The organism is Bacillus sp. 1NLA3E, assembly GCF_000242895.2.
Taxonomy (GTDB): domain Bacteria; phylum Bacillota; class Bacilli; order Bacillales; family Cytobacillaceae; genus Bacillus_BU.
The window spans coordinates 1,730,144-1,845,486 of sequence record NC_021171.1 but is presented as its reverse complement, the minus strand read 5'-3'; the positions used below and the strand labels follow the sequence as shown (position 1 = coordinate 1,845,486).

The window sequence follows — 115,343 nt, the reverse complement described above, 5'->3', positions numbered from 1 at the left end:
TTTCACAACCGTGGGCGTCTTATCTTTAAAAAAAGCAAAAAAAAAAGACTCTACAAGAGAGTCTTTTTTATATGTTGGCAATATTATGCTTTGCGAACGTTAGTAGCTTGGGGTCCACGTTGACCTTGTTCTACTTCAAAAGTAACTGCTTGACCTTCGTCTAAAGATTTGAAACCTTCGCTTTGGATAGCTGAGAAGTGTACGAATACGTCGTCTCCTGCTTCGCGTTCGATGAATCCGAATCCTTTTTCTGCGTTAAACCATTTCACTTTACCTTGTTCCATTTGTGTTTCCTCCTCGTGTGCTTTGCACACATTGTGTTACTATCCTTGCTCAGATCTTCAAGACAGAAAGTTTAGCACTTAACAATCCTTACCGACTAACAAAAATAATTCTACTTAAATATAACAGATAAAAATGGATAATGCAAGGGCTAAAACTAAATTAAGTTAAGTGTTCTAAATTTTGGTGAAAAAAACACCTAAAACCAATTCATTTTTTTACTCACTTCGCCATCCGGTTGTCAATTTCTTTTGGATCTTCATTGTTAAGCAAGCTATTCTTTCTTGCATAAAGGAAATACACGATCGTGCCAACCGAAAGCCAGATGGCAAAGGAAATCCACGTAATAGCAGGCAAGCTGATCGATAAATAAATGCAAAATAACGCGCTAATAGCTGGCAAGACTGGCACAAATGGTACTCGGAATGTTGCGATAATTTCAGGGTGTTTTCTCCTAAGAACAATAATCGCAATCGATATTAATGTAAATGCGGCAAGAGTTCCCATATTTACAAGGTGTGCTAATGTGGTTAAATCAACAAATCCGGCAATTCCTGCAGCAACAAAGCCTGTTAACCATGTATTAGAGAAGGGCGTCTTATACTTCTTGTGTACCTTTGCAAGTCCCTTTGGAAGCAAACCGTCCCGACTCATCGCAAACGATAAGCGAACCTGAGCGTATATTAATGCCAGCAAGACAGTGGTAATTCCAGCAACAGCTCCAACCGAAATAATTCCAGCTAATTGGTTTTGGCCAACTAATTTAAGAGCAAGTGCGACTGGATCGCCCACATTTAATTGTGAGTATGGAACCATCCCTGTTAACACAAGGGCTACTACGATATATAAAACAGTACAAATGACTAATGAAGTAATAATTCCTATCGGCATATCACGTTTTGGTCGTTTCACTTCTTCTGAAGCTGTCGCAATAACGTCAAATCCTATATAAGCAAAGAAAACCGTAGCCGCACTCGTTACAATCCCTTTAAATCCAAAAGGAGCAAATGGGGTCCAATTTCCAGGTTTTACGTAGCTAATTCCAGCGAATATGAAGGTTAATATTACGGCAAGCTTGATGAAAACCATCACATTGTTAAAACGTGTACTCTCTTTTACCCCAATACTCACAAGTGCTGTTACTAATAAAATAATAATGATTGCTGGTAAATCAACCATTCCACCAGTTCCAGTGCCTGGCGCTGAAGAAAGTAAAGCTGGAAAGTGAACACCAAACCCCTCAATTAATGAACGGAAATAAGCAGACCATCCGGTTGCTACTGCTGAAATAGCTAAAACATATTCCAGCATCAAGTCCCATCCAATTAAAAAAGCAAAAATTTCCCCCATTGTTGCATACGTGTAAGTATATACACTACCTGAAACTGGAACTGCGGAAGAAAATTCTGCATAGCAAAGCGCGGCAAGTGCACATGCAATTCCTGCAATAATAAATGAAATAATAATAGCCGGTCCTGCACTTTGGGCAGCGACTACTCCAGTGACAACAAAAATTCCTGTTCCAATTACACAGCCTACCCCAAGAAAGATAAGATCGAATAAACTTAAAGTTCGGTTAAGTTCAACCTTTTTACTCTGTGCAATCATGGTGCTTAAAGACTTCTTTCTAAATAAACTGCTCATTATGCCCTCCAAGTTAGTAAATAAAAAATTATCAAAATAATTCCACTTGTGAATTATATTGTCGAATTAAGTCGAAGTCAATGAATTTTTTGTGAATAAATTAACATAAAAGACATAATTAATTTTTTAAAATCATGGCTCTGTTAAACTAGAATGTTGATTCACTTATTTATTTTTGCCGTTCTAGCAGGATTTTTGAATATCACTACGAGCATTTGCTACAATAAATATAAAAGCAGACTGGGGTGAACGAAATGTGTGGTAGATTCACACTAACAGCAAACGTAGCTGAGATTATCGAGCGATTTGATATAGAAGCCTTTCTCCAAGAAGATACTTATCTTCCTAACTATAATGTTGCCCCTTCTCAATCTGTAATAGCGATTATCAATAATGGAACAATTAACAAAATGGGTTATTTAAAATGGGGTTTGATCCCACCGTGGGCGAAGGAACCGTCAATTGGCTATAAAATGATAAATGCTCGAGCGGAGACCCTTACTGAAAAAGCAAGCTACCGAAACGCATATAAGAAAAAACGCTGTTTAATCATTGCCGATAGTTTTTATGAGTGGAAACGAATCGATCAAAAAACGAAAACTCCGATGCGGATTAAACTCAAGTCGGATAGCTTGTTTGCAATGGCTGGATTATGGGAACAATGGAAAACCCCTGAAGGAAAAGCAATTTTTTCCTGTTCCGTGATTACCACAACTGCAAATGAACTCGTTAAAGACATCCATGATCGAATGCCGGCCATTTTAAGACCTGAAGATGAAAAAATTTGGCTAAATACCAAGATTACTGATACCGACTATCTCAATACCTTATTAAAACCTTTTGACAATAGTCTTATGGAGGCATATAAAGTTAGCTCACTAGTTAATTCTCCCAAAAACAACACAATTGATCTAATTCAAAAGATTTGTTGACCAATCAAAAAAACTTAATAATTAATTGAATTTGATGTATAGTACTATTGTTAAGGTAATTATGTAATTAAAGATTAAAAGAGGTGTTCTTCTATGAAATATACTAGCTTTATAGTATTTAGTTTGTTACTAGTAATCATTTTAGCAGGATGTAGTCCTAAAAAAGAACTAACTTTAGATTCAAAACATGCAAAGTTGCCTGATTATGTTACTTCATCTTCTGACATTATTAAACAAACCTATATAATGGCAGCCGAGTATCCAAAAGTATTGGCATCCGTCCCTTGCTATTGTGGTTGTACCGGAGACGGGCATAAGAGTAACCTTGATTGTTTTGTTAGTGGAATAAGCAAAGACAATCAAGTAACTGAATGGGATCAACATGGAGTGTCATGTGACACATGTGTAGATATCGCCCAGGATTCGGTCGAAATGTATCAAGATGGGAAAAGTCTAAAAGATATTAACAAATTAATTGTGAAAAAATACGAATCAGTAGGAGAACCTACACCAACACCTGTGCCGAAATGAGTCTCTAATCAAATAATAGTAAAAAAAGGCAGTGGATTTAAATCACTGCCTCTTCTGAACGTACAAAAAGACGCCTGTTAGAAACAGGCGTCTTTGATGCGTTTGCGGCAATGGACCGCACGACCACATTCGTACGTTTAACCCGAAGGTAAATCCGTTGGCTTATGCAAATTAGCTCATCGCTTAATTAATATACCATCACTTCAATACAATAACAAGTTGAATTTATTACCAATCCATCAAAATAATATGTTAGGACGGCATTATTTCAAATCAAGGATTGCACCTGTTAAAAACCCATTGATTCAAGCGTGGCCGTTGCCCCCTAGAATCATAATTCCCCCCCAAAAAAAATATCATATATTGTAAATCTTTTTCTTTGCAAATCGCTACTAAAATTAATACAATTAATTTAGATTCTTTGCAACTAATTTTTCCAAATCTCATATCTTATAAACTTTGGAAGGGTGTTGAAAAATTTGGCTAAAAAACCAGATAACAAAAATATCACTGTTAATTCACCAGTTTCATTAAAAGGACTTGTAAAAGCCATTTTTAACGATACAATTCATGTTCAAATTGGTGGAAAAATTATTACTATTCCCGCTACTGATATTCAGCTAGAAAAATAATTACATTTTATCCAAAGAGCAGCATCTACTTATGCTGCTCTTATTTGTTTTGGTCTGAAGACCATTCATTTTAGACCTAATCATTTATTGGTTTTTTTAGCATGTTCACCAGTAATGCCGTTACAATTACACCAATGATGATAGCTATGAAGAACATCGGCACATTTCCTACTGCCCTAAACACAGCAACGACCGGTCCACCATGTGGAACATTATCTGTCACCCCGCTAACCATCGCAATTACAGCACCGACCATTGATCCAACCATAATGCTTGGAATAACACGAAGAGGATCTTTTGCAGCAAACGGTATCGCGCCTTCTGTAATACCAACAAGCCCCATTGCTAGTGCTGCTTTCCCAGCATCTTGTTCTTCTTCTTCATATTTCTTTTTATTTAATATTGTCGCAAGCCCCATCCCAATTGGTGGTACACAAATAGCAACAGCGATTGGTCCCATGATATTGGTATTTCCTTCAGCAATCATCGCTGCACCAAACAAGAAAGCAACTTTATTTACTGGACCACCCATATCAAAAGCAATCATTGCCCCCAAAATTAGGGCAAGCACAACACTACTTGTTCCTTGCATTCCCGCTAGCCAAGTTGTTAGGTCTGAAAATACAGCAGCGATTGGCGCTCCTAAAATAAAAATAAATACAGAGGCTACAATCAATGATGCTAATAAAGGAATAATTAAAATCGGCATAATCGGAGCCAATAATTTTGGAACCTTCCAGGTCCTAATCCATTTAGCAACGTACCCAGCAAGGAAACCAGCTACGATTCCCCCTAAAAATCCAGCTCCTGCCTCACTATTATAAAAACTACCGTTCGCAGCAATATATCCACCAATCATTCCAGGTGCTAAACCGGGGCGATCGGCGATACTAATCGAGATAAACCCTGCCAAAATCGGTACCATGAACGAAAATGAGGCTGCACCGACAGAAAGAACTTGGTTCCAGGTCGACCCTTTTGGTATCTGTAAACCTGTTGGAGTTGGTTTCCCGCCAATAGCTAACGCGAGGGCAATTAATAGCCCCCCTACCACTACAAATGGAATCATATAGGATACGCCATTCATGAGGTGCCGGTAGACTGGATTTTGTTTACTTTTCATTTCCTGTTTATGTTGACCAACAGACTTCATACCAGCTTGATATACGTTTACTTTTCCATCAATAAACTGCTCAATTAAATCTTCAGGTTTTCGAATTCCATCCTGAACACCCGTTACTAATAATTTCTTCCCGGCAAATCGTGATTTATCTACCGCTTTATCAGCAGAGATGATGATGCCATCTGCTTCCCTAATTTCAGCAGCAGTTAGTTCATTTTCTACTCCAATGGATCCTTGCGTTTCCACCTTCATTCCAATGTTCATTTTTTTGGCCGCTTTTTGTAAATTCTCTGCTGCCATATATGTATGGGCTATCCCATTTGGACATGAAGTAATCGCCAAAAGTTTGAGGCTTTTACCAGTTGCTGTTAATTGTGTTTGATTCATATTTTCTTTTGCATCATTTTCTTCGAGTCTTGCCTTCTCCCATAAATCGACTGCCTTTACTATTTCTTCAATTGTAACGGCTTTTCTTAAAGCGCTTTGGAAGGTATCATCCATCAACATGACAGACAGACGAGACAGGGCCTCTAAATGGTCTCGATTAGCCCCTTCACTTGCCGCAATCATAAAAACAAGACTTACAGGCTTTTTGTCTAATGAATCATAATCCACACCCTTATTGGAACGTCCAAAAGCAATTCCAGGTCTTTTCACTGCACTTGTTTTGGCATGGGGGATGGCGATCCCGTCCCCTATTCCGGTTGTACTCTCGCTTTCTCTTTCTAAGATGGCATTTTTAAATTTATCAAGATTGCTTACATTTCCAGACTTAAATAATTTTTCAGCCAACTCGTTAATGACGTCATTCTTGCTAGTAGATTTGAGATCAAGTATGATGGTGTCTTTCGATAACAATTCTGATATTCTCATTTACTTTAACCTCCTGCCTTTTTAAAAAGATGGAAAAAGAAAAAACTATTACTAATTCATAGTCTGTGAAATCGTTTTAAAAAAAATGCAGAAAATATGGAATAATAATATATATTTTCGGTCTAAGGTTTCATACCTACACCGATTGTGAAAGAAGGTAAGTTTTACACAATAATTGACACAATATGGCAGTGTAACTAGAGCAAGATTATTAAGCAAATTTATTTATTTTCATATCAAATTCAAAAAGTATTATTAAGCCCTGCTCCGCCCCTTTTCCAAAAAAAATGCCCATTCTGCCAGTTGAGCAGATGAGCTATTATCATCTTGATAATTTATACGACATCTTAAATATGTATTGTTTAACTAAATTTGTCACTCCCAGACTTCTTCAATTATTTCTCTGAATAAAACATTTAACTGCGGGGTGATATCCTCTTTTGTGACAACAAGGGTTTTCGCGAAATCTTGAATCCGTGCGATTTCGTGCTCTACATAATCATTAATGACGGTGATCTTTGGCTCTAAGTTCAACTCATCCCCACTCATTTTTCTTTCCAATAAAGTAAGGACTTCCTGTTTTAATTGGCCAGGTTCCAAAATATCTTCAAGCAACACTTGAAATTCAATCGGTGGAAACGTGTTGTGTTTTTCAATCCAATTGCAGGCCAAAATCGGGCGAAGAACATAAAAATATTTCTTAATTTTCACTTTTCCTCCTTGCAGATAATCCCGATAGTTCCCTTTTGCCATGTTGAGATAATGATAGATGGCAGATTGGGGTGAAAATACTTTTCCTTGAATTGACTTCATTTTTCCAACTAATGAAAAGGCTTGGTAATAAACGATTCCAGACTGAAGCCATTCCGTTAGTGGTGGATTTGATTTTCTATATAGACGAAGTGCCTTACGTAAGTCCCAACCATTGATATCGAGGAGATCATTAATTGGAAGTTCGATCACATCCCGCTTTTCGTCAATAGACAAATACCATTCCTTTTTATGGACATAAATGAACCGGACATCGTAATCACTGTCCTTAGAAGGAAAACCCCACGCCCTGCTACCTGATTCGACGGCAAAACAAACCTTAACATCGAATTGCTTCTCTATATTTTTGATGTTTTCGATAATTTTATCTCTCAAGTTCTCATCTCCTTCAATAGAAAATCAATTTGTACTTTTCCCTTTTTTTAATATGCTAGCGGCTTCTTCTTAATGTACATGCTAGCATGTGAAAGCTTAAAAAAACATCTTGATTGATATTTTGGGCAATGTGAATTAATGTGATCATACATAAAAATAATTGGATTATAATATTAATGTCGCGAAGGTAGGAGTTTATGAATGAAAAAATGGTTCAGTCTTCAATTTTTGATCTTTCTTCTTATTTATACAGCTATTACCTTTTATATTGGCTGGAACGGGTGGATTTGGCTTCATTCAGCTTTTGGTCTTCAAGATAAATGGATATATGGAGTACTATTCGTTGTCGTATCTTATTCATATTTGATTGACCGCTACACGAAGAAATGGCACTTTTTTAAGATCATCGGATCCTATTGGATCGCTGTTATACAATACTCTATTATCCTTTTTCCGCTTGCGGATGTTTCTTTTTGGATTCTGAGTACCTATGGACTTCCTGAAACAGCAATCATTGTTTGGATAGGTGCATTTATCCTTGTGGCTTTCTTCGTTTTGTTTGGGTATGGAACATTTAATGCTTACAATCCAGTGGTTCGAAACTATTCGATTGTCATCCCGAAACAAGCTAATGGGCGCTCAGGGCTTCGAATTGCGATGGCCTCTGATATGCACTTTGGAAATCTCTCCGGTTTATCGCACCTGCGCCGGTTGGTGAAAGAGGTAAAAGATTTAAATTCGGATATCATCCTGTTACCTGGTGACATTATTGAGGATGAACTGGGACCGTTTATGCGTAAAAAAATGGGTGATGTCATGGGGGAATTGTCCGCACCACTTGGCGTATATGGTGTGCTTGGCAATCATGAATATTACGGTGGAGCCATTCCCGAGTTCCTGAAAGAAATGGAACGAATTGGCGTGACAATATTGCTGGATGAATCAGTCAAAGTGGACGACTCTTTTTACCTTGTCGGCCGAAAAGACAAAACGGATTCAAATCGTTTTTCAATGGAGGAATTATTGGGTAAAATTGATCTATCTTCACCGATCATTGTGATGGACCACCAACCAGGGGAAATTAAACATGCAAAAATGCATGGCGCTGACTTGATTTTGTCTGGTCATACTCATCGAGGGCAGATGGCTCCCAACCATTTGATCACTAGAAAAATGTTTGAATTAGACTGGGGATACATGAAAAAAAATCAACTTCACACCATTGTATCTTCTGGGTATGGTTTCTGGGGTCCGCCGCTTCGGATTGGCAGCCGTTCGGAGATTGTTCAGATTGATATTAGCTTTGGAACAGAAATCTGATTTACTAGTCCAGCTCGGTGAAGGTGTTTAACAGTATAGTTCCGTTTTAGATTCATATAAAAAATTAAGAACCTGGTGCTGGCCAAGGTTCTTAATTTTGGGCTCATTCACCCAATGCTAAACCATAGAGACAAACATATACGTTCTCATACTCTGCAACTTATTGAGCTTTTACCTGTGTTTGTTTTTGTACCTGATCTACCACTCTCCTATCTAATTGTGGAGCAATTTGGTAGAACAGATAAATCCCCATCACACCGATAATTGAAATAAAAATAGAAGTTTCCATCTTCGATAAAAAAGAACTGAGCGTAACCGTGATGGAACATATCAGCATAGACAAGTTAAATGTTAAACCTGCTACCGCCATATAGGAACTTCTGGAATGTTCAGGTGGCATGGATGCCATGTAATTTTGTTGCACTGGAACACGGAGGACTTCAGCAACTGTTGACGCTAACATCGCTAAGCACAATATCCATACATTATTTGAATATGAAATGATAGCGTATCCCAAAACAAAAACTAGACAGCTAATGATAAGGGTATGTCGATCTTTGAACTTTTCCACAAGCTTGGTTGCATACAATGCTGTTACTACTACTAGAATAGTATTTTCAGTACGGAGGAATCCTGTCATTTCAATTCCGCCAAAAGTCCATCCTAGTATATGCTGTTCTTTCATTTCATTAGCTAAGCGAATGCTGATATAATTTGTAAGTTGAAATTCCATTGACAGAACAAGCAAACCAGCTAGTACATAGAGGACGAACAACTTATCCTGAAATACTTCTTTGTAACTTGAAAACAATAATTTAAGATGTAGTCCCATTGATTTTTCTTCAGTTAGCTTAGGTACATAACTTTCTTCAATAAAGAATGTAATTAATATCCAAGTTAACAAGGAAGCAAGCGCTAAGGCAATAAGAAGTTCAAATAAAAACTGTTTGAATAAGAAACCACCAACGACGCCGCCTAATGCAATTGACAAGTTATTTGTCCAGTACATAGCCGTGTACATGATCTTTCTTTCTTCCGGCTTACTAACGTCTATCAGCATTGCTTGGTTAGCAGGTCCTGCCAGTCCCCAGCATATGCTGTTGACCGTCATCATAAAAAATGAAATTAATGGAGAAGAAAACCAAGGAGAATTACACACCATCATCGTGAAAAATGCAACAAAACGTAATGTTTCCGCGATAACGATGATCTTCTTGCGACCAAACTGATCGGAAAAATATCCTCCAAAAAAATTAATGATGATACCTATGAAAACATTTAGAACTAATAAAAGTCCTGTAGTCATAGTACCAAAGTGATGGGATAAATAAATTGCCATAAAAGGAAAAACCATGCCGCCGATTGTTGAACTAAAAAATGATTCCACCATTCGGATTTTAATGTTTTTATGAAACTTCATTATTTTCATGCTTATATCACCAATTCTTTTTGTATCATAGATTTAGCAAAATCAAACTCTGATTTCCTAATTTCCTTATTATACAAGAATAATTTGGTGAATCTACCTAATTTTGTGAATAAATTGCAAAAGAACAACTCTTCATTCATGAACAGTGAAAATCAAAGAGACCATTTTTCAGGAATAATCAATTTACTTTCAATAGATTTTTTGATTTCCTTGGTCATTTCTGATAGATTTCCCCGCCAGTTGCTCTAAACTCATCTGCCTTTTCTTTCAAACCTTCATCAATTACATTTTCATAGTCGAATCCTTTTTCCATCGCTATTCCTCGTATGTCATGTGAAATCCTCATACTGCAGAACTTCGGACCACACATCGAACAGAAATGGGCCGTTTTAGCACCTTCTGCTGGAAGAGTTTCATCATGGTACTCCATCGCTCTTTCCGGGTCAAGCGATAGATTAAATTGATCGCGCCAACGAAACTCAAATCTAGCCTTCGAAAGTGCGTCATCTCTCAATCTTGCACCCGGATGCCCTTTTGCTAAATCAGCAGCATGTGCAGCGATTTTATAGGTAATTACTCCAACTCTTACATCCTCTTTATTTGGCAAACCCAAATGTTCTTTAGGTGTCACATAACAAAGCATCGCTGTGCCAAACCAACCAATCATCGCCGCACCAATTGCAGACGTAATATGATCGTAGCCGGGGGCAATATCAGTTGTTAGTGGACCAAGTGTATAAAATGGAGCCTCGCCACAAATTTCCATTTGTTTATCGACATTCTCTTTGATTAAATGCATTGGTACGTGTCCAGGTCCTTCAATCATCACTTGAACGTCATGTTTCCATGCAAGCTTTGTCAGTTCACCTAATGTTTCTAATTCAGCAAATTGTGCTTCATCATTGGCATCGGCAATAGAACCCGGACGTAAACCGTCACCTAACGAGAACCCCACATCATACGCTTTCATGATTTCACAAATATCTTCGAAGTGTGTATATAGGAAGTTCTCCTTATGGTGGGCAAGGCACCATTGAGCCATGATTGAGCCACCTCGGGATACTATCCCGGTTACACGTTTTACTGTTAAAGGAATGTATCGTAAAAGAACCCCCGCATGGATCGTAAAATAGTCCACGCCTTGTTCCGCTTGCTCAATTAACGTATCCCGATACACTTCCCAAGTTAAATCCTCAGCGATGCCATTAACTTTTTCAAGTGCCTGATAAATTGGCACCGTTCCTACTGGTACTGGAGAATTTCGAATAATCCATTCTCGAGTGGTATGAATGTTTTTTCCAGTGGAGAGATCCATCATCGTATCTGCTCCCCAACGTGTGGCCCATCTCATTTTTTCCACCTCTTCTTCAATCGAAGAAGTGACAGCAGAGTTTCCGATATTTGCATTTATTTTCACATGGAAATTCCGACCAATAATCATCGGCTCACTTTCAGGATGATTTATATTTGCTGGGATAATCGCGCGCCCTTGAGCAACTTCATCGCGGACAAATTCAGGGTCTATATTTTCCCTTATCGCGATATATTCCATTTCGGGTGTTACAATTCCACGCCGTGCATAATGTAATTGCGTGACGTTACATCCTGTTTTTGCCCGTAAAGGTTTTCTTTTTAACCCCGGAAAGATTTCAGTATTTGCGAGAGATTCTTCTTTTTTATAGCCATTATCCTCTGGTTTTATATCACGACCAACATACTCTTCAACATCACCACGTTCAAGAACCCAATTGCGACGAAGCGGACTCAGTCCCTTCCTGATGTCTGCTAAATAGTCGGAGTCTGTGTAAGGTCCACTTGTGTCATAGACTCGAACTGGCAGATTTTCCTCTTCACCAATTGTTCCCGTTGTAGGACTTTGCGATATTTCTCGCATTGGAACTTGAATGTCTGGTCTAGTTCCCTCGACATACACTTTTTTACTTCCTGAAAAACTAGACAGGATTGATACGTTCATCTCACTTACTGATTTGTTCTCCATCATGGCATTCTCCCCTTTTTTTTAATAAAAAGGACAAAATCTAATTCATTTTCAGCATGAAAAAGCCGGCGTCTTGTTAAGACCCGGCGATGTTAGTATAAATTCAGAAATGACATTTTGCCATGACAAATTTAAGTTATGCTAACTTCCCCACGCTGGTATGAACCAGATCAGGTCCTGAGGGTTAAGAAACTTAGTCGCGTTTCTCTCTCAGCCCAACTTAATGGACACCCCTAGTCTTAATTTTGGAAATTGTTCAAAATTTACTATAAACTACTATCTAGAACTTGTAAACATATTTTCCCTAAAAAGTCCCTTTCACTATTTGTGTGAAAGAGCCCATTAATACATTTCCCCTATTAACTCTTTGAAAAATAAGAAAAACCGATTGAGAAACGTTTCCGTCCACCAATCGGTTTATTTCCAAATATTATGCGTTTTTGACCAATTTCATTTGAACTTGTGACTTTAAGATTCCAAATGGTTTTCCTACTGGTACTACAACGCGGCCTAAGTGGGCATTTAATACAGAAGCACCTGCTCCATATAAACCAAGGATAGAGATAGCCATTTCAGCAACCGCAGCAACCATGTGGGAAGTTTCTGGTGCGATTTCAAATGTAGTTAAAATTAACCCTACGAATAATACGTCTATTAAAACAAAAATCGAGAATAGAACTTTATGAGTTTCTAAGGCACCAACTGTCATGAAGAGGCTGAAGACTAAGTATCCAATAAAAGCAACGCCCAATTGCTTTGGATCCACTGTAGAAGCTAGTGTTTTACCGAAGACACCTAACTGAATTAACCAAGAAGTACCTACACCAATCCAAAATAATCCGTATGCTCCAAATGCAGTTTGTCCAAAAACATTGTTATTTTTGGCATCTTGAACACAAGCAAATAATTGTGCGAAACCTCCAAGAAATATCGCCCACGGTAAAATAAATGAAACACCTTCTGTTAAGCCTAATTTTTGAGTTGAAGCGACAAGAGTTACCATGGCAAGACCAAACATACCTAATGCGGATGGATCTGCTACCTGAATTTTAACGTTCGTATTGTTTTCCATATTTTTCCTCCTAATTATTAACATACTTAGATAAAATACTAGAGAATTAGAACGGCGCCAAATGCTGTAAAATAATGAAATATTATGTATTTTACTAGACTTGCCATTCCCTTTTGGTCAAATGGCATGACACGGATGGTTTAGGTTAAACAATTAATCTAATAAAATATCCAATTCTATTACTTCAATCCTCCTTCCCTTTTTGGCAAAAGAAAGCGTTTACGATTAGTTGTTTCAAAATAAATAATGTTTATTTACATTATGAAACCGCTTTTATTTTTGCAATTCTATTAATTTAGAATTTTTGGATATTTCAATAAAATTATATCTTTTTGGCGAAATAAGTCAATACCCTTTTTCGTATTTTTCTTTTTCATCCCTAAATTAACAGCCCTATCCCTAAATTTTCTACTTAAATCAAAAAGGCCATGTTCCAGCCTACATTAGTAGGTTTGAACATGGCCACTTTGGTAAGAATTAGTTTTTACGATATAAATAAATTTGGTTGGTAGAAAAAGTTTGGCTTTAGCATTTCGTTCTTATATGGTTTATGAAATATATGAGTGGTAGCAGGGGAAACCGGTGGAACTAGCCAAACCCAGTTACCTGTCACCTTTCTTCCACAGGATACCTCTTTCTCTTCAAACATTTTAAACTGTTGTGCTGCAGTATGATGGTCAACAATACTTACTCCATCTTCTTTGTATGAATATAATATCGCTTGGTTCAGTTCAAGAATTGCTCGATCCTGCCAAAGCGAAGTGTTGCTCTCAATGTCCAGTCCCATCATTGAGGCAACTTTTGGAAGTAGATCGTAACGATCCTTATCTGCAAAATTCCTTGCACCAATCTCTGTTTCCATATACCACCCATTAAAAGGAGCAGCTGTATAATGGATTCCCCCAATCTCCAAGCGCAATTGGGCAACCATCGGAACTCCATACCACTTTAAATTTAAATCTTTGAACCATTCATATTCCGGATGACGCAGGGGAACTTCTAGCACTTTCTCATGCGGAATTGTAAACATTTTTGGTCTATTTTCTTTTACTTGAATAACCATTGGTAGTACATCAAAATCGGTTCCTTGACCTTTCCAACCTAACTCTTGGCACATTTTCGTAAAGTCAAAGGAGTGCGGATCTCCTACCACACCATTTTCTGTCTCATAACCTGCATACCTGATGATTTGATGATTCCAAAGTCTCACTTGAACTTCATCTTTCATTTTCGGTTTAAAAATTGTAATCGTAGGTCTTATTTTTCCACCATTTGTCGCGTAATCAATATGTTGCAATAAAGCATCGCTAATTTCCTCTTCAGTATTTAGATGCCGTTGATCAATGATATGTAAACTTTCCCAAAACAACCTACCAATACATCTGTTGCTATTTCGCCAAGCCATCCTCGATCCGTGTTGAAGTTCTTCATATGTGTGATCATAGTGACTCTCATCTTGAATTTGTTGCTCCACCTCATCAATTCGAAGCTTTATTTCTTCTCCTGATTTTCCTAGCTCACTATAGCATTTTGTGATAAATTCTTTTGCCTGAATTAATAGTTCATTGTTCATCTTCACACAGTCCCCTCTTGCATCATTCTCCCAATTATCATTCTATTACTATCCCAATTATAGTACAACTTAAGCGTCTACCAGACAGGCAAAAACAGCACCAAAGTCACTAGATGCTGTCAATTCATGTCGTTATATGGAACTCTAAAGATTTCTGCTAAAATAGTTTTTCAAAGCACTTATATGACGCTTTTCGAAATAGATAGCGAATTTCCCCTTTTTCCTGATACCCAAATTTTTCAGACATCGCAATCGCCCTATGATTTTCTGAATATACATCAAAACGGATACTTGTATGGCCTCTATCCCATGCGTATTCCTCTGCAAATTGGAGTAATTTTTTTCCATAACCCTTTCCTTGATGGAGTGGATCAACCGCTAGACGATGGATTACTATCGGACTACCTCCAAAGTCCTCCCATTGGATTTCTATATATTTTTTGCTTTGGTTTGTATCAAGGACGATAGCACCAACTAATTTGTTGGTTTTTTTGATGCCAAATAAGGTTTCCCTTTTTAGATCTTCCTTTACAATAAAGTGATTCGGATAATAACGAACCCACTGGTCTATTCCTTTTTTTCTCAAGTCAGATGCTATATAAGAATAGAATTTATTCACTTCAGATAGTTCTTTTAATCTAATTAGAACAATCTCCATCCCTTCACCTCACCATGCTCTGACCAAATACAATATTTACATATTAAATATGAAATATTTATTCCAAAAACCCACGAATCATTCTTTTTTATCCAAAATAAAAAGAAACCCGAATTAACGAGTTTCTTTCGGTCAGTCCTCTTTGCCCCAGTTTGTTGATAAATCCCAGGCAGCTGGAGTCTCGATTAGATGTTTGACTTCCTTAAGGATGGTTGTTTTTCCAAGTGCCCACATTAGTTTAGCTACAACTGCTTCTGAGTTCATGTCCCCCGAAACAATTACATCATATTGTGCAACTTTTCTTCCAACTTCGTACAGATAAAGGTCCTGCCCCTCTTCCAAACACTGTGTTGAGATGAGTACCGGGAAACCATGCTCTGAAAGTTCTTTTAATTTTGGCAATAGGTTACGTCCTTCAAAAGGAACACCACCGTTTCCAAAGCTTTCTATAATAACACCCTTATATTGAGATTTAATAAAATCAAAGATTTCTGGTTTTGTTCCAGGATGTAGTTTCAAAAGGAATACGTCTGAGCATAAACTAGTATCGACCTTAAATTCCTGTAGAGATGATGCTGGTTTCCAAAAGTAATTGACTTTATTTCCTGAGATATTTGCGACATAAGGATGGTTGATACTTTCAAAAGCATCGTAACTTTTTGTCCTCATTTTCACTGCTCTCGTTCCAATAATAACGCGTCCGTCAAATACAACAAAGACGCCACCGTTATCTTCACAAGCAAAACGAACAGAATCTGCTAGATTTTTTTTCGCATCTGTTTGTTTAAAGCTTATTGGAATCTGCGACCCCGTTATAACCACTGGTTTATGTAAGCCTTGAAGCATATATGAAAGTGCCGCTGAGGTATATGCCAAGGTATCCGTACCGTGGGTAATGATAAAACCGTCGTATTGTTGATAATTTTCCGAGACCATTTCCGCCATTTCAACCCAATGCTCTGGCTGCATATTGGTACTGTCCCGATTCATAAGAATTTGACAAGTCACATCCACGTTTTGATCTGTGTGCTGAAAATATTGAAGTAATTCTAATGCTGACAAACCAGGAACAAGTCCCTCTTCCCCTTCAATTGATGCAATGGTTCCACCAGTTGCTATTAATAACAGCTTTTTCATAAATTTCCTCCTTGAGGAGATTGCTTTTGTACGCAATATGCGAATGAATATAGCTAATTATACGTCTAAAAATACAAAATAATCAATAACTGTATTCAATTTGCGTATATTTTTCTTTTGTGAATATTTACAACATGGTATAATCAACAAAGACAAATATAGGGGTCGTGATAGATTGTGTTACAACGTTTAGCTGAGCTTCGAAAAAACAAGAATTGGTCGTTACAGGAAACGGCTGACCGCCTCGGAATAGCCAAAAGCACATATGCTGGCTATGAATCCGGATACCGCGAGCCTTCATTAAAAGCATTATCACAAATAGCTGATTTATTTGAAACGTCAGTTGATTATATTTTAAATCGATTAGATTATAAAAATACAAATTTGGAACTTATAGAATTACTGGGGGCAAGGGAGATTGTGCTTTCACTAGATGAGATTACGTTATCAACCGAGGAACTACGTGATTTTATTGCGTTCACTAGATTAAAGAGAAATGTGAAGAGTCAGCTGGATTAAAAAAAAGGCTGTGTTGATTTTTTGCACAATGTTGATTAGAGTGGAAGGCACGAAGACTCCTGCGGGAGCAGCGGGACAGGTGAGACCCCACAGGCGCTTAAGCGAGGCCACTGAAAAACATACGATTTTTACGTCTGTAAATAAATTTTGGTACAAAAAAGGCAATTTATCGTCTGTTTTTGGACGAAAAATTGCCCTTTTCCTTGCCTTTTTTTATTCTTTTTCATTGAGGAGTTTTAGTATTCGTTTAAGGTTGACAGCGAATATCGCTGTAGCTCCCTGAATCTTCATGCCTAATAGACCCGCAGATGATGCAATATCATACCCGTGTCTATGTTTCAACTCACTATTTTTCGCTTCAATTTTATAGCGAGATTTCGCTAGCTCTTTAAATTCTTCTGTGTTTTGAAATGCCTCCTGATCGGCATGTTCTGTTGATTTGATTGTCACAGAATAAGATTTACTTTTCGCTCCTTCTTTATAACATCCCTCATGAAAAGGACATACTTTACATTTTTCAATATCAAAAAAGTATTTGATTCTAGGGTTTTTATCTTGTCCCTTTCGTCCTTCATATTTCCTTCGATTAGCCATATGCCCTGCTTTACATACATACAATCCTGCATCTTTATTAAATTCAAACTCTTCTTCTTTTGTGCGTCTGCCATGTGTAATATGCGGATGTAATTTGGAAACAAGTGCTATTTCATTTTCTATCGCGAAGCGAATATTATCTTTCTCAGAGTAGGCTGTATCTCCAATGATTTTGTCAATTTTCATTCCGGTTGCTTGGCTTTTTTTGGTTAATTCCCGCAGATATTTTCCATCACTTTTTTCACCTGTTGTCATAACTGCCGCTGTAATAATCCGTTCATTAGCCATCGCGTAATGTGTTTTGAACCCAAAAAAAGAAGAATCCGCTGCTTTGTGTCCGACCCGTGCGTCTGGATCATTTGAATAGCTAAGTTGTTCTGTATAATCTTCTACGATCTCTTTTAGAACATTTAATTTTTCTTTGACCGAAGGTATTTTAGCGATTTGTGGTTCTTTTTCGACAACAGTAATGATTCGACGACAATAATCTAATTCATCGGTTACTTCATCAGAAATTGTTTTCGCAGGGAATTTTTCTTTCATGGATTCATCAATTCGATACACGGCTTTTCGAACATTTTTCGCTTTCTCTTGTAAAAATTCCTTCGGAGATTTTTGGTTATAACGCGCTTTCGTATGTGTGGAATCCACGATAATGGTTTTACTTTTTATGATTTCTTTTTCCAGAGCAATCTCAACTGTTTTGCCAATGAGCAAATCTAATAAATCCTCATCTTGAAGACGGAGTTTACGAAATTTCGTTAAGGAACTAGGATCAATCACGGAATCTTCTGGTGCCATATCCAGGAAATATTTAAACGACATATCATATATTGAACGTTCTACTACATCCACATCAGATAGATCAAATATCGATTTTAGTAATAAATATTTGAACATGCGAATCGGTGAAATGGCATTTCGACCGTTATCAAGACAATATTTCGTTTTTAATTCTTCGAGAATAAATGAAAAGTCCACTAGTTCATTGATTTGGCGAAGCATATTACTTTTTGGCACAACTATTTCGTAGATTGCCATGAATGGGCTAAGATTAAGTGTTTCTTGATTGGAAATCATCGGGATACCACCTACATACATTTAATATCGTTATTATAAGGCAAAAAGGCAGTTGAAAGTTTGGTTTAATCAAACTTTCAACTGCCTAAATTAAAAACTTGGACTTTTTCAGTGGCCTCCGCTTAAGCGCCGAGGAGGCTCACCGCCCGCCCCTAAGGTGCGCGAGTGCCTGGAACGGAAATCAACATTCTTGTTTAACAAAGCCAAGAAAAAAACCAGGTTCCGATTGGAATCTGGTTTATATTTGTTATAAAAATAAAACAAGCCACAATTGCCGTAACTTTATTAAGAAAGTTTTAAACCACCACTCCTCAAAGTGGGTGTTCGCAAAAACCTATTTTGCATGTCCTCCCTGTCGTATAGACGAAGGCTTGTCATATAGGCTTCAATGTAAAACTCCCTATATAAGTATAAAGGTTAAAACTTTATTATCGTTACGAACAACGTAGCTATGTTATTATCTTACTCGATTGCCTCGCTCGGGTCAATTGCAATCCATGGAAAAAACGGAAAAAAGATAGCCTTTACTTGCCCAAAATTTGCAGGACCGCTCCTAAATTCTCTTTCCTAATTTTGTTATAATAAACCAGAGGTGATAAGCATGGACATCCGTCAATTAAAATATTTCTTAGAGGTTGCCAAACAAAAAAGCATCACAAAAGCCGCAGACGTGCTCCATATTTCTCAACCAGCTTTAAGTAAAATGATCAAGGGGCTTGAAGAAGAACTTGGGATGACCCTAATTGTACGCACGAACAAAACAAGTTCCGTTACAGATACTGGGATGATTGTGATGGAGTATGCAAAAAAAATCATCTCCCAATTTGACGAAATGGAAACGACATTAAACGATATGACCAACCTTAGCAAGGGGTCGATCCATATTGGGATTCCCCCCATCATTGGAAGCTTATATTTTCCAAAAATCATCGCGGAATTTCATCATAAATATCCTAATATCGAAATTGTAATTAAGGAATACGGAGCAGCAAAGGTGGTAAAAAGTGTGGATGAAGGAGCATTTGAGTTAGGTGTTGCCGTTCTTCCAGTTGATGAAACTGTGTTTAATATATACCCAATCGTCCAAGATGAAATGAAATTATTAGTCCATCAGCAGCATCGCCTTGCTAATTCGGAAACAGTACATTTGAACGAGTTAGAAGAGGAAGATTTTATCTTTTACCATGAGGATTTTGCCCTCCACGATATCATGTGGAAAAAGTTTATTAAGATAGGATTTGAGCCAAAGGTTCTCTTTAAAAGCTCCCAATGGGATTTCATGTCTGAAATGGTTGCTGCCAATTTAGGGATTACGATTTTACCTGATTCAATTTGTAATCGAATTCAGAATGAACAGGTGAAAATCCTTAATTTAATTCCACCTACCCCTTGGAACCTCGCTGTTATCACCAAAAAGGGAAAATATATTTCAAATGCAGGGAAAGGATTTATTGAATTCATTGTTTAATGATGAGTTCCTGTTCTGAACATAACCTAAGGTTATAATCAACATAAAATATATGTATTATACGAATACCAACTATTATAGTAATATTTATCCATTAGCCAATTTGAACACGGCATAAGGAGCTTCAGTAGCTTCTTCCGTAGTGAGGAAGGAATTAAACTTGAAGATTATTACTATTATCATTCAAATTTTATTTATCCATATTTTTTTATTTTTAGGAGCTCTAATCAAAAACCTCATCACCATTCCAATTCCAGCTTCAATGGTCGGTCTTATACTGCTTTTAATAGCATTATCTCTTAAAATCGTGAAGCTTGAGTGGGTTGAAAAAGGTGGAAACTGGCTATTAGCTGAGCTAATTCTCTTCTTTATACCGTCTGCAGTCGGAATTGTAAATTATGATGAAATCGTTAGCTGGCAAGGCGTTAAGACCGTCTTACTAATTGGTTTAAGCACATTCATTGTGATTGGAGTAACCGCTTATACTGCAGACATGTCAGATAAAATTAGAAAAAGAAGTGATGTAAAATGGTAAAAATTATTGTTGCTACCATACTAACTTTTTTCATCTACCGCCTTACACAGGCTGGGTATAAAAAATGGGCTTTCCCTCTTCTTCACCCCTTATTAATTTGTCCGATTATAATCATCGGAGCGATTAGCATTATTCATTTACCTGCGAATCATTATATTAGTGAATCTAAATGGCTGACTCACATGCTTGGTCCAGCGACGGTTGCCTTTGCCATCCCAATCTATAAACATTTCCATTTGCTTAAAAAGAATTTAGGGATTATCGTCATCAGTATTACTATAGGTAGCCTTGTCGCCATATTTTCATCCTTTGGATTATCGTTATTGTTCCATCTTAATCCAGATTTCTTGGTTAGCGTCCTGCCAAGATCAATTACGACACCCATAGCGATTGAAGTTTCCAAAGAAATTGGTGGATTGCCAACATTAACAACCATTTTTGTAATCATCACCGGAATTGTCGGCGGGGTATTCGGTCCACTTGAGCTAAAATGGTTAGCGATTAAATCTCCTATTGCTAAAGGGTTGGCGCTTGGAATGAGTGCCCATGGAGTCGGAACGACAAAAGCTATGGAATACGGGGAGCAGGAAGCGACTTTTTCAACGCTTGCCATGATTTTTGCCGCTTGGATTACCCTGTTATGGGCGGGTTCCTTTATTCCGGCCCTTGTTAACTTGGCTCATATATGATTCAAAGATATTTATTTTTAAAAAAAGGCAGTGAGTCGCTGTCTTTTCTTTTTGTCCCATTTTTGATTACAATGAAAATATAAGGACAGCTAGCACAACACTTGGGCGTAAAACCCAATCAAGAAAGAGGATGAGACTATGTCAAAGAATATTAGACGACTTAGTGAGATTCAATTTTCAGTACTCGATCTTGCTCCGATAATCGACGGTGGCACCGCCGCACAAAGCTTGCAAAATACACTTGATTTAGCCCGCCATACTGAAAAGTGGGGTTATAATAGATATTGGCTTGCCGAACACCATAATATGCCTGGCATTGCTAGTTCGGCCACCTCTGTTGTAATCGCTCACGTTGCAAGTGGCACTTCAACTATCCGTGTTGGCTCCGGCGGTATTATGTTGCCAAACCATGCTGCACTTGTAATTGCTGAGCAATTTGGAACTCTAGAATCTCTATATCCAGGCCGAATCGACCTTGGACTTGGACGTGCGCCTGGAACCGATGGACTAACTGCGCATGCTTTAAGGCGAGATCTTAGAAATGATGATTTTTCTCAGCAACTAGGTGAACTGCGCAACTATCTTAATCCTGCCATTACTTCAGATAAAAAGCGCGTGCGTGCAATCCCTGGTGAGGGATTAAATATTCCAATTTGGTTGTTGGGTTCCAGCGGTTATAGTGCTGGACTAGCAGGGCAACTTGGTCTGCCATTTGCTTTTGCCAGTCACTTTTCACCTGAATATACAATCCCAGCTTTAGAATTATACCGCAGTCAGTTCCGACCTTCTGAAGTATTAGATGAACCATATGCTATGGTCGGTCTGAATATTGTCGCTGCTGATACGGATAAACAAGCACACTTCCTTGCAAGCTCGATGAAGCTGCAATTCTTAAATTTAATTCGCAATACCCCTAGTAAATTGCTACCACCTGTCGAAAATATTGAGGAATTTTCCAGTGACTATGAAAAAGGTTTACTTTTAGAAAGACTGTCTTCCTCCATTATTGGAAGTCCTGAAACAATAAAAGAAAAGCTGCAGTCTTTTTTAAATAAAACGGGTGCAGATGAGATGATCATCAACTCACAAATTTTCGATCACCAGGCCCGACTTCACTCATATGAAATTGTCGCGGAAATAACCGATATAAAATAGAGTAATACAATTGGAGGCTATTATGGACAATAACAGTATTCATGATTTATTGAAAACTGCTAAAAAAAAGACTTTGGTCAAGGCTTATATTCAAGGTGAACTTGCTGATATTGATTTTGGAGAAGAAAGTAAAATCATCCTTTTGGGTGATGGCGGTATTGTTATTGGTAATTGGGATGACATTAAACCAGCGATTGAACATCATCCCAATCTGATAAAGGATTATTATATTGAGAACGACCGCAGGAATTCGATAATTGATTTACTAGACACGAAAAATTTAAACGCACGAATTGAGCCAGGGGCATTTATTCGCGCAGGAGTCACGATTGAGGACGATGCCGTTATCATGATGGGAGCCTGTATAAATATAGGTGCCCATATTGGAGAGAGAACATTGGTCGATATGAATGCTGTGATTGGCGGCGGTGCTACAATCGGAAAAAGATGTCATATTGGTGCTGGTGTTGTGATAAAAGGAGTCATCTCCTCCCCTAGTGCTTCACCTGTGATCATTGAGGATGATGTTGTGATCGGACCAAATGCTGTCATTATGGAAAGTATCAAAATTGGCAAAGGCGCGGTCATTCGCGCAGGATCTATTGTCACAAAAAATGTCGCCGAAGGTGAAGTCATTTAATTTCTTTTTGAAAAAAAAGGCGGGGAACCGCCTACTGGGTACTGTTTTGAAGTGCAAAATTGCAATTAGTGACTGAATTCGTATTAGAAATTGCACCTGAAATAAAAAAGTAATAAACACAATCATCATCGGTACAGAAAAACGCTAAAATGTTTCTTTTTTATTAGATATTCAACATATAACCCTTTATTTGAATAAAAGCTCGACTTTCGAGACGATATGCTCGACTTTCGGAAAATGATTACTCAACTATTATTTTCCCTGTCATCTTTTTATGTCCAACTCCACAAGGCACCAAACAAGAAAAGGTAAAGGTTCCCTTTTTGTCAGCAACGAATTCAGCAGTTCCATCACTGGTTAGTCTTACACCAAATTCTGCTATTTCCATTCCATGCCCACCTGCCGAATTTTCTAAGCTGAGTTCGACTGTATCCCCTTGATTAACATGGATTTCATTGGGAGCAAATTTATAGTTAGCGGCATTGACTGTAATCTCTTTTATTTCCCCTAGAGCATAATTTCCCCCAGCTGTTTCTTTTGCAGGTTCTTGAAAATTGTTTGGCCTTGAGGATGGGTCATCTTTCCCATCACAAGAAGCTAATAGCAATATTAACATGATTGAAAATCCAACTAGCAACCAGGATTTTTTCTTCAAATTCCCATCTCCCTCACAAAATAGTAAAAGGATACTCTTTTTTTTCATCAGTTAAATCACTTTCTCCTAACGCTTTTATGTACCCAAAGAACTTGAACAGCAAGTCCTGAACTATGTTTATGTGGCATTATGGAAAAATAGTCTATTCAGTTCAAAGGAAAGTAAAATATTCCCTCTTATTAATGATCCTTTTTTGATAAAAATATCAATGAATGTTGAAATACATTTAATCTTGAGGATAATGAGGGGAAAAATGAAAAAATTCATTTTGCTGCTAACCGTTGTGTTTTGCTTCACCATGCCATTAAGTTCTTTTGCTTATACGGTTAAGCCTGGTGATACCATGTACGGAATTGCCAAAAAGTATGGAATCACATTAAGTCGGATCATTCAATTGAACCCGCAAATTAAAGCTCCAAACAATCTGATTCCAGGTCAACACATTAACACATGGTACAACAAGGCAGAATTAATTATTGACTATGCGGTAAGTACACAGGGAAAAACGCAATATGTGTTAGGTGCTGATCCTGCAAAAGCACCATGGGTTTCTGATTGTAGCTCATGGACGCAAGCAATTTATAAACGATATGGAATCACACTGCCTCGAACAAGTGTCCAACAATCTAAAGTTGGCAAACCAGTTACATTCAAGGAACTTAGAAAGGGCGATTTGATGTTCTTTGGTTCAAGTGGCAGAGTCACACATGTGGGAATCTACATGGGGAATGGATATTATATCAGCAATCTGAATGCAAATAAAGATGTCCAAATTTATTCTGTTTATGAATCATGGTCATACCGTACTTTTCTTTGGGGTTCAAGGGTGATATAACTATATTTTTATCAAAAGGCTCTGTTAAAAGAGAATGTTGATTTCCGTTCCAGGCGCTTCGCTTTCCGCGGGGCGGGCGGTGAGCCTCCTCGGCGCTTAAGCGCCTGCGGGGTCTCACCTGTCCCGCTGCTCCCGCAGGAGTCTTCGCGCCTTCCACTCCAATCAACATTGTGCAAAAAATCAACATTAAGCTTTAACACAGTTAGAAAAACAATTGAAGGGCCCCAATTTTGAGGCCCTTCATTCATTATATATACCCCTATGTTAAGGCAAATTCGAGCTTCCCATCAAATAACGGTCCACTTCGCGAGCCACTTCACGACCTTCGTTGATTGCCCAAACAATTAAACTTTGCCCTCTTCTTACATCCCCTGCGGCAAATACACCTTCGATATTCGTTGTGTATTTGCCGTATTCTGCTTTAACCTTGCGATTTTCTGTTTCCACTTCAAACTGTGAAATAACACCCGGCTCTGGGCCTTCAAAACCAATCGCTATTAACACCAACTGTGCCGGCCACACCTTTTCCGTTCCTGGAATTTCTGTGAAAACAGCTTCACCGTTCTCTCCAACTGTTTTTTCCATTGAAATAGTGTGTAATTCTTTCACATGTCCTTGTTCATCGGCAACGATTTTTTTCGTCAGAATGCAATATTGGCGTGGATCCCCACCAAACTTCGCCTCTGCTTCCTTATGTGCGTAGTCAATCGTAAATACCTGCGGTTGTTCTGGCCACATATTGTCGGCATCACGAGAGCCCGGAAGTTTTGGATGCTTTCCAAACTGCACAACACTATTACATTTTTGACGAAGTGCAGTAGCCATGCAGTCCGCTCCTGTATCACCGCCCCCGATTACAATGACGTCTTTACCTTCAGCATCGATAAACTGACCATCTGCAAAATTAGAATCTAATAAACTCTTTGTGGATTTCGTCAAATAATCCATTGCAAAATGAATACCTTCTGCTTCGCGGCCTTCCAAGATAAGGTCCCGCTGTTTTTGGGCGCCAATTGCAATGATGACAGAATCGTACTGAGCAGTAAGATCAGATGCTGAAATGTCTTTGCCAACTTCGGTATTCGTTACGAAGGAAACTCCTTCTTCTGTCAGTAAATTCACCCGGCGAGTAACGACATCTTTTTCAAGTTTCATATTTGGAATTCCATACATGAGTAATCCGCCTGGACGATCATCACGTTCATACACGGTTACGCTATGTCCAGCTTGGTTTAATTGGTCTGCAGCTGCTAAACCTGCCGGTCCTGACCCAATTATAGCTACCTTTTTACCCGTACGCACAGTAGGAATTCTCGGTTGAATCCAGCCCTCTTCAAACCCTTTATCGATAATCGCCCGTTCAATGTTTTTGATTGCCACGGCTGGATCATTGGAAAGGGTTACCGTACAAGAGCCTTCACAAGGAGCAGGACAAACTCGACCTGTAAATTCAGGAAAATTATTGGTCTTTAATAGCCGGTCCAACGCTTCCTGCCATCTGCCACGAAACACGAGATCATTCCACTCCGGAATTAAATTGTTAATTGGACAACCAGATGTAAAACCATTTAGCTCCATTCCCATGTGACAGAAAGGAGTCCCGCAATCCATACAGCGGGCACCTTGTCTAGTTAATGTTTCATCAGTGAAAGGAGTAGAATATTCTTTCCAGTCATTTAACCGTAAATGAGGATTCCGTTCCTTTGCCTCTTCACGAACATATTCCATGAAACCAGTTGCTTTTCCCATATTCCTCACTCCTTCCTTATTTAGCGATAGCCTCTTGCTTTAGATTTATTGAAGAGGATTCTTTTTGTCCCTTTACGTTTGCTTCAAATGCGCTCATAACTGCCTGGTCATCCGATAAACCTTCTTCTTTTTTCTTCTCGATTTGGTCCATCATCCGTTTGAAGTCTTTTGGAATCACTTTTACGAATTTTTGTACAAAATCATCCCAGTGGTTCAGTACGTAGGCAGCATTCGGGCTACCAGTATATTGTTGATGCTTCCGAACCATTTCCTTCACTTCAGCAACCTCATCTTGTTTAGAAAGAGTTTCAAACTCAATCATTTCTTGATTGCACAGTGCTTTAGCCTCTTCTTCATGTTCATTACAAAGCAAGTAAGCAATTCCACCGGACATTCCCGCTGCAAAGTTTTTGCCAATATCACCTAAAACAACCACTCTTCCGCCCGTCATGTATTCACAGCCATGATCACCAATACCTTCAACAACTGCAATGGCACCGCTGTTCCGTACACAGAACCGTTCACCTGCCCGACCGTTTATATAAGCCTCCCCACCGGATGCTCCATATAAAGCCACATTCCCGACAATCACGTTTTCAGCTGACCCAATTGCCTCCTCTGTTGGAACAGATACTATGATCTTTCCACCTGATAGACCCTTACCCACATAATCGTTGGCATCCCCAGTTAAGGTCATAGTCATTCCCTTTGGAATAAATGCACCAAAACTTTGACCAGCAGATCCCGTAAAACGAAGGGTAATGGTATCTTCCGGAAGTCCTTCTTCACCATATTTTTTCGAAACTTCACTTCCCACAATTGTCCCAACTACACGATTTATATTTTTAATGACAAAGCTTTCATCTACTTTGGTCTTATTTTCCAATGCCGGTTGTACTGCAGGCAACAGCTTTTGGATATCTAGCGACTGCTCAATCTTGTGATTTTGCGGAGTGCTAAACGTACGCTTACCTTCAGGCTGATGAAGCAATGCCGTTAAATCTAAAAACTTTGTTTTCCAATGATTTTGGGCACGTTCGCTTACTTGAAGAACATCTGTGCGACCAACCATTTCTTCGACATTTCGGAAGCCTAATTCGGCCATCATTTCACGAACTTCTTGGGCAACAAACATAAAGTAGTTCACAATATAGTCCGGATCTCCGTCAAACTTCCGACGTAACTCTGGGTTTTGCGTGGCTACCCCAACTGGACATGTATCCAAATGGCAAGCACGCATCATCACACAGCCAAGGACAACTAAAGGTGCAGTGGCAAATCCAAATTCTTCAGCACCAAGTAATGCTGCCATAACCACGTCTCGTCCAGTCATGAGCTTCCCGTCTGTTTCAAGTACGACACGACTACGTAAGCCATTTAACATCAATGTTTGGTGGGCCTCTGCTAACCCTAGCTCCCATGGAAGCCCTGTATGCTTAATACTCGTTTTTGGTGAGGCACCAGTTCCACCGTCATACCCACTAATTACAATTACATCAGCCGAACCCTTCGCTACGCCAGCTGCGATCGTTCCAACCCCTGCTTTTGAAACAAGTTTAACGCTGATTCTTGCATCACGATTGGCATTTTTCATATCGTGAATAAGCTGAGCCAAATCTTCAATCGAGTAAATATCATGATGTGGAGGAGGTGAAATCAATCCTACACCTGGTGTTGAACCCCGTACATCGGCAACCCACGGATACACCTTATTACCTGGTAACTGACCGCCCTCACCTGGTTTTGCTCCTTGAGCCATTTTAATTTGGAGTTCATCTGCATTAACAAGATAATGACTTTTTACCCCAAAACGGCCAGAAGCAATCTGTTTAATCGCACTGCGACGGAAATCGCCATTCTCATCACGAAGGTAACGTGCAGGATTTTCTCCACCCTCACCGCTATTACTTTTTGCACCTAAACGATTCATGGCAATCGCCAATGCTTCGTGGGCCTCTTGGCTCAAAGAACCAAAGGACATTGCACCCGTTTTAAAACGGCGGACGATTGATTCGACAGATTCCACTTCATCAATCGAGATTGCTTGACGATTTTCATCAAAAGAAAACAAATTTCGCAAAAAGCCTATACGTTCTTCATTTGCGGCTTCAGAGTATTGTTTGTATAATTCGTAATCATTTTTACGTGTTGACATTTGTAAGGTGTGAATTGTTTTCGGATTGAAAGCATGGTGTTCGCCATTTTTTCTCCATTGGAAATCACTTCCTGAATCTAACGTTTCATCAATGGAGTCTGCAAATGCCGCTTTGTGACGATCGACAGCTTCTTTTGCCACGACATCTAAACCTATGCCACCAAGCTGGGATGCTGTTCCACTAAAATAACAATCAATCAATGTTGCACCAATTCCAACAGCTTCAAAAATTTGGGCACCACGATAGCTTTGTACCGTAGAAATCCCCATTTTGGACATGACTTTTACAACGCCTTCTGTTACAGCTTGAATATATTTGCTTACCGCTTGCTGATAGCTTCCTTTTAAAACACCATCCAACACGGCTTTTTTATAAACTTCAAAAGCAAGATATGGGTTAATGGCATCAACACCAAAACCAAGTAGTGCAGCGAAATGGTGCACTTCTCTTGTCTCTCCTGTTTCCACAATGATGCTGACATTTGTACGACTACCCTGGTGAACAAGATGTTGATGAATCGCACTTGCTGCAAGAAGAACTGGAATGACAACTTCTGTTTCGTTCATCTGGCGGTCAGATAGGATAAGCAGGCTGACTCCGTCGGCAATTGCTTGATCGGCTTGTTGACAAAGCAACGCAAGTTTACTTTCAAGATCATTTGTAAACAAAATGTCTAATGTCCGGCTAGTGAAATCCGGGTTAAGACCTGTCTTTAATTGTGAAAGTTCTTGATTGGATAAAACAAAAGTATCAAGCTGAATCCGATGTGCATTATCTTCACTCGGGTTAAGTAAATTACCTTCAGCACCAAGTAGTGTCATTGTTGAGGTAACGATATGCTCACGAAGTGAATCAATTGGAGGATTCGTTACTTGAGCAAAAGATTGCTTAAAATAGTTAAACAAAGATTGTGGTCTGTCTGACAACACTGCAAGTGGTGTATCATTTCCCATTGATCCAAGTGGATCCTTCCCTTCGGCTACAACAGGGATTAAATATTTTTGAATATCTTCGTGCGTATAACCAAACACCTTTTTACGCAAACGCAAATCAGACATTATTTCTGTATCATCTTCTACAGTCAAATCGTTTAATTTTAAAAGTTTATTATCAAGCCATTGTTGATAGGGCTGTGCACTGGCCATTTCCGACTTAATTTCCTCATCAGAAATAATTCGGCCTTCTTCCAAATCAATTAACAACATTTTCCCTGGGCTTAATCGGTCTTTGTATAAAACATTTTCAGGATCGACATCAATGACGCCGACTTCTGAAGAAAAAATAATGTAATCATCTTTTGTTACATAATAACGGGCAGGACGAAGACCGTTGCGGTCAAGGATTGCCCCAATTTGTTTTCCGTTCGTAAATGAAATGGCTGTTGGTCCATCCCACGGCTCCATTAATGAGCTATGATATTCATAAAAAGCCTTTTTCTCAAGCGAAATGTGCGGGTTTTCTGTCCATGGCTCAGGAATCAACATCATCGCTGTATGGGCTGGCGTGCGTCCTGCTAATACAAAAAACTCAAATGCATTGTCTAAAATAGACGAGTCACTACCATCTGTATCAAGAACTGGAAGTACCTTTTGTAAATCATCTCCAAATGCATCTGATACAAACTGTTGCTCACGAGCCTTCATCCAGTTAATGTTTCCGCGTAACGTGTTGATTTCACCATTGTGAATTAAGTAACGGTTTGGATGTGCACGTTCCCAACTCGGGAAAGTGTTCGTGCTAAAGCGGGAATGCACTAAAGCAAATGCCGAAACAAAAGAATCATCCTGCAAATCAACATAAAACTCATCCACTTGGTTCGGTGTTAGTAATCCTTTATAAACAATCGTATTTGATGAAAGACTGGCAAAATAGAAGCGTTGCTCCCTTTCTTGCGCAAATCGTTCTGCTTGTTTACGAATCACATATAATTTCCGTTCAAAAGCTAGTTCATCTTGTAAGTTTTCATTTGCCCCGATAAACACTTGACGAACATGAGGTTGACTTTCTTTTGCAACTATTCCAAGTTTTCCGACATTTACAGGCACAGTTCTCCATCCCAGAAGAGTTTGCCCTTCATTAGCTATAAGTGTATTTAAACGAGCTTCAATCTCGTCCCGTGACTGATCATCATTCGAAAAAAAGATCATTCCTACACCATAGCGTCCTTTTTCAGGCAAATTCATCTCTTGACACTCTTTTTTGAAAAAAGCATCTGGAATTTGAACCATGATACCAGCGCCGTCACCTGTTAGCGGATCACTACCTTGTCCGCCACGATGGTCAAGCTGACAAAGCATCTGAAGTCCTTTTTGGACAATTTCATGCGTTGGTTTTCCCTTTAAATTAGCATATAAACCGATTCCGCAGGCATCATGTTCAAATTCTGGACGGTAGAGACCTTGAGCTGTTGGTATTTGATTAAAAGCCATTTTTTCTCCCCCGTTTCATTTTCTTTATCCGTTTAAAAATTCATAAAACTATACTAACTTTAAAAATTAATATAAACAATATATAATTTAGATAGAAATAATCTCTTTTTGAGATGAATGAAAAGGGTGCTCCGGGATGGAACTAAGACAATTGCGTTATTTTCATGAAGTTGCAAAGCGTGAACATGTATCAGATGCGGCTCAACATCTACATGTGGCTCAATCTGCGATTAGTAGACAAATCGCCAACCTCGAAGATGAGTTAGGCGTACAATTATTTGAAAAGGCTGGACGAAATGTAAAACTTACTCCAGTTGGGAAATTATTTTTGGAGCATTCAGAAACCGCACTCAAAGCGATTGATTTTGCTAAACAACAAATCGATGAATACCTCGACCCAGAACGAGGTACAATCAGAATCGGTTTCCCTACGAGTCTAGCAAGTCACCTATTACCAACTGTCATTTCTGCTTTTAAAGATCGATACGCTAATGTCGCCTTTCAATTACGACAAGGTTCCTATAAATTTTTAATCGATGCCGTCAAAAACAGGCTGATTGACTTAGCCTTTCTTGGACCTGTCCCAACGAATGACGCAGACATAGAAGGACATATTTTATTTACCGAAAATATTTCAGCGCTCCTACCAGCGAACCATCCGCTTGCTGGACACAAGAGCTTGCGTCTCAGTGATTTACGCAGTGATGAATTTGTGTTATTTCCAGAAGGAATGATTTTACACCGAATTGTCATTGATGCTTGCAAACATGCTGGCTTTACCCCTAAAGTTTCTTCAGTCGGTGAAGACTTGGATGCAATTAAAGGTCTTGTCTCAGCTGGGATGGGCGTGACCTTGCTACCAGAAAGTACATTTTATGAAACTACACCTCGTTTTACTGTAAAAATACCAATTGATATCCCGCAAGTAAGGCGCACTGTTGGTTTGATCGTCCCAAAAAGGCGTGAGCTTGCCCCTTCCGAAAAAGTATTTTTTGAGTTTGTTAAAGATTTCTTCTACCAGTTAGAGCAATTTAAATAGAAGAAACACGGAAGCGTTTTCAAATAAGTCGCCGGACAAGCTATGATCATTCCATATAAAACAAAGGTAAGCAAACTTTAGTGAATTTTACTAATTTGCTTACCTTTTCTTTCATCAAAAACAAGATAATTATTCCAAAGATTTGGCATAATAACATTGGCTTATTATTTGGCTGCTAATCAAACAGATTGGAGGCAATAAGGCATGGAGCCGATCGAAGTAATCGTAAGAGTATTTGCTTCTTTTGTGGTGTTATTATTTTTAACCCGGCTGATGGGAAAAAAACAAGTGAGTGAATTGACATTTTTCAACTATATTACAGGAATCACGATTGGTGCAGTTGCTGCTACAATCACGATAGATGCGAGCATTGATTTTTTTGACGGTTTGATTAGTTTATTCACTTGGACATCCCTAATCCTCTTAGTAAGTTACCTTACATTAAAGTCACCCAAAGCTCGGATCCTATTGAATGGACAACCTACCGTTGTTATTAAAAATGGAGAAATCCTTGAACGGGCAATGGCTGATATCCGATTAACCATGGAAGATCTTCGAATGCTGCTACGTGAAGAAAACATTTTCTCCACTCAAGATGTAGACTATGCCGTATTAGAGCCAAATGGACAATTGTCTGTTTTGAAGAAAATGGAGAAACAGAATGTAACCAATAAAGATTTAAATGTAACTACGATTACACCACTATATATCCCTACAGAAATCATTCTGGAAGGCAAAGTGGTTGGTGAAAATTTAACAAACCTAAATTTAACAAGCAGCTGGTTGGAAAAACAATTGAATCAGGCTGGAGTAAGAATACAAGATGTTTTTTATGCAGAGATTCAAAGTGATGGAAATTTATTTATCGATAAAAAGAGTTAAGATAATTTTTATGGTATAATACTTTATATTACCAGATTTTATGACCTGGTAATAAAAGTCACAGAAAAGTCACATACATTTTTTGAATATCGTGTTAACATTCAAAAGAGTATTATCATTATTTTTTGAAAAGGGGTATTAAGTTGAATTTTCCACAACTAAAAATCGGACATATGATGCCGAAAGTTCCTATCATTCAAGGCGGAATGGGGATTGGAATTTCATTGAGTGGACTAGCTTCTGCAGTAGCAAATGCAGGTGGAATTGGCATCATTTCTGGTACTGGAATTTCAGTTGATGAAATGCGCGACCATATTAGACGTGCAAAGGCTCTTGTTAAGGACGCTGGGTATATTGGTGTTAACGTCCTATTTGCTATGAATGATTTTGCTGAAAAAATGAAAGCTGCCATAGAAGAAAAAGTTGATTTTATCATTTCCGGTGCGGGAATTTCACGAGATATGTATGCTTGGGGAAGAGAAGCTGGGGTTCCGGTCCTTTCCATTGTTTCTTCAGGAAAACTTGCAAGAATTTCTGAACGACTTGGGGCTGCTGCCGTTGTGGTTGAAGGCTTTGAAGCTGGCGGACACCTTGGTACTGACCGTCCAATGTTTGACATTCTTCCTGAAGTAGTAGAGGCCGTTTCGATTCCGGTTATTGCTGCAGGCGGTATTTTGACAGGCGCGGATATTAAGAAAGCTCTTGATATGGGTGCTTCCGGTGTGCAAATGGGTACACGTTTTGTTGCTTCTGTTGAATGTGATGCACCGATGTCTTTCAAGCAACGATACGTTGATGCTTGTGAAGAGGATATCGTTCTAGTTAAAACAACAGTCGGTTACCAAGGGCGTGCCTTAATCAATCAGTTTACTGATGCGATTAGCGACAATAAAAAGGTGAGAGTTAAAAAATGCACTGATTGTCTAAAAAGCTGTTCCTACCGTTTCTGCACTCGTGATTCATTGATTACATCAATGGAAGGGGACGTGGAAAACGGACTAGTTTTCGCAGGTGCTAGAGTAACCGAAATCCATGACATTCTCCCTGTACAAACTATCATCGATAATTTAACAGCAGAGTATGATGAAGCACTCCAGCTTTCTTAAAATAATTACTTTTCTAACATAAACAACCGCTCAAGATTAGCGGTTGTTTTTTCATGTTCAAAAATTGATATGAAAAATATTTTCACTCATTCCATCCAGGGTATATACCCTTTCCGTAAAGTGTATTTCTTCATCGGTCATTAATAAAACCGTTGAACTTCTCGTTCCGTAGCCGTCACTTTTTATAAACATCGGGGAAAGAACTCTTTCCCATTCTAAAGAAACACCTGTTTTTGGGAGTGCATCGTCAGGAGCAGGATTTGCGTTTTGAAGTATTGTGAAAAGCTGCTCTTCTAGATCGTTTCTGTTCCCCTTTACAATTTTTTCCAAACCTTCCTTACCTCTTTTTACCTTGGGCCATTCAGTGTTTAGAAGATGATTGCTGACTCCGTAGATGCCTGAATCAATCCGCTTCAATTCATTTCCTATATTTGAATAGTAATATAGGTCTTTAGCATCCCCTGCTAAAAGGTTGTAGCCTGGATACAAATCTCGATGATTGGCCACTTTTTCCATATATGTCTTAGGATGCAATGAGTTTTTTAAAAAATCACCGACTAACTCTCCGCGCGATCGTTTCCCATCTGTTAATTCTTTCGGGTCACGGTAATTGGTTAACGCGGCAAAGCTTCCCTCTTTTGTTACGCCCATCCACGTTCCCATTTGTTTTAAGTCACGGCCCGCGAGAATCTGCGGATGATCCTCCCAAAAATGAGCGGGAGCGGTAGGTCTTTCATAAAACTCATCACGATTAGCAGCAATGATTAGTTTGTATTTTGGATGGACTCGATAGGCAAATAGAATTAAACACACTGTTAATCACATCTTTCAAAAAATTTTTAATATATATTCTGATGGAATTATTCCGCTTACATAATCATCAAACACTAAAGGAAAGATAAGCCTATATTAACAAAAAAATTTCTTCCTTCCTAACAATTAAATCCAAGAAGCAGTAATCGGAGGTGTTAATGTGGCTAAAAAAGAGGAATATAGCAATTTTTCAAATGTCGAAAAGCAAAAGAACTTTTTAACTGCTGAAGAATTCCCAGAAGGACCTTATGGATCACCAGTAGGCCAAGATGAACCTGTTGAAAACAAAAATACACCGTGGCAAGAAGGTCAGCAATTTTACAGCAACTTCACTTACGAAAACCGAAACTTGCACCAAGACCTGCCAAGACAGTATCCTGGTGCACACCCCACCCATTCAGAAAAGAATAAAAACGAAGAGTAATACGAGTTTTCGATTTCATTTTTCCTCCTATTTCAATCACTCCGCCAACTCTCTGGAGTGACCGGGGGAGCTCTCTTTTTTCCTTTTTGGTCACTCCAATTCTCTGGAGTGACCGAAGTAGCTCTCTTTTTTCTTTTTTGGTCACTCCAATTCTCTGGAGTGACCGAAGTAGCTCTCTTTTTTTCTTTTTGGTCACTCCAATCCTCTGGAGTGACCGAAGTAGCTCTCTTTTCCCCTTTTTGGTCACTCCAATTCTCTGGAGTGACCGAAGAAGCTCTCTTTTTTTCTTTTTGGTCACTCCAATCCTCTGGAGTGACCGAAGAAGCTCTCTTTTTCCCTTTTTGGTCACTCCAATTCTTTGGAGTGACCGAAGAAGCTCTCTTTTTCTTTTTTTGGTCACCCCGTTGCTTCTCTTCCCTCCAAAAAAAAAGAGACTATTGCTTAATCATCGCAAAAGTCTCGATACCTTACTACCAGTAATCCTCCCTAACATTCATCGATATTGCCCATTAAAGAAAAGCAGTGGTTCATGTTCTTCAAGATGAATGTCTATCACCTTGCCAATAAAAAGAGTGTGATCACCTTCGATATGCTCATTCACAACTTCACAAGTTATTTGTGCCAAAGCCCCTGGTAACACAGGAAAACCGTTTAAAGTATTAAAGGTTACCTCTCTTTTATCTCTCATTTGTCCAGCAAAGATCATCGATAATTCTTTCTGATCTTCAAACAAAATATTCACTGCGTACTTCTTGCTCATTTTAATTTTTTCAAGCATATGAGCTCTCTCACCAATTGAAATAGCAACCAACCTTGGATTAAGCGAGACAGACATGAACGCATTTACGGTCATGCCAAACACAGCTCCATCCACTTCTGTCGTAATAACCGTCACTCCTGTTGCAAATTTCCCCATTGCCGTTCTGAACATTCGATCATCCATCGTATAACTTCCCCCTAGTTGTGTTCCCTAGTGGATGAATATGCAGAAAATAAACTTTCTATACTTACCATTTGAATATATGAAATAAAATAATAGAACAAAAAGCAGTCTCCTATTATTATCAAGGAAACTGCTTTTGTTTTTTTCTAGTATTAATTATTGATGTTTACAAACATATCATCAACTGCAGGTGATTTCTTGATAAGACCAGATTTTTTAAGCCAATTAGCGGTTTCCTGCCATGACTTTTCCGTTTGACTGCCAAAACCTGCCTCCGACTCCATTTTTGGTAATAAGACCTTGATACTTTCTTTCTCTACCTTTTCGTCAAGCGGATAATTTGCTTCATCCTGATTTTTAAGCAAGATCTGCAGAGCTTCATCAGGGTTATTCTTCATAAATTCATACCCTTTTGTTGCAGCACGCCAGAAAGCTTTAATGGAATCCTGATCTTTTTTCCAAGTCTGATCACCTGTAACCGCCACTAATTCATAATAGTTCGGAACACCGTAATCAGTTGGGTTAAAATAACGAACATTATACCCTTTGTCTTTTAAAACCGGCACTTCATGATTAATATAGGCACCGATTACTGCATCTGATTTTTTGCTAGCAACTGAAGACACTAAATCAAAGCCGACATCAACTAGTTTCACTTTACTTGAATCCCCGCCATCTTTTTCAACCATTGTCTTCAATAGCGCCTCATTTAACGGAATCCCTGGATATCCAACCGTTTTTCCTTCCAAGTCCTTTGGTGATTTAATTGGCTGCTCATCTAAAAAGACAACATGATTAAGCGGAGAACGGACGATAGCTCCAATCGATTTAACTGGCACATTTTCATTGGCACGAGCCATGATCACATCAGGTTGATAATAAAACCCAACGTCAATTTTACCAGCTGCAGCTAGATTAAGAGGATCAGTGGGATTGGCTGGATACTTGATATGAACATTGACCCCTTCCTCTTTAAAATAACCCTTTTCTTGTGCAACATATAAAAAACTATGTACGGCATTAGGATACCAATCTAACATCACATTAACATCAGCCAACTTCTTTTCCTTATTATTTCCTTTTTCTTCCGCTCCATTTTGTTTTGTTGCTCCACAAGCTGCCATCATAAGTACCAACATTAAGCAAACGCTTGATGCGATCCATTTTTTCATTGTGATTTCCTCCATTTAAATGCTCTTTTTTCAAATACACTTACTAGTAAAAATAAAACAATTCCAAGACCTGAGAGAAGGACGATTGGAGCAAACACTCCCGCTCCATCAAACTGTGTCATCATCCTTCTGCTAAAATAACCTAAACCTGCTTGCGCCCCTAGCCATTCCCCAATTGCTGCTCCAATGACACTTAATGGAAAGGCTACTTTCAAACCTGAATAAAAGAATGGTAGGGCAGACGGAACATCTAATTTTAGAAAGAGATCCTTTTTCTTCGCTCCCATCGTCAGCATTAATTCTTTTAAATCTCTACTGCTTGAACGCAAACCATCAAACGTATTCACCGTAATCGGGAAAAAGGTAATTAAAATTGTCACGACTACCTTGCTCCAAATCGAATATCCAAACCACAAGACGAAAATCGGTGCAAGGGCGATAGTCGGGATCGTTTGGGACACGATAATGATTGGATAAAGTGCTCTTTCTGCTATTTTGCTAGAATGCATCCAAACCGCCAGCCCCACACCCAATATGATCGAGATGGCAAGTCCGATTAAAATAATCAAAAAAGTGGCAGGAAGATGCTTTAAGAATAAGGTCTCTTTCAACTCCCACAGCTTAAGTGTAATACCCGTCGGTGCCGGTATGATAAATGGCATATTAACCCAACGCGCACCGACCTCCCAAATGGTTAATAAACACAGCACCAGCATGGATGATGGAAAATAATCCTTCCACTTCTTCATCGTTCCACCTTCATTCGAAGCTGATCAATTAAATGTTCTTTTAGAATCATCACTTCTGGGTTATTAAGGTCCCTCATTACCCTTGGCCGCCTTAACGGAACCTTCACCTCTTGTAGCTTGGTAACAGGATTATTAGTAAAAACAAAGATTCGGTCTGACAAAAATAAGGCTTCGTCGACATCATGAGTGACAAACAAAACCGTTTTTTTCCGTTTCTCCCATTGCATGAGCAACCATTCCTGCATCGATAGTCGAGTGATTGCATCAAGAGCGCTGAACGGTTCGTCTAACAGTAAGACATTGGACCCACTTAAAATCGTTCGTAAGAAGGAAACTCTCTGTTTCATTCCTCCTGATAAATCACTAGGGTATTGGTGCTCGACTCCCCTTAACCCGAATTCTTCCAAAAGCTCGAGCACTTTCTGATGGGCCACTTCTTTTTTCATACCTTTTAACTCAAGTGGCAAAGCGGCATTCTCGATAATTGTTCTCCATGGCATAAGTAAGTCCTGCTGTGGCATGTACCCAACATGACCTAGTCGCGATTCATGGGCTGTTCCATTAATCAATATTTCACCATTACTTGGTTGTTCAAGACCGGTAATTAATCGAAACAGAGTACTTTTCCCAGAGCCACTTGGTCCAATAATACTAACAAATTCCCGTTCAAACACTTGAAGGTTAAATTCCTTCAAAATAGAAGCTGCCGCCCCCTTGTTTTTATAAAAAAATGAAACATTTTCGAACTCAACCGTTACTTTACTCATCTGTCGGCCACATTTCTTCATTTAAAGCCATATCCCAAAACATATATTCATAACGAGTGGTGTTAAGAAATATTTCTTCTAATTTCTGTAGTTCAGCTTCATGCTTTCCTAAGGTCAGCTCATTGAACAAATCAATACACCACTGGGCAAGCTCTCCAAATTCTTCTGAACCGTACATTTTAATCCATTCCCCATATAAATCGTGGTCGGTCGCGCCTGGCATCAAACTTAATTCTTTCCCGATCTCCCAATAACTCCACATACACGGTAGCAAAGCAGAAACAAGCTCAGCAAGAGTCCCGTTTTGCGCGATGTGAAGCATATAATGTGTATAGGCTAAAGTGATTGGGGAAGGCTTTGCTCGTTCAAGTTCTTCCTGACTGATTTGAAATTTTTCAGCATATTTTCTGTGTAAAGACATTTCTTCGTTTAGGGTTGAATCTAGTAATCTAGCAAATTTCCCCATTGTTTCGATGTCCGTTGCCTTTACAGCTCCTAAGGCAAATAATTTTGCATAATCGATTAAGTATAGATAGTCTTGTATCATATAAAATCGAAATTTCTTTGGATCAAGCGATCCGGCTCCCATTCCTTGCACGAAGGGATGAGCATGATTTTTCCTCCATATTGGCTGTGTTTTTTCGTAAATCCTCTCACTAAATAGCACCTGATGTCACTCCTTCTGTATGGCACCATTGATATATAAACTTGACCATGACTTTCGTAAATTCTAGTAATTGATCTATAGTAACCTGTTCATTAATAGAATGGGCATTATGCAGATCACCTGGTCCGTAAATGGCGGATGGAATTCCTGTATTTCCAAGCCACCCTCCATCAGTAACTGTCGGTGAAACATCGATAATTGGGCTTCTGTCAGTAACATGTCGATGTGATTGAGAAAGGATCTGAACTCCTGGATGGGTTGGATCAACTTCAAGTGATGGGAAAATTTCACCACGGTCCACAATCATAGACGTTCCACCCCACTCAAACACTGGCAAGTTTTCTCTTAACCATGGATCCCCCTTCGCGACATTGATGATGTGGTCCTCAATCTCCTTGGCAACCTGTTCAAAGCCTTCATTCGGATAATAATGGACGGTAATCCACAGTCGGCATTCGTCCGCAATAAAGGCCGCATGTCTTCCACCCTCAATAACAGCAGGATTAATCGTATTGGTTCCAGGTAAGTAACCCGGATAACTTTTCGTTATTGCCCAATGGCGTTCCAAATCCTGAAGTCCTTGGATTACTTTCACCATTTTTTCAATGGCGCTCGCTGCAAATAATCCACCGCCGGAATGAATCATGTTTCTTCTTGTAGCATCATGATGGGTTTGATTGCTTTTAATCGTAATCCAACCGGTAATGACTCCACCTTGCCCTTGAATATGTAAGTCACTGGTATCGACGACTACGGCAAAATCAGCTGTATAACCACGTTTACAACACTGCAGAGTTCCTGCTTCTCCAACTTCTTCACCGATAACCGACTGAAATAGTAAATTCCCAGGCAACTCAACTCCGAATTCACGAAGCAATTTAATCGCAAATAAAGCCCCAGCAAGTCCTCCCTTCATGTCTGCTGCACCACGACCTATAACAACATCGTCTTTTACTATCGCGGTAAAAGGATCCCCTTCCCATTTTTCATCCTCACTGACTTCTGCCACATCGATATGTCCATTTATTATCAAGCTTTTGTAATGGGCTGAATCCGTCCCTGTAAGCAATCCAACAACATTGGGATCATTAGGATAAAGATCCCACATATCAATTTCAAATCCTAATTCCTTTAAATAGTCAGCCACAAACATTTGGGCATCCTTTGTATTTCTGGCTGGAGGTGCTGGTGTTTTAAAGGAAATTAATTTCTCCAATAAACCAATTAACTCATCGCTCCGCTCTTCGACCTGTTCAATGATTGTTTGAAGATCATTCACCTTTACATCTCCTTTTATTAAAGGCTCTGTTAATCTAGAATGTTGATTTCCGTTCCAGGCGCTTCGCGAACCTTAGGGGCGGGCGGTGAGCCTCCTCGGCGCTAAAGCGCCTGCGGGGTCTTACCTGTCCCGCTACTCCCGCAGGAGTCTCACGCCTTCCACTCCAATCAACATTTCGCAAAAAATCAACATTAAGCTTTAACACAGCCTTATTAAAATAAATTTCTAGTTTTTCAACTCAGTGTTTGCAGCATTAATAACTTTCGCTGTTGCCGGATTTCTCAAGAAAATTTTCAAAAGGGTATACCCGATCAAAGCCCCAGCGATTGAGCTAAAAATAAACGCGGGGATAAAGCCAAACAGACTGGCCTCTTTTCCGAGTAAAAGGGTCGCAACCGGATAGCAGACCATTGCCCCAATGATACCTGTACCGATCACTTCACCAACAAAAGCCATCACTATCTTGTTTGTCTTTTTAAATAAAAACGCTGCCAAAAATGCCCCTATCATACTTCCCGGAAAAGCAAAAATAGACCCTGTTCCCATTAAGTTTCTTAAAATAGAAACGCATAGTGCTTGAGCTACAGCGTAATATGGGCCTAGTAAAACCGCGGACAAAACATTCATAAAATGTTGGATTGGAAACACTTTGGTAAAGCCAATCGGGATAAAAAACACATTGCTAGTTAGTGTTCCAATTGCAATCATCATCGCTGTCATTGTTAATTTTTGTGTCTTTCTCAAAAAAAAACCTCCCCATATTGTCACACTGGGAGGTAGAAAAAAGCACTATTTTTGGAGTCAAAAAAAGCAGACTCCAGCAATAGGAATCTGCGCATGTATTCATAATTGGATACACTTCCCTACGCTGGTATTAACCAGATCAAGTAAAAGGGTCAAAGACTTTTGGATCTTTATCTCAGCCGGCCATTACCCGGCACCCCCAGTGTGGAAATATTTAATTAGTTATTACAATAACACAATTTTCACATCTTTCAAGCATTATCTCTTTAGCATCAATATTTTAAAATTCAAGTTTCAAAATACAAAGGGATTTTGGACATCAACCAGTATTCCGTAACCCCGCTGCAATCCCACTTATGGTTAGCAAAACTTCCGTTAACAGCCCCTCATCGATCTCGTCAGCTTTCCTAAGCTCTTTGATCAATTCCACCTGCAAAAAGTTTAACGGGTCCACATACGGATTTCTGCGGTACACGGATTCTTGAATGTTCGGTGTATGATCGAGTAGCTCTTTATCACCTGTTATTCTAAGGAGTATGGCTTTTGTCTTGTTATATTCTTCTACAATATTATTGAAAATGCGTTCTACAATCGTTTTATCTTCAACAAGTGAAGTATATTCTTTAGCGGTGGGAATGTCTGCCTTCATGAGAGCCATTTGCAAATTATCAATCGTCGAGCGAAAAAACGGCCATCCTTCATACATTTGCTGCAGCAACTGAAGATTTGAGCTATCTTTAGCAACAAAACTTTCTAACCCTGTACCTGCTGCATACCAAGCAGGAAATAACTGGCGGCTTTGAGTCCAAGCAAATACCCAAGGAATCGCCCGCAAATCTTCAAATTTACCACCATTTTTGCGACTCATTGGACGCGAACCAATGTTTAGATCCTTTAGCTCGTTTAAAGGAGTGGCTTGTGTAAAATAAGTCAAGAAATCCGGGTCCTCAAACACAAGCGACTGATATTTTCGTAACGAAAAGTCTGATATATCTTCAATCGCTCCAACCCAGCGTTCATCGCGCGAATGCCCTTGCTCCGATTCTTTTGAAATATGAGCCGACGCTAGCAACAAGGTGGATGTTGCCTGTTCTAAACTGCGGTAAGCAATTTCTTCAACCAGATAACGAGAAGACAATACTTCCCCTTGCTCGGTTATTTTCACGCCATCCCCAAGGGTTTCACCTGGCTGAGAAAAAATACTTCTGCTAAGTGGACCACCCCCACGACCTAATGAACCACCGCGGCCATGGAAAAATTTCAACCCTATTTTATACTTTTTCGCCGTTTCATGGATCTCTAATTGTGCTTTATACAGCTTCCAGTTCGCCGTTAAGGTACCGCCGTCTTTACTTCCATCAGAATATCCAAGCATGATTTCCTGCTGATCCCCCATTTTGTGGAGGTGCTCTCGGTAGACTGGCATTTGAAACAATGTTTCCATGATTTTTGGTCCTGCAATTAAATCATCAATCGTTTCAAGTAGTGGGGCTACATTTAAATTACTTTCGGATGTTCCGTCAGCATGGAGGCGATTAATCCCTGCTTCTTTTGCTAAAACCAAAACCTCAAGACAATCACTTACAGATTGAGTCATGCTGATCAAATAAACAGAGATAGAACGTTTTCCAAATTCCCGATGAGCATCTTTAATCATTTTGAAGACGTTGATAATTTCTTGAGTTTCTTTTGAATAATCCTCATCAATGAGTAACAGTGGTCTTGGGTCCATTAAAATGTTTTGTAATGTATCCACTTTCTCTTGTTCATTAAGTTGTTGATAGGCTTCAGTAATCCCAACCTTCTTTAGGATTTCCGCTATCGCCACTTCATGTTCGCCGCTGTGATTTCTTATATCGAGGGTAGCCAAATGGAAGCCGAATAATTGAACTTGTCTGATTAACTTTTGAAGAAGCTTTAATTCATGGCCACTTGGGTAATGCTGATATATGCTGTCGCGAATCATGAATAAATCTTCTAATAATTCCGTATCAGTCTGATAGCCGTTCTCTGAGTTCCCTACTTGTTTAAGACGTTCAATGATGATGGCAAATTTACGGCGATACAACTCGGCTTCAATTGGCCACTTTTTATCATCAGTTAAATACTTGTCTTCTTCTGTTTGCACAGAACGTAGGAGGTCTTCACTAATATTTACTCTTACCGCAGAATGACTAAACCGTTTCATAAGTTCTACGAGTACTTTTTTATATTTTTTCAAGACAAGCCTACGTTGTTTATGTAAAGTTTCCCAAGTTACTTCTGGAGTTACATTCGGATTACCGTCGCGGTCCCCACCAATCCATGAACCAAAGCGAAGAAAATTTGGAATATCCCAGCTATAATTTTGATAATTCTCCTTCAGACTATCCTCAACCTCCTGATGAATATCTGGTAGGACATCAAAAAGGGTTTGATCAAAGTAATACAAGCCGTTTCTCACTTCATCTAATACTGTTGGCTTGTGGTGCCGCAATTCATCTGTTTGCCATAACACCGTCACTTCATTAAATAAGCTTTCTTGAAGCTTTTTCTGTTCCTTTTTGGTAAGGAATGGCGTATCAAGATTGATTAATAGATCAGCGATCCGCTTTTGAATTTCAAGAATCGAACGTTTCGTTGCTTCCGTTGGATGAGCCGTAATGATTAACTCAAGTGATAAAGAATCTAGCACCTTTTGAATCGCATCTGGGGAAACATCGTTTTCTTTAAAAGTAAGAATGGCGCTTTCAATTGAGCCTGGTTGAATACTATTTTCTTCTTGGAGGAGATATTCCCTTCTCCGCCGAATTCGGTGATTTTGTTCAGCAGCATTAATGAGGTGAAAATAAACAGAAAAAGCCCGAATTACTTGTTTGCGCATTGGAGTGTGAAGCTCTGAAATTTCTTTTTTTAGGGCAGCGTATGTTTCTGTTTCGAAGTGATCACGGAGATTTTTACACATCATTCTAATTACTTCAACTTTATTTAAGAGGTCTGTCCCACCATGAAAAACTAAGATTTCGCCAAGTATATTACCAAGATATTTTACATCTCGACGTAAGGCAAGATTGCTGTCATTTAATTTCAATTCTGTTGTCACGGTCTCTTCCTCCTTAATAGAATTATTATGTGAATTTTTTTAAATATTAATATAACACAGATTTTAGGGAATTGAACGATTTTAGAAAAAGAATAAGATGGAAACCTTTTCACAATCGAGGGATTTTTAGCATGAAATGAAAGGTAATGGGGAATTTCTAAATATACATGGTGATGAAAGGAAATTGATGATGAGAACATTCCGAAGGTTGAAGAAACTTAATATACAAAAACAATCTAATCAAAGTTATCAGCAAGAAACCCAGGTTGATAATGGTGAGCAGCTTACAGGATTCTTTGATGAGGATCTTCAAAAGATAAAAGAAACCTTTGTAAAAAGCACTGATGTCATTGTTAGGGAGTTTAAAGTACGGACAGAAAAAAGCATCAAGGCTGTCATCATTTATACAGATGGTTTAGCGGATACAACCGCCATTCAAAATTTTATTTTGGAATCCCTGATGAATGATGCCAGTCATCCTAACCTAAAGAATGAATTACTCCATCATCACTCCCTTTTCGATTGGGTAAAAAATAGTCTCTTAACCATCGGTGACATTAGGGAAGTCAATAATTTTACAGACCTATACACTTCTGTATTGTCTGGAAACACTGTCATTTTATTGGATGGTTACAGTGGAGCGATATCGGCTTCAACTGGCGGATGGGAAGATCGTGGTGTATCAGAAACAGCATCACAAACGGTTGTGCGTGGACCGCGGGAAAGCTTTTCTGAAAATATCCGAACTAACACCGCTTTAATCCGTCGAAAAATCAAAGATTCCAATCTTTTATGTGAACAAAAACAGATTGGTCGGATAACAAAAACCAATATTGCCGTTATGTACATTAAAGGAATCGTAACCGATTCAGTTGTGGAGGAAGTTCACCAACGCTTAGATAGAATTGATATAGACGGGATTTTGGAAAGCGGGTATATTGAAGAATTAATCCAAGACGATACCTTTTCCCCTTTTCCAACCATATCTAATACGGAACGACCGGATGTGGTGGCTGGTAACCTCTTAGAAGGTCGGGTTGCCATTATTGTGGATGGCACCCCTTTTGTCCTTTTAGTTCCTGCCCTGTTTATCCAAAGCTTTCAAGTCGCAGAAGATTATTATCAGCGTGCAGATGTAGCCACTCTGCTTAGAATGCTGAGGATTATTTGTTTTTTAATTGCCTTGGTTGGTCCTTCGTTTTATATAGCTGTTACAACGTACCATCAGGAAATGCTACCGACACCACTGTTAATTAGTTTAGCGGCGCAACGAGAGGGAGTTCCTTTTCCTGCTTTCGTAGAGGCAGTCATGATGGAAATAACATTTGAAATTCTGCGTGAAGCTGGGATTCGAATGCCCCGGGCTGTGGGACAGGCCGTTTCGATTGTAGGAGCACTGGTCCTTGGTCAAGCAGCCGTTGAGGCGGGTATTGTTTCTGCCTCCATGGTTATTGTAGTATCCATTACGGCCATCGCTAATTTTGTGTTTCCTGCTTATAATATGGCCATTGCAGTAAGGATCCTCCGATTCGGCATGATGATGTTTGCCGCTACCTTTGGTCTGTATGGAATTACAATTGCATTATTGGCTCTATTGCTTCATTTGAATAGTCTACGGTCGTTTGGTATTCCATTCATGGCTCCTTTTGGACCTTTTATATTGGAAGATCAAAAGGATACCATTTTTCGGTTCCCTCAATGGGCCTTATTTTCACGCCCGAGGTTAATTAATCAAAATAACGTGAAGCGCGAAAACAATGCACCTCCAACTAAACCAGCACCAAGAAAATAACTTCATTGAAAAAGGATGAACTCAATGAAAAAGGTATTATTATTTTTCTTTATTTTTATTCCTTGCCTGTTCATGACATCTGGATGTTGGAACCGGCGAGAATTAAACGAATTAGCTCTAGTTGTGGCGTTGGCAATCGACAAATCAGGAGATAAATACCAATTATCTGCGCAAGTGGTTGATCCAGGTGAGGTTGCTTCAAAAAAAGGAGGTGGAGGTAGAACTCCAGTTACAACTTATACAGATGCAGGTGATAATATATTTGAAACGATCAGAAGAATGACGACTGAAGCGCCGCGAAAGTTGTATTTTTCTCATCTTCAAATGCTCGTTATCAGTGAGGACATTGCCAAGGAAGGCATAAGTGAATCGTTAGAGATATTTGCTAGGGACCCCGAATTTCGCAAAGATTTTTATATTGTAATAGCTAAGGATACAAAAGGTAAAGATGTTCTTGAAAATCTGACTACTATCGAAAAAATCCCAGCCAATAAAATGCATTCCTCCCTTGAAGCATCCGAAAAATCATGGGCACCAACCGTTGCTGTTCAGTTGGATGAATTATTAGCTGATCTTACCAGTCCAGGAAAACAAGCTGTCCTAACCGGAATCTCTATTAAAGGGAATAAAGCTAAAGGTGAATCAAAGGAAAACGTGGAAAGAATCCAACCTTTTGCTCGTTTACAATATAAAAATATTGCTGTTTTCAAAAAGGATCAAATGATTGGCTGGTTGAACGAAGTAGAAAGTAAGGGTTATAACTATATAACAGATAATGTAAAAAATACTGTCGGTGATATACCGTGTCCGAAAAAAGGAGAGTTAGTTGTAGAAACTGTCCGTTCAAAGTCCAAAGTAACAGGAAAAGTAGTGAACGGGGAACCAAAGATCGATATCCAAATATCAGGAGAATGTAATGTTGGTGAAGTGTACTGTGATGTTGATTTAACAAAACCTGAAACAATAAAACAATTGGAGAAATCTGTTAACAAGGTGAATACAGCCATTCTCACCAAATCGGTAAAAAAGGCAAAAGAATTAGGAGTAGATATTTATGGTTTTGGTGATGTTATTCATCGCGCCAACCCTCAAGCTTGGAAATTATTAGAAAAGGATTGGAGTCAGCATTTTGTAGACATGCCTATTACAATCCATTCAGATTTTAAAATAAGACGGACTGGTGTCACAAATCAATCCTACATTAAAGAAGTAAAAGGGGAATAAATCTGTGGTCGCTGCTGTGGGTGTCATCATCGCATGTATTTTGATCGCCTTAATGGAATTACCCAAACTTGTTAAAGAAAAATTACTAAAAGAAATCTCTGTATTTAGTTTATTCCTCTTAATGGGGGCCATTTTAAGTATTCTATTAGCTTTAGGGGTTGAATTACCCAATCCAATCGACTGGCTCATGATGATTTTTGTGCCCATTGGAAATTTGGTTGATAGACTTTTAATGTAAGGCTGTGTTAAAGCTCAATGTTGATTTTTTACACAATGTTGATTGGAGTGGAAGGCGCGAAGACTCCTGCGGGAGCAGCGGGACAGGTGAGACCCCGCAGGAGTCTTTGCGCCGAGGAGGCTCACCGCCCGCCCCAAGGTCCGCGAAGCGCCTGGAGCGGAAATCAACATTCTAGTTTATCAGAGCCTATTGTAAAAAAGAGGGGGATCAAGAATGCCAACAAAGGAAAAAATATCCAATAACCAATTTTTAATTTTAATCATCCTGTTTACTATTGGTACCTCTTCCTTGATTGCTCCCCCTTTATTAGTAGGAGCAGCAAAACAGGATGCATGGCTTTCTAGCATTATCGGAATGGGATGTGGATTACTATTCGGAAAACTATATGGGATGTTAGCGCTTCGGTATCCTAACTTGACTTTGGCAGAATACAGTGAAAAAATATTGGGCAAATGGATTGGAAAAACTGTTTCTTTCCTCTTTTTTTTGTACTACTTAATCCTTACTGCAGGTTTGCTTCGAATAATTGGGGACCTGTTGACCACTCATATTTTGACTGAAACACCTATACAGGCCATTGAGATTTTATTTCTGCTAACAGTCATTATGGGGGTACGTTTAGGAATTGAAACGATCGCTCGAACTTCTGAAATGCTCTTACCTTATGTTCTAATATTCTTTGTATTATTAGTATTATTTTTAATGCCTCAAATTGAAGTTGAAAATATTTCTCCTTTTCTTGAGAATGGGATGAACCCGGTCCTAAGAGGAACCTTTCGAACATTGGGTGTTCCCTTTTTAGATCTTGTCGTTTTTCTAATGATTGCACCCTCGGTTGTAGCCCCAAAAAGGGTTGAAAAAACAATGCTTATTGGAGTTTTAGTAGGTGGGTTTATTTTATTGCTAATTACTCTCCTATCCATTTTAGTTCTTGGATCAGATTTAACATCACGGTTAAATTATCCAACCTTTGTTTTAGCTGAAAAAATAGACATTGGTAATTTTATCCAGAGGATTGAAATCCTTTCTGGTGCAATGATGTTTATCTCCCTATTCATAAAAATCTCTATTTGCTTCTATTCGTTGGTTTTGAGTATTGCCCAACCGATTCAGTTGAAAAATGATAAAATATTAACCTTTCCATTAGGTATACTGGTGATTACTATGTCGATCAGCTTTTTTCCTAATATTGTTTACTTTTATTTTTTCCTTTCAAAAGCATGGACTCCCATTACCATAATTTATGGATTAATTTTACCTCTTCTGTTACTTGTTGTGGATACAATAAAGTCAAAGTTAGTCAAAATGAAATCTAAACCCCTTTAGGAAGTAGGTCGATTTCCATCGGTACTGAAAAAATTAGTGCCAAACAATTGTTTTGTTTAATGTTTTTGTTTGAATTAGGGAGCGCGATTGTGGTTGGGATCGGGATGCAAGCTAAACAGGACGCATGGTTAGCCGTTCTAATTGGTATGTTGAACGGAATACCTTTGTTCCTAATATATGTGTACCTGTTTTATCAATTCCAAGGTCTCTCCTTAACAAGTTACTTACCTAAAATCCTTGGTAAAGCAATTGGGCTCCCCCTATCATATATCTATATATTATATTTCCTCTATATTTCATCAAGGGTGTTACGTGATTTTGGAGACTTGTTAATCACCTCAACTTTAGACCTAACACCTCTATATGTTGTCAATGGTCTCATGATAGCCTTAGTTGCCTATGGAGTTTATAGTGGGATTGAAGTTATCGGAAAAACGGCTGAAATGGTCTTTATTTTAATGGTGACCCTAGGTTTCCTAACGTATTTTTTTACTCTAATTTCAGGGTTGGTAAAATTAGAAAATTTATCTCCAATTTTAGAAAATGGCTGGAAGCCGATCTTATCAACTGTATACAAACAAACGTATACATTTCCATTTGGTGAAATGATTGTCTTTACCATGTTCCTTCCCTATTTGAATAAGCCGCACCTTGGAAAAAAAGCGGGAATTTATGCCATTTTCTCCACTGGAATGATCTTAAGTCTGACCATCGCTATCGAGATATCTATATTAGGCGTACTAGGTGTTTCCGAATCCCAATTTCCCTTACTGGAGACGATTACAAAAGTAAATATAGCAAATTTCATACAAAGGGTAGATGTGATAGTGGTCGCAACCTTAATTTTTGGTGTGTTTATTAAAATTATGGTTTTTTTCTATGCTGGTCTTGCTGGAATAGTAGACATTTTCCATATATCTAAAAATAAACATAGAATTTTTTGTATATTGTTATTGAGCATATTTATTTTAGTTTACTCAATTAAAATGGCAAGCAGTTTTACCGAACATATTGAAGTCGGACTAAAATGGGTTCCTCTTTATTTACATTTACCTTTACAAACGGGGGTCCCTGGATTATTGTTTGTAATTACATTGATTCGGAAGAGCTTGACTAAAAATAAACTGGGTGCAAATGAAGCTGGGCGAGTCTAACTTAGAAAAAATTATCCACAATGGTGAAATCTAAAGTATCCTATAAAATAAGATTACTCCATCATTTAAATGGAGTAATCTTGGGGGATAAAGACCTTTAATTGTTTCGGTTTAATATATACTTTATCCTTTGTTTTTAAGTTTAACGTTCGATAACGATCCTTCGAAATTTCCGCTTCGAGGAACTCATCTGCATCCGTTCTTTTAAGCTCAATCCGAACAACAGGCCCGACTACATGAAGATGGACAATCGTGGCTTCGACTGCTTCTTTTGAGGAATCTTCACGCTCAATATGAATATCGTGAGGTCTAACAAACCCAAGTGCGTGTGTGTTCACAGTTTCTGAGAACTCCGGGGTATCAATTTCAAAGTAACCATCACTTAATGTCCCTTGATGCAAACGCCCTGGAAAGATGTTCACGTTCCCAAGAAAATCGTAAACAAACGGATTGTTTGGATGATCATACACTTCTTCAGGGGTTCCAACTTGTTCAATCTTTCCTTCATTCATGACAACAATCCTGTCAGCAACATCTAATGCTTCCTCTTGATCATGGGTGACAAAAATACTCGTGATTTGATAATCATCATGAAGTTTCCGTAACCATCTGCGGAGATCTTTTCTTACCTTGGCATCTAATGCCCCAAATGGCTCGTCTAATAATAGCACTTTGGGTTTTACCGCCAATGCTCTGGCAAGGGCGACCCGTTGTCGTTGACCCCCGGAAAGCTGGGATGGAAAACGATCAGCAAAGGCTTCCAATTTAACCAACTGAAGAAGCTCTTCCACCTTTTCCTTTATTTCATTTTTTGTTGGCCGTTCCTTCCTAGGGCGAACCTTCAAACCGTAGGCGATATTTTCAAATACATTCATGTGCCTAAATAAGGCATAATGCTGAAAAACAAACCCCACATTTCTTTCTTTTGTATTAATTGTGGTAATATCTTCATTGTCAAAAAAGATACTCCCTTGATCTGCCATCTCTAATCCAGCAATAATCCGTAGTAATGATGTTTTCCCTGAACCTGACGGACCTAAAAGGGCGACTAACTCACCTGTTTCAATTTTTAAATTGATTTCATCTAATGCTTTATATGACCCAAAGGATTTTGAAATATGTTTGATTTGTATGCTCATTGGCAATACCCCTACTTCCCATAAAAATTACCCCTTCAATTGTAGCTTCGCCTTCCACTCAATATAACTTTTAATCACTAGCGTAATAATCGCCAAAATTGACATTAACGAAGCAACAGCAAAAGCTGCTGAAAATTGATATTCGTTATATAAAATTTCAATGTGTAACGGCATTGTATTGGTCATCCCACGAATATGTCCTGAAACGACAGATACTGCCCCAAACTCCCCAACTGCACGGGCGTTACAGAGAATCATTCCATATAACAAACCCCATTTCATATTGGGTAGGGTGACATGGAAAAATGTTTTCCAACCACTGGCACCTAATGTAATAGATGCTTCCTCTTCTGCAGACCCTAATGTTTGCATGAGCGGAATAAGCTCCCTGGCCACAAATGGTAAAGTCACAAAAATGGTTGCTAGCACAATTCCTGGCAAGGCAAACACAATTTTAATATTATGATCAAAAAGCCATGAGCCAAATAATCCATGAGAACTGAATAATAAAATAAAGACCAGACCAGCAATAACTGGTGAAACGGCAAAAGGAAGATCAATTATAGTTATTAACATGCTTTTACCTTTAAATTGAAACTTTGTAATTGCCCAGGCTGCTGCAATTCCAAAAATCGTATTAACTGGTACAGCAATAAGAACCACCAACAAGGTTAAACGGATGGCAGATAAGGCATCAGGCTGAGTGATAGAAGCTATATATACTTCAAATCCCTTTTCAAATGCTTTCACAAAAATTGCAATCAATGGTAAAAACAAAAATATTCCTAGAAAACCAATTGCTATCGTAATCAAGAACCAGCGAACGATCCTTGGTTCGGTTGTCACCTTAGAGCTGAGCTTTGGTGCAGTCGAATGTTGAAGGGGAATATGTCCGGCCATTCCCTACACCTCCTTAATAGTTTGCATAACGCTTATTAATCCACCATTGAAATAAATTGATTGTTAATAATAGGACAAATGAAAAAATTAGCATCACAGCTGCGATAGCTGTTGCTCCTGCATAATCATATTGCTCCAGTTTTGTCATTATTAACAATGGTGTAATTTCTGTTTTCATCGGCATATTTCCTGAAATAAACACGACGGAACCGTATTCTCCTATCGCCCGTGCAAATGCCAGGGCAAATCCAGTTAAGGCAGCCGGCAATAACTCCGGAACAATTAACTTTGTAAAGGTTTGAAACCGGTTGGCGCCCAAACTAGATGATGCCTCTTCCACTTCTTTCTCCAGGTTCTGCAAAACAGGTTGAACCATTCGAACCACAAACGGTAACCCAATAAAAGTGAGCGCAACCGCAACACCTAAAGAAGTATAAGCAACCTTAAAACCTAAAAACTGACCGATCCAACCGTTAGGCGTATAAAGTGTGGTTAAGGCGATCCCTGCAACAGCAGTAGGCAACGCAAACGGCAAATCGACTAAGCCGTCGACGATTTTTTTTCCAGGAAAAGAATAACGAACAAGCACCCAGGCGATTAACACTCCAAATACAACGTTAATGAGGGCTGCGGCTAATGACGCTCCAAAGCTTAATTTATATGAAGCTACTACTCTCGGATCAGAAATGGTGCTCCATATTTTCGACCATGGTAACGTAAATGTATTAAAAAAGATCATCGATAATGGCAGAATAACTAGAATGCTACTATAGAGCATCGTAAATCCGAGTGATAGTCCAAATCCCGGTAAAATACTATACGACTTCAGTTTGGATTGTTTTTTCATTCTTTTCACCTCTAAAGGCTTGTTCGTAAGCTGATCATTAAGGACATGATTCCCACTATATAAGACTGACGATCATGTCTTATATAGCAGGTCCTGCCCTAATGAATTTACTCAGCCTCGAATCACCATTTTCTATTGGGGTTGGTAAATCTGATCAAACGTTCCACCATCTTGGAAATGTTTCTCCTGTGCTTTTTTCCAGCCGCCAAATGAATCTTTAATATTGACTAGGTTGATTTTAGGAAACTGGTCTTGATATTTTTTTAGAACTTCCTTGTTCCGTGGACGATAGTAGTTTTTTGCTGCAATTTCTTGGCCTTTGTCGGTATAAAGATATTTTAAATAGGCTTCAGCCACTTTACGAGTTCCTTTTTTATCTACTACTTTATCGACTACTGCAACCGGTGGTTCAGCTAAAATACTTAACGAAGGATTCACAATCTCGAATTTGTCCTTGCCTAATTCGTTTTGAGTTAAATAGGCTTCATTTTCCCAAGCAATCAGTACATCCCCAATCCCTCTTTCAACGAAGGTGGTTGTTGAACCGCGTGCTCCAGAATCTAGTACTTCAACATTTTTGTATATTTTACTGACGAAGTCCTTCACTTTCTTCTCATCACCGTTGTATTTTTTATCTGCATAAGCCCATGCTGCTAGGTAATTCCATCTTGCACCACCGGATGTTTTTGGATTTGGCGTGATGACAGATACTCCTTCTTTGGCTAAGTCATTCCAATCTTTAATGTTTTTTGGATTTCCTTTTCTCACTAAAAACACAATGGTGGATGTATAAGGTGTAGAATCATTATCCAAACGTTTTTGCCAATCCTTAGATATCAAGCCATTAAAACCAGCTATTTCATCAATGTCATTGGCTAACGCTAATGTGACCACATCAGCTTCTAAACCATCAATTACTGCTCTAGCCTGTTTCCCAGAACCTCCATGAGATTGTTGGATCGTTACTGGCTGACCTGTTTTTTCTTCCCAATTCTTCGCAAATTCCGCGTTGAATTCTTGGTACAACTCCCTTGTTGGATCATAAGAAACATTTAAAATCTCAACTGGATCTTTCTTGGTTGGCTTTTCGCTCGCCTTTTTTTCTGCTTTTTCACTAGATTTTGGCTCTACTTTTTTGCTAGTTTCTTGTGATGAGCTGCAACCAGCAAGTGCCACTATTGCCACGGCTAAGATTAAAATCAGCTTCCATAAAAAATTTTTTCCATTTTTCATTTTTTTCTCCCCTTTAATTATGGCTCTGTTAAAGAATGTTGATTTCCGCTTCAGGCGCTTCGCTTTCTGCGGGGCGGGCGGTGAACCTCCTCGTCGCTAACGCTCCTGCGGGGTCTCACTTGTCCCACTGCTCCCGCAGGAGTCTTCGCGCCTTCCACTCCAATCAACTTTGTGCAAAAAATCAACATTCAGCTTTAACACAGCCTTTTTTATAAAAAAAATGAAGACTGCTATCTTTTTTCATAAAGATAACAGCCTTCAGTTTTTCTGATCGGCAAATATTATTAATTTAGCAATATATCACTTAACCTACCTATTAACTTGGTATTAAAAGAAAGATTGTTTTTATATTAACCATATTTATCATATAAGTCAACTGAGTTTTATAAAAAAAACTGAATAAGCTGACAAAAGATTGAAAACATCTTGTCTCCTCTCACAAAAATCAGCCTGAATCTTTATAAGAGAAAACATTATCTGGAAATCGGTTGAAACTCTTGTAAATTTGTTACTGTAGGAATTAAATATGAAACTACATATACAAAAAAGAATCTATATATAATCATATTTTAAGAGATATGAAATTATTATTTTTCTAAAAAAATAATTTATCAAACGTTAATCATTTGTTAATAATTTATTAATATTTATCAATTAATATAAAGACAGGCTAAAGCACACCCCCGTAACATAAAAAACCCGGTCCATCGACCGGGTTTTTTCTTGTGTTACCAGACTGTTTTTTAAGATATGACATTTTTTACATTATTTAATTTCCTGCGGCTTTTGCGAATTAAGATTTCTACTATCACTAGATTCACTACGATTGCCAGCGAAATACTTACTGGAAATGCTACATCATTTGAAACCTGAAATGACATCGAAATGATGGTTACCAATATCCGAAATGTTACGAAAACCATTGTTAAGACATAACTCCTGAGCATCCATTCTTGGTGCAATTGATATTCCTTTTGAATCATCCTCCAAACTCCAACCCAAGTTGTTGCAAACCACGCAACAGCGAGAGTAAGGAAAGCGATTCCAGTTGGAAGCCCACCTGTGGCAAAAATGGCTAAGTATGGGACAATTAAAGTATTAATAAAAATTGTAGCAGCATAAAAAATGCCAAAATTCCGATGCAATTTTTCTGTCTTCTCGTTGCGGTTAATTAACAAAAATGGCCCAAGTGCAAGGGAAACTAATCCAAAAGTTATGTGTGCATAAAAAAAATATTTCCAAATATCAAATATAAGTCCGTCCATATTTATTTTTGCTTCCATGTACGGTAATGATGTTGGGTCCATAATTATGTATATAATTGCGATATAGACTGCAACTAATAAAATAATTAGATACAATAGAAAACCCGAATTTAATGCCTTACTATTACTCACTCTCAACCCCACCTCACACTGTTATGAAATTTTCTAGAATAATTTTCTAGATCTTCCCACATGTTATCTTCTCAAGGTGCACTTTCTTTAAGTTTATTATATCAAGACTGAGGTTGTTAATCTTCGTAATTTGGGGCGTTTTTCCTAATTTAACCAAACAAAATTTTCATACACAGTGCGTGAGTGATTTTGAAACAATAAATTCTGCATCTGTATTAACCAAAACAGTTTTTAAATCAACCCCATCTTGAAGTTCCTCTAATAAAAGGCCCTGATCTGTAACACTAAATACAGCTAACTCAGTAACGATTGTTGAAACGACATGACTCCCTGTTAAGGGCAATGTACATCTTTTTACAATCTTAGAAGACCCATCCTTTGCGGTATGCTCCATAGCTATGATCACCTTTTTTGATCCAGTTACTAAATCCATAGCTCCACCCATCCCCGCAGTCTTCCCACCAGGAACCATCCAATTTGCAAGGTTCCCTTCTTGATCCACTTGTAAGCCACCCAATACCGTTACATCAACGTGTCCACCACGTATTAATGCAAGTGACATAACGCTATCAAAAACTGATCCACCAGGAATGATCCCAACTGGTCTGGCACTAGCGTCTACAAGATCTGGCACTTTGATACCGTTTAAAGGGCAAATTCCAATAAATCCATTCTCAGATTGAAGTAAAACATTGATATTTTCAGGCAAATACTGGCTGACTAAAGTAGGAATTCCAATCCCAAGATTAACAACCTCTCCATCATGAAGCTCCTTGGCAACTCGCTTAGCGATTATCTCTCTTTTGGTTAATTCAGACATTACCTTGACCTCCATGAACAATGATCTTATTGACGAGAATGCCAGGTGTTATAACTTGATTAGGATCTAGTTCGCCTACTTCGACCAACTCTTCTACCTCGGCAATGACAATGTCTGCAGCTAATGACATTACGGGATTAAAGTTTCTTGCGGTATTTCGATATACTAAATTTCCGAACCGATCCCCTCGGTATGCTTTGATTAAGGCAACATCTGCTCTTAACGGCAGTTCCAGGAGGTATTCCTTGTCACCAACTTTTATTTTTTGTTTCCCCTCTTCCACTACTGTTCCGATTCCTGTTGGAGAAAGTACTCCACCTAGACCTGAACCACCTGCCCGGATTTTTTCAAGCAGAGTGCCTTGCGGAAGAAATTCTATACTGATCTCCTTGTCCATTAACTGTTTACTCGCAACCGGATTAGTACCAATATGAGTAACAATTGCCTTTTTAATCAGCCTATTAACAATAAGTGGGCCTACCCCGCTTTCTGGCATTGCAGTATCACTTGCAATAAGGGTTAAGTCCTTTACTCCTTTTTCAATTATTTTATTTACCAGTAATTCTGGAGTTCCTGTTCCTAGAAAGCCTCCAATCATCACGGTCATACCATCATGAAAATACTGGTTAGCAATCTCTTCTAATGATGTCACCTTCTCCATCCATCTTCCACCCCAATCATAAATAAAAAACGAAATTAGCAAAAAAAGAGCTTTCTATGATTCTAGTATCAAGATTTTATTTATCAAAGTTTAGTTTTGTGTTTTGATTATAAAGTTGAAATTAGAAATATAAGAATTTTTTGACTAATATAACAATTCTACTATATATTGGCAATGAAATAAACGGGGAAGAGCCTAAGTTAAAAAAATACTCTTGAATCTTCCCCAAATTTTACAAGCTCCTATAGTGTGTTTTGTTCATTTATCAGGATTTTCATAAAATGAATTTGAAATAACTGCCTTCTAGTTACTCCTTTTTATAAAATGTAACAATAAAATTTGTATTTCCTTGTTCTTTTATTAGTTGTATCCCTTTTTTAGGCTCTAGGTAAAATATTGCTGGCCGTTTCGTTCTTTGTGAACTAATATACCTTAACTGTGAAGCTCTTTGTCGCTTATTTTCAAATCTTTCCCTTTTCATATCAAGCATGATATTATGACCAAAATTTAAGTTTACGATTGTTTGCTTTAAGCTTAGCTTTTCAGTATTGACAATATGTGTCAGCGAAAACCACACACAATCATTTCGTTCTGGTGAAAAACACGGGAACCAACATATATCTAGTTGAGTATTAATCATAATAGGCTGCATACTGATGTTACCTAAAATCGATCGAGACCCTTCTAAAGCACCTTTTAGACTTGAACAATAATAACGTAGGCTATAATCGACTAGGGCTTTTGGATGCATTGTCACAATGAATGTTTTTTTACCTTCGATTACTCTTGAAAACAAATGTCCCTTTTGATCAAACTCTGCTGTTATCAATACGGTTTTGGGATTTATAACATACTTTTCAAATATCATCGTTTTTTCCCCTTTCCTTAAACCAAACATTCCATTCATTTTTAAAAAGGGGTATACTAAACAATAAGTTGGTACACCCCAGCTTAATAACCCTTGGACTTCGGTCATCCAAACTTAAAGTCCAAGGGTTCCTTTTCTGTATTTACTCACATGAACCTCACCTCCTTTTCGATAACCGGCTTTATTTAAGCGCATTCATTCCCCATCATTTAAAAAAGAATCCGAATACACATAGGTAAGTTATAGATTTTATTATTGAAGAAAGTGATCCTTGGAGTTTAATGTAATGTTAGAAGTTTTAAATACTTTAATTTAACTACCCATGTTGAAATTATTTAAAAGGGAAGTTATGTTTTGACTGACTTTGCAGGATTTTACTGAAGTGATGATACCTGGAAGGGGTATTTCTTTCTGTAGTCTGACTCGGAGCATATTGTGTGAGTATTATTTAGTGGGACAAAATTTAACCCTGTCTTAAATTATAAATTCAATCCCAAATATTTGTAAAAACATTTTTTGCTATTCAACAAAAATATTTAAAAAAGCTCTCACAAATATTTCTCAAAAGTTTCGAAATTTGGATACATTTCTAAAATACACTCAATTCGCAATAGTTAAAAAAGACCGATGACTACAGATCATCAGCCGTTGACCTATTTAATTATTATTTTGGCTTTTCATAGGTCAAAGCATGAACACTATCACGGTACCCTTTTGTTGTGGGATCCTGAATGATGCCAAAAAAGGAAAAAATCACAAAAATTGTATTGGCAAAGGAAAGGACATTACTTCTAAAATCATCTGTCAATTGAAATTCAGTTACCCCCATTGAATGTAATCCTGATAACACCATCTGAACCATCAGCATGATTTGTGATAAAAGTGCAAAAACCCAACTCAAATTACTAAAGCGAACCTTCCAATTAATGATTTTTACCCTCTCCTTCCTAATATTATCGTGGCCCCTTTATATTCATATTTCTATTGGATAAGCTCTATACCAAAAGAAAAGGTAGAAAAAAAAAGCTCATTCGACATATAAAAAGAAGCCTACTCTAAATGAGTTAGGCATCTCGATTAACCAACTTTTCGTTCACTTTTTTGATTGACATTTAGCTTACTTCTCTGCCGTCCATAAGTGAAGTACACCCCTAATCCGATTAATAACCAGACAACAAAACCAATCCATGTTGTTACAGGAAGCTGTAATACTAAATAGAGACAGAACAGCACTGACAGAATAGGTACATAGGGTACATAAGGAACTTTAAATGCTCGCTTTAAGTTGGGTTGTGTTTTCCTTAGTACCAAAACCCCAAGAGATACGACAATGAAAGCGAAAAGTGTTCCTATGTTAGTTAATTCAGCTAATTTATTTAATGGTACGAAGCCAGCGAAAAAGCAAATCATTCCTGCGGTAATCCAACTATTTGAAACCGGAGTCTGTGTTCTTTTATTCACACGTGAAAAAATGCTTGGTAGCAATCCATCTCGGCTCATTGCATAGAATAATCTCGTTTGTCCATAAACCATTACTAATAAAACAGTTGTAATTCCTATAATCGCACCTAATGAGATGAATCCAGCAACCCAATCTTGGTGAATATACTGTAATGCAAATGCAACTGGATTGTTAACACCAAGCATAGTGTATGGAACCATACCAGTTAGAACCAGGGCAACGACGATATATAAAATTGTACAAATCGCTAAAGAGGCAATAATTCCGATTGGCATACTCCGCTGGGGATTACGAACCTCTTCAGCAGCTGTTGATACAGCGTCAAATCCAATGTATGCAAAAAACACCGTGGCTGCGCCGGTTGCTACACCTGAAAACCCAAATGGCATAAATGGAGTCCAATTTTCTGGCTGAACATAAAATGACCCAACACCAATAAATAGGGCAATAACAGCCAACTTGATAAGCACCATTATAGTATTAAATTTAGCTGATTTTTTGATTCCTTTTGTTAATAGGAAAGTGATCAGTAGAACAACGATAATAGCCGGTAAGTCAACGTAAGTCCCCTTTTCTGCATTAAATGCACTTGTAACTGCAGTAGGAAGGTGGATACCAACTCCGGTCAATAGACCCTGAAAATACCCTGACCAACCGGCAGCTACTGCCGATGAGGCTACCCCATATTCTAAAATCAAATCCCATCCCAATATCCATGCTAATAACTCGCCAAACGTAGCGTAACTATAGGTATAAGCACTTCCCGAAACAGGAACTGTAGAAGCAAATTCAGAATAACATAACGCTGCAAAGACACATGCCATTGCTGAAAGAACAAATGATAAAATAAGTGCTGGCCCAGCATGTTCGGCCGCTACAACTCCAGTAAGAACGAAAACTCCCGTTCCAATTATTGCCCCAATACCTAGCATAGTGAGATCAAAAGGGCCAAGATCTTTCTTTAGCGTTGAACCCTTTCCTTCTGATTGTTCTAGAAGCTGCGATATTGATTTTTTCCTAAACAGATCCATCGTCTACCTCCTGATAGCAAAGTTGAATTTTTTGTCGTTTTATGGCGAAATTTGTCGATTAAACGAAATCTATTTCATATCTTAATTAAAAATTTTCTGAATGTAAAGATAGAAAAATATACTTTTTCCTTGTTTTATTTTCTACCATAAGGATGTAATTACTCAGTGTAAAATTTTACAGAATCAGTGAATGATACATATAAAAAGAGCTATTTCTGCTGACTATTATTCATTTTTTAAATTTGCATAAAATAGTCACAATTTTAATTTTTGGAAATTCACATCAAAAAAAATGGAATAAACTTTACTATTTAAATATTTTTAAAACTATATTACGATAATATGGATAAATCATATCAAAAATGCATCCACTCCTTCAAAAACTGAAAAAAAGCTTGTATTTTCTGAATTTTCAATGAGATAACTTTTCCAAATCCTGCATTTGAAAATCAAGAAATTTCTGTTACGATATATTCTTATATAACATTAAAAAGGAAGTGATAATATGAAAAAGTATGGATTAGCCATTCAAATTTTAATTGGTTTACTTTTAGGTATTGGAGTTGGGGCGATCTTTTTTGGTAACCCACAAATTGAAACCTTCTTACAACCAATAGGCGATATTTTCCTTCGTCTCATTAAAATGATCGTAATCCCTATTGTTGTTGCCAGTATTATTGTAGGTGTTGCAGGTACAGGTGACATGAAAAAGCTTGGAAAACTGGGAGGAAAAACGCTTCTTTATTTTGAAATCGTTACAACGATTGCAATTTTTGTTGGGTTAACTGCTGCGAATATATTTAAGCCTGGCAAAGGTATTGATATGAGCTCTTTAACAAAAGGAGACATATCGAAATACATGGAAACATCCTCAGCTGTTGCAGATCATAAATTTATCGATACATTTGTAAATATTGTTCCAACAAATATCTTTCAATCCTTAATGAACGGTGACATGCTTGCTATTATTTTCTTTTCAGTATTATTCGGTTTAGGTATTGCGGCAATTGGAGAAAAAGGAAAACCAGTTTTAGCTTTCTTCCGTGGAACTGCCGATGCGATGTTTTTTGTCACAAACCAAATAATGAAGTTTGCTCCATTTGGAGTGTTCGCACTTATTGGAGTTACGGTTTCTAAATTTGGTATAAGTTCACTTGTCCCACTTGGAAAACTTATAATAGTTGTATATGCTACCATGTTTTTCTTTATTTTTGTTGTACTTGGGGGCATTGCAAAATTACACGGTATCCCTTTCTTAAACATGATAAAATTGTTGAAAGACGAATTGATTCTCGCTTATAGTACAGCAAGTTCGGAAACGGTGTTACCAAAATTGATTGAAAAAATGGAAGCCTTCGGGTGCCCTAAATCGATTACCTCATTTGTCATTCCCACTGGATATTCCTTTAACCTTGATGGATCGACTTTGTATCAAGCAATAGCAGCCTTGTTTATTGCCCAAATGTATGGTATTCATATGCCAATCAGTTCACAAATTACCTTAATGCTAGTATTAATGGTTACCTCAAAGGGCATCGCCGGTGTACCTGGAGTATCATTTGTTGTTTTACTTGCCACACTCGGAACGGTTGGAATCCCGGTTGAAGGACTAGCCTTTATTGCCGGAATTGACCGAGTGCTTGATATGGCGAGAACCGCTGTAAACGTTGTTGGAAACTCACTTGCCGCTGCTGTTATTTCCAAATGGGAAGGCGAGTTTAAACCTCAGAAAGCTTATGTAAAAATCGAAAAAGCATCATAATCCTTCAAAAAACAGCTGCCCTTGTTATGGCAGCTGTTTTCACTTTATTGCTGAAGATTGGGGTTCACGTTGTAGGACAACTTGCTGAGCAGGCAAAACAATTTTATGATCATACAGAGTTTGAGCAAGCAATTGCTTCGCTTCCTGTGCTGCTGTTATGTAATCTGTGTCCTTGACGGTAGCGGTAATGGAAAATTTGTATCCTAAAGGACTTACATCTAAAGAATGTAATCCATATACTCGGTATTCTTCTTTGAATTCCCCCACCATTTTATCCACTAACAAATATGGCTTATGCCGTTCATTTAATTCTTCACATACTTCCTGTAGCACCACTTTAACCTTTTCAGGGTTTTCATTAAAAGAAACAATCACACTTTCGAAAACGCGTCGCATTTCAACAGAGCCATTGACTAGCTTTCGAATTTCTCCGTTTGATATTGTGACCAGCTTTCCATTTATTAACCTAATTTTTATCACCCTGAAGCCTAGCTCTTCGACGGTTCCCCCTTCTATTTCCCCATTAATGTGGACAAAATCCCCTTTTTGGACCGTCCTTTCAAAAATAATAAAAATCCCACTTAGAAGGTCATTTATTAACTTTTGTGCCCCAAAACCAACAATGGCCGCAATAATTCCCCCTGCCATGATAAACTCTTTTAAATTAATAACGAATGGTTTAATCGCGGCAATTAAAACTAAAGTAAATAAAACATAGTTAGATGTATTCCTTACAACACTTTCGATCGTATTTTCTTTCTTCTCTTCTATTAGATCAGTCCTTTTAAAAAACTGATGAATAGACATCCGTATCATACGTAAAACAAAGTAAGTGATCACACCCGTCAATATTAAAGAAATAAAATAATTTTGAACATGCCCCCAATTTATATCAAAGAAATCAAAAACGTCACTAGTAATCTTCTCCATCTAATCCCTCCTAACAACACACCAATAAAATTTATTATATCTTTGGCTTTGTTAAAGAACAATGTTGATTTGTGAGCATTCTGTTGATTGGAGCGGAGGGCGCGAGACTCCAGCGGGAGCAGCGGGACAGGTGAGACCCCACAGGCGCTTAGCGCCGAGGAGGCTCACCGCCCGCCCCGCTGAAAGCGAGTGCCTGCAGCGGAAATCAACAGAATTGTTTAACAGAGCCATATCTTTAATAAACATATTTACAAAAAAAACCACAATTGGATAAATCATCATTCTTATTTTCGTCACAAAATAGTCAAAGTTTGATCAAATGTTACTGGTTTTTTATGTTATCATCTTGTTTGTAGTAGAAATAATAATTATTCGATGATAATTATTATAAACATAAACTTTGACTTTAATAATAAAACATCATTTAACAACTGAAAGGAGCAGAAAGTATGAAATTGAAAAAAACCTGGTTGTTTTCAATACTTACCGTCGTCCCGCTATTATTATTAAGCGGATGCGAAACCAATATGGTTGTATTTGACCCGCAGGGTCCAGTTGCTCGGAGCATTTTAGATTTAATTAACTGGTCACTTGTTTTCATGGTAATTATCGTAGTGGTTGTTTTCGGATTATTTGCCTACATAGTTTGGAAATATCGCGCTACTCCTGCCAACGAGGATTATGAAGCACCTGAGGAACACGGCAGTACAGTGCTAGAAATCATTTGGATCACGATTCCAATCTTAATTGTCGTTGCATTAACAATCCCAACGGTAAAAACGATTTATGACCTAGAAAAAGTACCTAAAGGCTATGAAAATAAGGAACCAATCACGATCCATGTTACTTCCGCAGACTGGAAGTGGATTTTTAGCTATCCTGAACAGGGCATTGAGACGATTAATTATGTCAATATTCCAGAAGATCGGCCTGTCCTATTTAAATTAACATCTGCAGGTACGATGCAATCCTTCTGGGTACCTGCTTTAGCTGGACAAAAATACACAATGAATAAAATGGAGACACAATTATATGTTGTGGCAGATCACCCTGGATCTTATTTAGGTCGCAACACGAACTTTAACGGAAAAGGTTATGCAGATATGGAATTTGAAGTATTGTCACAAACCCAAAAAGATTTTGATAAATGGGTGAAAGATGTGAAGAAAACGGCTCCTAAACTATCTGAAACTAAATATAGTGAATTATTGAAACCAACCCATTTAGGGCGCTTAACCTACTCAAATACGCATTTAACATGGGTGAATCATGCCGATATGGATTCAAAAACCTTTACAAATCCGGAGCTTTATAAAGTTCACGGGTACCAAGGGAAGATTTTCAAAGAAAAAGATAGCGCAAACAAAAACGAAATGAGCAATATGAGCGGTATGAATCAAGACAGCGGAGGTGAACAGGATGAACATTAATTGGAAAGAATTCTTTATGCTGGATGGTGAACCTTTAATTATTGGATCTCAAATAGCCATTCTATTATCTATGGTTGGGGTTGTCGCAGGAATAACCTACTTTAAAAAATGGCGTTGGTTATGGACAGAGTGGCTTACCACCGTTGATCATAAAAAAATAGGGATTATGTACATTCTTGCTGGTGTATTAATGTTTTTCCGGGGTGGAATTGACGGTTTGTTAATGAAAGTTCAAACCTCTAGACCTGAAATGCAGTTTTTAGATGCACAGCATTATAATGAAATTTTTACCACCCACGGTGTCATTATGATTATTTTTATGGCAATGCCGATGCTAATGGGTTTAATGAACATGATCATTCCTTTACAAATTGGGGCACGTGATGTTGCTTTCCCTCAGTTAAATGCCTTAAGCTTCTGGTTATTTTTCTGTGGTGCTATGCTATTTAATATTTCCTTTGTCATAGGTGGATCACCAGATGCAGGCTGGACCTCCTACTTTCCTTTAGCTGGAAAAGAGTTTAGTCCAGGCATTGGAAATAACTATTATGCGGTTGCGCTCCAAATTGCCGGAATCGGAACCTTGATGACGGGGATCAATTTTATCGTAACTATCTTAAAGATGAGGACTAAAGGGATGACCTTGATGAAAATGCCTATGTTCACATGGACGTCTTTCATCACTTCTGTCATCATTGTAGCCTCTTTCCCGATTTTCACAGTAGCACTTGCATTAATGACATTTGACCGTATTTTTGGGGCACACTTCTTCACACTTTCTGGTGGTGGAATGGATATGCTTTGGGCCAACCTTTTCTGGTTATGGGGACATCCTGAAGTATATATTGTGGTTCTTCCTGCTTTTGGTATATTTTCGGAGGTCATTTCAACCTTCTCCCGAAAGACCTTGTATGGATATAAATCAATGGTCTTCTCCATTGTCGGGATCGCCATTCTAAGTATGTTGGTTTGGGTGCACCACTTTTTTACAATGGGTGCTGGACCTGGCGTTAACTCAGTTTTCTCTATTACCACGATGCTTATCGCTGTTCCAACCGGAGTGAAAATATTTAACTGGTTGTTTACGATGCGGAAGGGGAGAATTCAATTTACAACTGCGATGCTTTGGGCACTAGCCTTTGTCCCTTGCTTTATGATTGGCGGTATTACTGGTGTCATGCTTGCCATGGGGGCAGCAGATTATCAATACCATAATACTCTTTTCCTAGTAGCACACTTCCATTATGTGTTGATACCTGGCGTTGTATTTGCAGTATTCGCTGGACTTTACTATTGGTGGCCAAAGATGTTTGGATTTATGCTAAACGAAAAAATCGGCAAATGGCATTTCTGGTTATTTGTTATCGGTTTTAACATTACCTTCTTACCCATGTTCTTCTTAGGTCTAAACGGAGCGGTACGACGTTCCTACACTTTTTCAGTTGAATCTGGATATGCACCTTTATTCTTGGTTTCCTTCATTGGTGCATTAATCTTAGCAGCCGGATTTGCGGCTTTATGCTATAACATCTATTGGAGTGCTCGATATGCGGATCGTAATATTTCATCTGATCCTTGGAACGGACGAACCTTAGAATGGGCAACAGCGTCACCGGTTCAGCACTATAATTTTGCAATCCAACCAGAAGTAAACTCACTTGATGCCTTCTGGTATATGAAAAAAAATAAACAAGATCTATTTGTAAATGAAAAAGAGTATCAAGAAATCCATATGCCTAGTAATTCTGGTCTACCATTTTTTATGTGTGTGGTGTTTGGTATTGCTGGATTCTTTCTTGTATTTGAATGGAACATCGCTGCAGCCATTGCAGCAATAGGCATCATCGCTGGACTCATTTATCGTTCTTTTGATTATAATGATGGGTTTCATGTTCGGGTAGACGAAATAATCAAGACGGAACGAAATTGGAAAAAGGTTGATAAAGAGGTGAATAATCATGTCAGCTAAACTCGATACAACGTTACCATTAGAATATCAATTAGAACAAAGCAGATTAAATATTTTCGGATTTTGGATTTTCTTAGGGGCAGAAATCGTCCTTTTCGCTACCCTCTTTTCTGTATATGCGGTCCTTGCTGGTCGAACTGCAGGAGGACCTACTCCACAGGAAATCTTTGTACTAAAGGATGTCTTAATTGAAACGATATTATTGTTAACGAGTAGTTTCACTTGCGGTCTTGCAATCTATGAAATGCGCCGTCACAACCTGAAGGGCTTATTGACTTGGCTGCTTATCACATTGCTGCTTGGTGCAGGGTTTATCTTTATGGAAGTTTCAGAGTTTGCTAATTATGTTCATGAAGGTGCAACCATGCAAACCAGCGCCTTCCTATCTAGCTTTTTCGTCTTACTAGGAACGCACGGAGCACACGTAAGCTTAGGAATTGGTTGGGCTATTTTGATTATTATCCAGCTTCTACGACGCGGGATCACTCCAGTAACTGCAAGAAAGATCTTTATTATTGGCTTATATTGGCATTTTCTTGATGTTGTTTGGATATTCATTTTCACATTTGTTTATTTAGCAAGGATGGTGGGGTAAAATGTCGCAACATACAAAAACAACAGGATTTCCGATTAGTCATGTGATGGGCTTTCTTATGTCTCTGGTTTTGACATTTGGTGCTGTCTTTGTTGCTCTAAAGACCTCCTTACCATTAAAAACTATTATTTGGGTGATTGGTACTCTAGCGGTGATTCAAGCCGCTATGCAGTTGTATATGTTCATGCATATGAATGAGGGTGAAGACGGGAAGGCACAACTAATTAACATTGTGTACGCATTTTTCATTGCTGCTGTTACTGTTTTTGGAACAGTTTGGGTTATGTCATTTGGAATGTAGTTCAAAGGCGGTTCACCTATGGTGACCGCCTTTTTGATTCTAAACGGAACATGTTTTTATTTTTACAAGAAAAAGATATAATAGAGAGTATCACTTTGAAAGGATGTTCAACTTACACCTATGATCTATTCTATCCTTTATACATTCATTATTGGAGTTCCGTTTATTTATTTATTACTCATTACTTACGACTTGTTATATGGTGAAAAGCGCGAAAAGCAACTCAAAAAAATCGAGAAACGATTCGCCAAACAGGGAATCGTTAAGATTGATGTTCTCGATCATCAACCGAAAAAATTCACCCTTTTTCAGATAAAAACAAAAGGCGGTACAGAAAAAATCAAAATGAAACCAGGATATAAATTTGTGAAAATTGTTAAAAAGAAAAAATAAACCAAAAGGGTCGTGAACCTAGATTAATCTAAGTTCACGACCCTTTTGGTAATAAAAACTTGATTAGCTTAGCACCCATTTGTGAATGGCGTGGGCGACACCATCTTCATTATTCGTAGCTGTCACCCAATTTGCTGCACGTTTTACTTCCTCTTGGGCGTTACCCATCGCTACCCCTATTCCAGCAGCCTGAATCATGGACATGTCATTTAAGCTGTCACCCACAGCCATAACCTGATCCATTGATAGACCAAGTCGCCCACAAACCACTTCAATCCCTCTGGCTTTATTGACACCACTCGAGTTGACCTCAATATTGATTGGACTAGAATTACTAATTTCAAAATACTGACCACGCTCGCGAAGATTCCCTAGAATAGTATTTCGAACATCATCTTCAGGAATCTCAAAGCCGAATTTTAACCAAGTGTGATTTTCTATTTCTTCAGGCATTTCCCTGCGCCAAACACGGTCTGTGGCGGTTGCCCAAAATTTGGTTTGATGTTCCTTTGCTAAATCGAACATCCACTGAATATGGTCGGTCGGAACGATTTTTCTGTGAATCAGAACACCTTTTTCATCCCAGACCTCACTACCATTTACTGTAATATGGTAGGAAGATAGTTCTAGATTCTTAACGTAATCACGGGAAGTAATTAAAGATCTTCCCGTGCAACAAACGATATGTATCCCTTTGCTTTGCGCTTCTCTAATAGTTTCTCGGTTTGCTAGCGAGACTTCATCTCGATCATTCAGCAAAGTCCCGTCCATATCTAAAGCAACGAGCTTAATTTCCTTGTTGTTCAAAACCTCTCCTCCAAATCTTCTCTATATAAGTATCGGTAGCGTGGTGTTGTTGATCAGATTTTCCCTTTTATCATTGATCATCTTGTTTACGGAAATGGCCTGAACGCTTAATTTTTGTTTCGAGATATTTCTGATTATACTTAGAAACATCTCCCCATAATGATACTCGTTCTACCACATTTGCCCCCGAATTTTTCAAGGCATCAAGTTTCCGAGGATTATTGGTGATCAACGTTACCGGCTTGGTCCTGAGTGTCTTTAGTACCCTAATCGCATCCTCATAATTACGAGAATCGTCTACAAATCCAAGCTGGAGATTGGCTTCTACGGTATCAAGCCCTTTCTCCTGAAGAATATAGGCCATTGCTTTACTAAACAAGCCAATTCCCCTGCCCTCGTGATTTGCTAAATAAAAAAGAGCTCCTGTTCCATGATCAGAAATCATTTTCATTGCCTGCTTTAATTGGAATCCACAATCACACCGTTTACTGCCAAATATATCACCAGTGTGGCAAATACTATGCATCCTGATTAGCGCATCCTCTTCATTTTCAAAATCACCATACACCAATACACTCGATTGTTGCATTTCAGCTAGATTTGACGATGATAAGGTTTCAATAATTTTCTCAGTATCATATGAGCCATCATTACAAAAATGACCTGCCATATCCTCACATTTTAACCAACAATACCATTTAAAAGTAGTTGTTTCGCCATTCAAATTTACAGGTAATTGAATCGGACCAACAAGGTAAATTGATTTTCCATTATTTTTAATTACGGTAATATTTTCTTTTAAAATTGAGACTACACGTGTATCAATCAAAATATCCACCTCTTTGTTTACAATACTTGTCCATATTGCTATCATACCACTGCCTGCTAAAATAAACCTTTTGGAGCTAATCTCATATCAGGAAATTTTCTTTATAAGTTTGTTCCTGTTTAATCTGCTCTTCTTGTATCAGGGTCATTTCTTGCTTCCGACTTTCTTCAAAAGTCTGGAAATCCTGAGATGTTGCACTCTTTATATCATCCATGTTAATCAGAATTTCCGCTAGCATATCAGCATCCTTCAAGGAACAATTGATCCCAAAAGCACCCGTTGGAGTCATCGTGTGAGCTGCGTCCCCGATAACCACCAATCCATACTTCGTCCATTGCTCACAGGAACTGCTGAAGACAGATAAAAATACGAAATCATTCCACGAGTTAATTTGCTGACGGACTGGACCCTCCAACTGTGGGAAAGCCTCAACTAATTTTTGAATATATGGTTCAAAAGATTGCTTGCGAATTTCGGGATAGGACCCCTCTTTAATGTTCCAACCGATTTGGACAAATCCTCCGGCCTGCGTGAACAATGCAAGCTGCTCCCCGTCCACCATAGCAAAGCGGATCGTTGCCTTCCACCCAACCGGAGCAGGAATTTTTGCCCAAAGCAGGTCATAACCATGTTTCCTTGTCTGGTAGGGAATATGAGCTAACTTTTTTACTGTTGAAAATCGCCCATCGCTAGCAATAATGATCGAAGCATACACATTAACATTATCTCCATCCCTATTAGCTTTTACCCCAATATACTTACCGTTTGCATCCTCTATTAAATCATTAACTGCAGTATTCATTAATAACCTATAATGGGAAAATTGCTTCGCCTCATTTGTTAAAACACTTAGCAAGTGGTTTTGTGGTATGTGAATGCCTAAATGATCTTCTTTAGAGCTTGCATAAATAGTTTTGAATGGTTTACCCTGATCCCAATATTCGATCCGTTCCATCGGGAGAATCCCATATTCCTGGATCTTATTGTATAAGTTATGCTTTTTTAAAAGGTGTTCACCGACTTCGTTGATGTGTTCACCTCGAAATTCCTTGTCAATTCTCGAATTTCTTTCTAGAACAACGGTAGAGATATTGTTTTTAGCTAAGAGATATCCTAATAAAGCCCCACCAGGACCAGCTCCAACAATACACACATCTGAATATAGGTTCATTAATTTTTCACCTGAGTTTCTTCTAAAATGCTTACCTAGTTCTTTACAGATTACTCTTTTTTAAATAAATATACTAGTCAAAACGACCTATAGGTTTCAAAATCGTAAGTTCATATATATTCCATCAAAAAAAAAAGTGAGACAAAACCCATATTGGTCCTGCCTCACCTTCAATGCTCATTTAAGCACTTATCTTTTGTTATCCGTTTCCCCGTAGCTTTTGGACCTGCTGGTTCACTCTTTGAATTGCCTCTTTGTATTCGGATTCAAGTTGTTCAATTATCGCGGCAACTGGCTCGATTTTAGTAATAACCCCCACTCCGTGCCCCGCTGACCAAATATCACGCCATGCTTTTGCATTTGTTTCTTTCTGCATATCATTAAAATCTACTTTATCTTTCTTTACTAATTGTTCAGGATCCATGCCGGCCTTCACAATACTTGGTTTTAGCATATTGGCATGTACACCAGAAAAGGCATCGGTGAAAATAATGTCGTCTTGAGAAGCGTCAACGAGCATCCGTCGATATTCATCGTTTGCCATGCTTTCGGTCGCAACAATGAAGCGAGTCCCTATATAGGCTAGATCGGCACCAGCAGCTTGAGCAGCCAATATTCCTTGCCCCGAAGATATACCTCCCGCGAGAACAATTACACCATCCCAAAATTCTCGAACCATATCAACAAATGCCAAGCTGTTAATAGCACCAGCGTGTCCACCTGCTCCACTGGCTACTAAAATTAACCCATCAACTCCCGCTTCTATTGCCTTTTTGGCGAACTTTACATTGCTCACATCTGAAAAGACTACACCACCATATTCATGGACAATCTCAACCACTTGTTTCGGGTTTCCTAATGAAGTGATCACTAATTGAGGTCGATGTTTCTGGACAAGTTCCAGTTCTTCATCAAGGCGGCTGTATGTGCTATGAACGACCATATTCATCGCCCACGGCGCTATTTTGCGGTTTGGTTCATTTTTTCTCGCTACTGCCAGATCTTCATTTAGCCCGCCCATCCATTGGTCCAATACTTCAATTGGCCGGGCATTTGGGGCCGGAAATGACCCGATTACCCCGTTTAAACAGCTTCCTTTTACGAGTTCCAGCCCAGATACTAAGAACATTGGTGCCGAAATCGCTGGGAGGGCTAGCTGACTCCACCAACTTTCAGGAATACCCATATAACCGCCTCCATCTATTTATTTGTAATTTTATGAATATTCATTCATTTTTATAATACAAGAATTACCCCATGTTTTCAATATGGTACATATAATGTAAAGTATTTAAAAAAAAGGCTGTGTTAAAGCTCAATGTTGATTTTTTTCACAATGTTGATTGGAGTGGAAGGCGCGAAGACTCCTGCGGGAGCAGCGGGACAGGTGAGCCCCTAAGGTGCGCGAAGCACCTGGAGCGGAAATCAACATTCTAGTTTAACAGAGCCAAAAAAAACAAAACGAGCTCACTTATCAGCTCGTTCCTGAATTCAATATTTTCGCCACTCCAGCGGACCCTTATCTAATAATTCCTTGCGGGAAAAAGTATGAACGTGATGAATGATTTTTTCAATGACCCCCGTACTTAACGCGAGAATACGCAAAGCAACACCTTCTTCTGGTAAAAGTGAGAACCCAATTCTCGTGTCCATGTCGTACTCCGAAAGTAATGAAGATAGGTGATCAACAAATTCTTTGTTTACATTCTGATGAATGATGAAAAGTGATCCAATGTGTGAATAACCCTCCATCTTCAAAAGTCTGACAGGATCATCATCATGTTCAAGGAACAAATAATCAAAAAGGACCATATTCCCATTTTGAAAAACGGTTAACTTTGATCTAATCCAATCGTATTGAAACAATCCACCCTCAGCAGACCATCCTGGTGTGATGATATCGCAAAAAAATAGGGTAGCCCCGGTCTCCATTCGAACTGTTGTCTCCTGAACAAATCTAGAATCTTCATAAGCAATTAAAGGGTCAGGGAAAAATTCCAACATGCTCCCTTTCTTCAGGATAATATTAGTGATTTGACGAACAGGATGATTGGGTGTTCTGTAAACCTTTGTAGAGGACTGTGTCGTAACCGCTAATTCCGCATTATCTTCTAGACTAATATTTAGTAAATATGTATCTCCATCTACATATCCACCACCCACGTGAATCAAATAGATAGTTGGATAATTTTTTTCATTGTAAACAGGCCGGGTGATTTTTAGTGCACCTTCATAATAGCAATCAGAAACAATTGTTTTTAGTTGTTTTTTGGCAACATTCAAATCTATTGCACCAGTAAAACTCATGATTTCAGACCAATAAAAAAGGCTTGGCTCTTGATCCAATCCACGACCTTTTCTAACCCCGTTCCGTCTTTTAGATTTGTGAAAATATAGGGTTTATTTCCTCTCGCTGCAATTGTATCCTGCTCCATGACTTGCAGACTTGCCCCGACATAGGGTGCTAAATCAATTTTGTTAATGATAAACAGGTCTGATTTTATCATTCCCTGTCCGCCTTTCCTAGGAATCTTTTCTCCCTGAGCAACATCAATAATATAGATGGAAAAATCAACAAGCTCTGGACTAAATGTAGCCGCCAAGTTGTCACCACCACTCTCAACGAAAATCAAATCAAGATCGGGATGTAGTTCAGTTAATTCTTCTATTGCGGCAAAATTCATTGAGGCATCCTCTCTTATTGCTGTATGTGGACAGCCTCCCGTTTCAACGCCGATGACTCGATCCTCTGGAAGCACCCCATTTTTTATTAAAAACAAAGCATCTTCTTTTGTATAAATGTCATTCGTGACGACGGCCATGCTATAATCTTTAAACATCGTTCTCGTCAATTTTTCTACAAGCATGGTTTTTCCTGCCCCAACAGGCCCTCCAACTCCAATAATCACTGGTTCCATTTTGTTCCCCTCCTTTTAAGACATAAATAATCGAACATCAAGTCGTTCATGTCGCATTTGAGCAATTTCTAACCCTGGACTAGCCGCGCCAAAATCTTCTGGATTCAATAGATTGATTGCCGCTACAGCCCCTTTAATAAGCAACTGAACCTCCACCAATAACTTTTGGCCGTCTGTTTGTCCGAGCGGGATTCCCCGAACTGCATTTTGAATTAATGAAGAGACACAAGAGAATAAATAAGCTCCTAATGCTGTATCCTTTTCCACTTGTAAATGGAAACTGACCATCGCAAAAACTAGCGACGAATGACCGTAAGCTTCTTTTCTATTTATTTGATTTAGATAGTTTGTAAGATGTTCAGACGGGTACAGTTGGGCACAGAGCTTTGCCAATCTTACACCAATTCTTCGATTACCGGTTCTTGTTTCATTTGCCAAGCTGGAAACAAATAGCAACTGATCATATTTAATGATTTCAGAGATATGCTGATTTTCCAACGCTTCGAAAATAAATCTACAAGCTAATCCATCACAATATACAAGCTGATGTGAAATATAGGTACCGATCGCTTTTAAGAAGCTCTCTTTATCTAAAATCTGTTGATCTTGGATGTATGTTTCCAACCCAAATGAGTGGGAAAAAGCCCCTGAAGGGAAATTTGAATCACAAAGTTGAAGCAAAGGAAAAAGTGAGCTAATCATGGCGATGACCGATATGTCGGAATGCTTGTTTTACTTTACGTTTTTCACGTCTGTAGGGAACTTCAAGCTTCTGTAACAATTCTTCAACTAAATAATCATATTGGACAAGCATTAGTTTTCCCTCGAATTGAGCAGGCAGGTGTCGGTTCCCCAGTTGGTGAGCAATTTCACCCATTTGCTGAATCGAAGTTGGCATAATGGTTAATAAATCATCGGGTGTGACAGTTACGATGATCATATTGTTTTCATCCATATACAAGACGTCACCATCTTCAAGACTTTTATTCTCTTTTAATCGAATACCTAGTTCATTCCCATGGTCTGTTGTTACCCGTTGGACTCGCTTTAGTAAAGCATCACTTTCCATGAATACACGTTCAATATGGGGAATGTTTTCTTCAATCGTCGCTACATTACCGATTATTTTTTCAATAATCATCTTTCTCACCTCAGAATAAGAAATATCGTTGGGCCATTGGCAGGACCTCAGCAGGCTCGCATGTGATTAATTGACCATCAACCTTTACTTCATAGGTGTGTGGATCCACTTCAATTTCTGGCGTTTCACCGTTAAATTTCATATTCTTCTTCGTTATTTGACGGGTTCCGGATACCGGTTTAACTATTTTTTGTAGGCTTAGCTTCGAACCAATGTCTTTTTCGTAAGCCGTCTTTGAAACAAACGTAATCGAAGTCTTATTTTTTGCACCACCAAAAGAAGCAAACATGGGTCGATAAATGGCGGGTTGAGGGGTAGGAATACTCGCGTTAGGATCACCCATTACACTATAAGCAATCATTCCTCCTTTCAAAATCAACTCTGGTTTTACACCAAAAAAGGCCGGTTCCCAAATCACCAAATCTGCCAGTTTCCCTATTTCAATTGAGCCAACAAACTCCGAAATGCCATGAACAATAGCTGGATTAATTGTATATTTTGAAATATACCTTTTAATTCTAAAATTATCGCCGACAGCTCCGTGGTCCTCAGCTAATTTCCCGCGTTGTTTCTTCATTTTATCGGCAGTTTGCCAGGTCCGTGTGATTACTTCTCCAACCCGACCCATTGCTTGCGAATCAGAGGAAATCATGCTAAATACACCTAAATCATGCAAAATATCTTCAGCCGCAATGGTTTCTTTACGAATCCTTGAATCAGCAAAGGCAATATCCTCAGGGACACTTGGGTCTAAATGATGACAAACCATTAACATGTCTAAATGTTCTTCTAATGTATTCACCGTATAGGGACGTGTTGGATTTGTTGAGGATGGAAGGATGTTTGAGAAGCTAGCTGCTCTTATAATATCTGGAGCGTGACCCCCTCCTGCTCCTTCTGTATGATAAGTATGAATAACCCGTCCATTTATTGCAGCGAGAGTATCCTCAACGAATCCTCCTTCATTTAATGTATCCGTATGAATGGCCACCTGGACATCATATTGATCAGCAACTTTTAAACTCGTATCAATAGCGGCCGCGGTGGTCCCCCAGTCCTCGTGTAACTTTAGGCCGATTGCCCCCGCTTCAATTTGTTCGATTAGAGGTTCTTCAGCTGAGGCATTCCCTTTTCCTAAAAAGCCCAAATTCATAGGGAACCCCTCAGCTGCTTGCAGCATCCGATGAATGTTCCAAACCCCAGGAGTACAAGTCGTTGCGTTTGTTCCTGTCGCAGGGCCCGTTCCACCTCCGAGCATAGTAGTAATTCCGGAAGAAATCGCCGTTTCAATTTGTTGTGGGCAAATAAAATGAATGTGCGCATCAATACCACCTGCTGTCACAATCATCCCTTCCGCAGCAATCACTTCTGTGCCCGCACCAATTACAATATTGACACCATCCATTAATAAAGGATTTCCCGACTTACCAATTGCAGAAATGAGCCCCTCTTTGATTCCAATATCTGCTTTATAAATACCTGTATAATCCACAATCATTGCATTTGTTAAGACAAGATCTACCGTTTTGTCATCTGTAGCTAACGGATGTTGCCCCATTCCATCACGAATGACTTTGCCACCACCAAACTTTACCTCATCCCCATAAATCGTATAATCTTTTTCAATTTCGAGAAAAAGGTCAGTATCGGCGAGGCGAACTGCATCTCCAGTGGTCGGACCAAACATATCAGCATATTGTTTCCTAGACATTTGAAAACTCATTTGGTTCCCTCCCGTTCTACTGACCCGTTTGTTTGATTATTGAGACCGTAGACTTTTCGTTCACCTGAAAACGGAACAAGTTCTATCTCTTTTGCATCACCAGGTTCAAATCTTACAGCTGTTCCAGCCGGAATATTCAAATGCAGGCCAAAGGTTTGTTTTCGAACAAATTCAAGTAATTTGTTGACTTCAAAAAAATGAAAATGGGAACCAATTTGAATTGGTCGGTCACCACGGTTTAAAACCCTTATCGTGATTGATTGCTTATTCTCGTTGCAGGTAATCGGTTCGGTCTTCAGCAAGTACTCACCAGGAATCATTATCTCCCCCCTTATTCTCGTATTGGATCATGAACGGTCACAAGCTTGGTACCATCTGGAAAAGTTGCTTCTACTTGAATATCTGGAATCATTTCGGGGATCCCTTCCATCACATCAGCAATCTTTAGAATAGTAGCCCCATATTGCATTAACTGAGCTACTGTTTTCCCGTCTCTTGCCCCTTCTAATACTTCGTATGTAATAATAGCAATCGCCTCCGGATAGTTTAACTTCAGTCCTCTATGCTGACGGCGGCGGGCAAGATCTGCTGCTACTACAATCATCAACTTCTCCATTTCCCGTGAGGTCAATTTCATGATTTGCTCTCCCTTCGATAATCCATTCACCCATATTTATTAAAATATTAGCTAAATTGACTTACGATGTTATATTTTCTAACATCTACGATACCTCAATTATAATGAATATTCTGATTAAATCAATAACAAAAACTAAAATATATTTATAAAACTCCGTGAAACCGCCAACAATTTCACGCTAACTTAGGGTTGTTTGATGTCATGAATCAAAGAAAAAAGCCTGAGAATGAAGAAAAATTCATCTTAAGGCTACTGTTTTTTATGTTATTTTTCATCACATCTAAAAATCTGATGTTGTTCATTCCAATCAACACTAGTTTCAAAATTTATTCAACGGCTAATAGCATAGAAAATCATTTTTTGGTTGATTTTCACTGAGTATAATACGTTTTTTTATACCCAATATTCACGATAATCCTGTATATATGTATCAATTGCAGTTGGATTTTTCTTCATCAATTCCACATAATCATTAGTCATCCCTTTTGCCAAACCAATTTTGGTTATAAAGTGAAGGTTTGTTACCACTTTTATAAAACCAGGATCAACACCCTTTTGGAGCATATATTGTTGAAAATCTCTTGCAGTCGGATTGGTATAAGTAATCTTTTTACCAAGTATTGCAGACATTCGTTTGGCCACCTCATCAAAATCAATTGCTTCCCTTCCAGTTAAACAATAACTCTTATTTACATGCTGTGTCCCTCCTAAAAGTGCAAGGACAGCGACTTCTGCGATATCTCGAACATCTATAAAACTTGTCTTCCCTTTTCCAGCCGGAACAAAAATTCTTCCATTTTCTTTAAGTTCATTTAGAAGGAACATATTAAGATTTTGCATGAAATAACCTGCACGCAAAAAGGTATAAGGTAGTTTAGCCGCTTTGATTGCCTTTTCATTTTTATGATGAGGAATAAACGACAGGAATTGTACATCTTTTACTGACAAGTAGACTATGTGTTTTATCCCTTTCTCTTTCACTTTCGCGAAAAAAGGATGTAAATCCTCAGGCCCCCTAACCTCAGGGGGATACATTAAAAATATCTTATCGATATTTTCTAGGGCTTGCTCAAACGTATCCGGATTACTAAGATCAAACCGGACATAGTCATAATCTACACCAAATTTCACCTTTGACTTTTCAACATTCCGTACAGCGCATTTAAATGGAGCATTTTTTATACGTAGAACTTTAGCCACTTCTTGCCCAACATTCCCCGTAAACCCTGTAACCAAAATATTAGTCATGTAAATTACTCCCTTTTTGATATTCAATTAAATTACTTTTTGTAGACCAGTCTATATAATACTCCTCGAAAATATTTCCAGTACTTCTAGCTTAGAAGCACTGGAATTTGTTTAGCAATTAACAGTAACGGCTTACTGTCTCCTCGGGTAAAGCTCAAAAGGAACGCCCCTTCGATTAGGGAATTAATCACAATCCCTAACTCACTCGCTTTTTGTTGATCGAAACCACTATTTATTAGCTTTTGAGTAAACTCGTTTTGAAAGCTTTCATAGGCTTCTTGACAGGCCTTTCTGAGCAGTTCAGAGCTATGTGAGGTTTCAAGGGCAACTGCTGCAATTGGGACCCCGACCATAGACCGCTCATTTTCAAATCGAAGCGCCATTGTTTCAATAAAATTTTGAATGGCAATAACTGGATCTTCTATCTGTTTCAAGGATTCTTTTATATTTTTGGAAACAAATGCACTTGTTAATTTAACTGCTTCAATCGCTAACTCTTCTTTTCCATTCGGAAAATAATGGTACAAAGAACCCTTCGGAGCTCCACTTTCCTTAGTTATTTGATTTAGTCCTGTGCCGTGATATCCTTGAAGTTGGAATAGCCGTGATGCTGTACTTAATAATTTATCTCGCGAGCTCTCTTTTTCTACCATCCAATTCACCTCAACAAAATTATAACAATCGGTCTATATAATCTCAATATTTATTAAGCTTTTTCTACCGAAAATCCCTCCCACATTACTTGTATTTATTCGATTTTCCGATTACTATTAGGGACAGTGGAAAAATACTGAAAATACATATTAAGTGAAACTTGCATCTGTGGGGTTTTACTACCCGTTAATCTACGATAAAATAAGTTATAATAAGAAATTATTGTACATAAAGAAAGGTTGATAAAGGTTGGAACAAAACTCTTCAAACTTTATTAAAAGTATTATTAAAGAAGATTTAGAATCAGGGAAAAGAGACCATGTCATCACACGTTTTCCTCCTGAGCCAAACGGGTACCTTCATATTGGTCACGCTAAGTCCATTGTAATTAACTTTGGTCTGGCGGATGAATTTAACGGAAAAACGAATTTGCGTTTTGACGACACAAATCCATTAAAAGAAGATCAGGAGTATGTCGATTCCATTAAAGAAGATGTTAAATGGCTTGGCTATGACTGGGACGAGTTATTTTTTGCTTCTGACTATTTTGATGAAATGTACAATCGTGCCGTCCTTTTAATTAAAAAAGGAAAAGCATATGTCGATGATTTAACAGCAGAAGAAATTCGTACGTATCGTGGAACACTAACTGAACCAGGCAAGGAAAGCCCATATCGTACCCGAAGTGTTAAGGATAACCTTGATTTATTTGAACGGATGCGAAAAGGCGAATTTGAAAATGGGACTAAGGTTTTGCGCGCGAAAATTGACATGTCTTCCCCAAATTTAAACTTAAGGGACCCAGTTCTGTACCGTGTTTCTCATGCTAGCCATCATAACACTGGCGAAAAATGGTGTATCTATCCGATGTACGATTTTGCCCACCCACTTGAGGATGCCATCGAAGGTGTAACACACTCCCTTTGCACAACGGAGTTTGAGGACCATCGTCCGCTATACAATTGGGTAATCGAACAGTGTGAGACGGAAAACAAGCCTGAGCAAACGGAATTTGGCCGTTTAAACATTACCAATACCGTAATGAGTAAACGGAAGCTGAAACAGCTTGTTGATGAAGGTTTTGTCGAAGGTTGGGACGATCCACGTATGCCTACAATTTCTGGATTACGAAGAAAAGGGTTTACTCCTGAATCCATTCGAGAATTCGTCCGGGAAACTGGAGTGTCCAAAGGTTCTGGAACCGTCGATTCCGCCATGCTCGATCACTTTGTTCGGGAGGACTTAAAACTAAAGGCTCCAAGAACAATGGGAATTTTACGACCATTAAAAGTTGTAATTACAAATTACCCTGAGGATCAGGTCGAGTGGTTGGATGCCGAAATCAATCCAGAAGTTCCTGAAATGGGAGAACGCCAAATTCCATTTTCTAGAGAGTTGTATATTGAACAAGATGACTTTATGGAAGATCCACCCAAAAAGTATTTCCGACTGTTCCCTGGCAATGAAGTTCGACTAAAACATGCTTATTTTATTAAATGCGAAGAAGTTATTAAAGACGAAGTTGGCAATGTGGTTGAATTACGTTGTACGTACGATATTGAAACTAAGAGTGGGTCAGGCTTTACGGGTCGAAAGGTAAAAGGGACCCTCCATTGGGTTGATGCCAAACATGCCGTACCTGCCGAATTCCGTCTATACCAACCCCTGATTTTAGATACGGATGATTCCAAAGAAGACCCTAACAACGAGGAAAAAACATTTCTTGATTATGTAAATGAACAATCATTGGAAATCATCCAAGGCTTCATTGAACCTAATCTAAAGGATGTAAAAGCTCAAGATAAATTTCAGTTTTTCCGTCATGGCTATTTTAATGTCGATCCAAAACACACTACTAAGGAAAAAGCTGTATTTAATCAAATTGTTTCATTAAAAAGCTCGTTTAAATTATAATCACGATGAAGGACTTGGCAATGCCAGTCCTTTTTTTTGTGTTCATTATTTAAGAAAATAGTTATATTTGATTTTCCCTTGAAGTTAGTCTATGAATATCATTTATGATATTGGCAAACATTAGTAATCGTGAGAGAAACAAAAAACAAGGCTGTTTTCTTAAACTATGTTGGTATTTTCCAAAAGAGAAGTGTGGTTGATTTCCACTCCAGGATGCTCGCTTTCCGCGGGGCGGGCGGTGAGCCTCCTCGTCGCTAAAGCTCCTGTGGGGTCTCACCTGTCCCGCTGCTCCCGCAGGAGTCTCGCACCTTCCGCTCCAATCAACTTCTTTATCAACGGTTTTCTTTCCAAAAACCTAATTAAAAAACAACAATCTTTTAGAAAAGAGCCAAAAACAAAGACGGGGGGATTTTAGATGGAAGTAAAACCGCTTCTTGAAGTGGAGCATTTAGCTCTAAAAAAGCAAAAAATATACCGCCAAAGCCGCCTTCGTTTTATTGCGAGATCAATGCTAGCTAGTATGTTTATCGGATTCGGAGTAATTGTCGCCTTTAAGACTGGAAACTTTTTTTATTTGGAACATTCTCCTTTAACCTACCCTATGGCCGCTTTAACCTTTGGAGCTGCAATCATCCTAATCGCTTACGGGGGTGGCGATTTATTTACGGGTAACACCTTTTACTTCACATTTGCCGCCCTCCGAAAAAAAATCAGCTGGGGTGAAGTAATTAAGATATGGATGACAAGTTATGTTGGCAACATATTGGGTGCCGCTCTTTTTGCTTTTATTATTTATACAACCGGACTTTTCAATGATGCACATGTTAATGGATTTTTGCTCAGTGTGGTGGAGAAAAAAATGGAAGCACCAGGAATGCAACTATTTTTCCGGGCCATTCTTTGTAACTGGCTTGTCTGTCTTGCATTTTTTGTTCCAATGGCACTTAAAGGTGATGGACCAAAAATGTTTTCAATGATTTTGTTCGTATTTTGCTTTTTTATCTCCGGTTATGAACACAGTATCGCCAACATGTGTACCTTTGCGATTGCATTAGTATTAAACCATCCTGGTACCATATCAGTTAGTGGGGTCATACATAATCTAATCCCTGTAACGATTGGAAATTTAATTGGTGGCGGGGTATTAATGGGTTGGATGTATTATTATGTCAACATTCCATTCTTCAATGAATACACGGAAAACAACGGAGAGGACTAACTTAGAGATAAACAATAAAACAATCTTATTCCTTCATACCTCCGATTATTTTTGCTATGATATATTATAGTAACGAAGTTTATTATCCGTTTTATGTTTGAAAGGAGCAACAATGATATGGAGAAGAAGTTATTTAAAGCGTTTATGGTAGATAAAAATAATGATGAATTTTCAGCAGTTACTAAAATGATATCACTGGATAACCTTCCCGATGGGGATGTTGTTATAAAAGTTTTATATTCTAGTGTAAATTACAAGGATGGGCTTGCTAGTAACCCTAACGGAAAAATTGTCAGATCGTATCCGTTTATCCCTGGAATTGATTTAGCTGGAATTGTGGTAAGTTCTAGTGATGCCCGTTTTAAAGAAGGCGATGAAATTATTGCCACCAGCTATGAGATTGGCGTCTCCCATTATGGTGGTTATAGTGAATACGCCAAAATTCCTGGTGATTGGATCGTCCCCTTACCGAAGGGTCTCTCACTAAAAGAAGCCATGGTTTACGGAACAGCTGGGTTCACTGCTGCGTTATCCGTCCACCGTTTAGAAGAAAGCGGATTGACTCCTGATAAAGGTAAAGTGCTTGTTACAGGAGCGACTGGTGGAGTTGGGAGTATTGCTGTGGCTATTCTTGCTAAGCGCGGCTACCAAGTGTGTGCTAGTACTGGGAAAGAATCAGAGCATAGCTTTTTGAAACAACTTGGGGCACAGGAAATTCTCTCAAGAGAAGAAATAATTGGAGAAAAAATAAAGCCATTGGATCAGCAAAAATGGGCTGCTGCAGTAGATCCTGTTGGTGGGAAAACCTTAGCAGCGATACTGAGTAAACTCAATTATGGAGGAGCAGTAGCTGTAAGTGGCTTAACTGGGGGAACGGATTTACCAACTACAGTGTTCCCTTTTATTCTCCGTGGCATTAATTTACTAGGAATCGATTCGGTTTATTGTCCGATGGAAACTAGAAAAATCATATGGGAAAGAATGGCTACCGATATGAAACCAGACGGACTATTAGATACCATCAAAAAAGAAGTAACCTTTGACGAGCTACCACAAGTATTATCATCAATCCTAAAAGGTGAAGCAATTGGAAGAACTATTTTAGTTTTATAATAATGTGAGGGCGTTTAGGTCAGCGAAATTGACCTAATGCCCTTTTATTTGTTGTACCTATTAAACTAGTTATATTAAAACGTATCAATCAAAATTAATGATCAGTTCTTAAGCTAAATAGGCTTCAAGGACTTGTTCGTTTGTAATTAAGTCCTTTCCTTTTCCTTCAAGTACAATCTCCCCTGTCTGTAAACAATAACCTCGGTTTGCAATTTGCAGAGCCTGATAAGCATTTTGCTCGACAAGTAGGATTGTCATTCCCTGTTTATTCAACTCTTGGATGATTTCAAAAATTTGTTCAACGATTACTGGGGCAAGGCCCATTGAAGGCTCATCAAGCATTAACACCTCTGGTTTCATCATTAATGCTCTCCCTATTGCCAGCATTTGCTGTTCACCACCACTCATCGTACCTCCCATTTGTTCCAGTCTTTCTTTAAGCTTAGGAAAATATTGAAATACTCTTTCCATCCTATTCCAAATCATTTTTTTCTCTTTAACTGCAAATGCGCCGATTAAGAGGTTTTCTTTTACAGTTAACCTGGGAAAAATACGCCTTCCTTCCGGGACATGAGCTATACCTATGAGAGTTGTTTGATGAGAAGGAACACTGGTAATATCCTTTCCCTGATAGTTAACTGAGCCATTATTGATAGGTATCAGGCCGCTAATGGCTTTGAGAGTTGTTGATTTTCCTGCGCCATTACTTCCGATCAAAGTAACAATTTCCCCCTTTTCCACATACAGATTAATCCCTTTTAGTGCTTGAATAGCTCCATAGCTGGCTTCAACATTCTTTATATCAAGTAATGGCAAATTGGCTCCCTCCTTAGGCAAATGATACAGCTCCTTTTCCTAAATATGCTTCGATCACTCTCGAATTTTTTCGAACTTCCCCAGGATTTCCTTCAGCAATTTTCTCACCATGATCCAATACGATAATATGATCAGATATTCCCATTACTAATTTCATATCGTGTTCAATCAGGATGATCGTAATATCCAATTCTGTTCGAATATCGTGAATTAATCCAGTCAGTTCTTTTGTTTCCCTTGGATTCATGCCTGCAGCAGGTTCATCCAATAATAGGATGTTAGGCTTAGTGGCTAAAGCTCTGGCTATTTCTAACCGACGCTGTGCACCATATGATAGATTCCCTGCTTCTTCATTTAACATATCTGCAAGTCCAACATACTCTAAAAGGTTGTACGCATCTCGTCTTGCATTCTCTTCCTCATTCCTTGTATTCGGGAGCTGGAAAAGGATCCCTAACCAATTTCCTTTTAGGTGGTAATGCATACCCACCAAAACATTTTCAATAACGGAAAGTTTATTGAACAAGCGAATATTTTGGAATGTCCTAGAAATTCCCTGTCTAGCTACTGCATGCGGCTTTAAACCCACCAGCGATTTTCCATTCAATAAAATATTTCCTGAAGTTGGTTTATAAACGCCAGTAATCATATTGAAGAATGTGGTTTTTCCGGCTCCGTTAGGACCAATAACAGCTGTAATGGATTTTTTTTTTACACTCATATTGATTTCTGAATTTGCCACTAATCCACCGAATCTCTTGGATAATTTCGTTACCTCTAACACATTCATCAGCTTCATCTCCTATGCTTTTGCTTTTGCTTTTTCTTCATTCAACGAAAAAGGGTCAGATTCTGCGGTTTGCTTTTGGATTGGCTGTAGTTTTGTAGGATCAAATTTCATATTTTTAGCAGGCAACAATCCTTGTGGACGATATAAGGCAAATAAAATAAGAAGTGCTCCAAAAATGAATCTTTGCATTTTAGCTGGTGACAAAGCGTCGGGAACAGAGACGACACCATTTAAGCTTAATTGATTAAGCCAGTTGGTTATTTCAGTTAATACCTGTAAATTTAAAATTGTGATGACAGAAGCTCCCAAAATCACTCCTGGAACACTTCCCATCCCTCCAAGGAGGACCATAACAAGAATGGTAATTGATTCTAACAACGTAAAACTTGTCGGGTCCACAAAAGTTTGTTTGGCAGCAAATACTACGCCCATCATTCCTGAAAATGATGCTCCAATTGCAAATGCAGTTAGCTTTGTTTTCACAAGCGGGATTCCCATTGATTGTGCAGCAATTTCATTTTCTCTGACCGCTTTCCAAGCACGGCCAATTTTTGAGTGTTCGAGCCTTCTAACCGTATAGACAACAATTAAGAATAACCCAAGAACTACATAATAAAATTGACTTGGAAAAATAAGACTGATTCCAAAAATAGTTGGTGGGGTGATGGAAGAAAGACCCATTGCCCCATTTGTAATATTGATGGGTCGATCCAAATTATTAAAAACAATACGGATTATTTCTCCGAATCCTAACGTGACTATAGCTAGATAGTCTCCCTTTACACGAAGCACAGGGATCCCTAATAATATTCCGAATAATGCTGCCACAAAACAGCCTATCAGGATAAATATCCAAAAGGTTTCACCTGACAGTGGATAGTGTCCAAATGGCATAAAGTTAGCAGCTTGAGCCGTTGTAAATATTCCATATGTATAAGCACCAACTGCAAAAAAGGCGACAAATCCTAAGTCTAGTAGCCCCGCAAGACCAACGACAATGTTAAGTCCAAGTGCCATTGAAACATAAATACCCACTAATGTTGCTACTTCCATATAGGATTGATATGCTGGTCCATGACTCGCGGCAAATGGCAAAAGTACAGCTAAAATAAAGAAGCCTATGATCCATTTCAACATATTAGAAAGGTTCAGAAAATATAAGAAAAGTAGTGAAGATAACAGTAACAGAAACGCTACGACCGATTTCTGGGCTAAGTACAAACTCAAGGTCGTAACCACAACATAGAGGACGAACAAGACAACTTGAGCTAATCTATTCGCTTGAAAAAAACTCCATATTTTCCTCATCATTCCCACCTACACTTTCTCTGCGATAGCTTTTCCAAATAATCCTTCTGGTTTAAAGATTAGGACCACAATCAAAATAATGAAGGCGAATACGTCTTTGTATTCAGCACCGAAAATACCGCCCGTTAAGCCTGATAGGTTTGCCGCTGCAAACATTTCAACTAGTCCTAGGATCATTCCACCTGCCATTGCTCCACGAATATTTCCTATTCCACCAAGCACTGCCGCAGTAAATGCTTTTATTCCTAAAATAAAGCCAATATAAGGATCAATTGTTCCATACTGAATCGCAAACAACACACCCGTTGCTCCACCTAAGGCTGAACCAATGAAAAAGGTAACGGAAATTACCTTATTAACATTTATTGACATCAACGCAGCCGTTTCACGATCTTGGGCAACGGCCCGCATTGCCATTCCCCATTTTGTTCGGTTAACAAAAAAGTCTAAGCCAATCATCATGATGAATGCAACAATTAATACAACAAGAAACGAGCTTTTAAATGAAACATTCTGAAATTGGGAAAGGATAGACGAGACCTTCAGATGGATTTGATTATTAAATAAACTGGGAGTTGAGACAATATAATTCCCTTTATATAATTCTGTAATAAATCGAACGATATCTTGCAAAAGAAACGAAATTCCAATTGCCGTAATTAAGGCAATAAGTTTTGGAGCATTGCGCAGCGGTCTATAAGCCACTCTTTCAATCCCCATACCAATAAAGCCAGTTAATATGCTAGTCAAAAGTAAAACAAAGATAAGAGAAATAATAGCCGGAATGACAGATATCCACTCAAAACTTGTCAGACCCAACAATACAGCTGTTCCAATGAAAGCTCCTGTCATAAAAATTTCACCATGGGCAAAATTTATCAATTCTAGTATTCCGTAAACCATGGTGTAGCCTAGAGCAATTACTGCATAGACTGCTCCTAAGGTCAGACCATCGATCATCACCTGTGGTAGAGTATGAATGATGTCAGTAAACAAAATCATCACCTGACTTTCTGTTTAAAATTAAAAGCAGAGCTAAACTTGCCTGTTGATTTTTGCTCTAGTGGTGGTCCATAGTCAAATAAAAGGAAAAAAGGGTACGTGCCAAAATCCATACCCTTTTTAAGTAAACTACTATTTGCTGATTTCTCCGTCTAATATAGCCGGATAAGCAGCTTCATCAAATTTGTAAATAAATATCTTTGCAAACTTGTTATCTCCTTTTTTATCAAAGCCTACTTTAGTTACTAAACCTTTATAGTCTTTAATTGCACGCACTGAGTCTCTTACTTGCTTACGAGGAGGCGCCTTTCCATCAGATTCTTTAATAGCATCTTCTAAAGCAGTTAACATGACGCCCATACTATCGTAGGCATAAGCGGAATAGGACTCTACGTTTTTATTAAACTTTTTCTTATAGTCTTCTGAGAATTTCTTCCCTGCTTCGGTTTTTGTAACATCACCAGCAACAGAGGTGATGTAAGAATTTTTCACGGCATCGCCGGCTATTTCAACAAAAGTTGAGGAATCAAGACCATCGCCTCCCATAAACGGTACATCTATACCTTTATCACGCGCTTGTTTAACTAGCAGTCCCCCTTCTGCATAAAGTCCACCATAGTAGATTAAATCTGGTTTTTTTGAACTCACTAGATTTAGAACACCGTTAAAATCTTTCTCACCCACAGTAATTCCTTCAAAACCAACGATATCAGCACCTAATTTCTCTGCACCTACTTTAAATGCATCTGATAAACCTGAACCATAAGCCGTTTTGTCTTGGATGATAAAAATCTTCTTGGCTTTCAAAGTTTTTACAGCGTACTCAGCCCCGGCTGGACCTTGAAAATCATCTCTTGCAACGATACGGTTTACGGCTTTTAACCCACGGTCCGTAACATCAGTTGCAGTGCTAGCAGGTGAAATCATTGGAATAGCATATTTTTCATACGTTTCCGATGAAGGGATGGAAACTCCAGAATTTAAGTGTCCAATTACTCCAAGAACTGCTTGGTCAGCACCAATCAATTGCGCATTTGCCACACCCTTTTTAGGATCGCCCTGGTCATCATATGGAACCAATTGTAAATCAAAGCCTAATTCTTTAAATTTAACTTTTTGTTCATCTAATGCTAACTGTGCACCAAGCTTAATTGCTTCTCCCAATGTTGCGCTTCCGCCGGATAATGGGGACTGAGTAGCAATTTTTATAACCGTTGTCCCTTTTTTCGAACCACCTTCATCCGTTTTTGAGGTTTTATCTGATTGTGAACATCCGCTGATAATTCCAAGTACTAAAGTACATATCATAAATAATGAAAAAAGCTTCTTTTTAGAAATCATTTTGGTCCCCCTATAAAAAATGTTTTTTATATTCTCCTATATGTAAATCTTTACCTCCTTTTCTACTAAATTCCCAAAATAGTTACTCTTTTGTTGAAGTATAATGAATGTCAGAATATGTGTCATCTAGCTTGATAGAAAATCTCACCAACTTTTTTTAATAGAGTTAGGAATTGCTACCTCTCAAAATATCACCAACTAGACAACAAACCATTCTCAATGTTAATCCAAAAAAATAAAAATCCCACTCGGATTAAAACGAGTGGGAAGAATGATATTATAAGTAAAAAAACGCCAACCTTTATCAGCTTGTTAAATAATTGCCTCTATCATCGATAAAATTCTTTAGTATTGTTCCGGATTAATTCCATAACACTCCGAAAATCCATATTCTTTATTTCGGCAATTTTTTTAAGAGATTCCTTCATCATGGTCGGGTGGGTCCTCTTTCCAGAAAATTGTCCCTCAAAGGGCCACGGTCCATCAGTTTCGACCATGATTTTACCGATTGGGTAGGCACTAACCAAATTTACATTATCTACATCATCTAGCGCAACCTCTGGAGTAACCGAAACAAGGTACCCGTTTGCTATCATTCTCTCGGTCGTCTTTTGATCCCCTTTAAACCAATGAAAATGTGCATTAGTTATTGAGTGTTTTTCAAGTAGATTACAAACAATTGGTGCATCTGAATAGATTGCATGGAGGGCAATTGGTTTACTCCATTTTTTTGCGAGCTTCACAAATAGTTCGAGTAACTCAACATATCTCCCGTAGTCACTTTTTGACACTTTGTTCTCTGCCCGCATGAAGAACGGCAAGCCTACTTCTCCAACTGCAACCATTTTGTCTTTGTTTGTTTCCATCCAAGATATAAGTTCCTCAAGCTCGCGATCCGTTGGAAGTGGTTGCTCAGGGTGAAAACCAAATGCCGGTTTGACCATAGAAAATCTTTCCGAAAGGTCTAGATTTCTTTTACATGATTCCAAATTCATTGAAACTGAAATCAGCGCCTCAATAGAATACTCCATCTTGGCGATGGACAAAATCTCTTCATCCTCATACTGATCTAAGTGAATGTGCGAATCCAATATCTTCTCCATCCGTGCACTTCCCTATTTTTTAAAAGAATAATATATTGATCGCTTCCATCGGAAGAACTCATCGTCTAGCAAGAGGCTTTCATCTCGAGGACGTTTGAATGGAACGCGGAATTCTGCAGTCACGCTTGCTGGTTTTGGGGACAATACAATAATTCGATCTGATAAAAACAATGCTTCTTCAATCGAATGAGTAACAAACAACACAGTTCGTCGGTATTCTCCCCAAATGGATAGGAGCCATTTTTGCATTTCTAGCCTAGTCAATTCATCCAGTGCGGAAAATGGTTCATCTAGACAAATAAGAGATTGGGGACTGAGAAGGGCCCGGATAAAGGCAACCCGCTGCTTCATCCCTCCAGATAATTCTTCAGGACGTGCCTGTAAATAATCCCCTAGACCCGCTTTTTTTAGCATTTCTATCGCTTTATCTCTGTCCTTTTTTCCTTTCAGTTCCGCTCCAAGCATCACATTTTGCAAAACTGTTCGCCATGGCAACAGGGAAGGTGTTTGTGGCATATAACTAATCGAGCCTCGTTTGCCAATAATATTGTCATCTTCAAGCAGGATTCCCCCTTTTTCAGGAGCCATTATTCCACCAATTAGGTTAAAAATCGTACTTTTTCCACTTCCTGATGGACCAATAATAGAAACAAACTCTTCCCTTTCAATCGAAAAAGAAAGGTTTGATAGCACTTCTAATTTCCCGAAGGATTTGGAAATCCTATCGACTTTTAAATGACTCATTCTGAGTTCCCTCCCTTCCCATGCCAGCGAATAAAATATTTTTCTGCAACAACAATAAAGGAAAAAAACAACAGACTAAGCAGCATAATCGCCAGAATTGCCACAAAAACTTTATCTGTTCTAAACGAAGAAGACGCCAATGTCATATAGACCCCTATCCCCTTTTCAGCTCCAAGCCATTCAGAAATAACTGCCCCCATCACACTGTAGGTGGCTGAAATTTTTAAACCTGAAAATATTGTAGGAAGTGCATATGGCCACTCAAGCTTCCAAAATAATTGTGATTTATTGGCACCTGCCATTAACATGTAATGTTTATATCCTTTAGGTACTTGTTTTAAACCATCTAAAGTCGCCACAGTAATAGGAAAGAAGCAAACAAGGGTTATGACGATTATTTTCGGCAATAGCCCAAACCCAAACCAAATCACGAGTAACGGTGCGAGAACGATAATTGGAACATTCTGCGATAATATAAGGAGCGGATAAACCGAGTCCCGAATCCAAGGAACTAAGTGCAATAATATCGCTACCACCAACCCAACGACCGCTCCCACCATAAATCCCTCGATAGAAATTTGAATCGTTGACAATAAATCAGGATAAAACATCGTCCAGCCAGATATCGTCTCTGACAAAATCTTTGAAGGGGCAGGAAGCAACCAGACTGGAATTTTGGCTTTAGCAACGATCAATTCCCATAGAACGAACAAAAGAAGGAGAACCGCAATCGGTCTCCATCCTTTTCTAAGAAAATATTTCATCGGTATTTTTCCGTCAATGTATCCATCGTAATACCTGATGGTTGGTAAAGAACCTTTATTTGTGAAATAACATTTTTACAGTCTATTTCCATCATCCGCTCGTTCATTTTTTCAATGATGGAAAATAAATGCGTTAGCTCACCTTCCATCGTTGTCTCTAACGGATGGACTTCAAACTTAACTCCCGATTCTTGAATGATGCGTATCGCCTCATCAACATAAGGAATTACATCTCCACCATCCGCTGGCTTCGGTAAGATTTGGATACTAACAAGTGCATTTGCCACAATAAACCCTCCTATTTAGGTAAAAATTCATTCGTAAATGCTTTTTTTGCATCTAATTCTTTTTCTAATAGTCCATTTTCAAACATCCAGGAAGCATAGTTCTCCCATACCTCAAGTTTTTGTTCACCCCAACGGGTGGCATCATCTTGATATTTAGGTGCTAACCACTCCTGACTTTTTTTCACAAGCTTTGGATCTAAATCTGGAGCTGCTTTTATTAAAATATCCGCTGCATCACTCGGATTTTTAATGGCATATTCATACCCTTTTGCAGAAGCTTTTACAAATGCTCTTACTGTCTCAGGGTTTTTTGATATCATTTTTTCGTTTGTCGTCAAAACAGGTGTGTAATAATCGAGTTTATCTGAGTAGTCTGTTAAATAAACCATGTTAATTTTTTCACCGCGTAGCTCTGCTTCTACTCCATCCCAGCCATAATAAATCCAGGAGAAATCAACGTCCTTTTTAATAGCGGTAAAGAAATCAGTGTCTCCGATATTAACAATTTTCACTTTTCCTACATCAGCATTTTCTTTTTTCATCAAAGACTCAATTATCGATTTTTCAACTGGAGAACCCCATCCTCCGTAAGTCTTACCGGTAAAATCCTTCGGAGACTTAATATTCTTTTCAGCTGGTGATGCAAAACCAGATGTATTATGCTGAATGACCGCCGCAATTGAAACAAGTGGAACTCCCTGAATTCGAGCTTGTGTGACCCCTTCTTGATAGCCAACACCGAATTGGGATTTACCAGATGCTACGAGCTGATCAGCACCGGCTTCTCCTGGCATAATGATCTTTACATCGAGACCTTGCTCTTTAAAATAACCTTTTTCCTTTGCCACGTATAAGCCTGTATGGTTTGTATTTGGCGTCCAATCCAATACCACTGTCACTTTTTTAAGTGCATCCTGCTTGTCTTGTTTTTTCTGTTGAGCATTGTCAACCTTTTTACTCGTACTACAGCCAGTAATCAACAAGGCTGCGAATAATAAAACTAGCCATTTCTTCATCCTTACTTCCTCCTTATGTATTCGTACTGATAACAAACAGTACAGCGAACGAACTATTTTCCAAAACAAAAAAACGCCCTAGTGAAAACCAGGGCGCATACTAACAAACATTGCTTTGTTAAATATGTTCCCTCCGCTGGTGTTAACCAGATCAGGTTCTAAGGGTCATTATCTCGTGGATAATATCTCAACCGGCAACACCGGTGCCCCTACATTCTTGTTTATGACAATTATAAAACATCCTTATTATAGCAAAATAAAAATATTATGTCAGTTATTTAAGCATAAAGAAGAGGAAAAACCTTCATCTCCTAACTCCCCTGCACTGATGTAAATGTTCACATTTTATTCAAACTAAAGGTAAATGTTCACATTTTATCAATAATCCATATTGTACACTTATTATTATTAAAAATTATTTTTGTGGGGTACTATATGAACCAGGATGAATCATTCTATCTAATTGAATCAAAGCAGCAAAGTCATTTCAACACTAATGAAAACGATTCCAACAGACACTTAAGTACTGACAAGTTAGATGATTTTTGTAACATTTTCCCACAAAATAGCCTGGCACTGAGCCAACTAAATGAAAAAATTCGCTATGCAGTCGATCAATCGATAAATATTGTCATTACAAATATTGATGGCTACATCTTGTATGTAAATAGCAGTTGTTACGAGTTAATTCATTACCAGCCTGATGAACTAATCGGTGTTCATACTAAAATATTTAACGCTGGTTACCACTCAAGCGAATTTTTTAAAGAAATGTGGGACACTATACTTTCTGGGAAAATCTGGCGAGGCGATGTAAAGAACAGAAAAAAGGATGGGGACCATGTTTGGGTTCGAATGAGGATTATTCCGTTATTAGGCGAGTCTGGTACTCCTCATCAATTTGTAGCACTTAGAGAGGACATTACCGAAAAGAAAGAGTTGGAATTCCAACTTGCCCTAAAAGACAAACAATTAAGTGCACTAACTAAATACTCCTATGATGCGGTAGGGATTATCGACCATTTAGGCGTGATTACTTATCAAAATCCTGCTATTGAGCGAGTTTTAGGGTATAAAACCACTGATACATTGGGTTCAAATATTTTAATGTATTTGGATGAAAAAGAAATTGTTAGAGAAAAGTCCTTTCTCAAGAGATTTGCAAAAATAACAGATGCTCCAATCAATCGCCAACTTAGAATTAGACATAAGAATGGAACAATGCGTTGGTGTGACGTTGCTTTAACTAATTACCTTGATGATCCTTATATTAAGGGAATTGTGTTTAATATTAGAGACGTTACAAAACAAAAGGAATCCTCAGAAGTAGTCAATCAAATAGCCTATTTTGACTTTTTAACCGGTTTACCGAATAGAAGACATTTTGAAGACCTCCTGAAAGATACTTTACAAAATGCTGAATCATCTAATCGCCGTGTTGCTCTTTTATTCCTGGACTTAGATGGATTCAAAACCATAAACGATACACTTGGCCATGAAATTGGCGATGGTTTATTAATAAAGGTAGCCCAAAGGATCTCTAGTAGATTTGAAAAAAAAGCCATTATTGGGCGACTAGGTGGAGATGAATTTTCAATCATCATCCCTAATATGTTTGATTTTAAGTATCTTCATAAATTCGCCAGTTCTCTTGTTCGTATCTTTAATCGCCCCTTTAATGTCGAGGACTTTGAATTAAATGTGTCTGCTAGTATTGGGATAAGCATATACCCATTGGGTGGAAAAGATATGAAAACCCTACTAAAACATGCTGACGTTGCCATGTATCAGGCAAAAAAAGAAGGGAAAAATCATTATCAGCTTTATAGCCCCTCGATGGATCAGAATGGATATAAAGCATTCCTTCTTAAAAATGATTTAAAAAAAGCTCTCGATGAAGAGCAATTCTTCATCGTATACCAACCAAGAGTGAATCCAAATACTCACAAGTTGGTAGGGTGTGAGGCATTAATTCGTTGGAACCATCCTATTTTTGGACTTGTATCTCCACTTGAATTTATTCCATATGCTGAGGAAACTTACTTTATCATACCATTAGGAGAATGGATTTTAACGAGTGTTTGCACCCAAGCAAAAGATTGGCAAAGACAAGGTTTACAACCAATTAAAGTATCCGTAAATATCTCAGCGATTCAATTATTACATCCTAATTTCGTGAAAAATGTGAAAAATATTCTAAAAGAATCTGGTCTTGAACCAGAATGGTTAGAGCTAGAAATTACCGAGACAGTTTTATTGAATAAAGAAGATCAGGCACTTAAAGCATTAGAAAAGTTAAGTAGTATGGGATTCACAATCGCTCTTGATGATTTCGGAACAGGTTACTCGGCGCTGAATTATCTAACAAAATACAAATTTGACGTGATTAAAATTGACCGGAGCATCCTAAAAAATATTCCAAATGATGGAGAAAGCTATGAAGTGGCCAATGCCATTGTTAGGTTAGCTCAAACTCTGAAAAAGAAGGTTGTTGCAGAAGGAATTGAGACGTCAGTACAACTAGCATTAGTTGCCAAGATGGGCTGTGATGAGTTCCAAGGATATATTTGCAGTAAACCAGCTGAAGTTGATATATTTAAAAAGTTTTTAGAAGACGGAAAATGGAATTATAAAAAAAATAAAGAAGTTTAAAATATACTTAATTTCCATATACAGCACCAACTTTAAGAGGCTGATTCCGAATGAAATCAGCCTCTTTTTATAGCATTTTTCTTCAAAGTCCTTAAACATTCCTTAAAACTAATAAAATCCTTTGATTTCGAGTTTCTTGTTCTTCCTCAGAAACTAAATCATACTTCTTTAAGAGATGGAAAACCTCATTTAATATCTCTTGCCCATGTTGTTTTTGAAAAAAAGCGTTAAATAACGGTTTTGTTTCTTCAGGAAGAAAACTGGTTTGCGATTCGTATTTTTTCAAAACATCTTCATGTGTATGATCAAGATTGCAATGGCCCATAGTAAGCTCCTTCATTTTTATTTACTTTAACATCTTCATAATTATTAGTATATATAATTGAGAGAAGGATTCAATATCTTTTAGGAATTCCTTTTGTCTATGACGATTTAATGGTGATCTTATGAAAATTTTTTGGCTTTTTTGTTAAATAAATCGATAGGAAGATAAACAGCCCTCCACTTGAAATCCTCAATAGGGTGGAAGTAATCATCGCAAAACTCATTGAAGCTTGTTCGAGTAATAACACCCCAAATTGCGGTGCTATAAAGCCAACAATCGCCAAAAGAATATTATATTGCGAGATAAAGCTATCCCGATTATCTTTATTCGTTACCTCTAATAATAAATTAAATAGTAACAGAACTGTCCCAGAAACAAACAAACCAGAAAGACCGTTGATAATTGTCAAATACACCATGTTTTTAGACAGAATAGTCAAGACAGGCGCTGCTGCCATTCCAAGTGACACAGGAATCATCATTTTAGCGTTCCCGTATTTATCAGCCATTCTTCCCCACCACTTATAGCTAACAATTTGCCCAATCTGGTTAGCAACCGTAATGACACTAATCCAAAATCCAGTTGCATGCGCATATTTTATTTGAAATATGCTAAATAAAGCCCAAGCCATTTGCCACGTAAAATTGAAGCATAAACCACAAATTAAAAAATAAACAAAGCGCTTATCTTTAAAGGCAACCATGCCTACCTTTACGCTTTTTTTCATAGCAAGATTTGATTTTTTTGATTCAACATGTTTCAGTAAATAATATACTTCGAAAATTCCCGCTATAAAGGTAAGTAAGAATAAAAATTGATAGGGAATGGGGTTAGTTTTTGAAAAAAATTGCAACCCAATTCCAATGATAAAAGTAACAACCATTCCAACAAGTGTTAACATCATGTTTCGTTGACTAAAAAATCCGCTTCTTCGTTTTTCGGGTACTAAATCCCCAATGAATGCTTGCCAACTTAGATTAGCAAATGATCCAGGTAAATTCATGAATCCCACCAAAAGTACAAAAACCCAACCCGAATATTCCCGAGGGATAAACACAACAAAAAACATCCCTAGCAAAAACAAGCGTGTAAATAAAAAGGAGTAAGCAGTGAATTTCCTTTTCTCTGGTAACTTATTCATTATTACTGAACCAACTAGCATTCCAAACATACCAATAAACTGCGGAAGCGAGTTAATCAATCCAACTTGGTAGTTTGATGCACCTAAAACACTAATCGCAAATAAAATAAAATAGTTATTGCTTCCATTAAGGACAATGGTTTGAGCAATTCCGTTCCTTATGCTATATTTTTCATTTAATTGATTGATGGTGGGGATACTCATCTAAATTTCATCTTCCTTCGATAAAAAACAAAAATTATTTAGTTACTCTAAGCAATAATACTTCTATCCCCTCGTCCCATCAATCTCTTTTTAGCACATTCACCAGATTGACAAACCAACCTTGGCTTCAAGACAAAAAAATCCATTGTCGCAACACGCGACCATGGATTTTTTGTTTTTTTATTTAGTGTCTGTTTTTTTTACATATGAATAATCTTTTGGATCAATTTTTTTAAATCCTTGCGGTGTATAGAATCGCAATAAATCTTTATAGACAATTTCATCAGAAATTTTCAACTTCATATTTGCTTGATCACTCTGGTCTTTATACTGCTTTCCATCAACTAATTCCCCAGTGGCATTACTGTAAGTCTTTTCCCCTAAATGTGTTATTTCGGGTGAAACAAAATCACCATTTCGGAACGCCACAGTTTGCTGATGTTGAGGTGATAATAGATCAGAACCAATTTGCATGTAATCTTTCGTGTCTGTTCCTAATAAATGAAGAACTGTTGGTGACACGTCCACTTGTCCACCGTATGAGTCAACAATATTCCCCTTAACTCCTGGGACATGGATAAATAATGGAATCCTCTGTAATTGGGCGTTTTCAAAATCATTAATTTCCTTACCGACAACATTTGCCATTGCTTCATTATGATTTTCCGAAATTCCATAATGGTCACCGTATAGTACCACTACAGTATGATCGTATAATCCAGAGGTCTTTAAGTCGTTAAAGAACATCTCCAAAGCATGGTCCATATAATGGGCAGATTGGAAATAATTGTTCACAACGCTATCATCACCAAATTCTCCGGCAGGAAAATCAGTATCTCCTTCATCCATCTTGAATGGGAAGTGGTTAGATAACGTGATAAACTTCGTATAAAAAGGTTGTTTTAAACCTGTCAATAACGGCATGGATTGTTCAAAGAATGGAACATCTTTCATCCCATAGTTCTTTGTATTTTCCTCACTCATATCGTAATATTCTGCATCGTAGAATTTATCATACCCGAACGCTTTATAAATTTCATTGCGATTCCAAAACGTTTTGTAATTACCATGGAATACAGCCGAAGTATAGTTTTGACCTTTAAGAATTCCTGGCATTGCTTGATAAGTATTTTGTGCTTTATTTACAAAAACAGCACCTTGTGACATTGGGAACAAGGAATTTTCCATCATAAACTCTGCGTCAGAGGTTTTCCCTTGACCAGTTTGATGGAATACATTTTTAAAATAAAATGCTTCTCCATTGTGTGCTATTGAATTTAGGAATGGAGTTACTTCTTGACCGTCAATTTTATAATCAATAATAAAGTTTTGAAGTGATTCCATGGAAACATAAATTACATTCATCCCTTTTGCTTTTCCGAAATATTCCGGATTTGGAGCTGTGTAATTTGCTTTAATATAGTTTTCCACGTCTACAATATCACTACTGTCTGCCATTGCTCTTTGGCTAGATGACTTGGCATTCTGAATCATGTCATAAATGGTGAAGTTATACGTACCAAGATATTTCACTAAATAATTTCTGTCAAAAGATCGTGATAATAGTTGTGGACGATCCTTTTCAGCTAAACCTAAATTAAATAAAAATACAATAACCGCTGCGGCAATAACAAATGCAGCCGGTCTTCGATTATTTCCTTTTAAGGGTTTAACCACTTTAAAGACTAGAAACAAGATTAGTAGAATCGTATCGGTAAAATAAAAAACATCCCAAGGTGACATTAAGGAAAGTACACTGTCACCAAGCTGTCCGCTATTGGTTTTTGTCTGTAACAGAACAGGAACTGTAATAAAATCATTGAAAAACCGGTAATAAACAACGTTTGCATATAGTAAAAATGTAAGGATAAAGTTCATGAAAACCAACATGACGTTTTGTCCACGTTTTCTAAAAAGCAGTGCAATTCCTAAAAACAACAAGGATGAACTGATTGGATTAATGAATAAAAGGAACTTCTGTAGTTTATTTTCTATTCCTAAATCAAATTCAATTTGGTATGCTGCATAAGTTTTTAACCAAAAAAGGATAACCGCTAGGAAGAAAACTGATAGACTTCCGCTAAGAATTTTTTTGGGTGATCCTAATAATTTTTTCATGTAATTACACCTCTATAATGGCTAGTTTGTTGAATGAATGTAGAATACTATATCACAAATTTATTTGGATAGAAACTTTATTTATTAAATATTGGTGAATGTATTCCTTAGTTTACCGTAAAATTATCCATCTATTAGTAGACGAAAAAAAAGAACAAAGGTTTCAATTCCATCCGTCTTTTAAAAAAAAGATATATTAAAGTAGGTGATATGTCTTACTTAAATGATTTTAACACGATTTGTCCAAACATCAAGTAAATTTAGAACCATTATTGAAAAACACTTCAATAGAACTAGATCAAAAGGGCAAAAAAAACCGCAGCACTTTGCTGGGGCGCAGCCATCTATTTCACGGTTCATTTAATCCCAATCTTGAAATACAACGATTCCTCCTGTTACGTCAATTGTATTAAACTCTCCCTGGTAATACAGCTTTCCTTTCTTTTTAACAAGTAAGTTCTCATATGTTTGGACTTCCTTGCCATCTTCAAGGTGAACAACAACCTTTCGACCTAAATCTACTTCAGGTGTTTCAATTCTAATAATACCATTAAGGTAAATGTTCGTTATAACCATTAAGCCAACAAATAACATTATTAGGAACACAATCTTAATTTTTAAAAATGGATTCACTTGGGTTTGGTTTCTTTCAGATCGACTCATTTTTCCCCATTTTCCCTTTCTTTCCTTTTTTAAAACTAGTAAAATATGGGATGCAGTAATTTTTCATCCAACTTAACTTATGCTCTGTTTAGTGAGAAATTGACTTAATCCGAAAATTTTTCCGAAATTTTGCTCGTGTAAAAATGGGATTTACGGTAAACATTAACTTAAAAGAAAGTTTTTATGAGGGGAGCAACACTATGTCTATTTATCCAAATACAGATGAAACAATTGTTATCCTTAAAGATTTAGTTTCGATTCCAAGTCCTTCTGGAAATACAAATGAAGTGATTACATATGTTGAAGAATATTTACAAAAACAGGGGATTTCAGGATATCGAAACAAAAAAGGTGGCTTAATCGTTACTCTCCCTGGTCAGGACGATAGCCGACATCGAATGCTCACTGCTCATGTTGATACACTCGGAGCAATGGTAAAAGAGGTTAAGGATAGTGGACGTTTGAAATTGGATTTAATCGGTGGATTTAAATTTAATTCTATAGAGGGAGAATACTGTAAAATACATTCTTCTACGGGGAAGGTATACACTGGGACTATTCTTTTACATCAAACATCAGTTCATGTCTATAAAGACTCCGATAAGCTAGAGCGAAACCAAGATAATATGGAAATACGTATTGATGAGGTTGTCAAAAATTCAGAGGATGTCACTAAACTTGGGATTGAAGTGGGCGATTTTATTTCCTTTGAACCTAGAGTTGAGATTACACCAAGCGGTTTTATAAAATCACGCCATTTAGATGATAAAGCAAGCGTAGCCATCCTTTTACAATTAATCAAACAAATTAATGAACAAAGTGTCTCCCTTCCATATACTACACATATTCTCATTTCTAATAATGAGGAGATTGGCTATGGAGGTAACTCTAACATCAGCCCAGAAACGGTTGAGTATTTAGCTGTCGATATGGGTGCTATTGGGGATGGGCAGGCTACGGATGAATATACGGTGTCCATTTGTGTTAAAGATGCAAGTGGTCCCTACCATTTAGAATTACGGAAAAGGTTGATCCAAATAGCTCAGGAAAATGGAATTGATTATAAACTGGATATTTATCCTTATTATGGCTCGGATGCATCAGCAGCCATTCGTTCCGGTCATGATATTGTACATGGCTTAATTGGGCCAGGGATTGACTCCTCCCACGCCTTTGAACGCACACATAAAACATCAATCGAAAATACAGCTAAGCTTCTTTATCATTATGTTCAATCGGAAATGACGAGGTAAATAACGAAATAAAGAAAAAGTGCAGATTATTCTCTGCACTTTTTATGTCTCGTGATTGTCACCGATAAGCGGGCGCCTGAAATTATAGATTTCAGCACTGTGGATAACTTTAACTAGGTTGTACTCGTCCAGCTCCAGCGCCCAGCGCCTAGTGAACTTCACCCACCTCCCTACGATAAGTCAACATCGAATCGCTCTCGCTCTTCGTGTTTCCTTTATCTCAGTCGGTGTGCTCCAGTCCATACGTCGCTAACCGGGCGCTTCCGCTTTTGTTCTTATCTAGACTGGATAAACATTTGTACCCAGGCACCGTGATAAAATCCTACTCCGATACAATTGTAGCTACTGTTCAATATATTAGCGCGGTGTCCAGATGAATTCATCCAGGAATTCATCACCTCTTGCGGAGTCGTCTGACCTTTAGCAATGTTTTCCCCTGCACTTGAATACGATATTCCAAATGTTTTCATCATATCAAATGGGGACCCATAATTTGGACTGGTATGGGAAAAATAATTTGAGTTAATCATATCTTGTGCTTTTTTCTCAGCAACACTCTTCAAATCAGCACGATGAGTTAGCGGTTTTAAGCCGTTTTTGGCTCTTTCTGAGTTCACTAATTGTGCAACTTGATCTTCAAACCCACTTGGACTAGCTGCAGAGGATTTTAAGCGAATGACTTCACCTACATGCATATTCATGGGATCAACACCTGGATTTAATGCCATTAATTGTTTGTAGTCTAAACCATATCGCTGTGCGATGAACCAAAACGAATCTCCAGAAGATACTTTATAAAATTCAAATGGTGGCTCTTTAAACATTTGAATTGCAGCTTGTGAAAAAATAGGCATAGACATAAACATCACGAATACTGACAGAACAATTTTCTTAATCATTTCAGAACCTCCGCTTACATGAAAATATTTTTCAATCCCTACCTCTTCATTATTTTCAACAAGACAATCCTTTAGTCTGGATATATGCTCCTGAGATTCCAATGATTATTGCTCATTCTCTTATATAAAAAAGGAATGGATTCTAAAAGTGAGGCTAGTGAGGCATTGAGCGGACATACATTCCGTTATTTGAATCAAAAATGGTGATTTCTCTTTTTATCGGACATGTGTTCCTCTATCTTGCTTAAAGTTCCTCATTTGCTTGATTTTTTAGCAAATAACGAACTCAATGTCCGGACATATTCTCAAAATAGCGTTTATTCTTAAAATAACGAACTCAATGTCCAGAAAAAATGTTACGAATGAAATCTTATAGACAGTAAAAAAAAGCATGGACCTCACGATCTCCATGCTTTTTTGACCTATTTTTTTGAGGATTTATATGCTTCCTTCATTATATAATAAGAAGCCTTCAGTCTTTCATGGTAATTTGGCTGCTCCCACTCCTTCCATTGAAATAGGTAGGAGTCCGCTCCATTCATTTGACCATTTACAACCTCTGGAAATGATGCAATCGTTTGATCTTTCTCGGTTGCAAGTACGGCAATTTTTACTCCATCCGTTTTTTGCTCTCCCTCAATACCATTTCTCCAAAAATCGCTCATAATCAATCTTTGGCTTGGATCCTTCACATTAAGAAGCTGCCAAGGAATTCTTAGTTCTAATACCTTTTTGTCCTTACTCATACTGACATCTATTAAGGATTTATATTTGCTTGAAAGAGGATTTCCGTTACCAAATAATAATTTTCCGGTTACATAATCTTGAAATTTGATGTGGATTCCTTTATCAGGTACATCTAACTTTTTATTTAAGGCTAATCGAATGGGGTTAAAAACTCCATTGTTCTTTTGATTAGCATTTGATTCCTCTGGAATCATATGGAGAAGATGTCCGTATTGATAATAAAAAGTGTCGTAATTACTGTCAATCATGATGTTTGAATCTTTTTCTCCCGCTAAACTCACGATAAAATCGACCCCATTGTTCGTCTGTACCGTTTGTTTATTCTTCATCTGGATATTCTGCTGACCTTGATCTGCTATTGTATCCAGTAAGAGGTAGGACGTATTCATATTCCAATCGATATTACGACTGTAATCTAGCCGGACATACAGATACCCTTCATCTGAATGGACAAATACATTGGAAATCAACCCCTTTTTTTCACTTGTATAAATAGGTTTCACTCCGTTTTGTTCCCAATCCCCCGTATTTCCATCCATGATAATCGATTTCCCGAGCTTTCCAGGGTCAAAGCTGAGTAAACCGAAATGCTGCTCATTCGTTTGTAGGTTAGACCAGTACGGACGTCGATTTGCATCGTCGTATTCCATTGTATTCCAGGTCCGTTTAAACCACTCGTCCTGCCAGGAGAAGACAAGTCCACCTGCGTATCCCTCTGACACAATCGATTCATACAAATGTTTGTTAATCTGCCCCTGCTCTTTTTCAGAATGGAAGCCTTGATCCATACCATGGACGTTTTTATGGGTTAATCCACGTGACGCTGGTACCCCAAACTCGGCAACTAGTACTGGCAAATGATGTGCCTGAATCAGCTCATGCAAATAACCTGCATAATTATTCTTTTTCCCTTGATAATCTATGTAATTCATATATTTCTGATCCGAATTTAGTGCATCAGGATAGTATGGATAGACATGATATGATGCAAATAATCCTGCTAGAAAACGATCAGTTTTCTCAATATGATTTGGATTTACTGAAACTAAATCCTCGCTTTCAAGAGGTTCAGCAGGATGATCAAGTAAATCAGTTGTCACCCAGTTTGTAAAACTTAGCGAATGCTGCCATTTATACTTATCTGTTTCGTATGTCGTAGTAAAGTCCAGCATCCTAGCTAGCCATGATTCAAACGGTGTGGCATCATTTGTTTTAAAATAGGTTCCTGCATACGACGCTTTATCCTGATTTTTTTCATCCGTATGCAATACGGCCTCTGGATCCCACTCAATTCCGGCAATTATTCCTAGTACATAAGGTGAAATATCATAGGAATACGTCCCTGATGCATGTCCTTTTTCTTCAGGAATTGTAGCATTTCCGTGAATAACATCGATAATTTTTTTGATTTCCTTTTGAAAGTCTTCTGTTGTTTCAGATGAAAAAGCATCTTGCGATGATACTAGCTTTTCCTCATTCACCCACGCTCCATGAAGAAGATAAAGTGGTTTCTTTGCGGTTTTATTATATTCATAAAAGGCTTGATAAAATTCAGGCGGATGGAGCGTATAAATTCGAATTGTATTAGCATTCATCTCACCTATCGCCTGAAACCATCTTAAGTACTCCGTTTTTGAAATGGCCGTTTCGCCTGGAAAATAACCCGGCTTTGCAATTCCAATATTGACCCCTTTTATTAATAAGTCTTCCCATTTTCCATCTTTTAGAACTTGAATATATTTTTTAGTAGTTTTACCATTTGTGGTAACACCGTTCTCTTTCTTGGTTTCCACAATTTCCTTCTGTTCTATTTGAGGTTGAAGTCCAGTTTTCAATATTTGTTTCATAACAGGTACATATGCCTTCCAGTAAAACGAAGGTAGTGTCGTGATATTTTTTTTCCAAAAAGAAATGAATTCTGATTGATAAATAGCTGGTACCTCAGGTTCATCAGCATAATCGCCAGCAAAATAATAGGAAGAATATTTTCTGTTCTGATGATAAACGATTGCCGGAAATTGATTAGGTAAGCCATAACGATCTAATTTTTCCTGACCAGATGCTTTAACCGGTAGATTGTAATTGGCCAATACCTCGTCAGAATTTCTTGCCTCTATAATGTCAAACCAGTATTGATAAGGGATATTTCTATCCACTTCATATAGCTTATTCCCTTTTTTCGTTAAATTGAAAACGGCTCCACTATTCTTGAGGTCTTTGCTATCTAACACAACAATGAAGTCATTTCGATCAACGAGAACGATTCCCTTGCCTGAAAAATCCCATTTCCCATTATCCTTTTCGTAATTCTCTTTTACCCAGACCGGGACTTCCGCACCGCCTAGATCTAGATCTGAAAAGTATCTTCCAATCCAACCACTCCAAGTAATATTTAGTAAGTTAGATACCTTTTCTTTCACCTCTTCGGACGTGGGACTTGCAAAAGTATTAAACTCAGCAATTAAAGTTTTCCCTCCTTTTAGGAGCGTTTTATCCAACTGATCGACTTCTTGATTGGTTAGTCCACCATAGATTTGTTCTGAACGTTTACCACTTTGATTTTTCTTATGAAACTCTTCTTTATATACACCGTATTGATCGGTTAAATAGATCAGCTTATACGGGTTTAAGTCTTTAGGCAACCCTTCTTTTTTAAATGTTTTATTTTTATCAAATTTAAATCCAACATAGTCTTTAGAGGCTGAATAAGGCTGATTATTTTTTTGAGTTAATTTTTCATTATTAAGAAGCCATACGAACCCTTCATGCTCGCGATAAGATTTATTCGGAACGGTTTTATCTACAATTAGTACATCTAACGATTTAGACTCCTTTAAAAACCAGATCCAAAATGGGCTGGTTATTATTAATAGAAATACCAATAAATATATATAGAGAATGGTTTGACCTTTTGTAAGTATTTTTTTCATTGAGATACACCTTTTCGTTTCATTTCTCCCCAGCTTCGGTCACCCGTTAACATCTGCCAAATCCCTTCCACTCTCCATAAAACTGTTAAGGGCCGGTACCAGATCGTTTCCGTTAAGGAATACAGAAACAAGATAATAATTTGGGATATTTTAGGATATTTTCGTAAGCTCCATTCCTCCAACAGGACGGCTGTCATCGAAAATAATGAACCATACAAGCAGGATAATAAGAAAATCAAGATAGCAAATTCAACATAGACCCCTCCGGTAAATAAGCTAACGATTATGTATATATAACCTGATAATTCAACTACTGGGCCAAAAAACTCAATAATCCAAAAATACGAGAAAGAAATAAGTCCTATCGAGCCATATTTTGGATTGAAGGTTAGCTTTCGATGAGTCCATAAACTTTCAAGCAAGCCCCTGTGCCAGCGCCGGCGTTGGCGTCGTAAATACTTCATCGTTTCAGGAACTTCTGTCCAACAAACAGGATCGGGGATATAGACAATTCTTTTCTTCTCTCCCCTTTCCTTTAATAAACGGTGAACACGAACAATTAACTCCATATCTTCCCCAACAGTGTTGGGATTATATCCCCCAGCTTGAATGACCCAGCTTTTCGAAAAGACACCAAAAGCACCAGAAATAATTAACAGAAGATTATACTTACTTAACCCAATTCGCCCCATTAAAAACGCTCTTAGGTATTCAATGATTTGCATCATCACAAGTGGATTATTTGGTAATCCGATTCTGACCATGTGACCACTCTGGATATCACACCCATTGGCAATCCTGATACTTCCACCTGAAGCGATAACTTCCCCATTTGAATCCATAATCGGTTTCATGACCTTAAGGAAGGCATCTCTTTCAAGAATGGAATCTCCATCTAGTGAGCAAAAGTAAGGATAGTGTGAAAAATTCAAGCCGATATTTAGTGCATCTGCCTTTCCACCATTTTCTTTGTCAATGAGATACAACTCGGGAAGAATGGTTGACTGATATATCTTCTTAATTGGTGCGGTATCAATTTGTTTTCGAACCACTCTTTCTATTTCAATCATTTCATAATGCTCGATTACTTTTTGTAATGTTTTATCAGTGGAACCATCATTGATGACGATGATTTCATACCTTGGATAATTGATACTTAGTAAGGAGCGAATACTATGAACAATACCTGGTTCTTCGTTAAAAGCAGGTACTAGGATTGACAATGGCTTCACATTTAAATCGTTCATATATTCCTGAAATGGTTGGTTACGATTCAGTTTATATTCTTTCCGTAATTGCAGCATCGAGATAAAAAAGATAATTGAATAAAAACAGATTACTATCGCCATATAGATGACAATAAAAAAGGCAAAGTACACAGCAAAACCATGCAAAAAGAGTGTTCCCATCACTTATATTGCTCCTTTATTCATCCATTCCCTCGCCATATCCCTTGCAAAAGAATCCTCTGATACATCATGAATTTCATGTAAGATTTCATGCCCATTAGGGAACATCATAATCGCTTGTCCAGCTTGAAATCTAACCCACCAATTACGATCCGAAAGCATCCTAGTTAAATACGGAATGGTCTCATTTTCTTGTGAATTTCCAAATAACTTTGCCGCCATCATCCGTTCTTGCCAAACGTTCGAATTCGATAAAGTCAAATATGGGTCTATATTTAGCACAAATCCCATCGAGGCAATCGCCTTTAGAGCTCTTATCCGGATTTCCCCCTCACCTTTAGTAAAAGTGGTTTCCAAAAAAAGTGAATATCTTGGTTCTTTTTTTGTACTTATTACTTCAAGGATGGCGTATTTCAACTGTTCAGGGCATTGTCGGAAACCACTAATAAACTGTCCTAAGAAATCAATGTTAAGTCGATATAGAATGGACCGGTAGTCAAATTCTGTTAGCTTGTCCCATTTTAATTGTAATAATTGGAAAATATTTTGATAACCAAATGAAGCCAAAATTCTCAGGGATAATAGCACTTCCTCTTGGGACGATCGTGCATTTTCCAACCTTTCAATAACTTCATTGATTAAACTTTTTAACTCAAATCCTTCAATATGGAATAAAGCATTCATTCGCTGACTCCAAATCAGACTTTTAAGGTTTCGTTGATAATACTCCATTAAATGCTGGTCTGCTAAGATGGAAATGCGGCTTTTTTCCACGTCCCCTTCCAAGATTTCCGTGTATCGGACCAGTAATTCTTCTAAGGCAACTTTTTTAACAAAAGTATCTGGCTTTAGCGCTCTTACTAGATTCCCTTCAACCAAATATTGATATAACCATTGATTCATCTCTTCTTTTAATACTTCAATCCCGTTTCTACGATTATTTTCAATCGCCTTCCTAATAACTAAATAAAACAGCAGAATAAATAAAAGGACTAAAATAATCAAGCTCGCTTTCATTAATAAATAAATTTCTTTATGGACCATTTACATCATCCTTTGAATCAGTCGCTCAATTCTTGCTTTTAATTCAGTGATACTGAAAGGTTTTGTCATATAGTCATCTGCACCAAACTTTAATGCACGAGCAATTTCATTTTCGTCTTTTTTTCCCGCCAGCATTAGAATTCTCATTTGCGGTCTATTAGAGTTCTTTTTTATTTTCTGAAGGATTTCTATTCCATTCATGACTGGCATAACTCCTTCAAAAACTAGAAAATGCTTTCCTTGTTCCTCAAGACGATTGGATTGAAAAAATTTATTCCCATCCTCAAACGCTTCAATACTTAATTCGCTACTATCAAGAACTAGTGATTGAAAAATCTTCATTAACATCGTTCGCATGATCATATCATGATCAATTATTGAAATAACCAGCCTTTTCTTAACAAAAGTAACCGAAGTTTCTTTAATTATTTCTACCCTTGCCTTCCCTGCTTCCTTTGCTTTAGTTAGGGCTTTATCCGCCATTTGAATAGCGGTTTTAGCAGGAATATCATCATCATAAAGTTCAAAAACCCCAGCTGAGAATGTTACAGAGAAATATTGTCCATCTTTTTCAAAGCTTTTATATGAAAAATCGCTTAACAAGCGATTTATCACTTCCTTTACCTCAAGGTCACCAGCACGTGGAAATTGGATAAGAAACTGATCTCCTCTAATTCGATAGACAGTATCTCCACTGCGTATGCTTTGCTTTATAAACTGTGCAAATTCTGAAAGGATGGAATCACCAGATAAATGACCATATCGTTTATTTAAAAACGCAAAATTATCAAAGTCTATTATGGCAATTGTTAATGAATCGTTGGTCCGTTTCCACTCTTTTATACTTTTCTCAAGATCGATATGTAAATATTTTCGGTTATACACCTGGGTTAGTGTATCAATTAAAACTGATTGATCATATATTTGCTTGCGGTGCAGATGGTTCTCGATTCGTATCAAAAGCTCTTCTATATCATATGGTTTTTCGATAAAATCATCAGCACCCGTTTTGAAAGCATCCAGCCTTGTTTCTTTGTCATTTCGAGAACTCAAAATAATCTTAGGAATAAAAAGCCTCCCATTATGCTCCTGGATTTCTTCAAGTATTTGAAAGCCATTTTTTGTAGGGAGTTTTGCATTAAGGATTAAACAGTCTGGATTCAGTTCAAAATAATGGTCTGTTGCCTTTTCGGGGTCTGTATCGGCAATGACCATCCAACCCTTTTCCTCAAGAGCCTTTTTTAATAAAATTAGACCCGGTAAATCGTCCTCAATGATTTGAATGAGCATTTGCTGATATTTTTCTGATTGCGTCATAAAATGGCCTCTCATTTATTAAAATTTATTAAACTAGATATGTAAGTTTTATGGGGAAATCTTTTCTAGAATAGTCATAAATAAATACAGATACTTTCTAAAAAGATTGATATACTATTTAAGTATATCTAAAAAAGGTTTGCATGATTGAAATGTAAACAATGTGAGGGATTTTCTTGGGAAAAATTATTAAACTTGGGACTGCCATCTTGCCGTTATTTATTATCGGACATCTTACTCAAAGTTGGTCGTTTGTGCTTGGGGGACTTACTGAATTCTTTATTTTAGCTATACTATTTTATTATATCAATAAAAACGTCATAGAAAAATAATAAGAATGATTCTAGTATATGTTTTAAGTGGCATAAATAAAGCACAGATCTCATATCATTAACGGGACTGTGCTTTATTTCATATATGTTCCTTGACTCTATCTTTGAGGATTTTTTTTAGGAGTGGATGGTAACCCAGATAGCTACACAATATCATTTCTTGATCTAGTTTCGGTTCAGTTTGAATCATCTTTTCAATTTTCCTCATTAATATACCCGTAAACAGTAAATAAGGAATAATAAAAACTTGTTTAAATCCACTTTCCTTCGCCTTCTCAAATCCTTCCTCAAAGCTAGGATTTGAAGCTGCTAAAAAACAAACATCCACTTTTTTTGTGCCTGACCTTTCGCTTAACATCTCAGCAATTCGACTTAAATCCACCTTTACTTGTGGATCACCACTCCCTCGACCTACGAGCAATATCATGGACTCCTCAGCAGTCAGTTCATGCTTCGTTTCTTTGATTCGCTCAATTAGGATTTCGATAATATCTGGATGAACCCCGATTGGTTGGCTGTACTCCACCGTTATCGTAGGAAAGATGCTGTTGATTCTTGAAAGTTCAGAAGGAATATCTTCCTTTGCATGACCGGCTGTAAGCAATAACACCGGAACAGCGATAATTTTTGTTGCACCTCGGTTTATACACTTTCTGAACGCTGTCTCAATGGATGGAGTCGCTAATTCTAGAAAACAGTACTCCTGAATGGGAGCATTTATTTCTTCCATACATGACTGAATAAAAGATACTGCCTGTTCTTGCGCCTGTTTTACTCGGCTGCCATGGCAAATATAAAGAACTGCCTCCATTTAAAAAGCCTCACTTAATAATTCATTTTTAAATAATGGTTTCGTTTCGTGATATGACAAAACCCGCACCTTTTCTGATGATTTTTCTTTCGTATAAAACCACGTCATTCACAACCGGGAGCTTTAAGAAATGTGTTTCAATCTCGATATCAACTTGACGAAATGCCGCTTCGTCATTTTCCGCCGCAACGATAACGTGTGCTACCTCGCTACCAATTGTCACTTCAAACCTGTATAAATTCATGGTTACAGCCACCTTCTTTAGAAACTAAAATGAGATTGCCAGCCCAACCCAGTAATTGAGTTGGGCGGCAATCTCATTTTGTCTAGCATTTCTTATTACACGGTTACACTGCTTAGAATACTGTCTAGTTTTTCTTGAATGAAATCTTTGCCAACACGATTAACATAATCAGCGTATAATTCACCAGGAAGCTTAGTATCTTGGAAGCTTTGTAACAATTCTTTTACCACTTGTTTAAGATGGTCTGCTTCAACTTTTCCTTTTAACTTTTCATTGAATTTTGCTTCTTTGTTTAAGGTCCCACCAACGTATATTTCGAACGCCTCGACTAATTTTTTGTCTTGGTTTCTCGATTTTACACCGTGAAGCCCAAGATCTGCGATATTACGCTGACCACAAGAGTTTGGACAACCAACCATATGTATCCGAACAGGTACATCAAGACTGATTTCTTCATCTAATTGCTCAGCGATTGTTTTCATTCTATTTTTTGTTTCGACTAATGCAAGGTTACAGTATTCACTACCCGTACATGAAACTGCATAACCAACAATTTTATTTGGTGCAATCGGAAATTTAGTAAAAATTGCTTCCTTTAATATAGCATCGACATTTTCATCGGGTATATTCGGGATGACGATATTTTGTGAGTTACAATTACGGATTTCTCCGTCTCCATACTTTTTGGAGATGCGTGCAAATTCGATAACATCCTCTGGTGTTAAACGACCAACAGGGATATTAGCACCGATGTAGTTTAAGCCAGCTTGTTTCTGTTGGTGAACACCATAGAAATAACCAGCGTTCCAGTCTTTTTGAGCATCTTCACCCTTTTCAGGCAGCGGGCCAGTTAGCTCGATTAGTTTTTCTTTAAACTTTTCAACTCCCCAATCTGCAATGAGGAATTTCAAGCGTGCACGATGTCGTTTCTCCCGATAGCCATGATCGCGATAAAGAGTTGTAATCGCAATGGCTACTTCTAACGTCTTATCAGTTGTAACAAAAATGTCCAAGGTTTCAGCCAAATATGGAACTGCTGACAAACCTCCGCCTACCTTCACATTGAATCCTGCCACCCGTTCACCATTTATTTCTTTATAGGCAGGAACAAAGGATAAACAGTTGATTTCAGAATTTGATGCATTATTAACATTCGAACTAATCGATATTTTGAATTTTCTTGGTAGGTTAGAAAAATCTTCATTAAATTGGAAGAAATCATATACTTCTTTTACAATCGGTCTAGTATCAAAAAGTTCATTAGGATCAATTCCAGCCAATGAATTCCCGACTATATTTCTGGTAATATCACCACAAGCTCCAGCTGTGGAAAGACCAACACTTTCTAATCTGGAATAAATATCAGGAATTTGGTCGATTGTAAGCCAGTGAAATTGAATGGCTTGACGTGTTGTAAAATCGTAAACACCACGGCCATAATCCTTTGCAATATTGGCCAATACGATTGCTTGCTCATTTGTAAGAACACCTGATGGGACGCAAACACGCATCATGAAGTAGCCGTCTTCCTTTGGCTTTTGTAAATAAAGGCCTGCCCATTTAAACATGTCCCATTCTTCAGTTGGAATCGAGCTAAATCCATTTTGTGCATAATAAGGGATGTCATCAAATATCCTTAATGCATCTTTTTGTAGTTTTCTGAGTTCTGTTTTGTTTAGGACAGGATTATCCGCCCATATTTTTTCGTATGCCACACCATTTCCCCCTCGTTCTATATCGCGTTTTTTGAAGACAAATAGTTTACTATTTGCTCGACGCATTCTGCTACGGAAGATTCGTTTGTATCGACCACTATTTCTGGTTGTAGTGGTTCTTCATACGGTGAATGGATACCAGTAAAATCTGGGATAAGTCCCTTTCTGGCTTTATCGTAGAGGCCCTTTGGATCACGATTTTCACATTCTTCAATTGGGCACTTTACATAAATTTCAATAAATTCATCATCTTCCAGGAGACTGCGAACAAGCTGTCGGTCAGCCAAAAATGGTGAAATAAATGCTGTTAACACCACTTGGCCACTATCAACAAATAATTTGGAGACCTCACCAATCCGACGAATATTCTCCGTTCTATCGCTGTCAGAAAAACCAAGATCTTTATTCAGTCCATGACGGACATTGTCTCCATCTAAAACATAATTTCTGATGTCAAGCTCAAACAGTTTTTGAGCCAATGCATTGGCAACCGTTGATTTACCCGATCCTGATAGACCAGTAAACCAAAGAACAAAACTTTGGTGTCCATTCTGTTTACGACGTGATTCCTTAGATAATGATAACTCATGCCAAGTAATATTTGAACTCTTTCCCAAAATAATAATCCTCCTCGTGTTAACGACTATGCCTTTAAGGCGTGTTCACGTAATCCTTTAATTAATACTTCCACAACCTCTTTGCGGCTGAATGTGCTTGGTGGAATTTCGCCGTTACGCAGTAGTTCTCTTACCTTTGTTCCAGACAAAATAGCATGGTATTCCTTTCCGTGGGGGCAAGTCTTTGTCGAAGCCATATTTTCACATTTTGAGCAATAGAAACTATGTTCAAAGAATAAGAGACTGATTCCCAATTCATCTTCAGTAAAATTGTTAAAAATAGTTTGTGCATCATAAGTTCCGTAATAATCACCAACACCTGCATGGTCACGTCCCACAATAAAATGGGTACAGCCATAATTTTTACGGACCATTGCATGAAATATAGCTTCTCTTGGACCAGCATAACGCATAGCTGCAGGAAAAACAGCAAGATATACGCGTTCTTCTGGATAATAGTTTTTCAATAGAATTTCATAGCTTTCCATTCTTACATCAGCAGGAATATCATCTGATTTTGTTTCACCAACAAGCGGATTTAAAAATAGGCCATCTACTGTTTCAAGAGCTGTTTTTTGAATATATTCATGAGCACGGTGCACCGGATTTCTCGTTTGGAAACCGACTACTGTTTTCCAGCCCTTTTCTTCAAAAATAACTCTGGTTTCAACCGGATCTAAATAATAGCTTTGGAATTGCTTTCTTTCTAATCGTTTTACAAGTGTGATTTTTCCACCGATATAAATATTTCCACGGTCAAATAATTTTTTTACACCAGGATGAGCAACATCAGTCGTGCGATAAACTAACTCTGCTTCCACTTCTTTATTTGGTTCGAAAATATCCGAAACTGAAATGACACCATATGTTTCTCCATTATATACAAGTCTGTATTCTTCACCAATCGTTACTGACTGGGCTTGTTCTACTGAGACTGGCAGCGTAATCGGAATACTCCATACACTTCCATTGGCAAGACGCATATTTTTGACAACAGATTCATAGTCTTCTTTGCTAAAAAAGCCTTCAATCGGGCTATATGCTCCGGTTGCAATTAATTCAAGATCGCTTAATGCCATGTTATCAATTACTATTTCTTGCTTAATACTCTCAAAATCGTATTCTGGGTTCCAACGATTAATGAGGGAACCGCCATGTGGTGTACTTAATGCCATTATATATTTCCTCCTATATGATCTTTTTTGATAAGTTTTTTTGAACTAAACCTATATTTTTAATGGGTTTTAAAGTTATATTCCCCCACCATCTTCGTAAATCGTCCGGGCATCAGCTCTAATGGTTTTTAATAAACTGATAATTCCAAGTGTTGCCGTACAAACGCTGAACAAGACTACAACTGAGTACATATCACTCTCAACAAACAATTTAATCAATCCATACGAAATAACAAGTGATAGAATTGGTGAAACAAGCCAAACCTTTAGGATTTTACTGATTATATTCTTTTTTAATGCTCCCGCTCCTTGTTGGACTGTACTGATTCCAATAATCGCGGTACTAGTTACTTGGGTTAATGGGACAGGCAAGCCAAAGATTGAAGCTAAGATGACTAAAGTTGCACCTGTGCCTGATACAGCTCCACCTTCTAGTAGTGAAAATTTGGTGATTTTTTTCCCGTTTGTCTCTAACACTCTACCGCCAAGGGTAATGGCACCTAAGGCGATAAAAAAACCACCCACAACAATTCCTGTTTTTATTGAAATTAATCCAGCTCCTACCATTGGCCCAGCGGCATTGGCAACATTGTTCATCCCTGCCGAGAAGGCTTCTAAAAACCCGACAATAATCACAAATATTGAGAGAATAGGTTTATACTTATCTTTCGAAAGCACTGGATAACGTTTCTCGAGTCTATGGATCCCTTTCCCTAAGATAATGGCGATGACAAATGCGATAGCTGGGATGATAATCCAAAAACTTACAATAACAAGAATATTATTGATAAACAATGCCTTGTAAGCAACGCCCACTCCCACCACAGATCCAACGGTAATCTCACTTGTGGAAAGAGGGATGCCAATCAAATTGGCAATAAAAAGAGAAATGGCCGCCGATGATAATATGATCAGAACCACCTTCGCATTTAAGAACGATTGCGGGATAATATTAGAACCAATCGTTTTCGTAACTTCACTTCCACCCAGGACAGCACCAACAAAAATGGCAATTCCGCACAGCAAAAGAGCTTTTTTTCTATTAGAAATCGCTCCTGACCCATAAGCAACACTTACAGAAGCTGCTGCTCCACTTGCTCCGATGTTCATTGCAAAAAATAGTGCCACTGCTCCAGCCAAATAAGTTAAAGTCATAGTGGTTTACCTTTTATAGATGAAGTCCGCACTCAATTTTACCAGTACCA

Annotated in this window: 103 protein-coding genes, 1 other RNA gene, 2 pseudogenes and 3 riboswitches (1 of these 109 cut by a window edge); of the genes and pseudogenes, 31 read left to right on the top strand and 75 right to left on the bottom strand. The window is 38.1% G+C overall.

Features of this window, described 5'->3' with window-relative positions:
- Window positions 1-83 precede the first annotated feature (83 nt).
- Together B1NLA3E_RS08870 and B1NLA3E_RS08865 are read right to left on the bottom strand one after the other, a co-directional pair.
- Window positions 84-284 (bottom strand): cold-shock protein, encoded by a 201-nt coding sequence (locus B1NLA3E_RS08870; protein ID WP_007083691.1) that lies wholly within the window; start codon window positions 282-284, stop codon window positions 84-86.
- A gap of 220 nt (window positions 285-504) precedes the next feature.
- Window positions 505-1,926: an amino acid permease gene (locus B1NLA3E_RS08865; protein WP_015593503.1), complete on the bottom strand. Its 1,422-nt coding sequence runs from the start codon at window positions 1,924-1,926 to the stop codon at window positions 505-507.
- A gap of 254 nt (window positions 1,927-2,180) precedes the next feature.
- Here B1NLA3E_RS08865 and B1NLA3E_RS08860 point away from each other — a divergent pair, with 254 nt between their 5' ends.
- The 3 genes from B1NLA3E_RS08860 to B1NLA3E_RS25235 all read left to right on the top strand — a co-directional run bounded on the left by B1NLA3E_RS08860 (window position 2,181) and on the right by B1NLA3E_RS25235 (window position 4,021).
- A complete protein-coding gene (locus tag B1NLA3E_RS08860) occupies window positions 2,181-2,858 on the top strand; it encodes an SOS response-associated peptidase (RefSeq protein ID WP_041580409.1) in 678 nt (225 codons plus the stop codon).
- Window positions 2,859-2,951: 93 nt separating this feature from the next.
- Window positions 2,952-3,389 (top strand): PCYCGC motif-containing (lipo)protein, encoded by a 438-nt coding sequence (locus B1NLA3E_RS08855; RefSeq protein ID WP_015593501.1) that lies wholly within the window; start codon window positions 2,952-2,954, stop codon window positions 3,387-3,389.
- Window positions 3,390-3,868: 479 nt separating this feature from the next.
- Window positions 3,869-4,021, top strand: coding sequence for a hypothetical protein (locus B1NLA3E_RS25235; protein WP_187292165.1), 153 nt, complete (start codon window positions 3,869-3,871; stop codon window positions 4,019-4,021).
- Between the two features lie 85 nt (window positions 4,022-4,106).
- On the opposite strand, the pseudogene B1NLA3E_RS08850 reads toward B1NLA3E_RS25235, so the two are convergent.
- The 3 genes and pseudogenes from B1NLA3E_RS08850 to B1NLA3E_RS08845 all read right to left on the bottom strand — a co-directional run.
- Window positions 4,107-5,531: pseudogene (locus tag B1NLA3E_RS08850) on the bottom strand (PTS fructose transporter subunit IIC); the annotation flags it as partial.
- A 63-nt stretch (window positions 5,532-5,594) separates the two neighbouring features.
- Window positions 5,595-6,017, bottom strand: a pseudogene (locus B1NLA3E_RS25980) (PTS sugar transporter subunit IIA); the annotation flags it as partial.
- Between the two features lie 375 nt (window positions 6,018-6,392).
- Window positions 6,393-7,163 (bottom strand): nucleotidyltransferase domain-containing protein, encoded by a 771-nt coding sequence (locus B1NLA3E_RS08845; RefSeq protein ID WP_015593499.1) that lies wholly within the window; start codon window positions 7,161-7,163, stop codon window positions 6,393-6,395.
- A 201-nt stretch (window positions 7,164-7,364) separates the two neighbouring features.
- On the opposite strand from B1NLA3E_RS08845, the gene B1NLA3E_RS08840 reads away from it, so the two are divergent.
- Window positions 7,365-8,483, top strand: coding sequence for a metallophosphoesterase (locus B1NLA3E_RS08840; RefSeq protein WP_015593498.1), 1,119 nt, complete (start codon window positions 7,365-7,367; stop codon window positions 8,481-8,483).
- 160 nt (window positions 8,484-8,643) lie between these two features.
- Here the strand turns inward: B1NLA3E_RS08840 and B1NLA3E_RS08835 are convergent, their stop codons facing one another.
- The 6 genes from B1NLA3E_RS08835 to B1NLA3E_RS08810 all read right to left on the bottom strand — a co-directional run bounded on the left by B1NLA3E_RS08835 (window position 8,644) and on the right by B1NLA3E_RS08810 (window position 16,351).
- Window positions 8,644-9,912: an MFS transporter gene (locus B1NLA3E_RS08835; protein WP_015593497.1), complete on the bottom strand. Its 1,269-nt coding sequence runs from the start codon at window positions 9,910-9,912 to the stop codon at window positions 8,644-8,646.
- A gap of 214 nt (window positions 9,913-10,126) precedes the next feature.
- The gene (gene thiC / locus B1NLA3E_RS08830; RefSeq protein WP_015593496.1) at window positions 10,127-11,911 is read right to left on the bottom strand and encodes a phosphomethylpyrimidine synthase ThiC; all 1,785 of its coding nucleotides are present in this window, start codon (window positions 11,909-11,911) and stop codon (window positions 10,127-10,129) included.
- Window positions 11,912-12,041: 130 nt separating this feature from the next.
- A riboswitch (TPP riboswitch) is annotated at window positions 12,042-12,156 on the bottom strand.
- Between the two features lie 185 nt (window positions 12,157-12,341).
- Window positions 12,342-12,983, bottom strand: coding sequence for an acetate uptake transporter (locus B1NLA3E_RS08825; RefSeq protein ID WP_015593495.1), 642 nt, complete (start codon window positions 12,981-12,983; stop codon window positions 12,342-12,344).
- Window positions 12,984-13,467: 484 nt separating this feature from the next.
- The gene (locus B1NLA3E_RS08820; protein ID WP_041580408.1) at window positions 13,468-14,556 is read right to left on the bottom strand and encodes a nitric oxide synthase oxygenase; all 1,089 of its coding nucleotides are present in this window, start codon (window positions 14,554-14,556) and stop codon (window positions 13,468-13,470) included.
- Between the two features lie 157 nt (window positions 14,557-14,713).
- A complete protein-coding gene (locus tag B1NLA3E_RS08815; RefSeq protein WP_015593493.1) occupies window positions 14,714-15,214 on the bottom strand; it encodes a GNAT family N-acetyltransferase in 501 nt (166 codons plus the stop codon).
- A 132-nt stretch (window positions 15,215-15,346) separates the two neighbouring features.
- Window positions 15,347-16,351 carry an asparaginase gene (locus B1NLA3E_RS08810; RefSeq protein ID WP_015593492.1) on the bottom strand — a complete coding sequence of 335 codons (1,005 nt, stop codon included), beginning with the start codon at window positions 16,349-16,351 and terminating at the stop codon, window positions 15,347-15,349.
- Between the two features lie 177 nt (window positions 16,352-16,528).
- On the opposite strand from B1NLA3E_RS08810, the gene B1NLA3E_RS08805 reads away from it, so the two are divergent.
- The gene (locus B1NLA3E_RS08805; protein WP_015593491.1) at window positions 16,529-16,870 is read left to right on the top strand and encodes a helix-turn-helix domain-containing protein; all 342 of its coding nucleotides are present in this window, start codon (window positions 16,529-16,531) and stop codon (window positions 16,868-16,870) included.
- A gap of 213 nt (window positions 16,871-17,083) precedes the next feature.
- Here B1NLA3E_RS08805 and B1NLA3E_RS08800 read toward each other — a convergent pair whose 3' ends face one another.
- Window positions 17,084-18,544 (bottom strand): IS1182 family transposase, encoded by a 1,461-nt coding sequence (locus B1NLA3E_RS08800; RefSeq protein ID WP_015593490.1) that lies wholly within the window; start codon window positions 18,542-18,544, stop codon window positions 17,084-17,086.
- A gap of 259 nt (window positions 18,545-18,803) precedes the next feature.
- Window positions 18,804-18,999, bottom strand: a non-coding RNA gene (gene ssrS / locus B1NLA3E_RS23795) — 6S RNA.
- 146 nt (window positions 19,000-19,145) lie between these two features.
- Here ssrS and B1NLA3E_RS08795 point away from each other — a divergent pair.
- The 5 genes from B1NLA3E_RS08795 to dapD all read left to right on the top strand — a co-directional run bounded on the left by B1NLA3E_RS08795 (window position 19,146) and on the right by dapD (window position 23,031).
- Window positions 19,146-20,012: a LysR substrate-binding domain-containing protein gene (locus B1NLA3E_RS08795; RefSeq protein WP_015593489.1), complete on the top strand. Its 867-nt coding sequence runs from the start codon at window positions 19,146-19,148 to the stop codon at window positions 20,010-20,012.
- A 160-nt stretch (window positions 20,013-20,172) separates the two neighbouring features.
- Window positions 20,173-20,547 (top strand): CidA/LrgA family protein, encoded by a 375-nt coding sequence (locus B1NLA3E_RS08790; protein ID WP_041580407.1) that lies wholly within the window; start codon window positions 20,173-20,175, stop codon window positions 20,545-20,547.
- The gene (locus tag B1NLA3E_RS08785; RefSeq protein WP_015593487.1) at window positions 20,541-21,236 is read left to right on the top strand and encodes an LrgB family protein; all 696 of its coding nucleotides are present in this window, start codon (window positions 20,541-20,543) and stop codon (window positions 21,234-21,236) included. Before B1NLA3E_RS08790 ends, B1NLA3E_RS08785 begins: the two co-directional genes overlap by 7 nt.
- A 138-nt stretch (window positions 21,237-21,374) precedes the next feature.
- The gene (locus B1NLA3E_RS08780) at window positions 21,375-22,391 is read left to right on the top strand and encodes an LLM class flavin-dependent oxidoreductase (RefSeq protein ID WP_015593486.1); all 1,017 of its coding nucleotides are present in this window, start codon (window positions 21,375-21,377) and stop codon (window positions 22,389-22,391) included.
- A gap of 22 nt (window positions 22,392-22,413) precedes the next feature.
- On the top strand, window positions 22,414-23,031 hold the full coding sequence (gene dapD, locus B1NLA3E_RS08775; RefSeq protein ID WP_015593485.1) for a 2,3,4,5-tetrahydropyridine-2,6-dicarboxylate N-acetyltransferase: 618 nt from the start codon (window positions 22,414-22,416) through the stop codon (window positions 23,029-23,031).
- Window positions 23,032-23,272: 241 nt separating this feature from the next.
- Here the strand turns inward: dapD and B1NLA3E_RS08770 are convergent, their stop codons facing one another.
- On the bottom strand, window positions 23,273-23,686 hold the full coding sequence (locus B1NLA3E_RS08770; RefSeq protein ID WP_041580983.1) for a cupredoxin domain-containing protein: 414 nt from the start codon (window positions 23,684-23,686) through the stop codon (window positions 23,273-23,275).
- 253 nt (window positions 23,687-23,939) lie between these two features.
- Here B1NLA3E_RS08770 and B1NLA3E_RS08765 point away from each other — a divergent pair, with 253 nt between their 5' ends.
- On the top strand, window positions 23,940-24,521 hold the full coding sequence (locus tag B1NLA3E_RS08765) for a C40 family peptidase (protein WP_051120135.1): 582 nt from the start codon (window positions 23,940-23,942) through the stop codon (window positions 24,519-24,521).
- A gap of 264 nt (window positions 24,522-24,785) precedes the next feature.
- On the opposite strand, the gene gltD is transcribed toward B1NLA3E_RS08765, so the two are convergent.
- Complete coding sequence (gene gltD / locus B1NLA3E_RS08755) at window positions 24,786-26,270, bottom strand: glutamate synthase small subunit (RefSeq protein ID WP_015593482.1); 1,485 nt, start codon at window positions 26,268-26,270, stop codon at window positions 24,786-24,788.
- Between the two features lie 16 nt (window positions 26,271-26,286).
- Window positions 26,287-30,855, bottom strand: coding sequence for a glutamate synthase large subunit (gene gltB, locus B1NLA3E_RS08750; RefSeq protein ID WP_015593481.1), 4,569 nt, complete (start codon window positions 30,853-30,855; stop codon window positions 26,287-26,289).
- A 136-nt stretch (window positions 30,856-30,991) separates the two neighbouring features.
- Between gltB and B1NLA3E_RS08745 the strand changes: the two genes are divergently transcribed.
- The 3 genes from B1NLA3E_RS08745 to B1NLA3E_RS08735 all read left to right on the top strand — a co-directional run bounded on the left by B1NLA3E_RS08745 (window position 30,992) and on the right by B1NLA3E_RS08735 (window position 33,882).
- Window positions 30,992-31,894, top strand: a complete 903-nt coding sequence (locus B1NLA3E_RS08745) for a LysR family transcriptional regulator (protein WP_015593480.1) — start codon at window positions 30,992-30,994, stop codon at window positions 31,892-31,894.
- Window positions 31,895-32,098: 204 nt separating this feature from the next.
- On the top strand, window positions 32,099-32,776 hold the full coding sequence (locus B1NLA3E_RS08740; RefSeq protein WP_015593479.1) for a DUF421 domain-containing protein: 678 nt from the start codon (window positions 32,099-32,101) through the stop codon (window positions 32,774-32,776).
- 125 nt (window positions 32,777-32,901) lie between these two features.
- Window positions 32,902-33,882: an NAD(P)H-dependent flavin oxidoreductase gene (locus B1NLA3E_RS08735; RefSeq protein WP_015593478.1), complete on the top strand. Its 981-nt coding sequence runs from the start codon at window positions 32,902-32,904 to the stop codon at window positions 33,880-33,882.
- A gap of 57 nt (window positions 33,883-33,939) precedes the next feature.
- Here the strand turns inward: B1NLA3E_RS08735 and B1NLA3E_RS08730 are convergent, their stop codons facing one another.
- Window positions 33,940-34,695, bottom strand: a complete 756-nt coding sequence (locus B1NLA3E_RS08730; RefSeq protein WP_015593477.1) for an NRDE family protein — start codon at window positions 34,693-34,695, stop codon at window positions 33,940-33,942.
- A gap of 160 nt (window positions 34,696-34,855) precedes the next feature.
- Here B1NLA3E_RS08730 and B1NLA3E_RS23790 point away from each other — a divergent pair, with 160 nt between their 5' ends.
- Window positions 34,856-35,119, top strand: coding sequence for a hypothetical protein (locus B1NLA3E_RS23790; protein WP_083935067.1), 264 nt, complete (start codon window positions 34,856-34,858; stop codon window positions 35,117-35,119).
- 493 nt (window positions 35,120-35,612) lie between these two features.
- Here the strand turns inward: B1NLA3E_RS23790 and B1NLA3E_RS08720 are convergent, their stop codons facing one another.
- From B1NLA3E_RS08720 to ppc, 8 genes are all read right to left on the bottom strand, one after another.
- Entirely contained in the window at window positions 35,613-36,062 is a 450-nt protein-coding gene (locus tag B1NLA3E_RS08720) for a flavin reductase family protein (RefSeq protein ID WP_015593475.1), read from the bottom strand.
- A gap of 152 nt (window positions 36,063-36,214) precedes the next feature.
- On the bottom strand, window positions 36,215-37,234 hold the full coding sequence (locus tag B1NLA3E_RS08715; RefSeq protein WP_015593474.1) for an ABC transporter substrate-binding protein: 1,020 nt from the start codon (window positions 37,232-37,234) through the stop codon (window positions 36,215-36,217).
- Window positions 37,231-37,983, bottom strand: coding sequence for an ABC transporter permease (locus B1NLA3E_RS08710; protein ID WP_015593473.1), 753 nt, complete (start codon window positions 37,981-37,983; stop codon window positions 37,231-37,233). The genes B1NLA3E_RS08715 and B1NLA3E_RS08710 overlap by 4 nt, the downstream gene beginning before the upstream one ends.
- Window positions 37,980-38,750 carry an ABC transporter ATP-binding protein gene (locus tag B1NLA3E_RS08705; protein ID WP_015593472.1) on the bottom strand — a complete coding sequence of 257 codons (771 nt, stop codon included), beginning with the start codon at window positions 38,748-38,750 and terminating at the stop codon, window positions 37,980-37,982. Before B1NLA3E_RS08705 ends, B1NLA3E_RS08710 begins: the two co-directional genes overlap by 4 nt.
- On the bottom strand, window positions 38,743-39,417 hold the full coding sequence (tenA, locus tag B1NLA3E_RS08700) for a thiaminase II (protein ID WP_015593471.1): 675 nt from the start codon (window positions 39,415-39,417) through the stop codon (window positions 38,743-38,745). The genes B1NLA3E_RS08705 and tenA overlap by 8 nt, the downstream gene beginning before the upstream one ends.
- Entirely contained in the window at window positions 39,407-40,696 is a 1,290-nt protein-coding gene (locus B1NLA3E_RS08695) for an acetylornithine deacetylase (RefSeq protein ID WP_015593470.1), read from the bottom strand. The genes tenA and B1NLA3E_RS08695 overlap by 11 nt, the downstream gene beginning before the upstream one ends.
- A gap of 225 nt (window positions 40,697-40,921) precedes the next feature.
- Window positions 40,922-41,440 (bottom strand): energy coupling factor transporter S component ThiW, encoded by a 519-nt coding sequence (thiW, locus tag B1NLA3E_RS08690; protein WP_015593469.1) that lies wholly within the window; start codon window positions 41,438-41,440, stop codon window positions 40,922-40,924.
- Window positions 41,441-41,539: 99 nt separating this feature from the next.
- Window positions 41,540-41,651: riboswitch (TPP riboswitch) on the bottom strand.
- A gap of 108 nt (window positions 41,652-41,759) precedes the next feature.
- Complete coding sequence (ppc, locus tag B1NLA3E_RS08685) at window positions 41,760-44,522, bottom strand: phosphoenolpyruvate carboxylase (protein WP_015593468.1); 2,763 nt, start codon at window positions 44,520-44,522, stop codon at window positions 41,760-41,762.
- Between the two features lie 136 nt (window positions 44,523-44,658).
- Between ppc and B1NLA3E_RS08680 the strand changes: the two genes are divergently transcribed.
- The 5 genes from B1NLA3E_RS08680 to B1NLA3E_RS08655 all read left to right on the top strand — a co-directional run bounded on the left by B1NLA3E_RS08680 (window position 44,659) and on the right by B1NLA3E_RS08655 (window position 50,256).
- Window positions 44,659-46,314 carry a spore germination protein gene (locus B1NLA3E_RS08680; RefSeq protein WP_015593467.1) on the top strand — a complete coding sequence of 552 codons (1,656 nt, stop codon included), beginning with the start codon at window positions 44,659-44,661 and terminating at the stop codon, window positions 46,312-46,314.
- A gap of 24 nt (window positions 46,315-46,338) precedes the next feature.
- A complete protein-coding gene (locus B1NLA3E_RS08675; protein WP_015593466.1) occupies window positions 46,339-47,538 on the top strand; it encodes a Ger(x)C family spore germination protein in 1,200 nt (399 codons plus the stop codon).
- A 4-nt stretch (window positions 47,539-47,542) separates the two neighbouring features.
- Complete coding sequence (locus tag B1NLA3E_RS08670) at window positions 47,543-47,776, top strand: hypothetical protein (protein WP_015593465.1); 234 nt, start codon at window positions 47,543-47,545, stop codon at window positions 47,774-47,776.
- Between the two features lie 213 nt (window positions 47,777-47,989).
- Window positions 47,990-49,102: a GerAB/ArcD/ProY family transporter gene (locus tag B1NLA3E_RS08660; protein ID WP_015593464.1), complete on the top strand. Its 1,113-nt coding sequence runs from the start codon at window positions 47,990-47,992 to the stop codon at window positions 49,100-49,102.
- Between the two features lie 11 nt (window positions 49,103-49,113).
- A complete protein-coding gene (locus B1NLA3E_RS08655; protein WP_328285174.1) occupies window positions 49,114-50,256 on the top strand; it encodes a GerAB/ArcD/ProY family transporter in 1,143 nt (380 codons plus the stop codon).
- Between the two features lie 65 nt (window positions 50,257-50,321).
- Here B1NLA3E_RS08655 and B1NLA3E_RS08650 read toward each other — a convergent pair whose 3' ends face one another.
- The 10 genes from B1NLA3E_RS08650 to B1NLA3E_RS08605 all read right to left on the bottom strand — a co-directional run bounded on the left by B1NLA3E_RS08650 (window position 50,322) and on the right by B1NLA3E_RS08605 (window position 60,614).
- Entirely contained in the window at window positions 50,322-51,395 is a 1,074-nt protein-coding gene (locus tag B1NLA3E_RS08650) for a sulfate/molybdate ABC transporter ATP-binding protein (RefSeq protein WP_015593462.1), read from the bottom strand.
- A gap of 27 nt (window positions 51,396-51,422) precedes the next feature.
- Window positions 51,423-52,295, bottom strand: coding sequence for a sulfate ABC transporter permease subunit CysW (gene cysW / locus B1NLA3E_RS08645; RefSeq protein ID WP_015593461.1), 873 nt, complete (start codon window positions 52,293-52,295; stop codon window positions 51,423-51,425).
- Between the two features lie 13 nt (window positions 52,296-52,308).
- Window positions 52,309-53,142 carry a sulfate ABC transporter permease subunit CysT gene (cysT, locus tag B1NLA3E_RS08640; RefSeq protein ID WP_015593460.1) on the bottom strand — a complete coding sequence of 278 codons (834 nt, stop codon included), beginning with the start codon at window positions 53,140-53,142 and terminating at the stop codon, window positions 52,309-52,311.
- 132 nt (window positions 53,143-53,274) lie between these two features.
- Window positions 53,275-54,375, bottom strand: coding sequence for a sulfate ABC transporter substrate-binding protein (locus B1NLA3E_RS08635; RefSeq protein ID WP_015593459.1), 1,101 nt, complete (start codon window positions 54,373-54,375; stop codon window positions 53,275-53,277).
- A gap of 743 nt (window positions 54,376-55,118) precedes the next feature.
- The gene (locus tag B1NLA3E_RS08630; RefSeq protein ID WP_015593458.1) at window positions 55,119-55,772 is read right to left on the bottom strand and encodes a DUF2306 domain-containing protein; all 654 of its coding nucleotides are present in this window, start codon (window positions 55,770-55,772) and stop codon (window positions 55,119-55,121) included.
- A gap of 166 nt (window positions 55,773-55,938) precedes the next feature.
- Window positions 55,939-56,592, bottom strand: coding sequence for a 3-oxoacid CoA-transferase subunit B (locus B1NLA3E_RS08625; RefSeq protein ID WP_015593457.1), 654 nt, complete (start codon window positions 56,590-56,592; stop codon window positions 55,939-55,941).
- Window positions 56,585-57,253, bottom strand: a complete 669-nt coding sequence (locus B1NLA3E_RS08620; protein ID WP_015593456.1) for a 3-oxoacid CoA-transferase subunit A — start codon at window positions 57,251-57,253, stop codon at window positions 56,585-56,587. The genes B1NLA3E_RS08625 and B1NLA3E_RS08620 overlap by 8 nt, the downstream gene beginning before the upstream one ends.
- A gap of 307 nt (window positions 57,254-57,560) precedes the next feature.
- Window positions 57,561-58,121 (bottom strand): competence protein ComK, encoded by a 561-nt coding sequence (locus B1NLA3E_RS08615; protein WP_187292164.1) that lies wholly within the window; start codon window positions 58,119-58,121, stop codon window positions 57,561-57,563.
- A gap of 664 nt (window positions 58,122-58,785) precedes the next feature.
- Window positions 58,786-59,049: a phage holin gene (locus B1NLA3E_RS08610; RefSeq protein ID WP_268870669.1), complete on the bottom strand. Its 264-nt coding sequence runs from the start codon at window positions 59,047-59,049 to the stop codon at window positions 58,786-58,788.
- Between the two features lie 149 nt (window positions 59,050-59,198).
- Window positions 59,199-60,614: an amino acid permease gene (locus tag B1NLA3E_RS08605; RefSeq protein ID WP_015593454.1), complete on the bottom strand. Its 1,416-nt coding sequence runs from the start codon at window positions 60,612-60,614 to the stop codon at window positions 59,199-59,201.
- Between the two features lie 505 nt (window positions 60,615-61,119).
- Between B1NLA3E_RS08605 and B1NLA3E_RS08600 the strand changes: the two genes are divergently transcribed.
- A complete protein-coding gene (locus B1NLA3E_RS08600) occupies window positions 61,120-62,376 on the top strand; it encodes a cation:dicarboxylate symporter family transporter (RefSeq protein ID WP_015593453.1) in 1,257 nt (418 codons plus the stop codon).
- A 39-nt stretch (window positions 62,377-62,415) separates the two neighbouring features.
- Here B1NLA3E_RS08600 and B1NLA3E_RS08595 read toward each other — a convergent pair whose 3' ends face one another.
- A complete protein-coding gene (locus tag B1NLA3E_RS08595; RefSeq protein WP_015593452.1) occupies window positions 62,416-63,306 on the bottom strand; it encodes a mechanosensitive ion channel family protein in 891 nt (296 codons plus the stop codon).
- Window positions 63,307-63,755: 449 nt separating this feature from the next.
- Between B1NLA3E_RS08595 and qoxA the strand changes: the two genes are divergently transcribed.
- The 5 genes from qoxA (at window position 63,756) to B1NLA3E_RS08570 (ending at window position 67,994) form a co-directional block, all read left to right on the top strand.
- Window positions 63,756-64,736 carry a cytochrome aa3 quinol oxidase subunit II gene (gene qoxA / locus B1NLA3E_RS08590; RefSeq protein WP_015593451.1) on the top strand — a complete coding sequence of 327 codons (981 nt, stop codon included), beginning with the start codon at window positions 63,756-63,758 and terminating at the stop codon, window positions 64,734-64,736.
- Window positions 64,726-66,705 (top strand): cytochrome aa3 quinol oxidase subunit I, encoded by a 1,980-nt coding sequence (qoxB, locus tag B1NLA3E_RS08585; RefSeq protein ID WP_015593450.1) that lies wholly within the window; start codon window positions 64,726-64,728, stop codon window positions 66,703-66,705. The genes qoxA and qoxB overlap by 11 nt, the downstream gene beginning before the upstream one ends.
- Window positions 66,695-67,300: a cytochrome aa3 quinol oxidase subunit III gene (qoxC, locus tag B1NLA3E_RS08580; RefSeq protein WP_015593449.1), complete on the top strand. Its 606-nt coding sequence runs from the start codon at window positions 66,695-66,697 to the stop codon at window positions 67,298-67,300. The genes qoxB and qoxC overlap by 11 nt, the downstream gene beginning before the upstream one ends.
- A gap of 1 nt (window position 67,301) precedes the next feature.
- Window positions 67,302-67,601 carry a cytochrome aa3 quinol oxidase subunit IV gene (qoxD, locus tag B1NLA3E_RS08575; RefSeq protein WP_015593448.1) on the top strand — a complete coding sequence of 100 codons (300 nt, stop codon included), beginning with the start codon at window positions 67,302-67,304 and terminating at the stop codon, window positions 67,599-67,601.
- 120 nt (window positions 67,602-67,721) lie between these two features.
- Complete coding sequence (locus B1NLA3E_RS08570) at window positions 67,722-67,994, top strand: hypothetical protein (RefSeq protein WP_015593447.1); 273 nt, start codon at window positions 67,722-67,724, stop codon at window positions 67,992-67,994.
- A 63-nt stretch (window positions 67,995-68,057) separates the two neighbouring features.
- Here B1NLA3E_RS08570 and B1NLA3E_RS08565 read toward each other — a convergent pair whose 3' ends face one another.
- The 13 genes from B1NLA3E_RS08565 to B1NLA3E_RS08505 all read right to left on the bottom strand — a co-directional run bounded on the left by B1NLA3E_RS08565 (window position 68,058) and on the right by B1NLA3E_RS08505 (window position 79,124).
- Complete coding sequence (locus tag B1NLA3E_RS08565; RefSeq protein ID WP_015593446.1) at window positions 68,058-68,801, bottom strand: Cof-type HAD-IIB family hydrolase; 744 nt, start codon at window positions 68,799-68,801, stop codon at window positions 68,058-68,060.
- Between the two features lie 70 nt (window positions 68,802-68,871).
- Window positions 68,872-69,675: a GTP cyclohydrolase II gene (locus B1NLA3E_RS08560; protein WP_015593445.1), complete on the bottom strand. Its 804-nt coding sequence runs from the start codon at window positions 69,673-69,675 to the stop codon at window positions 68,872-68,874.
- A 37-nt stretch (window positions 69,676-69,712) separates the two neighbouring features.
- Complete coding sequence (locus B1NLA3E_RS08555) at window positions 69,713-70,801, bottom strand: FAD-dependent monooxygenase (protein ID WP_015593444.1); 1,089 nt, start codon at window positions 70,799-70,801, stop codon at window positions 69,713-69,715.
- Window positions 70,802-71,000: 199 nt separating this feature from the next.
- Entirely contained in the window at window positions 71,001-71,987 is a 987-nt protein-coding gene (locus B1NLA3E_RS08550) for an NAD(P)H-dependent flavin oxidoreductase (RefSeq protein ID WP_015593443.1), read from the bottom strand.
- A 305-nt stretch (window positions 71,988-72,292) separates the two neighbouring features.
- Window positions 72,293-73,147 carry an urease accessory protein UreD gene (locus B1NLA3E_RS08545; protein WP_236619618.1) on the bottom strand — a complete coding sequence of 285 codons (855 nt, stop codon included), beginning with the start codon at window positions 73,145-73,147 and terminating at the stop codon, window positions 72,293-72,295.
- Window positions 73,105-73,719: an urease accessory protein UreG gene (ureG, locus tag B1NLA3E_RS08540; protein ID WP_015593441.1), complete on the bottom strand. Its 615-nt coding sequence runs from the start codon at window positions 73,717-73,719 to the stop codon at window positions 73,105-73,107. The genes B1NLA3E_RS08545 and ureG overlap by 43 nt, the downstream gene beginning before the upstream one ends.
- 15 nt (window positions 73,720-73,734) lie before the next feature.
- Window positions 73,735-74,421: an urease accessory protein UreF gene (locus tag B1NLA3E_RS08535; protein ID WP_041580402.1), complete on the bottom strand. Its 687-nt coding sequence runs from the start codon at window positions 74,419-74,421 to the stop codon at window positions 73,735-73,737.
- A complete protein-coding gene (gene ureE, locus B1NLA3E_RS08530; RefSeq protein WP_015593439.1) occupies window positions 74,414-74,860 on the bottom strand; it encodes an urease accessory protein UreE in 447 nt (148 codons plus the stop codon). Before ureE ends, B1NLA3E_RS08535 begins: the two co-directional genes overlap by 8 nt.
- A gap of 10 nt (window positions 74,861-74,870) precedes the next feature.
- The gene (ureC, locus tag B1NLA3E_RS08525) at window positions 74,871-76,583 is read right to left on the bottom strand and encodes an urease subunit alpha (RefSeq protein WP_015593438.1); all 1,713 of its coding nucleotides are present in this window, start codon (window positions 76,581-76,583) and stop codon (window positions 74,871-74,873) included.
- Window positions 76,580-76,903: an urease subunit beta gene (locus B1NLA3E_RS08520; protein WP_015593437.1), complete on the bottom strand. Its 324-nt coding sequence runs from the start codon at window positions 76,901-76,903 to the stop codon at window positions 76,580-76,582. The genes ureC and B1NLA3E_RS08520 overlap by 4 nt, the downstream gene beginning before the upstream one ends.
- An 11-nt stretch (window positions 76,904-76,914) precedes the next feature.
- Complete coding sequence (locus tag B1NLA3E_RS08515; protein WP_015593436.1) at window positions 76,915-77,220, bottom strand: urease subunit gamma; 306 nt, start codon at window positions 77,218-77,220, stop codon at window positions 76,915-76,917.
- A 396-nt stretch (window positions 77,221-77,616) separates the two neighbouring features.
- Window positions 77,617-78,471 carry an SDR family oxidoreductase gene (locus B1NLA3E_RS08510; RefSeq protein WP_015593435.1) on the bottom strand — a complete coding sequence of 285 codons (855 nt, stop codon included), beginning with the start codon at window positions 78,469-78,471 and terminating at the stop codon, window positions 77,617-77,619.
- A gap of 86 nt (window positions 78,472-78,557) precedes the next feature.
- Complete coding sequence (locus tag B1NLA3E_RS08505) at window positions 78,558-79,124, bottom strand: TetR/AcrR family transcriptional regulator (RefSeq protein WP_015593434.1); 567 nt, start codon at window positions 79,122-79,124, stop codon at window positions 78,558-78,560.
- A gap of 250 nt (window positions 79,125-79,374) precedes the next feature.
- On the opposite strand from B1NLA3E_RS08505, the gene B1NLA3E_RS08500 reads away from it, so the two are divergent.
- The 3 genes from B1NLA3E_RS08500 (at window position 79,375) to B1NLA3E_RS08490 (ending at window position 83,371) form a co-directional block, all read left to right on the top strand.
- A complete protein-coding gene (locus tag B1NLA3E_RS08500) occupies window positions 79,375-81,039 on the top strand; it encodes a glutamine--tRNA ligase/YqeY domain fusion protein (RefSeq protein ID WP_015593433.1) in 1,665 nt (554 codons plus the stop codon).
- 415 nt (window positions 81,040-81,454) lie between these two features.
- Window positions 81,455-82,258 (top strand): formate/nitrite transporter family protein, encoded by an 804-nt coding sequence (locus B1NLA3E_RS08495; RefSeq protein WP_015593432.1) that lies wholly within the window; start codon window positions 81,455-81,457, stop codon window positions 82,256-82,258.
- 117 nt (window positions 82,259-82,375) lie between these two features.
- Window positions 82,376-83,371, top strand: a complete 996-nt coding sequence (locus B1NLA3E_RS08490) for an NADPH:quinone oxidoreductase family protein (protein ID WP_015593431.1) — start codon at window positions 82,376-82,378, stop codon at window positions 83,369-83,371.
- Window positions 83,372-83,479: 108 nt separating this feature from the next.
- Here the strand turns inward: B1NLA3E_RS08490 and B1NLA3E_RS08485 are convergent, their stop codons facing one another.
- The 10 genes from B1NLA3E_RS08485 to B1NLA3E_RS08440 form a co-directional block, all read right to left on the bottom strand.
- Window positions 83,480-84,187 (bottom strand): ABC transporter ATP-binding protein, encoded by a 708-nt coding sequence (locus B1NLA3E_RS08485; RefSeq protein ID WP_015593430.1) that lies wholly within the window; start codon window positions 84,185-84,187, stop codon window positions 83,480-83,482.
- A gap of 13 nt (window positions 84,188-84,200) precedes the next feature.
- Window positions 84,201-84,977, bottom strand: a complete 777-nt coding sequence (locus tag B1NLA3E_RS08480; protein ID WP_015593429.1) for an ABC transporter ATP-binding protein — start codon at window positions 84,975-84,977, stop codon at window positions 84,201-84,203.
- A 12-nt stretch (window positions 84,978-84,989) separates the two neighbouring features.
- Window positions 84,990-86,285, bottom strand: coding sequence for a branched-chain amino acid ABC transporter permease (locus tag B1NLA3E_RS08475; protein WP_041580401.1), 1,296 nt, complete (start codon window positions 86,283-86,285; stop codon window positions 84,990-84,992).
- 9 nt (window positions 86,286-86,294) lie between these two features.
- The gene (locus B1NLA3E_RS08470; protein WP_015593427.1) at window positions 86,295-87,287 is read right to left on the bottom strand and encodes a branched-chain amino acid ABC transporter permease; all 993 of its coding nucleotides are present in this window, start codon (window positions 87,285-87,287) and stop codon (window positions 86,295-86,297) included.
- Window positions 87,288-87,419: 132 nt separating this feature from the next.
- Window positions 87,420-88,628 carry a branched-chain amino acid ABC transporter substrate-binding protein gene (locus tag B1NLA3E_RS08465; protein ID WP_015593426.1) on the bottom strand — a complete coding sequence of 403 codons (1,209 nt, stop codon included), beginning with the start codon at window positions 88,626-88,628 and terminating at the stop codon, window positions 87,420-87,422.
- 329 nt (window positions 88,629-88,957) lie between these two features.
- Window positions 88,958-89,731: a TatD family hydrolase gene (locus B1NLA3E_RS08460; protein WP_015593425.1), complete on the bottom strand. Its 774-nt coding sequence runs from the start codon at window positions 89,729-89,731 to the stop codon at window positions 88,958-88,960.
- Between the two features lie 12 nt (window positions 89,732-89,743).
- Window positions 89,744-90,475 carry an ABC transporter ATP-binding protein gene (locus B1NLA3E_RS08455; RefSeq protein WP_015593424.1) on the bottom strand — a complete coding sequence of 244 codons (732 nt, stop codon included), beginning with the start codon at window positions 90,473-90,475 and terminating at the stop codon, window positions 89,744-89,746.
- On the bottom strand, window positions 90,472-91,239 hold the full coding sequence (locus tag B1NLA3E_RS08450) for an ABC transporter permease (protein WP_015593423.1): 768 nt from the start codon (window positions 91,237-91,239) through the stop codon (window positions 90,472-90,474). Before B1NLA3E_RS08450 ends, B1NLA3E_RS08455 begins: the two co-directional genes overlap by 4 nt.
- Window positions 91,236-91,526, bottom strand: a complete 291-nt coding sequence (locus B1NLA3E_RS08445; protein ID WP_015593422.1) for a thiamine-binding protein — start codon at window positions 91,524-91,526, stop codon at window positions 91,236-91,238. The genes B1NLA3E_RS08450 and B1NLA3E_RS08445 overlap by 4 nt, the downstream gene beginning before the upstream one ends.
- Window positions 91,527-91,537: 11 nt before the next feature.
- Complete coding sequence (locus B1NLA3E_RS08440) at window positions 91,538-92,542, bottom strand: ABC transporter substrate-binding protein (protein ID WP_015593421.1); 1,005 nt, start codon at window positions 92,540-92,542, stop codon at window positions 91,538-91,540.
- A gap of 111 nt (window positions 92,543-92,653) precedes the next feature.
- Window positions 92,654-92,763: riboswitch (TPP riboswitch) on the bottom strand.
- Between the two features lie 214 nt (window positions 92,764-92,977).
- Here B1NLA3E_RS08440 and B1NLA3E_RS08435 point away from each other — a divergent pair.
- Window positions 92,978-95,194, top strand: coding sequence for a sensor domain-containing protein (locus B1NLA3E_RS08435; RefSeq protein ID WP_015593420.1), 2,217 nt, complete (start codon window positions 92,978-92,980; stop codon window positions 95,192-95,194).
- Between the two features lie 91 nt (window positions 95,195-95,285).
- On the opposite strand, the gene B1NLA3E_RS08430 is transcribed toward B1NLA3E_RS08435, so the two are convergent.
- The 4 genes from B1NLA3E_RS08430 to B1NLA3E_RS08415 all read right to left on the bottom strand — a co-directional run bounded on the left by B1NLA3E_RS08430 (window position 95,286) and on the right by B1NLA3E_RS08415 (window position 99,645).
- The gene (locus B1NLA3E_RS08430; RefSeq protein WP_015593419.1) at window positions 95,286-95,519 is read right to left on the bottom strand and encodes a hypothetical protein; all 234 of its coding nucleotides are present in this window, start codon (window positions 95,517-95,519) and stop codon (window positions 95,286-95,288) included.
- A 97-nt stretch (window positions 95,520-95,616) separates the two neighbouring features.
- Window positions 95,617-96,864, bottom strand: a complete 1,248-nt coding sequence (locus B1NLA3E_RS08425) for an MFS transporter (RefSeq protein ID WP_015593418.1) — start codon at window positions 96,862-96,864, stop codon at window positions 95,617-95,619.
- Between the two features lie 180 nt (window positions 96,865-97,044).
- Window positions 97,045-98,982 carry an LTA synthase family protein gene (locus B1NLA3E_RS08420; protein WP_015593417.1) on the bottom strand — a complete coding sequence of 646 codons (1,938 nt, stop codon included), beginning with the start codon at window positions 98,980-98,982 and terminating at the stop codon, window positions 97,045-97,047.
- A 360-nt stretch (window positions 98,983-99,342) separates the two neighbouring features.
- Entirely contained in the window at window positions 99,343-99,645 is a 303-nt protein-coding gene (locus B1NLA3E_RS08415) for a hypothetical protein (protein ID WP_015593416.1), read from the bottom strand.
- A 200-nt stretch (window positions 99,646-99,845) separates the two neighbouring features.
- On the opposite strand from B1NLA3E_RS08415, the gene B1NLA3E_RS08410 reads away from it, so the two are divergent.
- Window positions 99,846-100,898, top strand: a complete 1,053-nt coding sequence (locus B1NLA3E_RS08410; RefSeq protein ID WP_015593415.1) for a M42 family metallopeptidase — start codon at window positions 99,846-99,848, stop codon at window positions 100,896-100,898.
- A gap of 275 nt (window positions 100,899-101,173) precedes the next feature.
- Here the strand turns inward: B1NLA3E_RS08410 and B1NLA3E_RS08405 are convergent, their stop codons facing one another.
- The 12 genes from B1NLA3E_RS08405 to B1NLA3E_RS08350 form a co-directional block, all read right to left on the bottom strand.
- Complete coding sequence (locus tag B1NLA3E_RS08405) at window positions 101,174-101,797, bottom strand: CAP domain-containing protein (protein WP_041580976.1); 624 nt, start codon at window positions 101,795-101,797, stop codon at window positions 101,174-101,176.
- A 422-nt stretch (window positions 101,798-102,219) separates the two neighbouring features.
- Window positions 102,220-105,474, bottom strand: a complete 3,255-nt coding sequence (locus B1NLA3E_RS08400; protein WP_015593413.1) for a hypothetical protein — start codon at window positions 105,472-105,474, stop codon at window positions 102,220-102,222.
- A complete protein-coding gene (locus B1NLA3E_RS08395; RefSeq protein ID WP_051120204.1) occupies window positions 105,471-106,883 on the bottom strand; it encodes a glycosyltransferase family 2 protein in 1,413 nt (470 codons plus the stop codon). The genes B1NLA3E_RS08400 and B1NLA3E_RS08395 overlap by 4 nt, the downstream gene beginning before the upstream one ends.
- 3 nt (window positions 106,884-106,886) lie before the next feature.
- Window positions 106,887-107,927 carry a HEAT repeat domain-containing protein gene (locus B1NLA3E_RS08390; RefSeq protein WP_015593411.1) on the bottom strand — a complete coding sequence of 347 codons (1,041 nt, stop codon included), beginning with the start codon at window positions 107,925-107,927 and terminating at the stop codon, window positions 106,887-106,889.
- Entirely contained in the window at window positions 107,928-109,244 is a 1,317-nt protein-coding gene (locus B1NLA3E_RS08385; protein WP_015593410.1) for a response regulator, read from the bottom strand. It abuts the gene before it with no gap.
- Window positions 109,245-109,655: 411 nt separating this feature from the next.
- Window positions 109,656-110,387 carry a sirohydrochlorin chelatase gene (locus tag B1NLA3E_RS08380; protein WP_015593409.1) on the bottom strand — a complete coding sequence of 244 codons (732 nt, stop codon included), beginning with the start codon at window positions 110,385-110,387 and terminating at the stop codon, window positions 109,656-109,658.
- A gap of 28 nt (window positions 110,388-110,415) precedes the next feature.
- Window positions 110,416-110,631 carry a DUF3906 family protein gene (locus tag B1NLA3E_RS08375; protein ID WP_015593408.1) on the bottom strand — a complete coding sequence of 72 codons (216 nt, stop codon included), beginning with the start codon at window positions 110,629-110,631 and terminating at the stop codon, window positions 110,416-110,418.
- Window positions 110,632-110,726: 95 nt separating this feature from the next.
- Window positions 110,727-112,346, bottom strand: coding sequence for a nitrite/sulfite reductase (locus B1NLA3E_RS08370; protein ID WP_015593407.1), 1,620 nt, complete (start codon window positions 112,344-112,346; stop codon window positions 110,727-110,729).
- Between the two features lie 17 nt (window positions 112,347-112,363).
- Window positions 112,364-112,963, bottom strand: coding sequence for an adenylyl-sulfate kinase (gene cysC / locus B1NLA3E_RS08365; RefSeq protein ID WP_015593406.1), 600 nt, complete (start codon window positions 112,961-112,963; stop codon window positions 112,364-112,366).
- A 26-nt stretch (window positions 112,964-112,989) separates the two neighbouring features.
- Window positions 112,990-114,138 (bottom strand): sulfate adenylyltransferase, encoded by a 1,149-nt coding sequence (sat, locus tag B1NLA3E_RS08360; protein ID WP_015593405.1) that lies wholly within the window; start codon window positions 114,136-114,138, stop codon window positions 112,990-112,992.
- A 75-nt stretch (window positions 114,139-114,213) separates the two neighbouring features.
- On the bottom strand, window positions 114,214-115,293 hold the full coding sequence (locus B1NLA3E_RS08355; protein ID WP_041580399.1) for an inorganic phosphate transporter: 1,080 nt from the start codon (window positions 115,291-115,293) through the stop codon (window positions 114,214-114,216).
- A 13-nt stretch (window positions 115,294-115,306) separates the two neighbouring features.
- On the bottom strand, window positions 115,307-115,343 hold the end of the coding sequence (locus tag B1NLA3E_RS08350; RefSeq protein ID WP_015593403.1) for a phosphoadenylyl-sulfate reductase. It continues 680 nt past the right edge of the window; only the last 37 of its 717 coding nucleotides appear in the window; its start codon lies beyond the right edge, outside the window — the gene reads right to left on this strand; it ends in the stop codon at window positions 115,307-115,309.

What these genes read in the sequence shown, in the direction of transcription:
- B1NLA3E_RS08780 (WP_015593486.1), top strand. Translation starts at nt 21,375, where the DNA reads ATGTCAAAGAATATTAGACGACTTAGTGAGATTCAATTTTCAGTACTC.
- B1NLA3E_RS08450 (WP_015593423.1), bottom strand. Translation starts at nt 91,239, where the DNA reads ATGAAATATTTTCTTAGAAAAGGATGGAGACCGATTGCGGTTCTCCTT.
- cysW (WP_015593461.1), bottom strand. Translation starts at nt 52,295, where the DNA reads ATGGCCGGACATATTCCCCTTCAACATTCGACTGCACCAAAGCTCAGC.
- B1NLA3E_RS08705 (WP_015593472.1), bottom strand. Translation starts at nt 38,750, where the DNA reads ATGAGTAAAGTAACGGTTGAGTTCGAAAATGTTTCATTTTTTTATAAA.
- B1NLA3E_RS08495 (WP_015593432.1), top strand. Translation starts at nt 81,455, where the DNA reads ATGGAAGTAAAACCGCTTCTTGAAGTGGAGCATTTAGCTCTAAAAAAG.
- B1NLA3E_RS08600 (WP_015593453.1), top strand. Translation starts at nt 61,120, where the DNA reads ATGAAAAAGTATGGATTAGCCATTCAAATTTTAATTGGTTTACTTTTA.
- ureG (WP_015593441.1), bottom strand. Translation starts at nt 73,719, where the DNA reads ATGGAACCAGTGATTATTGGAGTTGGAGGGCCTGTTGGGGCAGGAAAA.
- B1NLA3E_RS08475 (WP_041580401.1), bottom strand. Translation starts at nt 86,285, where the DNA reads ATGAGGAAAATATGGAGTTTTTTTCAAGCGAATAGATTAGCTCAAGTT.
- cysT (WP_015593460.1), bottom strand. Translation starts at nt 53,142, where the DNA reads ATGAAAAAACAATCCAAACTGAAGTCGTATAGTATTTTACCGGGATTT.
- B1NLA3E_RS08535 (WP_041580402.1), bottom strand. Translation starts at nt 74,421, where the DNA reads ATGATTAGCTCACTTTTTCCTTTGCTTCAACTTTGTGATTCAAATTTC.
- qoxA (WP_015593451.1), top strand. Translation starts at nt 63,756, where the DNA reads ATGAAATTGAAAAAAACCTGGTTGTTTTCAATACTTACCGTCGTCCCG.
- B1NLA3E_RS08815 (WP_015593493.1), bottom strand. Translation starts at nt 15,214, where the DNA reads ATGGAGATTGTTCTAATTAGATTAAAAGAACTATCTGAAGTGAATAAA.
- B1NLA3E_RS08405 (WP_041580976.1), bottom strand. Translation starts at nt 101,797, where the DNA reads ATGATTAAGAAAATTGTTCTGTCAGTATTCGTGATGTTTATGTCTATG.
- B1NLA3E_RS08785 (WP_015593487.1), top strand. Translation starts at nt 20,541, where the DNA reads ATGGTAAAAATTATTGTTGCTACCATACTAACTTTTTTCATCTACCGC.
- B1NLA3E_RS08555 (WP_015593444.1), bottom strand. Translation starts at nt 70,801, where the DNA reads ATGAACCTATATTCAGATGTGTGTATTGTTGGAGCTGGTCCTGGTGGG.
- B1NLA3E_RS08650 (WP_015593462.1), bottom strand. Translation starts at nt 51,395, where the DNA reads ATGAGCATACAAATCAAACATATTTCAAAATCCTTTGGGTCATATAAA.
- B1NLA3E_RS08490 (WP_015593431.1), top strand. Translation starts at nt 82,376, where the DNA reads ATGGAGAAGAAGTTATTTAAAGCGTTTATGGTAGATAAAAATAATGAT.
- ureE (WP_015593439.1), bottom strand. Translation starts at nt 74,860, where the DNA reads ATGATTATTGAAAAAATAATCGGTAATGTAGCGACGATTGAAGAAAAC.
- B1NLA3E_RS08355 (WP_041580399.1), bottom strand. Translation starts at nt 115,293, where the DNA reads ATGACTTTAACTTATTTGGCTGGAGCAGTGGCACTATTTTTTGCAATG.
- qoxB (WP_015593450.1), top strand. Translation starts at nt 64,726, where the DNA reads ATGAACATTAATTGGAAAGAATTCTTTATGCTGGATGGTGAACCTTTA.
- B1NLA3E_RS08560 (WP_015593445.1), bottom strand. Translation starts at nt 69,675, where the DNA reads ATGATAGCAATATGGACAAGTATTGTAAACAAAGAGGTGGATATTTTG.
- B1NLA3E_RS08800 (WP_015593490.1), bottom strand. Translation starts at nt 18,544, where the DNA reads ATGATTTCCAATCAAGAAACACTTAATCTTAGCCCATTCATGGCAATC.
- B1NLA3E_RS08510 (WP_015593435.1), bottom strand. Translation starts at nt 78,471, where the DNA reads ATGACTAATATTTTGGTTACAGGGTTTACGGGGAATGTTGGGCAAGAA.
- B1NLA3E_RS08480 (WP_015593429.1), bottom strand. Translation starts at nt 84,977, where the DNA reads ATGAATGTGTTAGAGGTAACGAAATTATCCAAGAGATTCGGTGGATTA.
- B1NLA3E_RS08710 (WP_015593473.1), bottom strand. Translation starts at nt 37,983, where the DNA reads ATGAAGAAGTGGAAGGATTATTTTCCATCATCCATGCTGGTGCTGTGT.
- B1NLA3E_RS08395 (WP_051120204.1), bottom strand. Translation starts at nt 106,883, where the DNA reads ATGGGAACACTCTTTTTGCATGGTTTTGCTGTGTACTTTGCCTTTTTT.
- B1NLA3E_RS08390 (WP_015593411.1), bottom strand. Translation starts at nt 107,927, where the DNA reads ATGGTCCATAAAGAAATTTATTTATTAATGAAAGCGAGCTTGATTATT.
- B1NLA3E_RS08425 (WP_015593418.1), bottom strand. Translation starts at nt 96,864, where the DNA reads ATGAGTATCCCCACCATCAATCAATTAAATGAAAAATATAGCATAAGG.
- B1NLA3E_RS08505 (WP_015593434.1), bottom strand. Translation starts at nt 79,124, where the DNA reads ATGGTAGAAAAAGAGAGCTCGCGAGATAAATTATTAAGTACAGCATCA.
- B1NLA3E_RS08745 (WP_015593480.1), top strand. Translation starts at nt 30,992, where the DNA reads ATGGAACTAAGACAATTGCGTTATTTTCATGAAGTTGCAAAGCGTGAA.
- B1NLA3E_RS08460 (WP_015593425.1), bottom strand. Translation starts at nt 89,731, where the DNA reads ATGGAGAAGATATTGGATTCGCACATTCACTTAGATCAGTATGAGGAT.
- B1NLA3E_RS08820 (WP_041580408.1), bottom strand. Translation starts at nt 14,556, where the DNA reads ATGAACAATGAACTATTAATTCAGGCAAAAGAATTTATCACAAAATGC.
- B1NLA3E_RS08595 (WP_015593452.1), bottom strand. Translation starts at nt 63,306, where the DNA reads ATGGAGAAGATTACTAGTGACGTTTTTGATTTCTTTGATATAAATTGG.
- B1NLA3E_RS08435 (WP_015593420.1), top strand. Translation starts at nt 92,978, where the DNA reads ATGAACCAGGATGAATCATTCTATCTAATTGAATCAAAGCAGCAAAGT.
- B1NLA3E_RS08860 (WP_041580409.1), top strand. Translation starts at nt 2,181, where the DNA reads ATGTGTGGTAGATTCACACTAACAGCAAACGTAGCTGAGATTATCGAG.
- B1NLA3E_RS08375 (WP_015593408.1), bottom strand. Translation starts at nt 110,631, where the DNA reads ATGAATTTATACAGGTTTGAAGTGACAATTGGTAGCGAGGTAGCACAC.
- B1NLA3E_RS08870 (WP_007083691.1), bottom strand. Translation starts at nt 284, where the DNA reads ATGGAACAAGGTAAAGTGAAATGGTTTAACGCAGAAAAAGGATTCGGA.
- sat (WP_015593405.1), bottom strand. Translation starts at nt 114,138, where the DNA reads ATGGCATTAAGTACACCACATGGCGGTTCCCTCATTAATCGTTGGAAC.
- B1NLA3E_RS08385 (WP_015593410.1), bottom strand. Translation starts at nt 109,244, where the DNA reads ATGACGCAATCAGAAAAATATCAGCAAATGCTCATTCAAATCATTGAG.
- B1NLA3E_RS08810 (WP_015593492.1), bottom strand. Translation starts at nt 16,351, where the DNA reads ATGAAAAAGCTGTTATTAATAGCAACTGGTGGAACCATTGCATCAATT.
- B1NLA3E_RS08680 (WP_015593467.1), top strand. Translation starts at nt 44,659, where the DNA reads ATGAAAGGTAATGGGGAATTTCTAAATATACATGGTGATGAAAGGAAA.
- B1NLA3E_RS08605 (WP_015593454.1), bottom strand. Translation starts at nt 60,614, where the DNA reads ATGGATCTGTTTAGGAAAAAATCAATATCGCAGCTTCTAGAACAATCA.
- dapD (WP_015593485.1), top strand. Translation starts at nt 22,414, where the DNA reads ATGGACAATAACAGTATTCATGATTTATTGAAAACTGCTAAAAAAAAG.
- B1NLA3E_RS08440 (WP_015593421.1), bottom strand. Translation starts at nt 92,542, where the DNA reads ATGAAGAAATGGCTAGTTTTATTATTCGCAGCCTTGTTGATTACTGGC.
- B1NLA3E_RS08635 (WP_015593459.1), bottom strand. Translation starts at nt 54,375, where the DNA reads ATGAAAAATGGAAAAAATTTTTTATGGAAGCTGATTTTAATCTTAGCC.
- thiC (WP_015593496.1), bottom strand. Translation starts at nt 11,911, where the DNA reads ATGGAGAACAAATCAGTAAGTGAGATGAACGTATCAATCCTGTCTAGT.
- B1NLA3E_RS08400 (WP_015593413.1), bottom strand. Translation starts at nt 105,474, where the DNA reads ATGAAAAAAATACTTACAAAAGGTCAAACCATTCTCTATATATATTTA.
- B1NLA3E_RS08720 (WP_015593475.1), bottom strand. Translation starts at nt 36,062, where the DNA reads ATGGATGATCGAATGTTCAGAACGGCAATGGGGAAATTTGCAACAGGA.
- B1NLA3E_RS08520 (WP_015593437.1), bottom strand. Translation starts at nt 76,903, where the DNA reads ATGATTCCTGGTGAGTACTTGCTGAAGACCGAACCGATTACCTGCAAC.
- B1NLA3E_RS08420 (WP_015593417.1), bottom strand. Translation starts at nt 98,982, where the DNA reads ATGAAAAAATTATTAGGATCACCCAAAAAAATTCTTAGCGGAAGTCTA.
- B1NLA3E_RS08765 (WP_051120135.1), top strand. Translation starts at nt 23,940, where the DNA reads ATGAAAAAATTCATTTTGCTGCTAACCGTTGTGTTTTGCTTCACCATG.
- qoxC (WP_015593449.1), top strand. Translation starts at nt 66,695, where the DNA reads ATGTCAGCTAAACTCGATACAACGTTACCATTAGAATATCAATTAGAA.
- qoxD (WP_015593448.1), top strand. Translation starts at nt 67,302, where the DNA reads ATGTCGCAACATACAAAAACAACAGGATTTCCGATTAGTCATGTGATG.
- B1NLA3E_RS08625 (WP_015593457.1), bottom strand. Translation starts at nt 56,592, where the DNA reads ATGTCTGAATTAACCAAAAGAGAGATAATCGCTAAGCGAGTTGCCAAG.
- ureC (WP_015593438.1), bottom strand. Translation starts at nt 76,583, where the DNA reads ATGAGTTTTCAAATGTCTAGGAAACAATATGCTGATATGTTTGGTCCG.
- B1NLA3E_RS08620 (WP_015593456.1), bottom strand. Translation starts at nt 57,253, where the DNA reads ATGGAGAAGGTGACATCATTAGAAGAGATTGCTAACCAGTATTTTCAT.
- B1NLA3E_RS08470 (WP_015593427.1), bottom strand. Translation starts at nt 87,287, where the DNA reads ATGATTTTGTTTACTGACATCATTCATACTCTACCACAGGTGATGATC.
- B1NLA3E_RS08550 (WP_015593443.1), bottom strand. Translation starts at nt 71,987, where the DNA reads ATGGGTATTCCTGAAAGTTGGTGGAGTCAGCTAGCCCTCCCAGCGATT.
- B1NLA3E_RS08825 (WP_015593495.1), bottom strand. Translation starts at nt 12,983, where the DNA reads ATGGAAAACAATACGAACGTTAAAATTCAGGTAGCAGATCCATCCGCA.
- B1NLA3E_RS08465 (WP_015593426.1), bottom strand. Translation starts at nt 88,628, where the DNA reads ATGATTTCTAAAAAGAAGCTTTTTTCATTATTTATGATATGTACTTTA.
- B1NLA3E_RS08865 (WP_015593503.1), bottom strand. Translation starts at nt 1,926, where the DNA reads ATGAGCAGTTTATTTAGAAAGAAGTCTTTAAGCACCATGATTGCACAG.
- B1NLA3E_RS08380 (WP_015593409.1), bottom strand. Translation starts at nt 110,387, where the DNA reads ATGGAGGCAGTTCTTTATATTTGCCATGGCAGCCGAGTAAAACAGGCG.
- B1NLA3E_RS08795 (WP_015593489.1), top strand. Translation starts at nt 19,146, where the DNA reads ATGGACATCCGTCAATTAAAATATTTCTTAGAGGTTGCCAAACAAAAA.
- B1NLA3E_RS08415 (WP_015593416.1), bottom strand. Translation starts at nt 99,645, where the DNA reads ATGAGTCGATCTGAAAGAAACCAAACCCAAGTGAATCCATTTTTAAAA.
- gltB (WP_015593481.1), bottom strand. Translation starts at nt 30,855, where the DNA reads ATGGCTTTTAATCAAATACCAACAGCTCAAGGTCTCTACCGTCCAGAA.
- B1NLA3E_RS08410 (WP_015593415.1), top strand. Translation starts at nt 99,846, where the DNA reads ATGTCTATTTATCCAAATACAGATGAAACAATTGTTATCCTTAAAGAT.
- B1NLA3E_RS08715 (WP_015593474.1), bottom strand. Translation starts at nt 37,234, where the DNA reads ATGAAAAAATGGATCGCATCAAGCGTTTGCTTAATGTTGGTACTTATG.
- B1NLA3E_RS08570 (WP_015593447.1), top strand. Translation starts at nt 67,722, where the DNA reads ATGATCTATTCTATCCTTTATACATTCATTATTGGAGTTCCGTTTATT.
- B1NLA3E_RS08740 (WP_015593479.1), top strand. Translation starts at nt 32,099, where the DNA reads ATGGAGCCGATCGAAGTAATCGTAAGAGTATTTGCTTCTTTTGTGGTG.
- B1NLA3E_RS08855 (WP_015593501.1), top strand. Translation starts at nt 2,952, where the DNA reads ATGAAATATACTAGCTTTATAGTATTTAGTTTGTTACTAGTAATCATT.
- B1NLA3E_RS08430 (WP_015593419.1), bottom strand. Translation starts at nt 95,519, where the DNA reads ATGGGCCATTGCAATCTTGATCATACACATGAAGATGTTTTGAAAAAA.
- B1NLA3E_RS08675 (WP_015593466.1), top strand. Translation starts at nt 46,339, where the DNA reads ATGAAAAAGGTATTATTATTTTTCTTTATTTTTATTCCTTGCCTGTTC.
- B1NLA3E_RS08660 (WP_015593464.1), top strand. Translation starts at nt 47,990, where the DNA reads ATGCCAACAAAGGAAAAAATATCCAATAACCAATTTTTAATTTTAATC.
- B1NLA3E_RS08455 (WP_015593424.1), bottom strand. Translation starts at nt 90,475, where the DNA reads ATGAGTCATTTAAAAGTCGATAGGATTTCCAAATCCTTCGGGAAATTA.
- B1NLA3E_RS08835 (WP_015593497.1), bottom strand. Translation starts at nt 9,912, where the DNA reads ATGAAAATAATGAAGTTTCATAAAAACATTAAAATCCGAATGGTGGAA.
- B1NLA3E_RS08515 (WP_015593436.1), bottom strand. Translation starts at nt 77,220, where the DNA reads ATGAAATTGACCTCACGGGAAATGGAGAAGTTGATGATTGTAGTAGCA.
- B1NLA3E_RS08840 (WP_015593498.1), top strand. Translation starts at nt 7,365, where the DNA reads ATGAAAAAATGGTTCAGTCTTCAATTTTTGATCTTTCTTCTTATTTAT.
- B1NLA3E_RS08615 (WP_187292164.1), bottom strand. Translation starts at nt 58,121, where the DNA reads ATGATATTTGAAAAGTATGTTATAAATCCCAAAACCGTATTGATAACA.
- gltD (WP_015593482.1), bottom strand. Translation starts at nt 26,270, where the DNA reads ATGGGAAAAGCAACTGGTTTCATGGAATATGTTCGTGAAGAGGCAAAG.